The 115,343-nt window shown below is 72.3% G+C and carries 91 protein-coding genes, 1 pseudogene and 1 riboswitch; of the genes and pseudogenes, 61 read left to right on the forward strand and 31 right to left on the reverse strand.

All coding sequences use genetic code 11. The features are described from left to right. The 3 genes from ACFVTC_RS27375 to truA form a co-directional block, all read left to right on the forward strand. Positions 1-324: DNA-directed RNA polymerase subunit alpha C-terminal domain-containing protein (locus ACFVTC_RS27375; protein WP_308401769.1), on the forward strand; the 324-nt coding region annotated here is incomplete at its 5' end. 179 nt (positions 325-503) lie between these two features. Then, positions 504-1,001 carry a 50S ribosomal protein L17 gene (gene rplQ / locus ACFVTC_RS27380; RefSeq protein ID WP_168529668.1) on the forward strand — a complete coding sequence of 166 codons (498 nt, stop codon included), beginning with the start codon at positions 504-506 and terminating at the stop codon, positions 999-1,001. Between the two features lie 91 nt (positions 1,002-1,092). After that, positions 1,093-1,959, forward strand: a complete 867-nt coding sequence (gene truA, locus ACFVTC_RS27385; RefSeq protein WP_390131179.1) for a tRNA pseudouridine(38-40) synthase TruA — start codon at positions 1,093-1,095, stop codon at positions 1,957-1,959. Between the two features lie 165 nt (positions 1,960-2,124). On the opposite strand, the gene ACFVTC_RS27390 is transcribed toward truA, so the two are convergent. Continuing rightward, complete coding sequence (locus ACFVTC_RS27390) at positions 2,125-3,006, reverse strand: hypothetical protein (protein WP_390131180.1); 882 nt, start codon at positions 3,004-3,006, stop codon at positions 2,125-2,127. A 574-nt stretch (positions 3,007-3,580) separates the two neighbouring features. Here ACFVTC_RS27390 and rplM point away from each other — a divergent pair. The 3 genes from rplM (at position 3,581) to glmM (ending at position 6,110) form a co-directional block, all read left to right on the forward strand. Further along, positions 3,581-4,024, forward strand: a complete 444-nt coding sequence (gene rplM, locus ACFVTC_RS27395) for a 50S ribosomal protein L13 (protein WP_168529673.1) — start codon at positions 3,581-3,583, stop codon at positions 4,022-4,024. A gap of 42 nt (positions 4,025-4,066) precedes the next feature. Next, positions 4,067-4,588 carry a 30S ribosomal protein S9 gene (gene rpsI, locus ACFVTC_RS27400; RefSeq protein WP_168529675.1) on the forward strand — a complete coding sequence of 174 codons (522 nt, stop codon included), beginning with the start codon at positions 4,067-4,069 and terminating at the stop codon, positions 4,586-4,588. Positions 4,589-4,751: 163 nt separating this feature from the next. Continuing rightward, positions 4,752-6,110 carry a phosphoglucosamine mutase gene (gene glmM, locus ACFVTC_RS27405; RefSeq protein WP_390131181.1) on the forward strand — a complete coding sequence of 453 codons (1,359 nt, stop codon included), beginning with the start codon at positions 4,752-4,754 and terminating at the stop codon, positions 6,108-6,110. 87 nt (positions 6,111-6,197) lie between these two features. On the opposite strand, the pseudogene ACFVTC_RS27410 reads toward glmM, so the two are convergent. Both ACFVTC_RS27410 and coaA read right to left on the reverse strand, forming a co-directional pair. Beyond that, positions 6,198-6,625: pseudogene (locus ACFVTC_RS27410) on the reverse strand (hypothetical protein); the annotation flags it as partial. A gap of 47 nt (positions 6,626-6,672) precedes the next feature. Then, positions 6,673-7,641 (reverse strand): type I pantothenate kinase, encoded by a 969-nt coding sequence (coaA, locus tag ACFVTC_RS27415; protein ID WP_168529681.1) that lies wholly within the window; start codon positions 7,639-7,641, stop codon positions 6,673-6,675. 219 nt (positions 7,642-7,860) lie between these two features. On the opposite strand from coaA, the gene glmS reads away from it, so the two are divergent. The 8 genes from glmS (at position 7,861) to ACFVTC_RS27455 (ending at position 16,522) form a co-directional block, all read left to right on the forward strand. After that, positions 7,861-9,708: a glutamine--fructose-6-phosphate transaminase (isomerizing) gene (gene glmS, locus ACFVTC_RS27420; RefSeq protein ID WP_390131182.1), complete on the forward strand. Its 1,848-nt coding sequence runs from the start codon at positions 7,861-7,863 to the stop codon at positions 9,706-9,708. A gap of 158 nt (positions 9,709-9,866) precedes the next feature. Then, positions 9,867-10,238 (forward strand): holo-ACP synthase, encoded by a 372-nt coding sequence (locus ACFVTC_RS27425; RefSeq protein WP_390131183.1) that lies wholly within the window; start codon positions 9,867-9,869, stop codon positions 10,236-10,238. Between the two features lie 84 nt (positions 10,239-10,322). Then, positions 10,323-11,768 (forward strand): NAD(P)H-hydrate dehydratase, encoded by a 1,446-nt coding sequence (locus ACFVTC_RS27430; protein ID WP_390131184.1) that lies wholly within the window; start codon positions 10,323-10,325, stop codon positions 11,766-11,768. A gap of 306 nt (positions 11,769-12,074) precedes the next feature. Beyond that, the gene (locus ACFVTC_RS27435) at positions 12,075-12,992 is read left to right on the forward strand and encodes a L,D-transpeptidase family protein (RefSeq protein ID WP_390131185.1); all 918 of its coding nucleotides are present in this window, start codon (positions 12,075-12,077) and stop codon (positions 12,990-12,992) included. A gap of 112 nt (positions 12,993-13,104) precedes the next feature. Beyond that, a complete protein-coding gene (gene alr / locus ACFVTC_RS27440) occupies positions 13,105-14,256 on the forward strand; it encodes an alanine racemase (RefSeq protein ID WP_390131186.1) in 1,152 nt (383 codons plus the stop codon). A gap of 176 nt (positions 14,257-14,432) precedes the next feature. Further along, entirely contained in the window at positions 14,433-15,671 is a 1,239-nt protein-coding gene (locus tag ACFVTC_RS27445) for an alpha/beta fold hydrolase (RefSeq protein ID WP_390131187.1), read from the forward strand. Continuing rightward, positions 15,637-16,170 carry a tRNA (adenosine(37)-N6)-threonylcarbamoyltransferase complex ATPase subunit type 1 TsaE gene (tsaE, locus tag ACFVTC_RS27450; protein ID WP_390131188.1) on the forward strand — a complete coding sequence of 178 codons (534 nt, stop codon included), beginning with the start codon at positions 15,637-15,639 and terminating at the stop codon, positions 16,168-16,170. The genes ACFVTC_RS27445 and tsaE overlap by 35 nt, the downstream gene beginning before the upstream one ends. 163 nt (positions 16,171-16,333) lie before the next feature. Next, a complete protein-coding gene (locus tag ACFVTC_RS27455; protein ID WP_390131189.1) occupies positions 16,334-16,522 on the forward strand; it encodes a hypothetical protein in 189 nt (62 codons plus the stop codon). Between the two features lie 341 nt (positions 16,523-16,863). Here ACFVTC_RS27455 and ACFVTC_RS27460 read toward each other — a convergent pair whose 3' ends face one another. Beyond that, positions 16,864-17,418 carry a hypothetical protein gene (locus ACFVTC_RS27460; RefSeq protein WP_390131190.1) on the reverse strand — a complete coding sequence of 185 codons (555 nt, stop codon included), beginning with the start codon at positions 17,416-17,418 and terminating at the stop codon, positions 16,864-16,866. A 132-nt stretch (positions 17,419-17,550) separates the two neighbouring features. Here ACFVTC_RS27460 and tsaB point away from each other — a divergent pair, with 132 nt between their 5' ends. From tsaB to ACFVTC_RS27480, 4 genes are read left to right on the forward strand one after another with little or no spacing between them, the layout of a single operon-like run. Beyond that, positions 17,551-18,198, forward strand: coding sequence for a tRNA (adenosine(37)-N6)-threonylcarbamoyltransferase complex dimerization subunit type 1 TsaB (gene tsaB, locus ACFVTC_RS27465; RefSeq protein WP_390131191.1), 648 nt, complete (start codon positions 17,551-17,553; stop codon positions 18,196-18,198). 17 nt (positions 18,199-18,215) lie between these two features. Next, complete coding sequence (gene rimI, locus ACFVTC_RS27470; protein WP_351718137.1) at positions 18,216-18,698, forward strand: ribosomal protein S18-alanine N-acetyltransferase; 483 nt, start codon at positions 18,216-18,218, stop codon at positions 18,696-18,698. After that, positions 18,691-19,788 carry a tRNA (adenosine(37)-N6)-threonylcarbamoyltransferase complex transferase subunit TsaD gene (gene tsaD, locus ACFVTC_RS27475; protein ID WP_168529696.1) on the forward strand — a complete coding sequence of 366 codons (1,098 nt, stop codon included), beginning with the start codon at positions 18,691-18,693 and terminating at the stop codon, positions 19,786-19,788. Before rimI ends, tsaD begins: the two co-directional genes overlap by 8 nt. Then, positions 19,785-20,042, forward strand: coding sequence for a hypothetical protein (locus ACFVTC_RS27480; RefSeq protein WP_390131192.1), 258 nt, complete (start codon positions 19,785-19,787; stop codon positions 20,040-20,042). The genes tsaD and ACFVTC_RS27480 overlap by 4 nt, the downstream gene beginning before the upstream one ends. A 99-nt stretch (positions 20,043-20,141) precedes the next feature. Here the strand turns inward: ACFVTC_RS27480 and ACFVTC_RS27485 are convergent, their stop codons facing one another. From ACFVTC_RS27485 to ACFVTC_RS27500, 4 genes are all read right to left on the reverse strand, one after another. Next, positions 20,142-22,442 carry a glycoside hydrolase family 3 N-terminal domain-containing protein gene (locus tag ACFVTC_RS27485; protein ID WP_390131193.1) on the reverse strand — a complete coding sequence of 767 codons (2,301 nt, stop codon included), beginning with the start codon at positions 22,440-22,442 and terminating at the stop codon, positions 20,142-20,144. 49 nt (positions 22,443-22,491) lie between these two features. Beyond that, complete coding sequence (locus ACFVTC_RS27490) at positions 22,492-23,391, reverse strand: carbohydrate ABC transporter permease (RefSeq protein WP_390131194.1); 900 nt, start codon at positions 23,389-23,391, stop codon at positions 22,492-22,494. 4 nt (positions 23,392-23,395) lie between these two features. After that, positions 23,396-24,211 (reverse strand): carbohydrate ABC transporter permease, encoded by an 816-nt coding sequence (locus ACFVTC_RS27495; RefSeq protein ID WP_390131338.1) that lies wholly within the window; start codon positions 24,209-24,211, stop codon positions 23,396-23,398. Positions 24,212-24,303: 92 nt separating this feature from the next. After that, complete coding sequence (locus tag ACFVTC_RS27500) at positions 24,304-25,611, reverse strand: ABC transporter substrate-binding protein (protein WP_390131195.1); 1,308 nt, start codon at positions 25,609-25,611, stop codon at positions 24,304-24,306. Positions 25,612-25,749: 138 nt separating this feature from the next. On the opposite strand from ACFVTC_RS27500, the gene ACFVTC_RS27505 reads away from it, so the two are divergent. After that, positions 25,750-26,778: a LacI family DNA-binding transcriptional regulator gene (locus ACFVTC_RS27505; RefSeq protein ID WP_390131196.1), complete on the forward strand. Its 1,029-nt coding sequence runs from the start codon at positions 25,750-25,752 to the stop codon at positions 26,776-26,778. Positions 26,779-26,998: 220 nt separating this feature from the next. After that, positions 26,999-28,051, forward strand: a complete 1,053-nt coding sequence (locus tag ACFVTC_RS27510) for an LCP family protein (RefSeq protein ID WP_390131197.1) — start codon at positions 26,999-27,001, stop codon at positions 28,049-28,051. On the opposite strand, the gene ACFVTC_RS27515 is transcribed toward ACFVTC_RS27510, so the two are convergent. Beyond that, positions 28,044-28,631 (reverse strand): class I SAM-dependent methyltransferase, encoded by a 588-nt coding sequence (locus ACFVTC_RS27515; protein ID WP_390131198.1) that lies wholly within the window; start codon positions 28,629-28,631, stop codon positions 28,044-28,046. The two genes, ACFVTC_RS27510 and ACFVTC_RS27515, sit on opposite strands and share 8 nt — an antisense overlap. Before the next feature lie 266 nt (positions 28,632-28,897). Between ACFVTC_RS27515 and ACFVTC_RS27520 the strand changes: the two genes are divergently transcribed. Together ACFVTC_RS27520 and ACFVTC_RS27525 are read left to right on the forward strand one after the other, a co-directional pair. After that, positions 28,898-29,254 (forward strand): YciI family protein, encoded by a 357-nt coding sequence (locus ACFVTC_RS27520; protein ID WP_390131199.1) that lies wholly within the window; start codon positions 28,898-28,900, stop codon positions 29,252-29,254. A 45-nt stretch (positions 29,255-29,299) separates the two neighbouring features. Continuing rightward, positions 29,300-30,568, forward strand: coding sequence for an RNA polymerase sigma factor (locus ACFVTC_RS27525; RefSeq protein ID WP_390131200.1), 1,269 nt, complete (start codon positions 29,300-29,302; stop codon positions 30,566-30,568). A gap of 15 nt (positions 30,569-30,583) precedes the next feature. On the opposite strand, the gene ACFVTC_RS27530 is transcribed toward ACFVTC_RS27525, so the two are convergent. Continuing rightward, complete coding sequence (locus ACFVTC_RS27530) at positions 30,584-31,771, reverse strand: methyltransferase domain-containing protein (RefSeq protein WP_390131201.1); 1,188 nt, start codon at positions 31,769-31,771, stop codon at positions 30,584-30,586. A 256-nt stretch (positions 31,772-32,027) separates the two neighbouring features. On the opposite strand from ACFVTC_RS27530, the gene ACFVTC_RS27535 reads away from it, so the two are divergent. From ACFVTC_RS27535 to groL, 3 genes are all read left to right on the forward strand, one after another. Continuing rightward, entirely contained in the window at positions 32,028-32,837 is an 810-nt protein-coding gene (locus ACFVTC_RS27535) for a polysaccharide deacetylase family protein (RefSeq protein ID WP_390131202.1), read from the forward strand. 393 nt (positions 32,838-33,230) lie between these two features. Further along, entirely contained in the window at positions 33,231-33,539 is a 309-nt protein-coding gene (gene groES / locus ACFVTC_RS27540) for a co-chaperone GroES (protein WP_060901476.1), read from the forward strand. Positions 33,540-33,653: 114 nt separating this feature from the next. Further along, positions 33,654-35,282 carry a chaperonin GroEL gene (gene groL / locus ACFVTC_RS27545; protein ID WP_168529721.1) on the forward strand — a complete coding sequence of 543 codons (1,629 nt, stop codon included), beginning with the start codon at positions 33,654-33,656 and terminating at the stop codon, positions 35,280-35,282. A 184-nt stretch (positions 35,283-35,466) separates the two neighbouring features. On the opposite strand, the gene ACFVTC_RS27550 is transcribed toward groL, so the two are convergent. Together ACFVTC_RS27550 and ACFVTC_RS27555 are read right to left on the reverse strand one after the other, a co-directional pair. After that, a complete protein-coding gene (locus tag ACFVTC_RS27550; protein WP_390131203.1) occupies positions 35,467-36,240 on the reverse strand; it encodes an SDR family NAD(P)-dependent oxidoreductase in 774 nt (257 codons plus the stop codon). Positions 36,241-36,370: 130 nt separating this feature from the next. After that, positions 36,371-37,039 (reverse strand): MOSC domain-containing protein, encoded by a 669-nt coding sequence (locus tag ACFVTC_RS27555; protein ID WP_390131204.1) that lies wholly within the window; start codon positions 37,037-37,039, stop codon positions 36,371-36,373. Between the two features lie 79 nt (positions 37,040-37,118). Here ACFVTC_RS27555 and ACFVTC_RS27560 point away from each other — a divergent pair, with 79 nt between their 5' ends. Continuing rightward, entirely contained in the window at positions 37,119-38,015 is an 897-nt protein-coding gene (locus tag ACFVTC_RS27560; protein ID WP_390131205.1) for a LysR family transcriptional regulator, read from the forward strand. Positions 38,016-38,154: 139 nt separating this feature from the next. Here ACFVTC_RS27560 and ACFVTC_RS27565 read toward each other — a convergent pair whose 3' ends face one another. After that, complete coding sequence (locus tag ACFVTC_RS27565) at positions 38,155-38,484, reverse strand: WhiB family transcriptional regulator (protein ID WP_153289078.1); 330 nt, start codon at positions 38,482-38,484, stop codon at positions 38,155-38,157. Positions 38,485-38,874: 390 nt separating this feature from the next. Here ACFVTC_RS27565 and ACFVTC_RS27570 point away from each other — a divergent pair, with 390 nt between their 5' ends. The 4 genes from ACFVTC_RS27570 (at position 38,875) to ACFVTC_RS27585 (ending at position 43,617) form a co-directional block, all read left to right on the forward strand. Then, entirely contained in the window at positions 38,875-39,486 is a 612-nt protein-coding gene (locus ACFVTC_RS27570; RefSeq protein WP_003948568.1) for a response regulator transcription factor, read from the forward strand. Between the two features lie 256 nt (positions 39,487-39,742). Further along, positions 39,743-40,318, forward strand: coding sequence for a sigma-70 family RNA polymerase sigma factor (locus ACFVTC_RS27575; RefSeq protein WP_148010063.1), 576 nt, complete (start codon positions 39,743-39,745; stop codon positions 40,316-40,318). Positions 40,319-40,844: 526 nt separating this feature from the next. Then, positions 40,845-42,353 carry an IMP dehydrogenase gene (guaB, locus tag ACFVTC_RS27580; RefSeq protein WP_168529729.1) on the forward strand — a complete coding sequence of 503 codons (1,509 nt, stop codon included), beginning with the start codon at positions 40,845-40,847 and terminating at the stop codon, positions 42,351-42,353. A 139-nt stretch (positions 42,354-42,492) separates the two neighbouring features. Further along, positions 42,493-43,617, forward strand: a complete 1,125-nt coding sequence (locus ACFVTC_RS27585; RefSeq protein ID WP_168529730.1) for a GuaB3 family IMP dehydrogenase-related protein — start codon at positions 42,493-42,495, stop codon at positions 43,615-43,617. Between the two features lie 256 nt (positions 43,618-43,873). Here ACFVTC_RS27585 and ACFVTC_RS27590 read toward each other — a convergent pair whose 3' ends face one another. Further along, positions 43,874-45,082 carry a nucleotide sugar dehydrogenase gene (locus ACFVTC_RS27590; RefSeq protein WP_390131206.1) on the reverse strand — a complete coding sequence of 403 codons (1,209 nt, stop codon included), beginning with the start codon at positions 45,080-45,082 and terminating at the stop codon, positions 43,874-43,876. A gap of 261 nt (positions 45,083-45,343) precedes the next feature. Here ACFVTC_RS27590 and ACFVTC_RS27595 point away from each other — a divergent pair, with 261 nt between their 5' ends. The 8 genes from ACFVTC_RS27595 to ACFVTC_RS27630 all read left to right on the forward strand — a co-directional run bounded on the left by ACFVTC_RS27595 (position 45,344) and on the right by ACFVTC_RS27630 (position 62,701). Then, positions 45,344-47,050 (forward strand): glycerol-3-phosphate dehydrogenase/oxidase, encoded by a 1,707-nt coding sequence (locus tag ACFVTC_RS27595; RefSeq protein ID WP_168529734.1) that lies wholly within the window; start codon positions 45,344-45,346, stop codon positions 47,048-47,050. A 707-nt stretch (positions 47,051-47,757) separates the two neighbouring features. Next, on the forward strand, positions 47,758-50,034 hold the full coding sequence (locus ACFVTC_RS27600) for a protein kinase (RefSeq protein ID WP_390131339.1): 2,277 nt from the start codon (positions 47,758-47,760) through the stop codon (positions 50,032-50,034). Between the two features lie 205 nt (positions 50,035-50,239). Then, positions 50,240-53,209 carry a protein kinase gene (locus ACFVTC_RS27605; RefSeq protein ID WP_390131207.1) on the forward strand — a complete coding sequence of 990 codons (2,970 nt, stop codon included), beginning with the start codon at positions 50,240-50,242 and terminating at the stop codon, positions 53,207-53,209. A 166-nt stretch (positions 53,210-53,375) separates the two neighbouring features. Continuing rightward, entirely contained in the window at positions 53,376-55,076 is a 1,701-nt protein-coding gene (locus tag ACFVTC_RS27610; protein WP_390131340.1) for a protein kinase, read from the forward strand. Positions 55,077-55,241: 165 nt separating this feature from the next. Continuing rightward, positions 55,242-56,918, forward strand: coding sequence for a serine/threonine-protein kinase (locus ACFVTC_RS27615; protein WP_390131208.1), 1,677 nt, complete (start codon positions 55,242-55,244; stop codon positions 56,916-56,918). Between the two features lie 114 nt (positions 56,919-57,032). After that, positions 57,033-58,916: a protein kinase gene (locus ACFVTC_RS27620; RefSeq protein WP_390131209.1), complete on the forward strand. Its 1,884-nt coding sequence runs from the start codon at positions 57,033-57,035 to the stop codon at positions 58,914-58,916. 246 nt (positions 58,917-59,162) lie between these two features. Then, positions 59,163-60,800, forward strand: coding sequence for a succinic semialdehyde dehydrogenase (locus ACFVTC_RS27625; protein ID WP_390131210.1), 1,638 nt, complete (start codon positions 59,163-59,165; stop codon positions 60,798-60,800). A 68-nt stretch (positions 60,801-60,868) separates the two neighbouring features. After that, complete coding sequence (locus ACFVTC_RS27630) at positions 60,869-62,701, forward strand: GMC oxidoreductase (protein ID WP_390131211.1); 1,833 nt, start codon at positions 60,869-60,871, stop codon at positions 62,699-62,701. 226 nt (positions 62,702-62,927) lie between these two features. Here ACFVTC_RS27630 and ACFVTC_RS27635 read toward each other — a convergent pair whose 3' ends face one another. Then, positions 62,928-63,938 (reverse strand): LPXTG cell wall anchor domain-containing protein, encoded by a 1,011-nt coding sequence (locus tag ACFVTC_RS27635; protein WP_390131212.1) that lies wholly within the window; start codon positions 63,936-63,938, stop codon positions 62,928-62,930. Positions 63,939-64,152: 214 nt separating this feature from the next. On the opposite strand from ACFVTC_RS27635, the gene ACFVTC_RS27640 reads away from it, so the two are divergent. After that, positions 64,153-65,355: a hypothetical protein gene (locus ACFVTC_RS27640; protein WP_390131213.1), complete on the forward strand. Its 1,203-nt coding sequence runs from the start codon at positions 64,153-64,155 to the stop codon at positions 65,353-65,355. A gap of 635 nt (positions 65,356-65,990) precedes the next feature. Here ACFVTC_RS27640 and ACFVTC_RS27645 read toward each other — a convergent pair. Further along, complete coding sequence (locus ACFVTC_RS27645) at positions 65,991-66,284, reverse strand: chorismate mutase (protein WP_168529742.1); 294 nt, start codon at positions 66,282-66,284, stop codon at positions 65,991-65,993. A 750-nt stretch (positions 66,285-67,034) separates the two neighbouring features. Here ACFVTC_RS27645 and guaA point away from each other — a divergent pair. Beyond that, positions 67,035-68,615, forward strand: a complete 1,581-nt coding sequence (guaA, locus tag ACFVTC_RS27650) for a glutamine-hydrolyzing GMP synthase (RefSeq protein ID WP_390131214.1) — start codon at positions 67,035-67,037, stop codon at positions 68,613-68,615. A 9-nt stretch (positions 68,616-68,624) separates the two neighbouring features. On the opposite strand, the gene ACFVTC_RS27655 is transcribed toward guaA, so the two are convergent. Further along, on the reverse strand, positions 68,625-69,101 hold the full coding sequence (locus ACFVTC_RS27655) for a pyridoxamine 5'-phosphate oxidase family protein (RefSeq protein WP_390131215.1): 477 nt from the start codon (positions 69,099-69,101) through the stop codon (positions 68,625-68,627). A 198-nt stretch (positions 69,102-69,299) separates the two neighbouring features. On the opposite strand from ACFVTC_RS27655, the gene ACFVTC_RS27660 reads away from it, so the two are divergent. After that, complete coding sequence (locus ACFVTC_RS27660) at positions 69,300-70,094, forward strand: class II aldolase/adducin family protein (protein WP_390131216.1); 795 nt, start codon at positions 69,300-69,302, stop codon at positions 70,092-70,094. On the opposite strand, the gene ACFVTC_RS27665 is transcribed toward ACFVTC_RS27660, so the two are convergent. Then, on the reverse strand, positions 70,087-70,980 hold the full coding sequence (locus tag ACFVTC_RS27665; protein WP_390131218.1) for a DUF4429 domain-containing protein: 894 nt from the start codon (positions 70,978-70,980) through the stop codon (positions 70,087-70,089). The genes ACFVTC_RS27660 and ACFVTC_RS27665 overlap by 8 nt on opposite strands. A 257-nt stretch (positions 70,981-71,237) precedes the next feature. Here ACFVTC_RS27665 and ACFVTC_RS27670 point away from each other — a divergent pair, with 257 nt between their 5' ends. Continuing rightward, complete coding sequence (locus ACFVTC_RS27670) at positions 71,238-72,551, forward strand: hypothetical protein (RefSeq protein ID WP_390131219.1); 1,314 nt, start codon at positions 71,238-71,240, stop codon at positions 72,549-72,551. 361 nt (positions 72,552-72,912) lie between these two features. Next, positions 72,913-73,452, forward strand: a complete 540-nt coding sequence (locus ACFVTC_RS27675; protein WP_390131220.1) for a DoxX family protein — start codon at positions 72,913-72,915, stop codon at positions 73,450-73,452. Positions 73,453-73,607: 155 nt separating this feature from the next. On the opposite strand, the gene ACFVTC_RS27680 is transcribed toward ACFVTC_RS27675, so the two are convergent. Together ACFVTC_RS27680 and ACFVTC_RS27685 are read right to left on the reverse strand one after the other, a co-directional pair. Further along, positions 73,608-73,868: a hypothetical protein gene (locus ACFVTC_RS27680; RefSeq protein WP_390131221.1), complete on the reverse strand. Its 261-nt coding sequence runs from the start codon at positions 73,866-73,868 to the stop codon at positions 73,608-73,610. Then, entirely contained in the window at positions 73,855-75,225 is a 1,371-nt protein-coding gene (locus ACFVTC_RS27685) for a PspC domain-containing protein (protein ID WP_390131222.1), read from the reverse strand. Before ACFVTC_RS27685 ends, ACFVTC_RS27680 begins: the two co-directional genes overlap by 14 nt. Before the next feature lie 178 nt (positions 75,226-75,403). On the opposite strand from ACFVTC_RS27685, the gene ACFVTC_RS27690 reads away from it, so the two are divergent. Both ACFVTC_RS27690 and ACFVTC_RS27695 read left to right on the forward strand, forming a co-directional pair. Further along, positions 75,404-76,693 carry a PspC domain-containing protein gene (locus ACFVTC_RS27690; protein WP_390131223.1) on the forward strand — a complete coding sequence of 430 codons (1,290 nt, stop codon included), beginning with the start codon at positions 75,404-75,406 and terminating at the stop codon, positions 76,691-76,693. Next, positions 76,690-77,499 carry a LuxR C-terminal-related transcriptional regulator gene (locus ACFVTC_RS27695; protein ID WP_390131224.1) on the forward strand — a complete coding sequence of 270 codons (810 nt, stop codon included), beginning with the start codon at positions 76,690-76,692 and terminating at the stop codon, positions 77,497-77,499. Before ACFVTC_RS27690 ends, ACFVTC_RS27695 begins: the two co-directional genes overlap by 4 nt. A gap of 163 nt (positions 77,500-77,662) precedes the next feature. Here the strand turns inward: ACFVTC_RS27695 and ACFVTC_RS27700 are convergent, their stop codons facing one another. Then, positions 77,663-78,295, reverse strand: a complete 633-nt coding sequence (locus ACFVTC_RS27700; protein ID WP_390131225.1) for a hypothetical protein — start codon at positions 78,293-78,295, stop codon at positions 77,663-77,665. A 117-nt stretch (positions 78,296-78,412) separates the two neighbouring features. Next, on the reverse strand, positions 78,413-79,504 hold the full coding sequence (locus ACFVTC_RS27705) for an NlpC/P60 family protein (RefSeq protein WP_390131226.1): 1,092 nt from the start codon (positions 79,502-79,504) through the stop codon (positions 78,413-78,415). A gap of 405 nt (positions 79,505-79,909) precedes the next feature. On the opposite strand from ACFVTC_RS27705, the gene ACFVTC_RS27710 reads away from it, so the two are divergent. Beyond that, entirely contained in the window at positions 79,910-80,263 is a 354-nt protein-coding gene (locus tag ACFVTC_RS27710; protein ID WP_329289832.1) for a hypothetical protein, read from the forward strand. On the opposite strand, the gene ACFVTC_RS27715 is transcribed toward ACFVTC_RS27710, so the two are convergent. Both ACFVTC_RS27715 and ACFVTC_RS27720 read right to left on the reverse strand, forming a co-directional pair. Further along, positions 80,241-81,218: a tellurite resistance/C4-dicarboxylate transporter family protein gene (locus ACFVTC_RS27715; protein WP_390131227.1), complete on the reverse strand. Its 978-nt coding sequence runs from the start codon at positions 81,216-81,218 to the stop codon at positions 80,241-80,243. The two genes, ACFVTC_RS27710 and ACFVTC_RS27715, sit on opposite strands and share 23 nt — an antisense overlap. Before the next feature lie 222 nt (positions 81,219-81,440). Beyond that, positions 81,441-82,601, reverse strand: a complete 1,161-nt coding sequence (locus ACFVTC_RS27720; RefSeq protein ID WP_390131228.1) for an NlpC/P60 family protein — start codon at positions 82,599-82,601, stop codon at positions 81,441-81,443. Between the two features lie 7 nt (positions 82,602-82,608). Beyond that, a riboswitch (cyclic di-AMP (ydaO/yuaA leader) is annotated at positions 82,609-82,779 on the reverse strand. 310 nt (positions 82,780-83,089) lie between these two features. Here ACFVTC_RS27720 and ACFVTC_RS27725 point away from each other — a divergent pair. Further along, on the forward strand, positions 83,090-85,711 hold the full coding sequence (locus ACFVTC_RS27725; protein WP_390131229.1) for an ATP-dependent DNA helicase: 2,622 nt from the start codon (positions 83,090-83,092) through the stop codon (positions 85,709-85,711). A 169-nt stretch (positions 85,712-85,880) separates the two neighbouring features. Here the strand turns inward: ACFVTC_RS27725 and ACFVTC_RS27730 are convergent, their stop codons facing one another. Both ACFVTC_RS27730 and ACFVTC_RS27735 read right to left on the reverse strand, forming a co-directional pair. Beyond that, positions 85,881-87,434, reverse strand: a complete 1,554-nt coding sequence (locus ACFVTC_RS27730) for a peptidoglycan DD-metalloendopeptidase family protein (RefSeq protein ID WP_390131230.1) — start codon at positions 87,432-87,434, stop codon at positions 85,881-85,883. A 298-nt stretch (positions 87,435-87,732) separates the two neighbouring features. Continuing rightward, entirely contained in the window at positions 87,733-88,608 is an 876-nt protein-coding gene (locus ACFVTC_RS27735) for an esterase/lipase family protein (protein WP_390131231.1), read from the reverse strand. 494 nt (positions 88,609-89,102) lie between these two features. Here ACFVTC_RS27735 and ACFVTC_RS27740 point away from each other — a divergent pair, with 494 nt between their 5' ends. Continuing rightward, positions 89,103-89,519 carry a cobalamin B12-binding domain-containing protein gene (locus ACFVTC_RS27740; RefSeq protein ID WP_099942951.1) on the forward strand — a complete coding sequence of 139 codons (417 nt, stop codon included), beginning with the start codon at positions 89,103-89,105 and terminating at the stop codon, positions 89,517-89,519. 170 nt (positions 89,520-89,689) lie between these two features. Here the strand turns inward: ACFVTC_RS27740 and ACFVTC_RS27745 are convergent, their stop codons facing one another. After that, positions 89,690-91,336: a DUF5691 domain-containing protein gene (locus ACFVTC_RS27745; RefSeq protein ID WP_390131232.1), complete on the reverse strand. Its 1,647-nt coding sequence runs from the start codon at positions 91,334-91,336 to the stop codon at positions 89,690-89,692. A gap of 89 nt (positions 91,337-91,425) precedes the next feature. Further along, positions 91,426-92,781 carry an SWIM zinc finger family protein gene (locus ACFVTC_RS27750; protein ID WP_390131233.1) on the reverse strand — a complete coding sequence of 452 codons (1,356 nt, stop codon included), beginning with the start codon at positions 92,779-92,781 and terminating at the stop codon, positions 91,426-91,428. Between the two features lie 134 nt (positions 92,782-92,915). Between ACFVTC_RS27750 and ACFVTC_RS27755 the strand changes: the two genes are divergently transcribed. From ACFVTC_RS27755 to sucD, 5 genes are all read left to right on the forward strand, one after another. Next, positions 92,916-94,103: an AAA family ATPase gene (locus tag ACFVTC_RS27755; RefSeq protein ID WP_390131234.1), complete on the forward strand. Its 1,188-nt coding sequence runs from the start codon at positions 92,916-92,918 to the stop codon at positions 94,101-94,103. Between the two features lie 20 nt (positions 94,104-94,123). Continuing rightward, a complete protein-coding gene (locus ACFVTC_RS27760) occupies positions 94,124-96,658 on the forward strand; it encodes a DUF5682 family protein (protein ID WP_390131235.1) in 2,535 nt (844 codons plus the stop codon). Beyond that, complete coding sequence (locus ACFVTC_RS27765) at positions 96,655-97,863, forward strand: VWA domain-containing protein (RefSeq protein WP_390131236.1); 1,209 nt, start codon at positions 96,655-96,657, stop codon at positions 97,861-97,863. The genes ACFVTC_RS27760 and ACFVTC_RS27765 overlap by 4 nt, the downstream gene beginning before the upstream one ends. A gap of 1,836 nt (positions 97,864-99,699) precedes the next feature. Beyond that, on the forward strand, positions 99,700-100,878 hold the full coding sequence (gene sucC, locus ACFVTC_RS27770) for an ADP-forming succinate--CoA ligase subunit beta (RefSeq protein WP_390131237.1): 1,179 nt from the start codon (positions 99,700-99,702) through the stop codon (positions 100,876-100,878). 21 nt (positions 100,879-100,899) lie between these two features. Continuing rightward, the gene (gene sucD, locus ACFVTC_RS27775) at positions 100,900-101,784 is read left to right on the forward strand and encodes a succinate--CoA ligase subunit alpha (RefSeq protein ID WP_168529780.1); all 885 of its coding nucleotides are present in this window, start codon (positions 100,900-100,902) and stop codon (positions 101,782-101,784) included. Positions 101,785-101,922: 138 nt separating this feature from the next. Here sucD and ACFVTC_RS27780 read toward each other — a convergent pair whose 3' ends face one another. Continuing rightward, a complete protein-coding gene (locus tag ACFVTC_RS27780) occupies positions 101,923-103,272 on the reverse strand; it encodes a helix-turn-helix domain-containing protein (RefSeq protein ID WP_390131238.1) in 1,350 nt (449 codons plus the stop codon). 84 nt (positions 103,273-103,356) lie between these two features. Here ACFVTC_RS27780 and ACFVTC_RS27785 point away from each other — a divergent pair, with 84 nt between their 5' ends. Beyond that, on the forward strand, positions 103,357-105,036 hold the full coding sequence (locus ACFVTC_RS27785; protein ID WP_390131239.1) for a DUF6350 family protein: 1,680 nt from the start codon (positions 103,357-103,359) through the stop codon (positions 105,034-105,036). Between the two features lie 167 nt (positions 105,037-105,203). Here the strand turns inward: ACFVTC_RS27785 and ACFVTC_RS27790 are convergent, their stop codons facing one another. Beyond that, positions 105,204-106,046: a hypothetical protein gene (locus ACFVTC_RS27790; RefSeq protein ID WP_390131240.1), complete on the reverse strand. Its 843-nt coding sequence runs from the start codon at positions 106,044-106,046 to the stop codon at positions 105,204-105,206. 382 nt (positions 106,047-106,428) lie between these two features. On the opposite strand from ACFVTC_RS27790, the gene purN reads away from it, so the two are divergent. Together purN and purH are read left to right on the forward strand one after the other, a co-directional pair. Beyond that, positions 106,429-107,049: a phosphoribosylglycinamide formyltransferase gene (gene purN, locus ACFVTC_RS27795; protein WP_168529784.1), complete on the forward strand. Its 621-nt coding sequence runs from the start codon at positions 106,429-106,431 to the stop codon at positions 107,047-107,049. Continuing rightward, positions 107,046-108,635, forward strand: coding sequence for a bifunctional phosphoribosylaminoimidazolecarboxamide formyltransferase/IMP cyclohydrolase (gene purH, locus ACFVTC_RS27800; RefSeq protein ID WP_390131241.1), 1,590 nt, complete (start codon positions 107,046-107,048; stop codon positions 108,633-108,635). Before purN ends, purH begins: the two co-directional genes overlap by 4 nt. Positions 108,636-108,754: 119 nt before the next feature. Here purH and ACFVTC_RS27805 read toward each other — a convergent pair whose 3' ends face one another. Further along, complete coding sequence (locus tag ACFVTC_RS27805; protein WP_390131242.1) at positions 108,755-109,357, reverse strand: hypothetical protein; 603 nt, start codon at positions 109,355-109,357, stop codon at positions 108,755-108,757. Positions 109,358-109,630: 273 nt separating this feature from the next. Between ACFVTC_RS27805 and ACFVTC_RS27810 the strand changes: the two genes are divergently transcribed. The 5 genes from ACFVTC_RS27810 (at position 109,631) to ACFVTC_RS27830 (ending at position 115,139) form a co-directional block, all read left to right on the forward strand. Continuing rightward, positions 109,631-110,485: a bifunctional methylenetetrahydrofolate dehydrogenase/methenyltetrahydrofolate cyclohydrolase gene (locus ACFVTC_RS27810; RefSeq protein ID WP_358821852.1), complete on the forward strand. Its 855-nt coding sequence runs from the start codon at positions 109,631-109,633 to the stop codon at positions 110,483-110,485. Between the two features lie 52 nt (positions 110,486-110,537). Continuing rightward, positions 110,538-111,143, forward strand: a complete 606-nt coding sequence (locus ACFVTC_RS27815) for a DUF3017 domain-containing protein (protein WP_390131243.1) — start codon at positions 110,538-110,540, stop codon at positions 111,141-111,143. A gap of 277 nt (positions 111,144-111,420) precedes the next feature. After that, positions 111,421-111,963 (forward strand): helix-turn-helix domain-containing protein, encoded by a 543-nt coding sequence (locus tag ACFVTC_RS27820; protein WP_390131244.1) that lies wholly within the window; start codon positions 111,421-111,423, stop codon positions 111,961-111,963. Between the two features lie 435 nt (positions 111,964-112,398). Continuing rightward, positions 112,399-113,628 (forward strand): DUF2690 domain-containing protein, encoded by a 1,230-nt coding sequence (locus tag ACFVTC_RS27825; RefSeq protein WP_390131245.1) that lies wholly within the window; start codon positions 112,399-112,401, stop codon positions 113,626-113,628. Positions 113,629-114,149: 521 nt separating this feature from the next. Then, positions 114,150-115,139 carry a malate dehydrogenase gene (locus ACFVTC_RS27830; RefSeq protein WP_390131246.1) on the forward strand — a complete coding sequence of 330 codons (990 nt, stop codon included), beginning with the start codon at positions 114,150-114,152 and terminating at the stop codon, positions 115,137-115,139. Positions 115,140-115,343: the final 204 nt, after the last annotated feature.

The raw sequence follows: 115,343 nt of genomic DNA on the forward strand, positions 1-115,343 counted from the left end.
ATGGGCCCGTCCCCCACGGACGCCGCCCTCGCCGCTGATCTCGCCCTGCCGATCGAGGAGCTCGAGCTCACCGTTCGGTCGTACAACTGCCTCAAGCGTGAGGGCATCCACTCCGTGGGTGAGCTCGTCGCCCGCTCCGAGGCCGACCTCCTGGACATCCGCAACTTCGGTGCGAAGTCCATCGACGAGGTCAAGGCGAAGCTGGCCGGCATGGGCCTGGCCCTCAAGGACAGCCCGCCCGGATTCGACCCGACCGCCGCCGCGGACGCCTTCGGCGCCGACGACGACGCGGACGCCGGGTTCGTCGAGACCGAGCAGTACTGACGGCTCGGGACCGATCACCGGTTCCAGGGTGCGGGTGCGCTGCGGCTGATCGCGCAGTTCCCCGCGCCCCTTCCGAACGGCCCCTGCGGGGCGTGTTCGGATCTTCGACGGGCAGCCGCCCGCTCGGACACTGACCCCGGTACCTGATACGGCCGGGGCAGACACCTAGGAGAAACACCATGCCGAAGCCCGCCAAGGGTGCCCGTCTGGGCGGCAGTGCCGCGCACGAGAAGCTGCTCCTCGCGAACCTCGCGAAGTCGCTCTTCGAGCACGGCCGCATCACCACCACCGAGGCGAAGGCCCGTCGCCTGCGCCCGTACGCGGAGCGTCTGGTCACCAAGGCGAAGAAGGGTGACCTTCACAACCGCCGTCAGGTGCTCTCGGTGATCACGGACAAGAGCATCGTGCACACGCTCTTCACCGAGATCGGCCCGCGCTACGAGAACCGCCCGGGTGGTTACACCCGTATCACCAAGATCGGTAACCGCCGTGGCGACAACGCGCCCATGGCCGTCATCGAGCTGGTGGAGGCCCTGACCGTGGCCCAGCAGGCCACCGGTGAGGCCGAGGCGGCCACCAAGCGTTCCGCCAAGGACGCCGAGGCTCCGGCCAAGGTCGAGGACACCAAGGTCGAGGACGCCGCTGAGGCTCCTGCCGAGGAGTCGAAGGACGCCTGAGGCACTGCCTTGTTGTGAGCGGGTCCGTCCCTTCGGGGGCGGGCCCGCTTTCGCGTGCCGGCGGCAGAGCCGGGCTTGAGAGGATCCAGGAGTGAGTGACGAAGCGGAGCCCGGGTTCGTACGGGTGCGGATGGACCTGTCGTACGACGGGAGCGAGTTCTCCGGGTGGGCGAAGCAGGCCGGGGGCCGCAGGACCGTCCAGGGCGAGATCGAGGACGCGCTGCGGACGGTGACCCGGACGAAGGACACCACGTACGAGCTGACCGTCGCGGGGCGCACCGACTCCGGGGTGCACGCGCGCGGGCAGGTGGCGCACGTCGATCTGCCGGCGGAGCTGTGGGCCGAACACCGGGAGAAGCTGCTGAAGCGGCTGGCCGGGCGGCTGTCGAAGGACGTGCGGGTGTGGGCCCTGACCGAGGCGCCCGCCGGGTTCAACGCGCGCTTCTCGGCGATCTGGCGGCGTTATGCCTATCGCGTCACCGACAACGCCGGGGGAGTGGATCCGCTGCTGCGCAACCACGTCCTGTGGCACGACTGGCCGTTGGACGTCGACGCCATGAACCGGGCGGCGGCCGGGCTGGTGGGCGAGCACGACTTCGCCGCCTACTGCAAGAAGCGTGAGGGCGCGACGACCATCCGTACGCTCCAGGAGCTGAGCCTGGTGCGTGGGGACGACGGGATCATCACCGCGACCGTGCGCGCCGACGCCTTCTGCCACAACATGGTGCGTTCGCTGATCGGGGCGCTGCTGTTCGTGGGGGACGGGCACCGCGGGCCCGAGTGGCCCGGCAAGGTGCTGGCCGCCGCCGTACGGGACTCGGCCGTCCATGTCGTACGGCCGCACGGGCTGACGCTGGAGGAGGTCGGCTATCCCGCCGACGAGCTGCTGGCCGCGCGCAACAAGGAGGCGCGCAACAAGCGCACCCTTCCCGGAGCGCCGGGGTGTGACAACTGCTAGGGCGTGTTGCGAAAGTCCCGTCGTCCGCCGCGAGGCAGGCGGGACCTTCGCAACACGCCCCAGGGCCTCTGCCGGGCCCTGGACGGCTCCGGTGTGCCGTGCGGGCGTCTGGCCGCCCGGTGCGGGTGGCCGGGAGCGGCCCGGTCCACCCGGACCGGCCGGCGACTACTGGTTGGCCGCCGACGAGGCCTGGGCCTCGCCGCGCCGGCGGATCTGGCGGAACGCGAACTCGGCCAGGTCGTCGCCGGTCCTGAAGACCTCGGCGCTCTTGGCCGTCGCGTCCTTGCCGTTGGTGAAGCCGGCCAGGGTGAAGTAGGCGTAGCGGCCGACGGAGTTGGTGGTCGAGCGGCAGACCGCCGTGCGGCAGAAGGTGGCGACACCCTGGCCGGGCAGCGAGGTGATGATGCTCTTGCTGTCCGCCTGGGCCTTCGCCTTGTCCGCCTGGGCCTTGGTGTCGAAGACCGCGACGCCCACGGTCACGGCGACGCCGTCCTTGCTGTAGGTGACGCGCAGCAGCCGGGTGCAGCCGTTGTCGGTGAGGACCTTGGGGAGCGTCCTCTGCACGCCCGTCGCGCACTTCGTCGTCGAGGCGGTCGGGCCCTTGCGGTAGACGCGGTCACCCACGGTCAGCTGCGAACCGGGGAAGAGGATGTCCGGGCTGAGCGGAGCGGTGTCCTTCTTGACGCTGGATATGAAGTCCATCGGATCCAGCGGCGGAGGGGCCGAGGTCGGCGCGAACGAGGGCGCCGGCGCGGTGGTGTCGCTCGGGATGGCCGTGGTGCCGGGCAGCTTGCCGGACTGGTTCGACGCCGTGTTGTCGCCGTTCGCGGAGACGACGGCCATGGCGACGGCCGCGCCGACCGCGAGCGTGGCGATCGCCGAGCCGCCGATCACCAGCAGCCTGCGGCGCCTGTTGCGCGTCTCGGACGCCTCGGCGAGTGCCGCCCAGTCCGGAGTCCGGTTCCCACTGCCCCAGTCGGGTTGCTGAGAACCAGGCTTCCACGGATCCCACGGGGGCTCCCCCTGCCCACCCTGCCCATAGCTCATGGGGCGCATCTTAGACGGGCGCCGGGGGGTGCCGTTCCGCACCGGGGGATACCCGAGCCCTTGGCGTGACTTGACCTCGCACGGGCAAAACTCACATCTCCGGGTGGTTGGTACGTCATGCCTCCCGGCGGCGCGCCGGGGCGAAGAGCGTCGCGCGAAGGCCGGATTCCGTGGGGTTCCTCACACGGGCGCCGGGCCGGTGGCGCGCCGTGTCCTTTGCGCCTGGCTTACGCTGGGTACGCAGGCTGCCGTGGCGGCCGTGCGGCCGGGAAGCGGCCTCGGGGCGCGTACAGCGCCCGGGGGCCGGGGATGTCCCATCCGCCCGGACGACCGCCCGTGACGCCTGCCGCAGGAGCCGCGTTTTGACCCGTCCGGGGAAGCGCGGGTACTCTTGCAGTTCGTTATGTGTATTGGCTTGCTCATTCTCACGTGAGGGGCCCTTACACCGGTCCACCGGGGCCGATGACCAGCGACCAGCACTCGGTATGCGTCACCGAGGTGCGGTCAGGGCTGTCGTGATCGTCCGTGGTGGCCATGTCAGGACCCACTCACTGAAGAAGCGAAGGCTACGACCGTGCGTACGTACAGCCCCAAGCCCGGCGACATCACTCGCCAGTGGTACGTCATCGACGCCCAGGATGTCGTCCTGGGTCGTCTGGCGACCACTGCAGCGAACATCCTGCGGGGCAAGCACAAGCCGATCTATGCGCCCCACGTCGACGCTGGTGACTTCGTCATCATCATCAACGCCGACAAGGTGCACCTCTCCGGCAACAAGAAGACCCAGAAGCTGGCGTACCGCCACTCCGGTTACCCGGGTGGTCTGCGCTCCGTCCGCTACGACGAGCTGCTGGCGAAGAACCCCGAGAAGGCCGTCGAGAAGGCCATCAAGGGCATGGTTCCGAAGAACACCCTGGGCCGTCAGGTGCTCTCGAAGCTGAAGGTCTACGCGGGCGAGAACCACCCGCACGCTGCGCAGCAGCCGGTCCCGTTCGAGATCACCCAGGTCGCGCAGTAGTTCCGGCCACCCCCTAAGACGAAAAAGAATCTGAGGAGAATCGTGGCCGAGACCACCGTTGAGCAGCCGGTCGAAGAGACTGAGCTCGTCGACATCGAGAACTACACCACCGAGTCCGAGGTCCCCGTCGAGGGCGAGTACACCTCGGAGTCGCTCGCCGGCCGCTTCGGCGACCCGCAGCCGGCCGCCGGCCTGGGCCGTCGCAAGAACGCCATCGCCCGCGTCCGGATCGTCCCGGGCACCGGCAAGTGGAAGATCAACGGTCGCACCCTTGAGGACTACTTCCCCAACAAGGTGCACCAGCAGGAAGTCAACGAGCCCTTCAAGGTGCTCGAGCTCGACAACCGCTACGACGTCATCGCCCGCATCTCGGGTGGCGGCGTCTCCGGTCAGGCCGGTGCGCTCCGTCTCGGTGTCGCCCGCGCGCTGAACGAGGCCGACGTCGACAACAACCGCGCGGCGCTCAAGAAGGCCGGCTTCCTCAAGCGCGACGACCGTGCGGTCGAGCGCAAGAAGGCCGGTCTCAAGAAGGCCCGCAAGGCCCCGCAGTACAGCAAGCGTTAATCACCGCCTGCTGGTTTTCGTACGACCGTTCGCCCCGGCGGCACGCTGTGTGCCGTCGGGGCGTTCGTTTATCACCAGCCCAGGGCGTATAACGGCACAAGGCGCTCAAAGGCTTGCATGATCGGATGACTTCCGAATACTGAGCATCATCAGGAGGACACCAGTGGGACGACTCTTCGGCACGGACGGCGTGCGCGGTGTCGCCAACGGGGATCTGACGGCCGAGCTGGCGCTCGGTCTCTCCGTCGCGGCGGCGCATGTGCTGGCCGAGGCGGGTACGTTCGAGGGCCACCGGCCGGTGGCAGTGGTCGGGCGGGATCCGCGCGCGTCCGGGGAGTTCCTGGAGGCCGCCGTGGTCGCGGGTCTGGCCAGCGCGGGCGTGGACGTCCTGCGCGTCGGTGTGCTGCCCACCCCTGCGGTGGCGTATCTCACCGGTGCGCTGGGTGCCGACCTCGGTGTGATGCTGTCGGCCAGCCACAACGCCATGCCGGACAACGGCATCAAGTTCTTCGCCCGCGGCGGGCACAAGCTCGCCGACGAGCTGGAGGACAGGATCGAGGCCGTGTACGACGAGCACCGCACCGGCGCTCCGTGGGACCGGCCGACGGGTTCGGGCGTCGGGCGCGTGCGCTCGTACGACGAGGGCTTCGACCAGTACGTCGCCCACCTGATCGGTGTGCTCCCGAACCGACTCGACGGTCTCAAGGTCGTCCTCGACGAGGCGCACGGTGCCGCCGCCCGGGTGTCCCCGGAGGCGTTCGCGCGGGCCGGCGCTGAGATCGTCACGATCGGTACCGCCCCGGACGGCCTGAACATCAACGACGGCTGCGGTTCCACGCACCTCGACCTCCTCAAGGCCGCCGTCGTCGAGCACGGCGCCGATCTCGGTATCGCGCACGACGGTGACGCCGACCGCTGCCTCGCCGTGGACCACACGGGCGCCGAGGTGGACGGCGACCAGATCCTGGCCGTACTCGCGCTGGCGATGCGGGAGCGTTCCGCACTGCGCCGCGACACCGTTGTCGCGACGGTCATGTCCAATCTGGGCTTCAAGCTGGCCATGGAGCGCGAGGGCGTCGCCCTCATCCAGACCGCGGTCGGTGACCGCTACGTCCTGGAGGAGATGAAGCAGCACGGCTACGCGCTCGGCGGCGAGCAGTCCGGTCATGTGATCATCCTGGACCACGCCACGACCGGCGACGGCACGCTGACCGGTCTGATGCTGGCGGCCCGGATCGCCCAGACGGGCCGTACGCTCCAGGACCTCGCGTCCGTGATGGAGCGGCTGCCGCAGATCCTCATCAACGTCCCCGACGTCGACCGCTCGCGGGTGAACAGCTCCGCCGAGCTGGCGGCCGCGGTCGCCGAGGCCGAGCGTGAACTCGGTAGCACCGGGCGGGTGCTGCTGCGCCCCTCCGGCACCGAGCCGCTCGTCCGGGTCATGGTCGAGGCCGCCGACATCGACCACGCCCGGTCGGTGGCCGGTCGGCTCGCGGACGCCGTGAAGTCCTCGCTCGGCTGACCGGGTCCGGGTGTCACGCCACGCTGTCTCGCCCAGAACCACTTCTGGGCGAGCAGGGTGAGTGTGCCCGCGAGCTCGACGCCCCCACGCGTTGTCGAGCATCACACCGCGGGCCGCGACCATCGTCGCGACCGCGAGCAGCGCCGCCCAAGTGACGCCCGGCGTCGACTCCTCGTGCGAGGCGTCCGCCGGGTGCTTCCACGGCACCGCGTCCGCCCCCTCGTCCGGCGCCTCCTCCTCGGCCCTGTCGGCGCGGCTGGAGAGCGACAGGCCGATGTTCTCGACGGCGGTCGAGCCGGTCCGGTCCAGCCGGTCGGGTCCAGCCGGTCCGGTCGAGGTCGAACTCCCGGAGCGCGCCGATCAGTTGGTCACTCACCTCGCGAGCGACGTCGCACATCACGACGTGCCGGGCGGGGTCGCCGACGGCGCCCGGCGGCGCGACGGGTGGTGCCGACCGTACGCCCGATCAGGCGCACCACCTCGTCGGTCCGTCCGGCCGCGGTGATCGGACGCAGACGCGGCGTGCCGCGCGGGCCGGCCGTACCGAACGCCCGGCGCGGGACTACAGCTTGCGCAGGCTGAGGCGCTGCACCTTGTGGTCCGGGCCCTTGCGGACGACGAGGGCGGCGCGGCCGCGGGTGGGCGCCACGTTCTCCATCAGGTTGGGCTTGTTGATGGTCCGCCAGGTCGTGCGGGCGTAGTCGAGCGCCTCCTCCTCGGAGACCTGCGTGTACTTGCGGAAGTACGAGGAGGGGTTCTGGAAGGCGGTGGCGCGCAGCTTGCGGAAGCGGTTGAGGTACCAGGCCTCGATGTCCTCGGCGCGGGCGTCGACGTACACGCTGAAGTCGAAGTAGTCGGCGAGGCCGACGCGGGTGCGGCCGTCCTTGCCGGGCAGGGCGGGCTGCAGCACGTTCAGGCCTTCGACGATGAGGATGTCGGGGCGCCGGACCGTGAGCTTCTGGCCGGGGACGATGTCGTAGATGAGGTGGGAGTAGACGGGCGCGGTGACCTCGTCCTTGCCCGCTTTGATGTCGGCGACGAACCGGGTGAGGGCACGGCGGTCGTACGACTCGGGGAAGCCTTTCCGCGACATCAGGCCGCGTGCCTCCAGCTCCTTGGTGGGGAGCAGAAAGCCGTCGGTGGTCACGAGTTCGACGCGAGGGTGTTCGGGCCAGCGGGAGAGCAGGGCCTGGAGAAGGCGGGCGACGGTGGACTTCCCGACGGCGACCGACCCCGCCACGCCTATCACGAAGGGGGTGCCGGACTGCGAGCCCTTCTCGCCGAGGAAGGTGTTCAGCGCCCCTCTCAGCCCGTCCGTGGCACCGACGTACAGATTCAGCAGTCTGGACAGCGGCAGATAGATGTCCCGCACCTCGTCGAGGTCGATGACATCGCCCAGACCGCGCAGCTTCTCGACCTCCTCGGCGTTCAGCGGCAGCGGCGTCTTCTCGCGCAGCGCGCTCCACTCGGCACGGGTGAGGTCGACGTAGGGAGTCGCCTCCGGCTTGTGCCGGTGGGCGCTCCGGGGCATCGGGGAGACCGGAGAGATCACAGTCCATTGTTACGGGAGTGTGGACGGGGTGGGGCGTGGGGTCCGTCACGCGGGGTCGCCAGGACGGCCCCTAAGGGCGCTCCGCAGCGTCCTGAGGCGGGCGGGGATCCCGGGACGGGTGCGGGAAGGCGGCTGGAATTTCCGATATCGGGCACGAGGTGCCGAGATGTGGCGGGTGTCGGCCCTTAGGCTGCGCGCATGTGCGGAATCGTGGGATACGTGGGGTCGCAGTCGGCGCTTGACGTGGTGATGGCCGGACTGAAGCGACTGGAGTACCGGGGGTACGACTCGGCGGGTGTCGCCGTACCGGCGGACGGCGGACTGGCCGCGGCGAAGAGGGCCGGGAAGCTGGTGAACCTGGAGAAGGAGCTGGTCGACCGGCCGCTGCCGACGGGGACGACCGGCATCGGGCACACCCGCTGGGCCACCCATGGCGGCCCCACGGATGCGAACGCGCATCCGCACCTCGACAACGCGGGCCGGGTCGCCGTCGTCCACAACGGGATCATCGAGAACTTCGCCGAGCTCCGTGCCGAACTGACCGAGCGGGGCCACGAGCTGGCCTCCGAGACCGACACCGAGGTGGTCGCCCACCTGCTCGCCGAGGAGTTCTCGGTCTGCGCCGACCTGGCGGAGGCGATGCGGCTGGTGTGCCGGCGCCTGGAGGGCGCGTTCACGCTGGTCGCGGTGCACGCCGACATGCCGGACGTGGTCGTGGGCGCGCGTCGCAACTCGCCGCTCGTGGTGGGGGTCGGCGAGGGCGAGGCATTCCTCGCCTCGGACGTCACGGCGTTCATCGACCACACGCGTTCGGCGATCGAGCTCGGCCAGGACCAGGTGGTGGAGCTGCGCCGGGACGGGGTGACGGTCACCGGCTTCGACGGACGGCCCGCCGATGTGCGCTCGTACCACGTGGACTGGGACGCGGCTGCCGCCGAGAAGGGCGGCTACGACTACTTCATGCTCAAGGAGATCGCCGAGCAGCCCAAGGCGGTCGCCGACACGCTCCTCGGCCGCATCGACGCGGGCGGCTCGCTCCGGCTGGACGAGGTGCGCATTCCCGTACGCGAGCTGCGGGAGGTCGACAAGGTCGTCATCGTGGCCTGCGGTACGGCCTTCCACGCCGGGCTGATCGCCAAGTACGCCATCGAGCACTGGACGCGCATTCCGTGCGAGGTGGAGCTGGCCAGCGAGTTCCGCTACCGGGATCCCATCCTGGGCGCGCGGGCGCTGGTCATCGCGATCTCCCAGTCCGGCGAGACCATGGACACCCTGATGGCACTGCGGCACGCGCGTGAACAGGGCTCCAAGGTGCTGGCGATCTGCAACACCAACGGCTCGACGATCCCGCGCGAGTCGGACGCGGTGCTCTACACGCACGCGGGCCCGGAGGTCGCGGTCGCCTCGACCAAGGCGTTCCTCACCCAGTTGGTGGCCTGCTACCTGGTCGCGCTGTACCTCGGCCAGGTGCGCGGCACCAAGTGGGGCGACGAGATCCAGGCCGTGATCCGGGACCTGTCCCACATCTCCGGCGAGGTCGAGCGGGTCCTGGAGACCATGGAGCCGGTACGGGAACTGGCGCGGACGCTCGCGGACAAGCGGACCGTCCTCTTCCTCGGCCGGCACGTCGGCTATCCCGTCGCGCTGGAGGGTGCCCTCAAGCTCAAGGAACTGGCGTACATGCACGCGGAGGGCTTCGCGGCGGGCGAGCTGAAGCACGGGCCGATCGCACTGATCGAGGAGGACCTGCCGGTCGTCGTGGTCGTGCCCTCGCCGCGCGGCCGGTCCGTCCTGCACGACAAGATCGTGTCCAACATCCAGGAGATCCGGGCCCGGGGCGCGCGCACGATCGTGATCGCGGAGGAGGGCGACGAGGCGGTGGTGCCGTACGCCGACCACCTGATCCGCATCCCGGTGACCCCGACGCTGCTCCAGCCGTTGGTGGCCACGGTTCCCCTGCAGGTGTTCGCCTGCGAGCTGGCGACGGCGCGGGGCAACGAGGTGGACCAGCCGCGCAACCTGGCGAAGTCGGTGACGGTGGAGTGAGCGCGTCCGGCGGCCGCCCCCGGGCGGGGGCGGCCGCCGGACCGCTTCCACCGCGGTTCGTCCGCTCCGGGCCCGTGCCCGGAGCCGGAGCGGAGCCGTGACAGGACGGCGGCGGCAGATATCGGGACGGTGGGCCGGACGGCCGTAGGGTGCTCGGCATGAGCATCATCGGGGTCGGTATCGACGTGGCCGAGATCGACCGGTTCCGCGCGTCGCTGGAGCGTACGCCGGGACTGGCCCAACGGCTCTTCGTGGAACAGGAGTTGCACCTGCCGAGCGGGGAGCGGCGGGGCATCGCGTCCCTCGCCGTGCGGTTCGCCGCGAAGGAGGCGGTCGCCAAGGCGCTGGGCGCTCCGGGCGGGATGCACTGGACGGACGCCGAGGTCTACGTCGAGGACAGCGGCCGGCCGCGGCTGCGGGTGCGGGGCACCGTGGCGGCACGCGCGGCCGAACTGGGCGTCATGTCGTGGCATGTGTCGCTCAGCCACGACGCGGGAGTGGCTTCGGCGGTGGTGATCGCGGAGGGGTAGCGGGGCCGGCCGGACGCGGCACGGGCCGGGGCGGCCGGGGCGGCCGGGGCGGCACGGAGGGGCTCCGTACGGGAGACTCGGTCCATGCGTACTGCGTACAGCGTGGAGACCGTGAGGACCGCCGAACGGGAGCTGATGGCACGGCTCCCCGAGGGGGCGTTGATGCAGCGGGCGGCCGCCGGACTCGCCGCCGCCTGCGCGGACGTGCTGGGGCGGGTGTACGGCGGCCGGGTCGTGCTGCTGATCGGCAGCGGGGACAACGGCGGGGACGCGCTGTACGCGGGCGCGCGTCTCGCCCGCCGAGGGGCGGGCGTCACCGCGCTGCTGCTCGCGCCCGAACGCACCCATGCCGGGGGGCTGGCAGCGCTGCGACGGGCCGGCGGAGCCGCGGTCGCGCGCGGGGACGGCTTCCTCGGCACCGCGCGGGAACTGATCCGGCGGGCCGACCTCGTCGTCGACGGCATCGTGGGGATCGGGGGCAAGGGCGGTCTGCGGCCCGACGCGGCGCCGCTCGCGGAATACGCCGCGGACTCCCGCGCGGTGGTCGTCGCCGTGGACCTGCCGAGCGGTGTCGAGGCGGACACCGGAGAGGTCCACGGCCCGGCGGTCCGTGCCGATCTGACCGTGACCTTCGGCACCCACAAGCCGGGGCTGCTGATCGACCCGGCGCGCGAGTACGCCGGTTCCGTACGCCTTGTCGACATCGGGCTCGATCTGCCCGACGCGCCCGAACTGGAGGCCCTGCAGCACGTGGACGTGGCGGCGCGGCTGCCCGCGCCGGGGGCGGAGAGCGACAAGTACCGGCGGGGCGTGGTGGGGATCGCGGCCGGGTCCGCCCGGTATCCCGGGGCCGCCGTGCTCGCCGTCTCCGGGGCGCTGCGCGGCGGCGCCGGGGCGGTGCGCTACGTGGGGCCCGCGGCGGACGCCGTGATCTCCCGTTTCCCCGAGGCGCTGGTGTCGGACCTGGGGCCGGCGCGGGCCGGGCGGGTGCAGGCGTGGGTGGTCGGGCCCGGTGCCGGGGACGACGCGTCGGCGGTGGCCGAGGTGCTGGAGGCGGAGGTGCCGGTGCTCGTCGACGCGGACGGGCTGCGGCTGGCAGATCGCGCGACGGTGCGCGGGCGTACCGCGCCGACGCTGCTGACCCCGCATGCCGGGGAGGCGGCGGCGTTGCTCGGGGTGTCGCGGGAGTCGGTGGAGGGCGCCCGGCTGGCGTCCGTGCGGGAGCTGGCGGCGCGGTACGGGGCGACGGTGCTGCTGAAGGGGTCGACGACGCTGGTCGCCGATCCGGGGGGCGGGGTCGTGCGGGTCAATCCGACGGGGACCGCGTGGCTGGCCACGGCGGGGAGCGGGGACGTGCTGTCCGGGCTTGCCGGGTCGTTGCTCGCGTCGGGGCTGTCGGCGCTGGACGCCGGGAGTGTGGGGGCGTATCTCCATGGGCTGGCGGGGCGGCTCGCGGCGGAGGGGGCGCCGGTGGGGGCGCACGACGTGGCGGAGGCGGTACGGGACGCTTGGCGCGACGTCACGGGGTGAACCCCGGCGTCCCGTTCCTGTGGGGGCTGCCGCCCCGGACCCTCGCTCCCGCCTGGACGGCCTTGTCCTCGAACGCCGGACGGGCTGGGTAGTCAGCCCGTCCGGCGTTCGAGGACGAGCCCTTCGGGCGGAGCGGGGCTCCAGGGGGCGCTGCGCCCCTGGCGGGGACTGGGGGCGCGGGTCGGGTCGGGTCGGCGGGGCGAAAGAGGCTGGTGCGTTGCCCATTACGGGGGACCCCGTCCGCGCGGCTCACCCCCTCCCGCCCCCACGTTGCGTATCGCTGAGCGCATGATGATGAGCAGACGAATGGCCTGCCGAAGCGCGGCGGTGATGCTGGCGCTGCTGACCGTACTGCCCGCGCAGACCGCCCTGGCCGAAGCGGACGGCCCCCTGACCCCCGGCCCGGAAAGCCCGCTGGTGCCCGGCGCGGCGTCCGCCGTGGAGAGCCTGGTGCCCGGTGTGCCGCCCGGCCCGCGGCAGCCGTGGCAGGAGCCGGCGGACACGCCGGACCAGATGCTCCCGCCGGAGGTGTACACACCGGACGCCCGCGAGGACGCCGTCGAACCGCGGGACGCCGCGGCCGGGTCCGACGCCCTGATCGAGTACGTCCCGCCGTCCGACGCCGCCGACAGGGCGCTGACGTGCAGCCGACGGACCGGCCCCTACCAGCGCCAGGTCGAGCGCTGGCTGAAGCTGAAGGCGGACGGGAAGCAGTCCGGCGGCGACTGCCGCGCGATCCGCACCTTCCAGACCCGCCACGGGATCAAGCCGGCCACCGGTTTCGCCGGACCCGTGACCTGGGCCCGTATGCAGCTGCTGTCCGCGCGCGAGAACCCGAACGCGGCGGGGAAGTGCCGCGTCCGCTCCTCCCGCGTCGCCTGTGTGGACCTGACCCGTCAGCTCACCTGGGTGCAGAAGGGGAAGAAGGTGCTGTGGGGGCCGGTACCGATGCGCAGCGGGCGGGCCGGGTACCGGACCAGGACCGGTCAGTTCAAGATCTACTGGAAGCACAAGAACCACTGGTCGACGCTGTACAACAGCCCCATGCCGTACAGCCAGTTCTTCAGCGGCGGCCAGGCCTTCCACGCCGTCTACGGCAGCGTCTACGACCCGCACGGCTCGTGGGGCTGCGTCAATCTGCGCCTCGCCGACGCCCGTACGCTCTGGGACGTGCTCAGGAAGGGCGACCGGGTGTCCGTCTGGGGCCGCAGGGCGGGTACCTGACCGTCCGGCGGCGTCCGAGGCCGTCGGAGCAGATCCGTCCGAGACCGTCCGGGGCCCCGAAGGGCACCGGCACAAGGGGGCCGTCGGACCCCTCTGAGAGACTGGGGGCGCGATGAACGAGACAGCACCGCTGCGCGCCCGCGCAGAGATCGACCTGGCCGCCCTGCGGGCCAACGTGCGGACCCTGCGCGCCCACGCGCCGTCCGCGGCCGTGATGGCCGTGGTCAAGTCCGACGCGTACGGCCACGGCGCGGTCCCGTGCGCCCGCGCGGCGCTCGAGGCCGGCGCCACCTGGCTCGGCACCGCCACCCCCGAGGAGGCCCTCGCCCTGCGGGCGGCGGGCATCCCGGGGCGTGTCATGTGCTGGCTGTGGACCCCGGGTGGTCCCTGGCGGGAGGCCGTGGAGGCCGACCTCGACGTGTCGGTCAGCGGGATGTGGGCACTGCGGGAGGTCGTCGCGGCGGCCGCGGCCGCCGGTGTCCCGGCCCGCGTCCAGCTGAAGGCCGACACCGGGCTCGGACGCAGCGGCTGCCAGCCCGCCGACTGGCCCGAGCTGGTCGCGGAGGCCCTGCGCGCCGAGGCCGGGGGCCGGATCCGGATCACCGGCCTCTGGTCGCACTTCGCCTGCGCCGACGAGCCCGGCCACCCTTCCGTGCGGGCCCAACTGACCCTGTTCCGCGAGATGGTGGCGTACGCCGAGGAGCAGGGCGTGCGCCCCGAGGTGCGGCACATCGCCAACTCGCCGGCCACGCTGACCCTGCCCGAGAGCCACTTCGACCTCGTCCGTACGGGGATCGCCGTCTACGGCATCTCGCCCAGCCCCGAGATCGGCACCCCGGCCGACTTCGGGCTGCGCCCGGTGATGACGCTGAGCGCGTCGCTGGCGCTGGTCAAGCACGTACCGGGTGGACACGGCGTCAGTTACGGGCACCACTACGTCACTCCGGGGCCCACCACCCTCGGCCTGATCCCCGTCGGTTACGCCGACGGCATCCCCCGGCACGCCTCCGGTACCGGGCCGGTGCTGGTCGGCGGCAAATGGCGGACGGTCGCGGGCCGGGTCGCGATGGACCAGTTCGTGGTCGACCTCGGCGGCGACGAGCCGGCGCCCGGCACGGAGGCGGTCCTCTTCGGTCCGGGCGACCGCGGTGAGCCGACCGCCGAGGACTGGGCGCGGGCGGCGGGCACGATCGCGTACGAGATCGTCACCCGGATCGGAACCCGGGTACCGCGCGTACACGTGAACAGGGAACAGGACGGGTAACCGCACAGAGTGCCCCGTGCAGGACAACAGGACATGCCGGCACCGGTGGCGGTGTCAGTCACAGCCAGAACGACAGCAACAGCAAGACCGACAGCACCAGCACCAGCACCAGCAACAGCACCACCGATAGCAACGGACGCATCAGTGGACGAGATCCCGGCGAAGAGGAGCGGTACGTGAGCGAGAGCAGCGCGGAGGCCGTGACGGACGTCGCCGCGGCGGCCGTCGCCTCCGCCGCCGGGAACTGGCGCAAGGCCGGTATCGCCGGTGTCGCCATAGGCGTGGTCGCCGCGGGAGCCGCGGCCGGAGTCGCCATAGAGAGGCTCACGGTCGGCCGCGGCATGCGGAACAAGGCGCGCCTCGCGCTCGACTCGACTGGCCCGTACGGCTCCCTGCGCGGTACCCCGGGCAAGGCGTACGCGGACGACGGGACCGAGCTGTACTACGAGGTGGACGACATCGAGCAGGACGTCACGTTCACCCCGCGCCGACGCCGGCTCTTCGGCCGCAAGGCCCCGGCCCCCGTCACGGTCGTCTTCAGCCACGGCTACTGCCTCAACCAGGACTCGTGGCACTTCCAGCGCGCCGCGCTGCGCGGGGTGGTGCGCACGGTGCACTGGGACCAGCGCAGTCACGGCCGCTCCGGGCGCGGGGTCGCCCAGTCGACGGACGGCACGCCCGTCACCATCGACCAGCTCGGCCGGGACCTGAAGGCCGTCATCGACGCCGCCGCGCCCGAGGGGTCGGTCGTGCTGGTGGGGCACTCGATGGGCGGCATGACCGTCATGGCGCTCGCCGACCAGTACCCCGAGCTGATCAGGGACCGGGTCGTCGCCGTCGCCCTCGTCGGTACGTCCTCGGGGCGGCTCGGGGAGGTCAACTTCGGGCTGCCCGTCGCGGGGGTCAACGCCGTGCGGCGGGTGCTGCCCGGGGTGCTGAAGGCGCTCGGTCAGCAGGCCGCGCTGGTGGAGCGCGGACGAAGGGCGACGGCCGACCTTTTCGCGGGGATCATCAAGCGGTACTCCTTCGCCTCCCGGGACGTCGACCCGGCCATCGCCCGGTTCGCCGAGCGGATGATCGAGGGCACCCCGATCGACGTGGTCGCGGAGTTCTACCCGGCCTTCACCGACCACGACAAGACCGAGGCACTGGCGCGCTTCGCCGACATGCCGGTGCTGGTGCTGGCCGGCGTCGGGGACATGGTGACGCCGAGCGAGCACAGCGAGGCGATCGCCGACCTGCTGCCCGACGCCGAGCTGGTGCTCGTACCGGACGCCGGACACCTGGTCATGCTGGAGCGCCCCGAAGTGGTCATGGACCGCCTCGCCGACCTTCTGATGCGCGCGGGCGCCGTCCCGGCAGGGGCTACCGTGGGCGGCTATGGAAGCACCAGCAGCACCGCACAACCCGGCTGAGCCCGCCGCCGCGCGGGCCGGCGTCCGGATCACCGTCAACTCGCCCGAGCAGATGCGCGAGCTGGGTCTTCACCTGGCCGATCTGCTGCGCGCGGGTGACCTGGTGATGCTCAACGGGGAACTCGGCGCGGGCAAGACGACCCTGACCCGCGGACTCGGCGAGGGGCTGGGCGTCCGGGGCGCCGTCACCTCCCCGACGTTCGTCATCGCCCGCGTGCACCCCTCGCTCGGCGACGGTCCGCCGCTCGTGCACGTGGACGCGTACCGCCTGGGCGGCGGGCTCGACGAGATGGAGGACCTCGACCTCGACGTGTCGCTCTCCGACTCGGTGATCGTCGTGGAGTGGGGCGAGGGCAAGGTCGAGGAGCTGACCGACGACCGCCTGCACGTCGTCATCCACCGGGCCGTGGGCGACACCACGGACGAGGTACGGCACGTCACGCTGACCGGCCTCGGCGCGCGCTGGGCGGGCGCCGACCTGAGCGGGCTCAGGGTGTAGCCCGGCGCCTCGGGCTCCGACGCGGGCCGCGCGTTCTTCGTACGGGTTCCGACAAGTCGTCGGCAAGATGTTGCGTTCGGCGTCCCGCCCGTGGTCACATGGAGATCAGGCCGTAGTTAGGTGTACCTAACCACGCTTGCCCCCGAAGCCCCAGGAGGCGTCCATGTCGGCATCAGAACGTGACGGGCGCGACCTGCCGGCGCAGCAGCCGCGTGCGGTGGCCGGGGTGTCGATGCGGGACCTGCTGGCGTCCTGCGCCGCCGCCGAGGCGGTGTCGAGGCCGCCCCGGGCGCCGCGGGCGCCGTTGTCGGAGGCCGGTCAGGGGGATGAGCGGTCCCGCGACGCCGCGTAGGGCTCCGCCGGTCGGGGGTGGGCTCGTGTGCGTGCGTGTGCGTATGCGTCTGCGGGTGGGATGTGGCTGGGCGCGCAGTTCCCCGCGCCCCTGACGGGGTGCTCTGCTGGGTGTCGGCCGGTCGGTGATGGCCGGGTCGGCTTCGAGCTGTCGGGGTGGGGTGTGGCTGGGCGCGCAGGTTTCCGCGCCTCTGGCGGGGTGCTCTGCTGGGTGTCGGCCGGTCGGTGACGGTCGGGTCGGCTTTGAGCTGTCGGGGTGGGGTGTGGCTGGGCGCGCAGGTTTCCGCGCCTCTGGCGGGGTGCTCTGCTGGGTGTCGGCCGGTCGGTGACGGCCGGGTCGGTCTACTGGATGACGACGACCTTGACGCCGACCGTCGCGAAGGTCCACATCGCGTCGCCGTCGGCGCGGGACTCGCGGATGCCGCCGAGCTTCTTCCCGGGGTCGGGCGCGGCCGTCGAGCCGTCCGTGGCCGCGCTGAAGCCGATCACGATGCCGTCGACCACGCTGAACCGCACGACGTGCTCGATCCGCGCGCCGTCCGATCCGGTGACGATCCTGCCGCGCGAGGTGACGGCGTACGTGCCCACGACCGGGTCCAGCGTGCCGGGCGTGACCGCGAACGTGCGCTGGGTCCTGTTGTTCTCCCCGACCAGCCACACCCGGTCGTCGTCGATCGAGTAGACGACCCGCTCGCCGGTGCCGGAGTCACCGGGCAGCGCCGCCGGGTTCTTCCGGTCCCGGGGTGCCTTCGTGGTGGAGGCCGCGGAGGACGTGCCCGCGCGGGGCCCGGCCAGGTGGTCCGGCGCGTTCGCCGACGCCTGGTAGGCGAGGAAGCCGACCACGGCGACAGCCGCGGCGGTGAGCCCGGCCACGAATCCCGAGCTGCTCCTGGCCACCCTGTGCCACCTCTCGTACCTTGATCGCGCCCAATATGTCCTGTGTGGTGACGGTAGCAGCACGGCTCCGCCAGACCGCGGAGACCGTGCTCCCGTCCGCCGGACACCCCCCGGGCGCCGTACGCTGTTTGCGTGCTCTTGCTCGCTCTGGATACCGCCACCCCCGCCGTGACCGTCGCCCTGCACGACGGCACGTCCGCCATCGCCTCGTCGAGCCAGGTGGACGCGCGCCGGCACGGAGAGCTGCTGCTGCCCGCCGTCGACCGCGTGCTCGCCGAGGCCGGTCTGCGGCTCGACGCCGTCACCGGCGTCGTCGTCGGCGTCGGCCCCGGCCCGTACACGGGGCTGCGCGTCGGCCTCATGACCGCCGACACCTTCGGCCTCGCGCTCGGCGTCCCGGTGCACGGCCTGTGCACCCTCGACGCGCTCGCCTACGCCGCCGACATCGACGGCCCCTTCGTCGCCGCGACGGACGCGCGGCGCAAGGAGGTGTACTGGGCCCGGTACGCCGACTCGCGCACCCGCGTCTCCGAGCCCGCCGTCGACCGGCCCGGCGACCTCGCCCTCGACGGCCTGCCCGCCGTCGGCGCGGGCGCCCTGCTCTACCCCGACACCTTCCCGGACGCCCGCGCGCCCGAACACGTCTCGGCGGCCGCGCTCGCGTCGCTGGCGGCGGAGCGGCTGGCCGCGGGCGAGGAACTGGAGCCGCCCCGGCCGCTCTATCTGCGCCGCCCTGACGCCCAGGTGCCCAAGAACTACAAGGTGGTCACCCCCAAGTGACCGTCGTGCTGCGCGAGATGCGCTGGTGGGACATCGATCCCGTCCTGGAGCTGGAGAAGGACCTCTTTCCCGAGGACGCCTGGTCGCGGGGGATGTTCTGGTCCGAGCTGGCCCACGCCCGCGGGCCGGAGGCCACGCGCCGGTACGTGGTCGCCCTCGACGGCGACCGGCTCGTCGGGTACGCGGGGCTCGCCGCCGCCGGTGACCTCGGCGACGTGCAGACGATCGCCGTCCGCCGTGAGCAGTGGGGCACCGGCCTCGGCGCCCGGCTGCTGGCCGAACTGCTGCGGGCCGCGACCGCGTTCGAGTGCGCCGAGGTGATGCTCGAGTGCCGCGTCGACAACGTACGCGCGCAGAAGCTGTACGAGCGCTTCGGCTTCGAACCCATCGGCTTCCGGCGCGGCTACTACCAGCCGGGGAACGTCGACGCCCTGGTGATGCGCCTCAACGACCCTTCCACCTCAGTAAACGGCGTACAAGGAACCGAGATCAATGGCTGACGAACCGCTCGTCCTCGGCATCGAGACCTCCTGCGACGAGACCGGCGTCGGCATCGTCCGCGGCACCACGCTGCTCGCGGACGCCATCGCCTCCAGCGTCGACGAGCACGCCCGCTTCGGCGGGGTCGTGCCGGAGGTCGCCTCCCGCGCGCACCTGGAGGCGATGGTGCCGACCATCCAGCGCGCCCTGAAGGACGCCGGGGTGAGCGCCCGTGACCTCGACGGGATCGCGGTGACCGCCGGGCCCGGACTCGCCGGCGCGCTGCTCGTCGGGGTCTCGGCGGCGAAGGCGTACGCGTACGCCCTGGGCAAGCCGCTGTACGGCGTCAACCACCTCGCCTCGCACATCTGTGTGGACCAGCTGGAGCACGGCGCGCTGCCGGAGCCGACGATGGCCCTGCTGGTGTCCGGCGGGCACTCCTCACTGCTGCTCTCCACCGACATCACCTCCGACGTGCGGCCGATGGGCGCCACCATCGACGACGCGGCCGGCGAGGCATTCGACAAGATCGCGCGCGTGCTGAACCTCGGCTTCCCCGGCGGTCCGGTCATCGACCGGTACGCCAAGGAGGGCGACCCGAAGGCCATCTCCTTCCCGCGCGGGCTCACCGGGCCGCGCGACCCGGCGTACGACTTCTCCTTCTCCGGTCTGAAGACCTCCGTGGCCCGCTGGATCGAGGCGAAGCGGGCGGCGGGGGAGGAGGTGCCGGTGCGCGACGTGGCCGCGTCCTTCCAGGAGGCGGTGGTGGACGTGCTGACCCGCAAGGCCGTACGGGCCTGCAAGGACCAGGGCGTCGACCATCTGATGATCGGTGGCGGTGTAGCCGCGAACTCCCGGCTGCGCGTCCTGGCCCAGGAGCGTTGCGAGGCCGCCGGGATCCGGCTGCGGGTGCCCCGGCCGAAACTGTGCACGGACAACGGCGCGATGGTCGCGGCGCTGGGCGCGGAGATGGTCGCGCGCGGGCGCTCCGCCTCCGACTGGGACCTGTCCGCGGACTCGTCCCTGCCGGTGACCGACCCGCACGTACCGGGGCACTCGCACACCCACGATCATGTGCACGAGGTCAGCAAGGAGAACCTCTACTCGTGACCGTCGCGCTGATGTGGGAGGCCCGTGCCGTCGACGGGCGGGGTGGGGACCTGCTCGCCTGGGTGCGGCGGCAGGAGATCGCGGGGGAGCCGGTCCGGCGCGAGATCCTGCGGGCGCCGCGGGACCGGGTCCTCGTCATCACCTGGTGGGACGCCGACTACGACGCGGACCTGCCCGAACTGCCCGAGCCGGGCGACAAGTTGGTCACCCGTGCCGTCCACCGGTGGCGGTTCGAGTCCGTGACGGAGGACTGACCGGAGCCGGTGAGGTCCTCCGACCGCCCCCGACGGGCCGGGGGGCGGTCGGCGCGCGGACACCTTTGGAAGTGCTCCCGCCGGTGTCCGCGCGGTGCCTCAGTCGTCCGTCGACACCTCGCAGCGCAGTCGCCGGTCCGGGCCCGGTACCCGTCGCGGCCCGGTCAGCGACAACCGCGCGGTGTGCCGGGTCTCCGCGCTCGACGTTCCCAGCCGCAGCTCCAGCGCGCCCGGCTCGACCACCCGCTCGCCCGAGCGGTCGGTGAAGGCCGACAGGTCCGCGTGGAAGCCGAAGGTGACCCGGCGGGCCTCACCGGGTGCCAGGCGCAGGCGCCGGTAGCCGATCAGCCGCACGTCCGGACGCGTCACCGACGCCACCGGGTCGTGCAGGTAGAGCTGGACGACCTCGGTGCCGTCGCGGTCGCCGGTGTTGCGGACGGTGAGCGAGAGGTCGTACGAGCCGTCCGTCGCGATCTCCGCGTCCGTTCCCCGGAAGTCCTCCCAGGCGAACGTCGTGTACGAGTGGCCGTGGCCGAAGGCGTGGAGCGGGGTGGGGTCGAGGTTGCTGACCTCGCTCGCGAGGCCGAGCGGGGGCTGGAGGTAGGTCCACGGCTGGCCGCCGGGCAGCCGCGGCACGCTCACCGGGAGGCGCCCCGAGGGGTTCACGCGGCCGGACAGCACACCGGCGACCGCCGGGCCGCCCTCCTCGCCCGGGAAGAACGCCTGCACCACGGCGCCCAGACGGCCGTCCCAGCGGCCCAGCGCATAGGGGCGGCCGGTCAGCAGGACCAGCACCACCGGGACGCCGGTGTCGACCAGCGCGTCCAGCAGTTCGCCCTGTACGCCGGGCAGCCTGAGGTCGGAGGCGTCGCAGCCCTCGCCGGACGTGCCCCGGCCGAACAGTCCGGCGCGGTCGCCGAGCACGGCCACGCACACATCGGCTTCCGACGCCCGCGCCACCGCCTCGGCGAAACCGGACGGGTCGGGGTCCGAGACGCCGCAGCCCTCCGCGAACGTCACCTTGGTGTCCGGGAGTTCGGCGCGCAGCGAGTCGAGGACGGTGGGGATGTCGATGCCCATCGGCACGTCGGGGTGGTGCGTGAGGACGTGGGACGGGAAGGAGTAGCAGCCGAGCATCGCGAGCGGGTCCGCGGCACGGGGGCCGACGACCGCTACCCGGGTCCCGGGAGCCAGCGGCAGCAGCCCGGCCGGGTTGTCCAGCAGGACCACCGACGCCTCCGCCAGCCGGCCGGCGAGGGCCCGGTTGGCCGTCGAGTCCAGGTCGACGGGGCCTTGGCGCTCGGGCTGCCAGTCCTCGTCCAGGAGGCCCAGTTCGCACTTCTGCAGCAGTACGCGGCGGGCCGCCCGGTCGATCAGCGACTCGGGGGTGCTTCCTCCGCGTACGGCGTCCACCAGCGGTTTTCCGTAGCAGTTCACCGTCGGCAGTTCGACGTCGATGCCGGCCTCCAGCGCCGCGTGGGCCGCCTCGGCCGGGCTTCCCGCCACCCGGTGCAGGGTCTGGAGGAAGCCGACGCCGAAGTAGTCGGCGACCACGGTTCCGGTGAAGCCCCACCGCTCCCGCAGGAGTTCGGTCAGCAGCCGGGCGTCCGCCGAAGCCGGGACGCCGTCCGTCTCGTTGTACGCCGCCATCACCGAACGGGCGCCGCCCTCGCGCAGCGCCATCTCGAAGGGTGGGAGCGTGACGTCCGCGAACTCCCGCGCACCCGCTCGCACCGGCGCCAGGTTCCGTGCCCCCGCCGATGACGCGTACCCGGCGAAGTGCTTCAGCGTGGCGACGATCCCGGCCGATTCCAGGCCCCGCACATAGGCCGTGCCGATCGTGCCGACGAGGTACGGGTCCTCGCCGATCGTCTCCTCCACCCGGCCCCAGCGCAGGTCGCGGACCACGTCGAGGACGGGCGCCAGGCCCTGGTGCACGCCGACCGAGCGCAGGTCGTCGCCGATGCGTGCGCCCAGCTCCTCGACCAGTTCCGGGTCGAAGGTGGCGCCCCAGGCGAGCGGGACGGGATAGGCCGTCGCGCGCCAGGCGGTGAATCCCGCAAGGCACTCCTCGTGCGCGACCGCCGGGATGCCGAAACGGCCGGCGTCGGCGATCGCGCGCTGGGCGCGGGCCAGCGCCCGCGCGCCGAGCTCCGGGTCCACCGGGGCCGTGCCGAAGGAGCGGGTCAGCTGGCCGAGCCCGAAGGCGATCAGCTCGTCCCAGTCCTGGCCGGCGGTCATCTCGTGCTGGAGCGGGGCGACTCCGTCGCCGTCCGTCGCCGCGCCCACCCACACGCCGTACAGCTGGGCGGTCTTCTCCTCCAGGGTCATCCGGGAGAGCAGGTCGTCGACGCGGGCCGCCGGAGTGCGTGAAGGGTCGCGCCAGGGAGCGGTGGTCATGAAACTCCTGTCAGGGAAAAGGGGGTCGACTGCCCCTGGTCGTACACGTTCACTTGCCGCCCACACCCATGAGGCCGCCGACCAGCGCGCGGCGGGCCACCAGGTACACGACGAAGATCGGGACACCGGAGAGGACCACGGAGGCCAGCAGCGCGGGGATGTTCACGCCGAACTCGCTCACGTAGGTGAACAGGCCGAGGGTCAGGACCCGGGGGCCGTCGGACTGCGTGAAGATCAGCGGGAAGAGGAGCCCGTTCCACGCCTGGAGCGCCGCGTAGACGACCACGGTGCCGATGCCGCCCTTGGCCAGCGGGATGACCAGCTGGAACAGCATCCGGGTGGTGGAGGCGCCGTCCAGTCCCATCGCCTCGTACAGGTCCTCCGAGATGTCCCGCAGCGTGCCGGTGAGGATCAGCACCGACACCGGCATCGCGAAGGCGGCCGTGGGCAGGATGATCGCGAGCAGGCTGTCGTAGAGGTTCAGCTTGGTGATCATCAGGTAGAGGGGGACCACGACGGCCTGCGCCGGGATCGCGACGCCCAGCAGGAACAGCCGGAAGGCGGCCCCCGACCACACGCTCCGGGTCCGCACGGCGACGTAGGAGAGCGGGACGCACAGCGCCAGGACGATCACGACGACCGCGGCCGCCACGAGCGCGGTGTTCCACAGCAGGTGGCCGAAGCCGTTGTGCAGGACGGTGTCGTAGTTGTCCAGCGTCGGGTGGGACGGCGGCTTGAGGGCGTTGTGGCCCAGCGCCTCGCTCTGGTGGGTGAGCGAGGCCGAGATCATCGCGTAGACCGGGACGATCACGACGGCGAGCCAGATCACCGAGCCGAGCCCGGCGAGGGGGTTGGAGCGCCGGGACCAGTGCCTGCGGCGGGGCGCGGTCCGGTCGGGGCCCGGAGCGGGGGCGGCCTTCACGGGGCGCCGCAAGGTGTCGTGTGACACGTCGTCACATTCCTTCCCGGGTGCTGCGCATGGCGCCGAAGCCGGACAGCCGCACCATCAGCAGGGACAACGCGGTCGCGGCGATCACCAGGAACGAGGCGACCGCGCTCGCGTAGCCGAAGTCGTAGCTCTTGAAGCCCGCCTGGTACATCAGGTACGGCAGGATCGCCGTGTCGGTGCCGGGGCCGCCCTGGGTGAGGATGAGGACCGTCTCGAAGTAGGTGAGCGAACCGACGACCATCAGCACACCGGACGTGGTGGCGGTGTTGCGCAGCTGCGGCAGGGTGATCGAGAAGAACTGCCGCAGGCGTCCGGCGCCGTCGATGGCCGCCGCCTGGTAGAGCACCTCGGGGATCTGCCGTGCGCCGCCCTGGTAGATGAGCGTGTGGAACGGGATGAACTGCCAGCCGCCGACGAAGACGATCGCGAGGAACGCTCCGCTGGTCGTGCCGAGGGTGTCCGCGTGGATGATGCCGAAGTTCGGGTCGAGCAGTGCGTAGAACAGCAGCGAGATCGCCGTCGACGACAGCAGGAACGGCGTGAAGAAGATCGCCGAGAGGACCGCGCGGTTGCGCTGTCTGCCCGCCGCCCACACGCCCAGCAGCAGCGAGATCACCGTCTGGAACACCCAGCTCGCCGCGGTCAGTCCCACGGTGACCGTCAGGGACTGGGTGAGCCGGTCGTCGCTCAGCAGCTTGCGCCAGTTCGCGAGGCCCACCGGCCGCGGGTCGCCCAGGCCGTTCCACTGGGTGAACGAGAGGTAGAAGGCCAGCACCATCGGGGCGACGGCGAAGAACGCGAAGAACAGGATTCCGGGCAGGGCGAGGGCCGCGCTAGGGCGGCCTGCCCTGTCGCGTGCGGCGGAGCGGGGGCGGCCCGCGGTGCGCGGGCCGCCCTTGAGGTGCGTCGTGCTCACTTCAGCCCCTTGAGCGCGGACACGAACTGCGCCGGCGAGGACTTGCCCACGAACAGTTTGTTGACCTCGGTGAGCATCGGGGTCGACACGTTCGGGGCGACGGCCTGGTCCCAGCTCAGGGTGAACGCCGGTGCCTCCTGCACCATCTGGTACTGGAACTTGGCGAACTCCGGGTTGGGGGAGGCGTCCAGCAGACTCGCCGCGTTCGAAGTGGCCGGTACGTCGCCGTTGGCGATGAGTTCCTTGGTGTAGGCCTCGGAGGCGCTGTCCCGCAGGAAGGCGATCGCCGCGTCCTTGTTGGAGGTGCGGGCGTTCACCGACCAGTAGTTGGTGGGGTTGCCGACCACGTTGCGGATGTCGCCGGCGCCGCCCTCGATCTTCGGGAAAGCGCACCATCCCAGGTTCTTCTTGGCGAAGTCCGGGAACTTGCCGAGCTGGGTGGAGTACTCCCACGACCCCATCAGGTGCATCGCCGCCCTGCCCTTGGCGAAGACCGCGGGAGCGCCGCCGTTGCCGTAGCCGACCGAGCTGTAGCCCTTGCCGAAGGCCCCGGCGTCGATCAGCTCCTTGACGGTCTGGGCGGCCTTGAGGACGGCCGGGTCGCCCCAGCCGGAGGCGTCGCCGTTCTTGATCTTCTCGAAGACGCCGGGGCCGCCGATCCGGTCGACCAGGTACTCCAGCCACATCAGCTCGGGCCAGATGTCCGAGCCGCCCAGCGCGAACGGGGTGATCTTCGCCTTCGTCAGCTTGGTGTTGATGTCGAGCAACTGGTCCCAGGTGGTGGGCGGCTGGAGCTTGTGCTCCGCGAAGACGGTCTTGTTGTAGAAGAGGATCACGGGCTGCATACCCCGCATGGGCACGCCGTAGTTCTTGCCGTCCAGGCCGCCCGCGCTGAGCACCGAGGGCAGGAAGCCGCTCTTGAGCACCGGGTCGGACGCGATGACGTCGGTCAGGTCGACCAGCTGGCCGGCGTCCTTGTACGCCTTGATCGAGCCGCCGCCCCAGTTGAAGAACACGTCGGGGGCGTTGGGCGAGCCCATCGCGGTGCGCAGCTTCGCCGGGTAGTCCGTGGCGGGCACCTTCTGGAGCTTGACCGTGCCCTTGGCCTTCTTCGCGGCGGCCGACGCGTTGAACCGGTCGACGGACTTGACCTGGATCTTCGCCGCGTCGTCCCCGTAGACGAACGCGGTGAGCGTGCCGCCGCCGCCCGAGCCGCCGCCGGAGCCGCAGGCGGTGAGCCCGCCGACGGAGGCCAGGGCGGTCGCGCCCGCGCCGAGGAACCAACGCCTGCTGTAGGACTCCATGGGACGGCACCTCTCGGTATGCGCGAGGACTCCACGACGAGCCGACGCGAATGTTTCGATTTGAATTTCGAATGTTCCGGGAACGTAGGGCGATCCTGAGGGTTCGTCAAGAGGTCGCGCAGGGATACGATCGCGAGCATGAAGCCTGGGAATTCCGTGGAAGCGCGGACCGCGACGCTCGCCGAGATCGCCCGTGAGGCCGGAGTCTCGGCTCCGACTGTTTCGAAGGTGCTCAACGGCCGCGCCGATGTCGCCCCCGCGACCCGCACCCGGGTCGAGGAGCTGCTGCGCGGCCACGGGTACCGGCGGCGCGGAGGGGAGGGGGGCCGGTCGCCCCTCATCGACCTTGTCTTCCACGAGCTGGAGAGCGCCTGGGCGATGGAGGTCATCCGGGGCGTGGAGAACGTCGCCCGGGAGGAGGGGCTGAGCGTGGTGCTGTCCGAGAGCGCCGGGCGGCTGACTCCGGGCCGGACCTGGGCCGACCAGGTCGCGGCGCGCCGCCCGCACGGGGTGATCCTCGTGCTGTCCGGGCTCGACGAGTCCGGGCGCGCGCTGCTGACCAGCAGGTCCGTCCCGTTCGTGGTGATGGATCCGGCCGGTGACCCGGGTGACGACGTGCCGTCCATCGGGGCCACCAACTGGCAGGGAGGGCTCGCCGCGACGCGTCATCTGATCGAGCTCGGTCACACCCGGATCGGCGCGATCACCGGACCCTCGCGGATGATGTGCAGCCGCGCCCGGGTCGACGGCTACCGGGCGGCACTGGAGACGGCGGGGCTGCCCGTCGACCCCGGGCTGATCCTCCCCGGCACCTTCCACCACGAGAGCGGCTATCAGGCGGGGCTCGAACTCCTGCGCATGCCCGACCGGCCCACGGCCGTCTTCGCCGGCAACGACCTCCAGGCGCTCGGCCTCTACGAGGCGGCCCGCGAGCTGGGGCTGCGCGTCCCGGAGGATCTGAGTGTCGTCGGCTTCGACGATCTGCCGGTGGCGCGCTGGGTCGGGCCGCCGCTGACGACCGTACGGCAGCCGCTCATGGAGATGGCCGAGGCGGCGGCGAAGCTGGTGCTCGAACTGGGCCGTCAGGAAAGGCCCGCGGCCGGAACGCGGATGGAGCTGGCGACCAGCCTGGTGGTCCGCAGCAGCACGGGGGCGCCGCCGGCCTGACGGTGCGAGCGCACCCTCCCCGCCCGCCGAAGCCTGTCGATCGTGTCGCCGAAACTTTCGGAAAGGGCGGCGGCCTCGATGCCTGTGCTGTCCGGGGTGCTCGCGGTGCCTGAGGTGCCCGGGGTGCCCAAGGTGTCCGCGGGCTGATGCCGGTCCGAGGAAAATGAGATTTTCCGAAGAAAAGCTCCCTCCGCGTCCTTGCTCGACATAATTCGCACTTATGTTCCTCGTCGTGACGGAACACGACGAGAGCGGGGACGGGTCGGAGCCGCTGGTCCGGCGGCGGGTGCTGAAGGCCGTCGGCCTCACCCTGGCCGGGGTCCTGGTGCTGGGCATCGGCACGGCGGGCTGGGCCTACTGGCACCTGAACCACAACATCAGGAGCGTCGACATCGACGGGGCGCTCGGCGACAACCGTCCGGCGAAGGTGCTGCCGACCCCCTCCTCGTCCGCCTCCCCGCTGCCGACCGGCGCCCTCAACGTCCTGGTCCTCGGCTCCGACTCGCGCAGCGGGAAGGCGAACGCCGAGCTCGGCGGCGGCGACAGCGGCGGTGCCCGTTCGGACACGGCGATGGTCGTCCACATCGACGAGGGCCGCACCGCGGCGACCGTGGTGAGCATCCCCCGGGACACCCTGGTGACCCGCCCGTCCTGCCCGACCCCGTCCGGCGGGACCACCTCGGTGGCGTACGGCACGATGTTCAACAGCGCGTACGCGCTCGGCGGACCGGTCTGCGCCGTGAAGACCGTCGAGTCCCTGACGGGCGTCCGCATGGACCACTACCTGGAGATCGACTTCTCGGGCTTCGCGAAGCTGGTGGACGCGCTCGGCGGGGTCACGGTCACGACGGACGAGGACATCGACGACGACCAGAGCCATCTGCACCTGAAGGCGGGCACCCATCTCCTGGACGGCACCCACGCCCTGGGCCTGGCCCGTACCCGGCACGGCATAGGCGACGGCAGCGACCTCGGCCGCATCGGGCTCCAGCAGAAGCTGGTCAAGGCACTGCTGGAACAGATCTCCTCGACATCCCTGCCGACCAGCCCCGCCAAGCTCTACCAGGTCGCCGACGCGGTCACCGGCAGCCTCACCACGGACACCGGCCTCGACTCCCTCGGCGAACTGACGAAGTTCGGCCAGAGCCTCGGGTCCCTCTCCGCCGACCACGTCAGGACGGTCATGATGCCGGTGGTGACGGCCCCCTCGGACGCCAACCGGGTGGTCGCGCGCGAGCCCGAGGCGGGCGAGCTGTGGGCGTCGCTCAAGTGACCGTGTACGTCAGCAGATAGCGCCAGTAGAGGAGCTGGCGGACACGGGCGCCCGGCAGCAGACGGCTCGCCTCGTCACGGACGGCGGCGAGCGACATCCGCGGCGCGCGCACCGGCGCCGGGACCACCGCGGGCCCCCTCCCGCGCAGCCGTTCGCCCACCGACACCCCGGTCCGGGCCACCGCGTTGGCGGGCACCGCCGCGAGGTCCCACCAGGTGTGCCCCGCGTAGCAGCCCAGCACCAGCAGCACCCCGCCCGGCGCCAGCGCGTCGCGGAACCTGGTCACCGTGCGGAAGGGCATGTGGTGCAGGCTCGCGAGGCAGGTGATGACGTCGTAGTGCGCCTTCGGCAGCGCGGCCGAGGCGGCGTCCGTCCGCCGGAACCGGGGCCCGCCGCCGATCCGTTCGGCCACGGCGATCACCTCGGCGGACGGGTCGACGGCGTCCACCTCGTAGCCGTGCGCGGCGAGCCGCCGGGCGAACCGGCCGGTGCCGCAGCCGACATCCAGCGCGGTGCGCCCGTGCCCGGGCAGTTTCCGCAGCAGGAGCCGGTGGTAGTGGTCGTTGTGGTCGAAGGGCATACGGGAAAACTCGCACACGGCGGGTACGCGCGGTAGTGCTCCCCGCACAGCCGTCCTTCAGCTGTCCGCCGGCCGCCCCGCACCCCGCGGGAACTGCCCCGTCGGCTGCCCGGGGAGCATGCGGGAAGGCTTCGGGAAGCCGCCCGGCAACGCTCGGAAAAGAATCTTCGAGGTTTTCCGGGGACGGTGTCGAAACCGGCGCCCCCCGATCGACGCAGGGATGAGAGGCGGGGAGAAGCCCCGCCCTCCGCACCGAAGGAGCCACCATGCCCCGCTACCTGTCCCTGGTCCGCATCGACGAGACCAACGCCCCCGCCGAGGGCCCCAGCCCCGAGCTGATGCAGCGGATGGGCGAGCTGATCGAGGAGATCACCAAGGCGGGGGTCATGCTCGACACCGCCGGACTGACACCGACCGCCCAGGGCAAGCGGGTGCACTGGGAGGGCGGGCAGCTGTCCGTCACCGACGGCCCCTTCACCGAGTCCAAGGAGGTCGTCGGCGGCTACGCGCTCATGCAGTGCAAGGACATGGCCGAGGCGCTCGAGTGGACCAAGCGGTTCCTGAAGACGCACGAGGAGCACTGGACGGTGACCTGCGAGGTGCGGGAGATCGCCGAGGGCTGAGCGGCGGCTTGGCCCAGCCGGTCCGCTGGTGTCTGATGGTGGGCTGTGGAACAACAGCCCACCGTCACCCCGGCCGGCGCCGACGAGACCGTGGAGACGATCTTCCGGATCGAGTCGCCCCGGATCATCGCCGGTGTCACCCGCGTCGTCCGGGACGTCGGCATCGCCGAGGAACTGGCTCAGGACGCCCTGGTCGCGGCGCTGGAGCAGTGGCCGCGGGACGGGGTACCGGACAACCCCGGCGCCTGGCTCATGGCCACGGCCAAGCACCGCGCGATCGACCTCGTGCGCCGCCGGGAGCGCTACGCGCGCAAGCTGGAGGAGATCGGGCGCGACCTGGAGACGACCGTCCCCTCCGAGGAACCCGCCGACCCGGACGACATCGACGACGACCTGCTCCGGCTGGTGTTCACCGCCTGCCACCCGGTGCTGTCCGCCCAGGCTCGTATCGCCCTCACGCTGCGCCTGCTCGGCGGGCTGACCACGCCGGAGATCGCCCGCGCCTTCCTCGCGCCGGAGGCGACGATCGCCCAGCGCATCGTGCGCGCCAAACGGACGCTGGCGACGAAGGGGGTGCCCTTCGAGGTCCCCTGCGGCCCGGACCGGGAGAGCCGGCTCGGCTCGGTCCTGGAGGTCATCTACCTCGTCTTCAACGAGGGGTACGCGGCCACGGCCGGCGACGACCTGCTGCGCCCCGCGCTCTGCGAGGAGGCCCTCCGGCTGGCCCGCGTCCTCGCCGAACTGATGCCCAAGGAGCCCGAGGTGCACGGGCTCGTCGCGCTGCTGGAGCTCCAGGAGTCCCGCGCCGCCGCCCGCACCGGGCCCTCGGGCGAGCCGGTCCTCCTCAGGGACCAGAACCGCCGCCGCTGGAACCGCCTGCTGATCCACCGCGGTTTCGCCGCCCTGGCCCGCGCGAACGCCGTCACCACGGGCGCCCCGGGTCCGTACGCCCTCCAGGCCGCCATCGCCGCCAGCCACGCCCAGGCGTACACGTACGAGGACACGGACTGGCGGCAGATCGCCACCCTGTACGGGCTCCTCGCGGCCCGCTCCCCGTCGCCCGTCGTCGAACTCAACCGCGCCGTCGCCGTCTCGATGGCGGACGGCCCCGGCCCCGCCCTGGCCATCGTCGACACGCTCGCGGCCGAACCCGCCCTGCGCGACTACCACCTGCTGCCCAGTGTCCGCGGGGACCTGCTCGCCCGGCTGGGGCGCACACGGGAGGCGCGGGCGGAGTTCGAGCGGGCCGCGGGCCTGGCCCGTAACGAACGCGAGCGGAAACTGCTGGAGACGCGCGCGAAGGAGTGCCGCTAGCGGCGTGCGGTGGCGTCAGGCGGAGTGCTGCCGGGCCGGGTGACCGAGCAGCATCGTCGGTGCCCCCGCGACCCGGGTCAGGAAGACGGTGGCCGCGCGCGGCCCCTGCGGCTTGACCTTCCTGCGCAGCTCCTCCGGTTCGACCGCCGAGCCCCGCTTCTTCACCGTCAGCACGCCGACCTCCCGCTCCCGCAGCAGCGCCCTGAGCTTCTTCACGTTGAAGGGAAGGCGGTCGGTGATCTCGTACGCGGTGGCGTACGGGGTCGGGCGCAGCGAGTCCGCCGTGATGTACGCGATGGTCTCGTCGAGGAGCCCGCCGTCGAGGTCCTCGGCCGCCTCGGCGACCAGATGGGCGCGGATCACGGCGCCGTCGGGCTCGTAGAGATAGCGCCCGACCGGCCGCACCGAGGGGTCGGGCAGACCGCGGCCGCGCAGGACGCGCGGGCCCGGCAGCAGGGTGGCCCGCACCAGACCCGGTTCCGTGCCGAACCACAGCACGGCCTCCTTCACGTCCCCGCCGTCCGAGATCCACTCGGCCTCCGCCTCGGCGGGGACCGTCTCGTGCGGGATGCCCGGGGCGATCTTCAGGGCGGCGAGCGGGGCCTTCAGGGCCGCCCCGACCGCCCAGGAGAGCGGCGGTGAGTACGCCTCGGGGTCGAAGATCCGCCCGCCCGCCCTGCCGCCCCGCCGTGCCGGGTCCACGAAGACGGCGTCGTACGAGGCCGTGTCCACCTCCGTGACGTCCACCTCGCGCACCTCGATCAGGCCGGCGAGCCCGAGCGCCTCGGCGTTCGCGCGGGCGGCCGCGGCCGCCAGGGGGTCCCGGTCGACGGCGAGGACGCGGATCCCGGCTCGGGCCAGCGCGATCGCGTCGCCGCCGATACCGGAGCACAGGTCGGCGACCGAGCGCACACCGAGAGCGCGCAGACGCTCCGCGCGGTGCGTGGCGACCGTCGTCCGGGTCGACTGCTCGACCCCGTTCGGCGTGAAGAACATCCGCTGCGCGTCCTCGGCGCCGAACTTCGCCACCGCCCGCTGCCGCAGCCGCGCCTGTCCGAGCGCCGCGGAGACCAGCTCGGCCGGATGGGTGCGGCGCAGCCGGGTGGCGACGGCCAGCTCCTGGGCCGGGTCGGTGCCGCGCACCTCGTCGAGCAGCGCGCGGCCCTCGGGGGTGAGCAGGGAGGCGAAGGAGACGTCGTTCACCGGCCCATTGTCGGTCAGTGTGGGCCAGTCGGTGGACGGTGCGCGTCCGGTCGCGGTGTCGGGGGCCCTCAACGGGCCGTGACCTGGAAGGATCCGACACCATGCGATCAGTACGACAAGCCGATAAAAATGACGCGAACCGGACGAGTGTCCGAAGCGGGATCGCCGCCCTCGCCGTCATCGGCCTCGCCCCCGGCAGTGCAGGCGGCGAGGCCGCGGAGCCGAGGGCCGCGCACGGCCCGCGGATGACGAGCCTGTGAGAGGCGGGGCGCCGGCTCCGGCCGCCCGATCGCGTGCACGGGCGGCCGCCGCACTGGCCGCACTGCTCGCCGCCGTCCTGCTGGCCGGCTGCGCCCAGTCCGTGGACCCGATCGAGCGCCTGGGCAAGAAGGCCGCGCAGGAGGTGGGCCGGACCCACCCGCACGGTCCGGCCTCGGCGACGTACCGGCGCTGGGGGCTGTCCGCCCCGCTCGCCCCGGCACCGCGGCCGCCCGCCCGCAGGGGTGTGCGCCGGGAGCGGACGGGGCTGGTCCCCGTCGTCGGCCGCGTGCCCACCCACGACAAGGTGGTCTTCCTGACCTACGACGACGGAGTCGAGCGCGATCCGCGGTTCGTCGACATGGTCCGTGAACTGCGGCTGCCGGTCAGCATGTTCCTCACCGACCATGTCGTCGGACCCGGCTACGGCCACTTCGCGCGGCTGCGGGAGGTCGGCGCGAGCGTGCAGAACCACACCCTCGACCACGCCTCGCTGCGCGGGCTGCCGTACGCCGGCCAGCGGGCCGAGATCTGCGGCCAGCAGGACAAGCTCAAGGCCCGCTTCGGCATCCGTCCCCGGCTCTTCCGGCCCCCTTACGGCACCTACGACGCCACCACCCTGCGCGCCGCCGCCGACTGCGGGGTCGCGGCCGTCGTCCTGGGCAGGGTGGCCGACACCCACCGGCTGCGCTCCGGCGACATCCTGTCCGCTTCGGGGGAGCCGAACCTCGTCGCGGCGACCACCCGGCTCCTGCGCCGCATCCAGGCGGAGGGCTTCACCCCGGCCCGCCTGGAGAACTACCTCTGAACTTCCGGCGCGGGCGGCCGCCTTCGGGGGTGCGGCTTTCGGCGCGGGCCGGCCCTTCGACGAGCGGGCCCGCGCCTCCCGGCGCGGGCCCGCGTCTTCAGCCCGTCCGGCGTTCGAGGACGAGGCCGTCCAGGCCGGAGCGGGGGTCCGGGGACGGCAGCCCCCGGAGCGACGCCCGCACCGGCGAACGATGCCCCGAACTCCACGCCACGCCGCGGGCCTTTGGCACTCCGCTTGACCGAGTGCTAATCGCGGTCATAGTCTCAGGCCTGGCACTCCCCACTGGAGAGTGCCAATAGCGACGGGCAGGTCCGGCACCCGCGACGACGGATCCACCTGGTCGCCACCTCAGACAGTTAACCCCGTGAGATCTCCGAAGGGGGAGGTCGGATCGTGACGACCACCAGCTCCAAGGTTGCCATCAAGCCGCTCGAGGACCGTGTCGTGGTCCAGCCGCTGGACGCCGAGCAGACCACGGCTTCTGGCCTGGTCATCCCGGACACCGCGAAGGAGAAGCCCCAGGAGGGCGTCGTCCTCGCCGTGGGCCCGGGTCGCTTCGAGAACGGCGAGCGCCTGCCGCTCGACGTCAGCACCGGCGACATCGTGCTGTACAGCAAGTACGGCGGCACCGAGGTGAAGTACAACGGCGAGGAGTACCTCGTCCTCTCGGCCCGCGACGTGCTCGCGATCATCGAGAAGTAATTCACCACAGTTCTGCAGTGAACTGCGCCCCTGGCCCCCGCGACCTTATGAAGCCGGGCGCTGGGGGCGCGGTTCGTTTTCACCCACGTTTTCCGAGAGGGCTGAACCGCTCCCATGGCGAAGATCCTGAAGTTCGACGAGGACGCCCGTCGCGCCCTTGAGCGCGGCGTCAACAAGCTTGCCGACACCGTCAAGGTGACGATCGGTCCCAAGGGCCGCAACGTCGTCATCGACAAGAAGTTCGGCGCCCCTACCATCACCAACGACGGCGTCACCATCGCCCGCGAGGTCGAGCTCGACGACCCGTACGAGAACCTCGGCGCCCAGCTGGTGAAGGAGGTGGCTACCAAGACCAACGACGTCGCGGGTGACGGTACGACCACCGCCACCGTGCTGGCCCAGGCGCTCGTCCGCGAGGGTCTGAAGAACGTCGCCGCGGGTGCCTCCCCGGCGCTGCTCAAGAAGGGCATCGACGCCGCGGTCAAGGCCGTGTCCGAGGAGCTCCTCGCGACCGCCCGTCCGATCGACGAGAAGTCCGACATCGCCGCCGTCGCCGCCCTGTCCGCCCAGGACAGCCAGGTCGGCGAGCTCATCGCCGAGGCGATGGACAAGGTCGGCAAGGACGGTGTCATCACCGTCGAGGAGTCCAACACCTTCGGTCTGGAGCTGGACTTCACCGAGGGCATGGCCTTCGACAAGGGCTACCTGTCGCCGTACTTCGTGACGGACCAGGAGCGCATGGAGGCCGTCCTCGAGGACCCGTACATCCTCATCCACCAGGGCAAGATCTCCTCCATCCAGGACCTGCTGCCGCTGCTGGAGAAGGTCATCCAGGCCAACGCCTCCAAGCCGCTGCTGATCATCGCCGAGGACGTCGACGGCGAGGCCCTCTCGACCCTGGTCGTCAACAAGATCCGCGGCACGTTCAACGCCGTCGCCGTGAAGGCCCCCGGCTTCGGTGACCGCCGCAAGGCCATGCTGGGCGACCTCGCCACCCTCACCGGCGGTCAGGTCATCGCCGAGGAGGTCGGCCTCAAGCTCGACCAGGTCGGTCTGGACGTGCTGGGCACCGCCCGTCGCGTTACGGTCACCAAGGACGACACCACCGTCGTCGACGGTGGCGGCGAGCACGACGCCGTCGTGGGCCGCGTCAACCAGATCAAGGCCGAGATCGAGAACACGGACTCCGACTGGGACCGCGAGAAGCTCCAGGAGCGCCTCGCGAAGCTGGCCGGCGGCGTGTGCGTGATCAAGGTCGGCGCCGCCACCGAGGTGGAGCTCAAGGAGAAGAAGCACCGTCTGGAGGACGCCATCTCCGCGACCCGCGCCGCGGTCGAGGAGGGCATCGTCTCCGGTGGTGGCTCCGCGCTCGTCCACGCGGTCAAGGTCCTCGAGGGCAACCTCGGCAAGACCGGCGACGAGGCCACGGGTGTCGCGGTCGTCCGCCGCGCCGCCGTCGAGCCGCTGCGCTGGATCGCCGAGAACGCCGGCTTGGAGGGTTACGTCATCACCTCCAAGGTCGCCGAGCTCGACAAGGGCCAGGGCTTCAACGCCGCCACCGGCGAGTACGGCGACCTGGTCAAGTCCGGTGTCATCGACCCGGTCAAGGTCACCCGCTCCGCTCTGGAGAACGCCGCTTCCATCGCCTCCCTGCTCCTCACGACCGAGACCCTGGTCGTCGAGAAGCCGGCCGAGGAAGAGGCCGACGCGGGCCACGGCCACGGCCACGGTCACTCCCACTGACGCACCCGGTCGGACGCCCGCACCGGTAGGCGTCCACACCGGTGGACAGCACTGAGGCCCAGCTCCCTTCGGGGATGCTGGGCCTCAGCGCTGTGGCGAGCACGTACGGGCCCTACCGCCCCGCTGCTCCACCGCCGTACCGCTCCATCGCCGCACCGCCCCGCTGTTCCACGGCTCGGCCGTTCTACTGCGGCCCGTACTTGCGACCCGTCCTCGACGTGATCCCGCCCAGCAGCCCACGCGGCGCCACCTTCACCACACCCATCAGCGCCTTGTAACGCGGGTCGGGGATGGACAGCGTCTTGCCGCGGGCCAGGTCCGCGAGCGCCGCCGCGACCAGCTTGTCCGCGTCGAGCCACATCCAGTTCGGGATGTTGTCCGTGCTCATCCCGGCGCGCTGGTGGAACTCGGTGCGCACGAAGCCCGGGGCCAGCGCCATCAGCCGTACGCCGCTGCCCGCCAGGTCCCTCGCCGCGCCCTGCGTGAACTGCACGACCCACGCCTTGGACGCCCCGTACGTACCCCGCGGTACGAACGCGGCCACCGACGCGACATTGACGACCCCGCCCCGGCCGCGCTCCCGCATGGCCGCGGTCGCCGCCGACGTCAGCCGCAGCACCGCCTCGCAGTGCACCTTGAGCATCGTCAGCTCGTCGGCCATCGACACCTCGAGATAGCGGCCCTTGTTGCCGAAACCGGCGTTGTTGATCAGCAGGTCGACCGGGTTCCTGCGGTCGCTCAGCCGCTTGGCCACCGTCTCGATGCCGTCGTCCGTCGCCAGGTCGGCCGTCAGCACCTCCGCCTCGATGCCGTGCCGGTCGTGCAGTTCCGTCGCCTGCTCGGCCAGGCGCTCGGTGTCGCGCGCCACCAGCACGAGGTTGTGGCCGTCAGCCGCGAGGCGGCGCGCGAAGGCGGCGCCGATGCCCGCGGTCGATCCCGTAATCAGAGCCGTTGTCATGGCCCAAGGCTAGTGACCTGACCAGGCGTACCGCGCCCCCGCCTCCCGGTCCCCGGCCCCGCTCCGCGCGTGCCGCGCGGCCGGTGCCACGGCCGTCACCGGCCGTGTCCCGCGCGTGCCGCCGCGACCGCTACCCGCCCTGCCGCGCCACGTACTTCTCCGCCGCCGCCCACGCCTCCGGATGCAGTGCCGGGCCCGCGGCCAACAGCCCTGGCAGCAGCTCGCGTTCGGTCGTCATGGCGCGGAACTCGACCGCGACGGTCACCTCGTGCTCCGGCCGGTGCACGACCTCGATCGGGTCGCCCGCGCGGATCTCGCCGGGCTCGATGACCCGCAGATACGCGCCGGGCGCGGCCTTCCGGGTGAACCGCTTCACCCATCCCCGCTCCCCGAGGTGTTCCTGGAACGTACGGCAGGGGATGCGTCCGGAGGTGACCTCCAGGACCAGCACGGAGCCGACCCGCCAGCGCTCACCGATCCGCGCGCCGGACACGTCCAGCCCCCGCGTCGTGAGGTTCTCGCCGAAGGCGCCGCTGACCAGCGGCCGGCCGAGCTCGCGCTCCCAGTCGTCCAGGTCCTCACGGGCGACCGCGTAGACGGCCTGGTCGTTCCCGCCGTGGTGGCGCAGGTCGCACACCGTGTCCCCGGCCAGACCGCTCGCGCCGACCCCCTTGGGCCCGGGGGCCGTCACCCGCACCGGCCCGGCCACCGGCCGCTTGTCGATGCCGGTCACACCCACGGCCTGGTCCGTGTAGGGGACGGCGCGCGCACGGCCCAGGTTCAGAGACAGAAGCTGCATGGCAGCACGCTAGGCGATGGAGGCCAAAGCGTCGACGCGATATTCGCCACCGTACCCAAGTCTCGCTTATGCTCGAAGGGTGATCGAGGCCCGTCATCTCCGTGTTCTGCGCGCCGTCGCCGCCACCGGTTCCTTCTCGGCGGCGGGACGCGAGCTGGGCTGCACCCAGCCGGCCGTCAGCCAGCAGATGAAGGCGCTCGAAACGTCCGTCGGCACACCGCTGCTGATCCGCACGGGCCGTGAGATGCGTCTGACCCAGGCGGGCGAGGCGCTGGTCCGGCACGCGGCCGGCATCATCGCGGGGCTGACCGCCGCCGAGGAGGAGGTCGCCGCTATCGCGGGCCTGCGCGCGGGCCGGGTCCGGCTCGTCTCCTTCCCCAGCGGCAGTTCGACGCTCGTCCCCACGGCTCTGGCCGCCCTGCGCGCCGCGCATCCCGGCACCCGGGTCTCCCTGGAGGAGGCCGAGCCGCCCGAGTCCGTCGACAAGCTCCGCGACGGCGACTGCGACATCGCGCTCGCGTTCCGGTACGAGGGAGCGGCGGGCGTCGAGGAGTGGGACGACCTGGTCGTACGGCCGCTGCTGCGCGACCGGCTCGTCGGGCTGGTCCCCGAGGGCCACCGGCTCGCCCGCGCGGGGTCGGTCGCCATCGGCGAACTCGCCGGGGAACCGTGGATCGCGGGTTGCCCGCGGTGCCGGGGGCAACTGGTGGAGGTCTGCCGCCGCGAGGGTTTCGTGCCCCGCATCGACTTCGCCACCGACGACTATCCGGCGGTGGTCGGACTGGTCGGCGCGGGTCTCGGGGTCGCCGTGCTGCCGGAGCTCGCGATCGAGTCCGTGCGCCCCAAGGGCGCCTGTGCCGTGACCGTGGAGCCGCCGGTGCGGCGGGAGATCGTCGCGCTGACGCTGCCGGATCTCTCCCAGGTTCCGGCGGTGGCGGCGACGCTGGACCAGCTGGCCAGGGCCGCGGCCCGCTGACGGCTGCGGAGGGCCGTCGGCGCCGCACACGGGTCGGGGACGCGCGCGTGCGCGCCCGTACGAGGGCATGCCGACGTGCGCCCGCTCAGCGGCACACCTGTGCGCCCGGCTGCGGACTCATCAACGCAGAAACGTTCCTTCAAGTGTTCGAAGCGGAACCGCTCCCGGTGGCCGACGCCGTCACCAGCCGGTTCCGGGCCCGTCCCATGAGCTCTTCGCGTTCGTCCTCGGTCAGCCCGCCCCACACCCCGTACGGCTCGCGCACCGCCAGCGCGTGAGCGGCGCACTGGGCGCGTACCGGGCATCGCATACAGACCTCTTTGGCCGAGTTCTCGCGAGCGCTCCGTGCCGCACCGCGCTCGCCTTCCGGATGGAAGAAGAGCGAGCTGTCGACCCCACGGCATGCCGCGAGGAGCTGCCAGTCCCAGAGATCCGCGTTCGGACCGGGAAGGCGGGAGAAATCTGCCATTGCGTGTCCCCTTGTTGCCGTTCTGGGATGCTCTGTGCCCACCGACCGTACATCTACGATCTAAGGAGATGAAAATATGACTCATTGCGAATCTAGCCGCAGACACCAGTAAATGGGAAGAAAACAGGCTGAATGGGGCATAGGTTGTGTTGAAAGATTGAGGGTCCGTTGCGCATGTCTGCAACGTGTCCGCGCCCTCACGTAGAGTGCCGAAGATGACCGGCTGCCCCGTAACTCTTTCGAGTGACCATCGTTGAGAGTGCTGAGGCGGTTGAAGGAACAAGCGCTCGGGCAGACGGCAGTTTCCGTCGGCGAGTGTCGACCGCACAGGTGACGATTCGTACCAGCCTGGAGGCTCAAGGTGACGCGCATCAGCTGCGGAGGGCGGCCATGACATCCGTCCTCGTCTGCGACGACTCCCCGCTTGCCCGAGAGGCGCTCCGCCGTGCGGTGGCGACCGTGCCCGGCGTCGAGCGCGTGACGACTGCGGCCAACGGAGAAGAGGTGCTCCGCCGATGGGGCGCCGACCGTTCGGACCTGATTCTGATGGACGTACGCATGCCCGGTCTGGGCGGCGTCGAGACGGTTCGGCGGCTGCTGTCCGCCGACCCCGGTGCGCGCATCATCATGCTCACCGTGGCCGAGGACCTGGACGGTGTGGCACTCGCCGTCGCCGCCGGGGCCCGCGGTTATCTGCACAAGGACGCCTCCCGGGCGGAACTGCGCGCGACCGTGACCCAGGCGCTCGCCGACCCGACCTGGCGGCTCGCCCCGCGCAGACTGCGCTCGGCCGAGATGGGTGCCGCGCCCACGCTCACCGCGCGTGAGATCCAGGTCCTCGAAGGCATGAGCCACGGCCGCTCCAACGCGGAGATCGGCCGCGAGCTGTTCCTCTCGGAGGACACCGTGAAGACGCACGCCCGGCGGCTCTTCAAGAAGCTCGGCGCCTCGGACCGCGCGCACGCCGTGGCGCTCGGTTTCCGGTGGGGCCTGGTCCGCTAGGTGAGCCGTCGCGGGGGTACGACGCACCCCGCCTGCCGTGTGGCGGGCGGGGCCGACAAGGGGGCGCGCCGGGTGCCCGCTGCTCGTTTCGCCGCCGATGCCGCATGCTTGAGGTGTGGAGTTCCTCGGGGACGAGTCGGTCGAGCGGAAGGGGAGGGCGCAGGAGATGAGTTCCGGCGCACCTGCTCATAACGCTTCGGTGCACAACTACGGACGCGGTGCCACGGACAGAACGACGCCAAGGCACCATGGACCGATGCGTGACGACGAGACGACGGTGATCGGTGCGCTCGTCCATCGCGCGGTCGACGGCGACGAGCAGGCCACACACGACCTGCTCGCTCATGTTCATCCTCTGGCATTGCGCTACTGCCGCACGCGTCTGTCCCGGCTGCCGGGCGACGCGCGGCACTTCGTGGAGGACCTGGCGCAGGAGGTCTGCGTCGCGGTGCTCCTCGCCCTGCCCCGCTACAAGGACACCGGGCGGCCCTTCGAAGCCTTCGTCTTCGCCATCGCCGCGCACAAGGTCGCCGACCTGCAGCGCGCCGCGATGCGCCATCCCGGGTCGACGGCGGTCCCCTCGGACGAGATGCCCGAGCGCCCCGACGACTCCCTCGGTCCCGAGGAGCGCGCGCTGCTCAGCAGTGACGCCGAATGGGCCAAGAAACTGATGGCCAACCTCCCCGAGAACCAGCGCGAGCTGCTTCTGCTGCGTATCGCGGTGGGCCTCACGGCCGAGGAGACGGGCCAGATGCTGGGGATGTCCCCGGGAGCGGTCCGGGTGGCCCAGCACCGGGCGCTGAGCCGGCTGCGGGCGCTGGCGGAGCAGTAGGCAGGGCCGCGGGAGGGTGCGCCGCGTGCCAGTAGGCAGGGCTGCGGGAGGGTGCGCCGCGTGTCGGCGTGCGCGAGGGCGGTCGGAGGTACGGGCGTGCGGGCCGGAGCGCGAGTACGGGCGTGCGCCGGCTCCATGACCTCCGCCGCGTCGGTCTTCTGCCGCGTCGGTGTCGGATCGTGTCCTGTCCTGTCCTGTGCCGTGGCGTGCCGTGCCCGGTGCGCCGCTCCGTCGTGCGCCGTCACGGTGGCGTCGGCGGCGCCGGTTTCTTACCGCAAACGTGAGAACGGACACGGCGGAATGCGGCATCGTCGGGCGAAACCCCGCCCCGGGAGCCCCGCGCCACCGCGGTGACGGGACGGCGGACCCCGGGGACCAGGCTGTCGGGCCGACGGGTGAACGGTCCCGGTGTGCCACCCGTACGAACCTACGAAGCCCGAGGGCGATCCGAACCGTGGAATGGGAGACCCTTGCTTCCCGTTAGCATGGACATCCGCACCGATCAAGGCCATTTGGGGAAGGTGTCATGACTGCCAACGTCGACGGAGTGCCCGCCAAATTCGCGACACTCGGGCTGACCTACGACGACGTGCTGCTGCTGCCGGGCGCGTCGGACATGGCACCCGACGAGATCGACACCGCCTCGCACATCTCGAAGAACGTGCGGGTGAACATCCCGCTGCTCTCCGCGGCCATGGACAAGGTGACCGAGTCCCGCATGGCCATCGCGATGGCCCGCCAGGGCGGTGTCGGCGTGCTGCACCGCAACCTGTCCATCGAGGACCAGGCCAACCAGGTCGACCTGGTCAAGCGCTCCGAGTCCGGCATGGTGACCGACCCGATCACCGTCCACCCGGACGCGACGCTCGGCGAGGCCGACGCGATCTGCGCCAAGTTCCGCATCTCCGGCGTGCCGGTGACCGACGGCGGCGGCAAGCTCCTCGGCATCGTCACCAACCGCGACATGGCCTTCGAGACCGACCGTTCGCGCCAGGTGCGCGAGGTCATGACGCCGATGCCGCTGGTCACGGGCAAGGTCGGCATCTCCGGCACCGACGCCATGGAGCTGCTGCGCCGCCACAAGATCGAGAAGCTTCCGCTGGTCGACGACGCGGGTGTCCTCAAGGGCCTCATCACGGTCAAGGACTTCGTGAAGGCCGAGAAGTACCCGAACGCCGCGAAGGACGCCGAGGGGCGTCTGCTGGTCGGCGCGGCCGTCGGCGTGGCCGGTGACGCCTTCGAGCGCGCCCAGGCCCTCATCGAGGCGGGCGTCGACTTCATCGTCGTCGACACCGCGCACGGTCACTCCCGTCTGGTCGGCGACATGGTCGCCAAGATCAAGTCGAACTCCGCGGGCGTCGACGTCATCGGCGGCAACATCGCCACCCGTGACGGCGCGCAGGCCCTCATCGACGCGGGCGTCGACGGCATCAAGGTCGGGGTCGGCCCCGGCTCCATCTGCACGACCCGCGTGGTCGCCGGTATCGGCGTACCCCAGGTCACCGCCATCTACGAAGCCTCCCTCGCCGCCAAGGCGGCCGGTGTCCCGGTCATCGGCGACGGCGGTCTGCAGTACTCCGGTGACATCGCCAAGGCCCTGGTCGCCGGCGCCGACACGGTGATGCTGGGCTCGCTCCTGGCGGGCTGCGAGGAGTCGCCGGGCGAGCTGCTCTTCATCAACGGCAAGCAGTTCAAGTCGTATCGCGGCATGGGCTCCCTGGGCGCCATGCAGTCCCGTGGCGAGCAGCGCTCCTTCTCCAAGGACCGCTACTTCCAGGAGGGCGTCGCCTCCGACGAGAAGCTGGTGCCCGAGGGCATCGAGGGCCAGGTGCCCTACCGCGGCCCGCTGTCCGCGGTCGTGCACCAGCTGGTCGGCGGTCTGCGCCAGTCCATGTTCTACGTGGGCGGGCGTACCGTGCCCGAGCTCCAGGACAACGGCCGGTTCGTCCGGATCACCTCGGCGGGCCTCAAGGAGAGCCACCCGCACGACATCCAGATGACCGTCGAGGCACCGAACTACAGCCGTAACAAGTAACGGTCACCAAGCAGCCGTACAGAGCTCCACGCGTGCGTGAAGCCCGAACGAGGGCGGTCCCGGAGGTTCCGGGACCGCTCTCGTCGTAGGCGTCGGGGATACTGGAAGGCGCAGAACCGAAGAGGGAAAGGCCACACACGTGACTGAGATCGAGATCGGGCGCGGCAAGCGCGGCCGCCGGGCGTACGCCTTCGACGACATCGCCGTCGTCCCGAGCCGCCGTACGCGGGACCCGAAGGAGGTCTCGATCGCCTGGCAGATCGACGCCTACCGCTTCGAGCTGCCGTTCCTGGCCGCCCCGATGGACTCGGTCGTCTCCCCGGCCACCGCGATCCGTATCGGCGAGCTGGGCGGCCTGGGCGTCCTCAACCTCGAGGGCCTGTGGACGAGGTACGAGGACCCGCAGCCGCTGCTCGACGAGATCGCCGAGCTGGACGCGGACACCGCGACCCGCCGTCTGCAGGAGATCTACGCGGCTCCCATCAAGGAGGAGCTGATCGGGCAGCGCATCAAGGAGGTGCGCGACTCCGGAGTCGTCACCGCCGCCGCGCTGTCGCCGCAGCGCACGGCGCAGTTCTCCAAGGCCGTGGTCGACGCGGGCGTGGACATCTTCGTCATCCGCGGTACGACGGTGTCGGCGGAGCACGTCTCGGGCGCCGCCGAGCCGCTGAACCTCAAGCAGTTCATCTACGAGCTGGACGTCCCGGTCATCGTCGGCGGCTGCGCCACGTACACGGCGGCCCTGCACCTGATGCGCACCGGCGCGGCCGGCGTGCTGGTCGGCTTCGGCGGCGGCGCCGCGCACACCACCCGCAACGTGCTGGGCATCCAGGTCCCGATGGCCACCGCCGTCGCGGACGTGGCCGCGGCCCGTCGCGACTACATGGACGAGTCCGGCGGCCGGTACGTGCACGTGATCGCCGACGGCGGCGTCGGCTGGTCCGGCGACCTCCCCAAGGCCATCGCCTGCGGCGCGGACTCGGTGATGATGGGCTCCCCGCTCGCCCGTGCCACGGACGCGCCCGGCAAGGGCCACCACTGGGGCATGGAGGCGGTCAACGAGGAGCTGCCGCGCGGCAAGAAGGTCGACCTCGGCACCGTCGGCACCATCGAGGAGATCCTCACCGGCCCGTCGCACATCCCGGACGGCTCCATGAACATCTTCGGCGCCCTGCGCCGCGCCATGGCCACCACCGGCTACAGCGAGCTCAAGGAGTTCCAGCGCGTCGAGGTGACGGTCGCGGACTCCCAGCACAAGCGGTGACCTCGCGCTCGACCTGAACGAGGGGCCCGGACCGGCATCGGTCCGGGCCCCTCGCGCGTGCCCACGGGTTCTGGCGCCCGTACGGGTTGTCGACGGGTGGACCGGACGGCGGCGGCCGAGTCATGCGGTCCCTCGGGATCCCCCAGGGAGGTGAGCGCACGGCCGGGAGCACCCGATACGTGGTCGCACGTGTGTACGAGAGGGAGAGCGCACGGCGACGGGCGGCGGTGACCTCGGGCCGGGGGATTCCGGGGGGTCAGAGCCGGTGTGCCGCCCCCGTGGGAGTCGCCCCGCGGGTGTCCAGGAGGAGCTGTGCCTTCACGGACAGGCCCTGGAGGTCGTACGTCCGGTGCGGCTGGAGCAGGATCGTGAGGTCGGCGTCGGCGGCGGCCTCGTACAGGGAGTCGGCGCGCGGGACGGGGTGGCCGAGCACGTTCCAGGCGGGTACGAGCGGGTCGTGGTAGCTGACGGACGCGCCGAGTTCCATCAGGCGCAGGGCGATCTCGTGGGCGGGCGTGCCCTGTTGGTCGGCGAGGTCGGCCTTGTAGGTGACGCCGAGCAGGAGCACTCGTGCGGCGCGGGCCGACTTCCCGTGCTCGTTGAGGAGGGCCGCGGCGCGCCGGATGACGTACTGCGGCATGTGGTTGTTGACCTGCTGGGCCAGTTCGACCATGCGCAGGGAGCGGGGCGCGCGGCCGGTCAGGTCCTGGGGGATGCCGTGGCCGCCGACACCGGGGCCCGGCCGGAACGCCTGGAAGCCGAACGGCTTGGTCTCGGCGCAGCGGATGACGTCCCACAGGTCGACGCCCAGGTCGTGGCAGAGCACGGCCATCTCGTTGACCAGCGCGATGTTCACGTGCCGGTAGTTGGTCTCCAGGAGCTGCACGGTCTCCGCCTCGCGGGTCCCCCGCGCGCGGACGACCTTGTCCGTGAGGCGGCCGTAGAAGGCGGCGGCCGACTCGGTGCAGGCGGGGGTGAGGCCCCCGATGATCTTCGGCGTGCTGGCCGGGGTGAAGTCACGGTTGCCCGGGTCGACCCGGCTGGGCGAGTACGCGAGGTGGAAGTCGCGTCCCGCGCGCAGCCCGGAGCCCTCTTCGAGGAGGGGACGCAGGAAGTCGTCCGTGGTCCCGGGGTGCACCGCCGACTCCAGGATCACCGTGGTGTGCGGGCGCAGGTGCGCGGCCAGGGTGCGGGCGGCGGAGGCCACCTGGGCCAGGTCGTGCGCGCCGTCCGGTCCCGGTGGGGTCGGGGCGCAGATGACGGCGGTGCGGACACGGCCGAGTTCGACCGGGTCGGTGGTCGGCCGGAAGCCCCCCGAGAGCATCCGGCGCAGTTCGGCGGGGGTGAGCGAGCCGCCTTCCGGCCCGGTCTTGTAGCCGAGCGTGGAGACGCCGGCGGCGACGGCGGCCTGGGCCAGCGGCAGGCCGAGATGACCGAGTCCGATGACGGCGAGATCTGCGGGCATGGCGTGGGCCGTCCTTCCCAGTAACCGAAGCGGGACAGGTACGCAAGTCCTGTGGACAGGATGGACGAGCGCAATGTCAGACTAGGAGTAAATATGACCGATTTGCGGCATTGATCGGGCGCGTTTCCGTGAGTGTTGTCCACAGGCTGAGGGTGCGTGGTGGCCGAAGAAGGGCAAGACGGTCAGACTTTGGGCAGGGGGCATGTGAGCCGGGCGTCGCCGGACAGGTGCGGCCAGCGCGACAGACAGCGGGAGGCAGCGGTGAGGACAGCGAAACTGGGGCCGGCGGAGCGTGTCGAGTCCCTGGCGGGAATGGCCGAGCGCGAGCTGGACGTGCTGGTCGTGGGCGCGGGCGTGGTCGGTGCGGGCACCGCGCTCGACGCCGTGACCCGCGGCCTGTCCACAGGGCTGGTCGAGGCTCGTGACTGGGCATCGGGCACGTCGAGCAGGTCCAGCAAGCTGATCCACGGCGGTCTGCGCTATCTGGAGATGCTCGACTTCGCGCTGGTGCGCGAGGCCCTGAAGGAGCGCGGGCTTCTCCTGGAACGGCTCGCACCGCATCTGGTGAAGCCCGTGCCCTTTCTCTATCCCCTCCAGCACAAGGGCTGGGAGCGGCTGTACGCGGGATCGGGCGTCGCCCTCTACGACGCCATGTCGATGACGAGCGGCCACGGACGCGGACTGCCCACCCACCGGCATCTCTCCCGCGGCAAAGCCCTGCGCGTCGCCCCCGCGTTGAAGAAGGACGCGCTGGTGGGCGCGCTGCAGTACTACGACGCGCAGATGGACGACGCCCGCTATGTGGCGACCCTGGTGCGCACGGCGGCGGCGTACGGCGCGAAGGTCGCCAACCGCGCCCGTGTGACCGGCTTCCTGCGCGAGGGCGAGCGCGTGGTGGGCGCCCGGGTGCAGGACGTCGAGGGCGGCGGGGAGTACGAGATCCACGCCAAACAGGTCGTCAACGCCACGGGAGTGTGGACCGACGACACCCAGGCCATGGTGGGCGAGCGGGGCCAGTTCCACGTACGCGCCTCCAAGGGCATCCACCTGGTCGTACCGAAGGACCGGATCAACTCCTCGACCGGTCTGATCCTGCGCACCGAGAAGTCCGTCCTCTTCGTCATCCCCTGGGGGCGGCACTGGATCATCGGCACCACGGACACCGACTGGGACCTCGACAAGGCCCACCCCGCGGCGTCCAGCGCGGACATCGACTACCTGCTGGAGCACGTGAACTCGGTGCTCTCGGTACCGCTGACCCGTGACGACGTCCAGGGGGTGTACGCGGGCCTGCGGCCGCTGCTCGCCGGCGAGTCGGACGCCACCAGCAAGCTGTCGCGCGAGCACACCGTGGCCCACCCGGTGCCGGGCCTCGTGGTCGTGGCGGGCGGCAAGTACACGACCTACCGGGTGATGGCCAAGGACGCCGTCGACGAGGCGGTGCACGGACTCGACCAGCGCGTCGCCGAGTGCGTCACTGAGGACACCCCGCTGCTCGGCGCCGAAGGGTACCGGGCACTGTGGAACGCGCGGGCGCGCATAGCGCAGCGCACCGGGCTCCATGTGGTCCGCGTGGAACACCTGTTGAACCGCTACGGCGCCATGGCGGAGGAGGTCCTCGACCTCATCGCCGCCGACCCGGCGCTGGCCGAGCCGCTGCCGGCCGCCGAGGACTATCTCAAGGCCGAGATCGTCTACGCCGCCTCCCACGAGGGCGCCCGGCACCTGGACGACGTGCTGACCCGGCGGACCCGCATCTCCATAGAGACCTTCGACCGCGGTACGCGCAGTGCCCGTGAGGCCGCCGAGCTGATGGCGCCGGTCCTCGGCTGGGACAAGGACCAGATCGAGCGCGAGGTGGAGCACTACGAGAAGCGGGTCGAGGCCGAGCGGGAGTCCCAGCGGCAGCCGGACGACCTGACGGCCGACGCGGCGCGGCTCGGCGCCCCGGACATCGTGCCGCTCTGACCTGCGGCTTCCGGCACATCACTCGAACGGGTGCGGTGATCCTGGATCTCCGTTCGGGTCCCGTCCGTTCCACCGGGTGCGGGTGCGGGTGCGGGTGCGGGTGCGGGTGCGGGTACGGGTACGGGTACGGGTGCGGAACTCGGCGGAGGGCAGGGCGGGTTCGAGACCGGGACCGGTGATCCTTCCGTGTTGACGCGGAAGGTGAGGGCGTGACGGCCGTCGACATCGGCCGCGGTGCGCACACGGCCGCCGGATGTGCGGCCGTCGTGCCCTCACACCGTGACGCGGCGCGCCGGCTTCACGGGGCAGAGGGACACGCCGTACACGCCGTACACGCCGTACACGCCGTGCGCGGTGCGGCTGTTGGGCGTCTCGCGCGACTGGTGGGGCGGGAGCGGCCCGCCGCGACCGGGCCGAGCGGGACGGGGTCGGTGCGCGAGCGGGAGAAGCGCCCGTGACGGGCGAGTTCAGGCCGAACAGTCCGGCCGGGGCCCGTATCGCGAGCCTCAGGGGCAGTGGTATGACCAGGAGTGTCCGAGGTGTCCGGCGCGGCGGCGTCGGCGGCACTTCCTTCTCGCCGTCCAGCATGCGGGACGGTACGGCCCCGGCGCCGGGTGGACCGCTTCCGAGAGGCACCCTGGGCGCTGAGCGCTTGTCGGGTGAGGGACAATGAAGGCTCTGTCAGGGCGGGTTGCATGAGGGGACGCATGTCGGACGCGGAGCGGGCGGGAGCATCCCGTCAGGACAAGAGCGAACGTCTCCTCGCCGGGCGGTACCGGCTGGGGGATGTTCTCGGCCGCGGCGGCATGGGCACGGTCTGGCGGGCCCAGGACGAAACGCTGGGCCGCACGGTCGCCGTCAAGGAGCTGAGGTTCCCGTCGAGCATCGACGATGACGAGAAGCGGCGGCTGATCACGCGCACGCTGCGTGAGGCCAAGGCGATCGCGCGCATTCGCAACAACGGCGCTGTGACGGTCTTCGACGTGGTCGACGAGGACAACAGGCCGTGGATCGTGATGGAACTCGTCGAGGGCAAGTCGCTCGCCGAGGTCATCCGTGAGGACGGCGTCCTCACACCGAAGCGCGCCGCCGAGGTGGGGCTCGCGATACTCGACGTACTGCGGTCGGCGCACCGCGAGGGCATCCTGCACCGCGACGTGAAGCCGTCGAACGTGCTGATCTCCGACGACGGCCGGGTCGTGCTGACCGACTTCGGCATCGCCCAGGTGGAGGGCGACCCGTCGATCACCTCGACCGGCATGCTCGTGGGCGCGCCCTCCTACATCTCCCCAGAGCGGGCACGCGGTCACAAGCCCGGCCCCGCGGCCGACCTCTGGTCGCTGGGCGGACTGCTGTACGCGTCGGTCGAAGGCGTCCCGCCGTACGACAGGGGCTCCGCGATCGCGACGCTCACCGCGGTCATGACCGAGCCGGTGGAACAGCCGAAGAACGCGGGCCCGCTGGAGACCGTGATCTACGGGCTGCTCGCCAAGGACCCCGAACAGCGGCTCGACAACGAGCGTGCGCGGGCGATGCTCAGCGAGGTGATCCGCGCCCCCGAGCCCCGCGCGGCCGTGCCGGAGCCGGTGGACGCGACGAAGGTCGTGTCGTTGCCGCCGCTGCCGGACGAGAGTTCCCGCAAGGGGAGTTCGGGCGGCTCCGGTGCCAAGCGGGGCGAGGAGGCCGGCGAGCGGTTCCGCGGGGCGCTGCGTTCCGTGCGCAAGGCCGCCTCGGCGGCCGGCGCCGCCACCGCCGCGGCGACGGCACGCGCCAAGCCCACCGGTACGGCGGGCACGGACGCGGTGGGCACCGAGGGCGTGGCTCCGAAGACGCCGACCGTTCCCCGGCCGACGGCTCCGGCGGGCTCGACCCCGTCGAAGCCCGCGGCCGGCAAGGCCGGAGCGGTCACGCCGGGCACGGTCACGCCGGGCCCGCGCGCCGGAGCGGCGGACACCTCCCGCGAGCCGGGCGCCCGCGACGGGGCGACGGCGGGGCTGAGTTCCGGACCGGTCGGCGGGCCGGGCGCGAAGGACACGGCCGGTTCGATGGACTCGACCCGTGTGGTGGGCGCGGCCGGCTCGACGGGTTCGACCGGTGAGAGCGGGACCGCGGGCGGCTCGGGCTCGGGGGGTTCCCAGGGTTCGGGATGGCCGGTGGCCCCTGAGCGGCCGCCACGGCCCGCGCCGAGGGCGCCCCTCACCGATGTGGTGCCGCGGCGGACCCTGGTCGTCATCGCGGTGGTCCTGGCGCTCGTCGTGATCGGGACGGTGCTGGCGCTCACCCTCGGTGGCGGTGACGACAACGACGCCAAGGGCGGAAAGAGCGGCGGCACCAGGACAGCCGCGTCCGGTGGGGCGAACGCCGGCAGCGGCGGCAAGGACGCCGACAAGGGCGCGCACACCGACAACGGCGACAAGAAGGACGACTCCTCCGCGCCGGACGGGGGCGGCACTTCGGGCGCCACGCCCAGCACGGGCGCCTCGGGCGACGGGAGCGGCTCGGACGACGGCAGCGGTTCGGGCGGCGGCAAGGAGACCGGTACCGGCGGCTCCACCGCGGAGTCGACCTACCAGGGAGGCCAGGGGTTCTCGATCGGGCTGCCCAAGGGGTGGAAGTACCGGACCACGGACGCCGCGGGCGCCCGTTTCACCGGCCCCGACGGGCAGAAGCTGCTCGTCGGTTGGACGGCGACGCCCAAGGGCGACCCGGTGGCGGACTGGAACAACCAGGAGCGGGGCATGGTGCGCCCGCAGTACCAGAAGATCCGCATAGAGAAGGTGGACTACCGGGGCTGGAACACCGCCGACTGGGAGTTCACCTACCAGGACGGCGGGACGAAGTACCGGTCGATCGACCGCGGATTCGTTGTCAACGCCCATCAGGGGTATGCGTTGATGTACACGGCGAAGGCCTCCGCCTGGGACAGCGATCTGCGCAAGGACACCTGGCAGACGCTGACGAAGACGTTCCAGCCGAAGTCGTGAGACGCGGGCCCGAGCCCGGGTCGTGAGGTTCGGGCCGGTTCGCCCGGGGTGTCTGATGTAGGGCTCGGTCACGGGCTGGTGACATCTCGCATCCTCACATTGCGGGTTGCCTCCGGCACGTATCGTGAGTGGTTGCGGACCGTACCAAGCCGTAACGGGGCGCAAGGCGAACGGAATTGACCACCGGGCGGCCGGGGGAGGCATCGTGGACGAGTACGCGGGTCGGGTACTGGCCGACCGCTATCGCCTCCCGCTGCCACCGTCCGACGAGTACGAGTTCGCCGAGAGCCGCGCGTTCGACACCTACAGCGGGCAGGAAGTCCTGGTCCGGCAGGTGCCGTTGCCGGAGGTCGTCGAGGCCGAGGTGCTCGACGCGGACGGGTTGCCCGAGGGCTTCGTGGCGCGGGACGGCGGGGTTCGCCGCGCCTCCGCGCGCACCACGCGCCGGCCGGCCGAACCCGCGGTGCGGCGGGCGATCGAGGCCGCGCAGGCCGCCGCCCAGATTCCCGACCATCCCCGGCTCGACCAGGTCTTCGACGTGTTCGCCGAGGGCGGCTCGCTGTGGATAGTGAGTGAACTGGTGCCCGCGAGGCCGCTGGCCGCGCTGCTCGCCGAGAAGCCACTGAGTCCCTACCGCGCCGCCGAGGTCGCCGCCGACGTCCTCACCGCGCTGCGGGTGCTGCACGCGCACGGATGGGTGCACCGCAACATCACCGCGCGCACGGTACTCGTCTGCGACGACGGCCGGGTCATGCTGACCGGGCTGGCCGCCGGCGCCGCCGAGGAGGCGCTGTGCGGGTACGACCCGGTACCGGTACGGGACTTCGAAGGTCCGGCCGGCGCGGAGAGCGCACCCGCAGGGCCCGGAGCGCCGGGAGCCCCGGGGCCGGCCGGAACGCGGACCTCCCAGGTGACGCAGGTCCCGCCGGTTCCCCGGGGTTCGAGGGCTCCCGGGGGTGACGGCGGCGGTACCGGGCCGGCGTGGAACACCGGTTCGCCCGCGCACCCCGGTACAGGTTCCGGGGCGGGCGCCTCGCGTGGCGCGAGCGGTGTCGGGGGTCAGGGGGCCACGAGTCCCGGGGGCACGTTCGGCGCCGTGGTCGCCGGCGCCCAGGGGATCGACGCCGAGGCCGCGCGGCGGGCCGCGATCGAGGCGCGCGCCGAGAACGGTACGCCCGTGGCGGAGGCTCCCGCCACGGGCAGCGCGGCCCTGGCCCGCAGGGCTCTGGACGCCGGCGGCGACGCGCGGGCGGCGCGGGCCGGAGCCATCGCCGCGTACCGCGCAGGAGCGCGCGCCGCCGCCCGCGTGCACGAACAGCAGCGGGGCGGCCCCGCCGCACTGCCCGCGCCCCGCCCGGCCCCGCCGGCCGACTCCTCCGCACCGCCCGCCCCGGCGACCGGACACATAGTGGAGCCGCGGCCGGAGACCCCGCCCCCCGGTCAGATCGCCGACCCGTACGGGGTGGCGCACACCAGGGCCTGGCACGGCGCCCAACCCCGCCCCGGCACGGTGGGACCCGGCCAGGGCCTCACCCCGGGCCCAGGCCGGCAGGCCGACCAGACCACCGGCGGACGAGCCGGCCACGTCCCCGGTCAGGCTCCCGGCCAGGGTGCCGGGCAAGGCTACGGCCACGACGGCGGTCAGACCCTCGCGAACCCCGGCGCGCAAGCCCTCGGTCAGGGCGGCGGCCAGGCGCGCACAGCGCTCCCGGGCGGCGGCGCGGGACACGTCCCGGGCGCACCGGAGCTTCCCGGCGGCGGTGTACCGGCGCTGGTGCCCGGACCGGGACCGCAGCAGTCCGCGGTTCCCGTGCCTCCGAGCGGCCGTTGGGACGAGCTCGTCGCCGGTACGCCGCCGCGCCGCGGACCCGCCACGGCGCTCGCAGCGGAGCGGGCCCGGCAGGCGCGGATGGCGGTCGTCGGCCCGGTGACCGAGCGCTGGGCGCCCGAGCAGGCCGGCCCGGTGCACGAGAACTGGCAGCTGGCCGCGCCGATCGGTCCCGCGACCGACCTGTGGGCCCTGGGCGCCCTCCTCTTCCGGGCCGTGCAGGGCCACGCGCCCTACCCGGAGGAGAACACGGCCGAGCTGGTGCAACTGGTGTGCGCCGAACCGCCCGCGTACGCGGAGGAGTGCGGGCCGCTGCGGCCCGTCGTGGAGTCGCTGCTGCGTCAGGACCCGACGGAGCGGCTCGACTTCGAGGAACTGCGCGGCTGGCTGCGCTCGCTGGTGCGGTCCGCGCCCGAGCCCGAGGCGGGCGCGCACGTCGTCGCGGCGCCCCCGGTCGACCCCAGCCGGCTCCCGATCGTGCGCAGGAGGGGCGAACTCGTCCGCCGGCGCCGCGCCAGACTGCCCGCGACCAGCCCGCACGCCCGTCACAAACGGGCCAGGAGCGACCGCCCGGTCCGCCCGGCGAGCCGGGCCGGGCAGGAAAGGCCCCGGCGGCTCGGGCGGAATCTGCTCCTCCTGGTGCTGCTCCTGCTGGTCGCGGCGGTCGCGTACGCGATGGTCTTCATGCCGAAGAACGACCGGACGAACGGTGCTGCCGATCGGCCGGCCGGCTCCGGGGGACAGCTGAGCCCCGCACCGGACAACTCCTCGGGCACCGGCGCCGACGGAAGCGCGAGCAGCGAGCCACGGCCCGATCAGACCTCCCCGGGCGGCGACAGGAGCCCCTCCGGGAAGGCGAGTTCTTCGACGTCGGAGTCCAACGCCCCGGGTGTCGCGGCGGGCTTCACGCTCCGCAAGGACTCCGCGGGCTTCCAGGTCGCGGTGGCGAACGGCTGGGACCGCACACCCAAGAACGGGCGCGGCCAGGTGGTCTACTCCCACGGCGACTTCGAGCTCATCGTCGTACCCGGCCGGGACAGCACCGCGACCTACGGCAGCGATCCGCTGACGTATCAGCGGGAACGGGAGAGCGAGTTGCAGCCGTTCCGCGACTCGACCTGGGCGACGTCCAGCGGGATGCGGCGGATCGACGTCGGCGGACGGACCATGGCCGAAGGGCAGTTCACCTGGCAGAACTCCGCGGGCCAGGAGCTGTACGTCCGCAATCTCGTGGTCGTCACCGGCGGGCACTACCACATCGTGCAGGTGCGCGGCCCGGAGGCCGAGATGGACGAGGTGACCCGGCTGTACGAACAGGCGTCGGCCACCTACCAAGTCACCGGTTGAGCACGCCGCCTGGCACCACGGCACGCTGAACGCGAAATGGTTCCCTTCCGTACCGGGAAGGGAGAACCGTCACAGTGCGGTCTCCGTACGACCCCGCCGGTTCCCTGCGGGGTGACCGCTCTTTAGTCTGGCCCTGTCAAGACCATTGCGGGGAAACGTGAATCAGATGCAGGGCCTGCTCCTCTCGGGCCGCTACCGACTTGTCGAATCCATCGGCAGCGGTGGCATGGGCCGGGTGTGGCGCGCGCACGACGAGGTGTTGCACCGCGCGGTCGCGGTCAAGGAGCTGACGGCCGCGCTGTACGTCACGGAGGGCGACCGTGCCCGGCTGCTCGCCCGTACCCACGCCGAAGCGCGGGCCGCGGCCCGGATCAACCACTCGGCCGTCGTCACCATCCACGACGTGCTGGAGCACGACAACCGGCCCTGGATCGTCATGGAGCTGGTCGAGGGCAACTCGCTGGCCGACGAGGTCAAGGACCGGGGCCGGATCGAACCGGCCGAGGCGGCGCGGATCGGGCTGTGGGTGCTGCGAGCACTGCGCGCCGCGCACGCGGCCGGCGTGCTGCACCGTGACGTGAAGCCGGGCAACGTCCTGCTGTCGCCGGACCGGCGGGTGCTGCTCACCGACTTCGGTATCGCGCAGGTCGAGGGCGACACGACCATCACGCGCACGGGCGAGATCGTCGGCTCGGTCGACTATCTCGCGCCCGAGCGGGTGCGCGGCCAGGACCCCGGCCCGTCCTCCGACCTGTGGGCGCTCGGCGCCACGCTGTACACGGCGGTGGAGGGCAGGTCGCCGTTCCGCCGCACCTCGCCCATCAGCACCATGCAGGCCGTCGTCGAGGACGAACCCGCCGAACCGGTCAACGCGGGTGCGCTGGGCCCCGTCCTCGCCGCGCTGCTGCGCAAGGATCCGGCCAAGCGGCCCGGCGCGGAGGAGGCCGAGCAGATGCTCGCCGAGGCCGCGGAAGGGCGCCGACCGAGCGCGGCACAGGCGTATGTGCCCACGCAGCATATGGACACCAGCAGGGGTGCGCCGCCGCACGCTCAGGCGGGCTCGTACGGAACGGCCGCGCAGGGCGCACCGGAGCGTGACGGAGCCGGGTACGGCACGGCCGCCCAGGGATACGGGGGGCCGCCCCACGAGGCGATATTCACGCTGCACGGATCGGCGTCGGGATCCACCGGCGGCGTTCCCGCGGGCGCCGGGAGGCGCCGCCGCGGTCGTACGATCGCCCTCGTGCTCGCCCTCGCGGTGCTCGTCGGCGGTGGGGGTGCCGTGGCCATGAAATACCTGTCGGACCGGCACCGGCACAACGACGCCTCGACCGGCACGGGGACCTCCCACGGCAAGCCCGGGAACGGCGCCACCAAGACCCCGCGGTCGCACCAGGCGGACGGTGCCCTGCCCGACGGCTGGAAGCGGGTGCCGGACCCCGAGGGGTTCAGCCTCCCGCTGCCCGACAGCACGTGGAAGCGGAAGGCCGGCAATGGCCAGGTCGACTACACCCCGGACGACGGCAAGCACTTCATCCGCATAGCCATCGACGACTCGCCGGACTTTCCCGACCCGCACGCGCACCAGCTCGACCTGGAGCAGCAGTTGACCAAACTGGTCGGCTACAACAAGGTGAGCCTGGAGTCCAACACGTTCCGCGACCGTCCGGGCTCCCTGTGGGACTTCACCTGGACCGCGCTCCCGAAGCAGACGCCTTTCCCGGGCCCGCGCCGGGCGATCGAGGAGACGTATCTCAGCCGGGACGGGGTCGAGTACGCGATCTACATGTCCGCGCCCGCGGCCGACTGGGCCACCGCACGACAGCAGTTCGACGTGATCCTGCGCGGCTGGCTCCCGAAAGCCTGAACCGGTCGGCCGGGTGTCGCACGGGGCGGACGGCTCTCACCGGCCTGGAAGGCCGCGGAGGTCTGTCTGGTCCGACTGTTCTGACTGGTCTGACAAGGCCGGATAACAGCCACCGTGGAAGACGGATCCCGGAGGGCGTCCGTCCGGTGCGGCATGATGGGGCGTATGGGGACCGAGGGGGAGAACGTCCGCGTGATCGCCGGGCGTTACCGGCTGGAGGCCAGGATCGGGCGGGGCGGCATGGGTGTCGTCTGGCGGGCCACCGACCAACTGCTCAGCCGCCAGGTCGCGGTGAAGGAACTCCCCCTCGACGACTCGCTCTCCGCGGACGAGGCCCTCCAGCAACGCGATCGCACCCTGCGCGAGGCCCGCGCGGTCGCCCAGCTGCACCACCCGCACATCATCGTCGTGCACGACGTGGTGGAGGAGGCCGAACGCCCGTACATCGTGATGGAGTTGATCGACGGCGGCTCGCTCGCCGAGCGGATCTCCGCGGACGGCCCGGTCGACGCGCGCGAGGCGGCCCGGATCGGCATCGCCCTCCTCGGCGCGCTGCGCCGCGCGCACGACGCGGGGATCCTGCACCGTGACCTCAAGCCCGCGAACGTCCTGATGGAGGCGGGCACCGACCGGGTCGTCCTCACCGACTTCGGCATCGCCCAGGTCGCGGGGGCGACGACGCTCACCGAGAGCGGCTCCTTCGTGGGCTCGCCCGAATACACCGCCCCCGAGCGGATGTCCGGCGCCCGGACCGGCCCGGAGTCCGACCTGTGGTCGCTCGGCGCGCTGCTGTGCACGGTGCTGAGCGGCGAGTCGCCGTTCCGCCGCGACTCCCTGGGCGGCATCCTCCACGCCGTCGTCATGGACGAGATCAGGCCACCCGCCCAGGCCGCGCCCCTGCTCCCCGTCGTACGGGGGCTGCTGGAGCGCGATCCGGACCGGCGGCTCGACGCGGTGGAGGCGGAGCGGCTGCTGCGGGCGTTCCGGCAGACCGGCCGTACACCGCGCCCCGCGCCGCCCGGGTACTCGCCCACGCAGCGCGACGTACCGAAGCGCAGACCCGTGCCGCCGGACGCCGCGCCCCCGGTGCCAGCCGCCGGCCTGACCGCCACCGCCTTGCCGGAGCGCACCGCGAAGCGCTCCCCGCGGGGGCTGCTCGTCGCCGCGCTGGTCGCCGCGCTGGCGGGCGCGGGGGTGTCGGCGGCCGTGTTGCTGACGCACGACGGCCGGGACGGGAGCGGCGGGAGCGGCGGGGGCCGTACGCCGTCCACGTCGGCGAGTCCCGCGCCGGGGGCCTCGGTGAGCGCGTCGGCGTCCGGGGGCGGCCAGGCGTCCCCGGCGACTCCGCACCCCACGGTCACCGTCACCCGCGAGCGGACGCCGAGCGCCTCCGAGCGCACGGTGCCGTCCGGCTACCGGACCGTGCACGATCCCGACGGGTACGCGCTCGCCGTTCCCGACGGCTTCACCCGCGACCCGCAGGGCGAGCGGATCTTCTACATGTCGCCGGGGCAGACCTTCCGGATCGGCATCAAGGTGTCGGATCCCGTGGTGGGCGGCCCGCTCGTGGTGATGCGGAGCGCGGACGTCGACGGGCCGTCCACGAACCCGGGGTACCACGACGGCACGGTCACCCCCACCACGCACGCCGGACGGTCCGCCGCGCTGTGGGAGTTCACCTGGGAGGGCTTCACCGAGGCGGAGGGGCCGCGGCACACGTACGACCTCTGCTGGGAGGAGCGCGGCCGGATGTACGACGTGTGGGTCTCGGCGCCGGTCGGCAGGATGACGGAGGCCAAGAGGTACTTCGACGTGGCGGTGGGCACCTTCACCGCCACGTGAACCACGCGCAGGCGGTGCATAAGCGGCATTTGGGCGGTGCGTCGCGTCACGGGTCTGTGACCGGTACGCGACGGGTCTGGATGCCGGAGCGCGGGCCGCGATAGGGATGGACCCATGAGCAGTGACGGGGGAGTCCCGCAAGGCGCCGACGAGCCAACCAGTTTTGCACTGCAACCCCCGCGGCCGGTGGCGCCCGCGGTGCAGCAGAGCGTTCCCTACCCGGGCAATCCGTACGCCGAGCCGACCAGGGCCGCCCCGCGGACGCAGGCCGGTCCTCCACAGCATCCGCAGCCCGCACAGCCGCATCCACAGCCGGGGCATCCGCAGCATCCGCAGTCCGCACAAGCGCATCCGCAGTCCGCGCATCCGCAGTCCGCGCATCCGCAGTCCGCGCATCCGCAGTCCGGGCACCAAGGGGCCGCGCATCCGCCGTCCCGGCAGGGCTCTCCTCCGCGGGACCCCGGTACCGGGCGGCTCGTCGCGGGCCGTTACCGGCTGCTGGCGAAGCTGGGCCAGGGCGGCATGGGGACGGTCTGGCGGGCCCGGGACGAGACGGTGGACCGCGAGGTCGCCGTCAAGGAGCCCAGACTCCCGGACCACCTGCCCGAGCGTGAACGCGCCAACGCCTTCGAGCGGATGCGGCGTGAGGCGCGCGCCGCGGCCCGGCTCGACCACCCGGCGGTGGTGAACGTCCACGACGTCGCGGTCGTGGACGGACAGCCGTGGATCGTCATGGAGCTGGTGCGGGGCCGCTCACTGGGCGGCGCCCTCGAGGAGGGCACGCTCGGTGCGCGGGAGGCGGCACGGATCGGCCTGGAGGTGCTCGGCGCGCTGGACGCCGCGCACGCGGCGGGCATCCTGCACCGTGACGTCAAGCCCGACAACGTCCTGCTCGGCCCGCACGGCCGGGTGGTCCTCACCGATTTCGGCATCGCGCAGATCGAGGGCGAGACCAGCCTGACGGACACCGGCGGCTTCGTCGGCTCGCCCGAGTACATCGCGCCGGAACGGGTGCTGGGCCAGCGTCCGGGCCCGGCCTGCGACCTCTGGTCGCTCGGCGTCGTCCTCTACGCGGCCACGGAGGGCGTCTCGCCCTTCCGCCGCAGCAACACCCCGGCCACGCTGCAATCCGTGCTCAACTCCACCCCGGCGCCGCCCGCTTCGGCGAAGGGACCGCTGGCGGAGGCGATCAACGGGCTGCTGGACAAGGACCCGTCCCGCCGTCTCGGGGCCGACCGGGTGCGCCGGCTCCTGCAGGAGGCGGCCGAGCCGGCCGCCCCGGCGCCCACGCGGGTCGTGCGGGTGCCCGAGGACGGGGGGACCGGCGGGACGACGCGGAACGGCGGGACGGGACGGGACGGCGGGACGGGACGGAAGGGGGTCCGGATACCTCGCGCGGTCCTGCTCGGGCTGGGCGCGGCCGTCGTCGCGGCGGCCGTGACGGCGTACCTGGTGATCGCGAAACCGTTCGCGGGACCGCTGCCGGACGACTGGGGGAAGCACCACGAGAAGGACGTCACCGCGACGCTCGCGGTGCCCGCGGGCTACCAGAGATCGACGCCGGACCGGACGTCGGACAAGGGCCACTGGGTCACGTACACCGACTGGAGCGGCGGTATCTGGATCAGCCTCGGTGTGACCCGCAGGGCGGAGGCCACGTCCCCTCAGATGAAGGACTCCTCGGCCGCCCAGATGTACGCCGACAACGGCGACTTCAAGCAGAGCGGCGCGTACGCCCTCGACATGCCCGAGGGGCCGAGGACGACGCCGAGGCAGACCACGTTCCACGGCAGGCAGTCCGCGGAGAACACGGTCGTCTACACGACGAGCGACAGCCAGCACCCGCGCCCGCGCGAGCTCCGCATGTTCTATTACAAGTCGTCCGCGGGCGACATGTACAAGCTCACGATCAGCTATCCGGGCAAGGGCGACTTCACCGCCCGCGGCCGTGAGGTCGCGAGGGCGGCGATCGCGAACCTGGACATCGACAAGAGGTGAGAACCCGACGGCGGGCCGGGCGGGCCGGGCGGGCCCGGCGGCCCACGCGCCGCCGGGCCCGCCCCCGCCGCTGGGGCCGTCCCGTTGCCGAAAAGCCTCCTGATCGACTCCGAAGCGGGCCGACGCCCGAACAACGCCCTGATCAGCGCATTCGCTGCCAGTGCTCACTGGCATGGTGTGTGCACCCCGTGAAAGCGGGTTACCAACGGGTACCCAAAGCCCTCGCGCCGTCATACCCTGCGCTTCATGACGGACTCGCAGGCCCCGGAAATCATCGGTACGGACCAGCCGGAAAAGACCGGCACCAACCCCCTCGCCGCCGCGCCCGCGGGCGCCCGCACCGCTGCCGACGTGGTCACGCCCGAGCTGGTCGCGCAGCTCACCAAGGGCGTCGTCGGCTCCGGGCGCACGGCCAACCACACCCCGTTCACCGGCGAGAAGCTGGCCGACCTGCCCGAGTCCACCCCCGAGGACGTCGCCACGGCCTTCGAGCGGGCCCGCAAGGCGCAGACGGCCTGGGGCGCCACCCCGGTGCGGCAGCGCGCCGCCGTCCTGCTGCGCTTCCACGACCTGGTGCTCGCGCGGCAGGCCGAGGTGCTGGACCTCATCCAGCTGGAGACGGGCAAGGCCCGGCTGCACGCGCACGAGGAGGTGCAGGCCGTCGTCGTGGCCGCGCGTCACTACGGCCGCAGGGCCCCGGCGTACCTCCGTCCCAAGCGGCACGCCGGCGCGATGCCCACCCTCACCAAGGTCACCGAGCTGCGCCACCCGCGTGGCGTCGTCGGTCAGATCGCGCCCTGGAACTACCCGCTCGAACTCTCCGTCGGCGACGCGCTCCCCGCGTTCGTCGCGGGCAACGCGGTCGTCATGAAGCCCGACACCGAGACCTGCCTCACCGCGCTCTGGGCGCGCGATCTGCTGATCGAGGCGGGGCTGCCCGCCGAGGTCTTCCAGGTGGTCATCGGGGACGGTCCCGTCGTCGGACCCGAGATCGTCAAGCACGCCGACTACGTCTCCTTCACCGGGTCGACCCGCACCGGCCGTGAGGTCGCCCAGGGAGCCGCCGCCCGTCTCGTGGGCGTCTCCCTCGAACTCGGCGGCAAGAACGCCATGGTGGTCCTGGAGGACGCCGACATCGACAAGGCGGCCGCGGGCGCCGTCCGCGCCTGCTTCTCCTCCGCCGGCCAACTCTGCATCTCCATCGAGCGGTTGTACGTCCACGAGTCCGTCGCCGAGGTGTTCGCGGAGCGTTTCGCCGCCCGCACCAAGGCCATGCGGCTCGGTACCTCCCTCGCTTACGGGGCCGACATGGGCTCGCTGGTGGGGGAGCGGCAACTGGAGACCGTGACCCGGCACGTCGAGGAAGCGGTCGCGAAGGGGGCGAGGGTCCTCGCCGGAGGCGTCGCCCGTCCCGACATCGGCCCCTACTTCTACGAGCCCACCGTCCTCGACGGCGTCGAGGCACCCATGGCCGTCTGCAACGAGGAGACCTTCGGACCGGTGGTCTCGCTGTACCGCTTCAGGACGGAGGACGAGGTCGTCGAACTCGCCAACTCCACCGCGTACGGCCTCAACTCCTCGGTCTGGACGAAGGACGGGCGGCGCGGACGCGCGGTCGCGGCCCGGCTGCGCACCGGCACCGTGAACGTCAACGAGGGCTACGCGCCCGCGTACGGCAGCGTCCAGTCGCCCATGGGCGGCATGAAGGACTCGGGGCTCGGCCGGCGCCACGGCTCCGAGGGCATCCTCAAGTACACCGAGGCGCAGACCGTCGCCCAGCAGCGGCTGCTGCCGATGGCGCCGTCGCTCGGGATGGACGACGAGAAGTACGCGGCGTTCATGAGCCGGAGCCTGCGGGTCATGAAGGCGCTGCGGCTTCGCTAGAGCCGCGGCAATCACTGACCGAGGCGTCTTCGCACGTCCGCACCCGTTCTCGACGAGGAGAGCAGCACGTGTCACAGGAGAACTCCGTCCAGGAACAGCACGACGACTCCGCGCACGACGACGCGCACGACTCGGCGTACGACTACGACGTCCTCGTGGTCGGCTCCGGCTTCGGCGGTTCCGTCACGGCCCTGCGCCTGACGGAGAAGGGCTACCGCGTCGGAGTGCTGGAGGCCGGCCGTCGCTTCACCCGCGACACGCTGCCGAAGAACTCCTGGGACATCAGGAACTACCTCTGGGCCCCGCGGCTCGGAATGTACGGCATCCAGCGCATCCATCTGCTGGGCAACGTCATGGTGCTGGCCGGCGCGGGTGTCGGCGGCGGCTCGCTCAACTACGCCAACACCCTCTACGTACCGCCGAAGGCATTCTTCGACGACCCGCAGTGGAAGGACATCACGGACTGGCAGGAGGAGTTGGAGCCGTACTACGACCAGGCCCGGCGCATGCTGGGGGTGCGGCTCAACCCGACGATGACCCCGTCCGACGTCCACCTCAAGGCGGCCGCGCAGCGGATGGGCGTCGGCGACACCTTCCACATGGCGCCGGTCGGCGTCTTCTTCGGGGACGGGAAGGACGCGGACGGCACGGCCGAGGCCGCCCCCGGCGGCGAGGTCGCGGACCCCTACTTCGGCGGCGCCGGGCCCGGCCGCAAGGCGTGCACCGAGTGCGGTGAGTGCATGACCGGCTGTCGGCACGGCGCGAAGAACACCCTCAACGAGAACTATCTGTACCTGGCCGAGAAGGCGGGCGCGGTCGTGCACCCGATGACGACCGTCGTGTCCGTCACCGACGACTCGCGCGGCGGGTACGCCGTCGCCACCCTGCCCACGGACGGCAAACGCAAGGGCGCGGGCCGGATGTTCACGGCGCGCCGGATCGTGATCGCCGCCGGTACGTACGGCACGCAGACCCTGCTGCACCGGATGAAAGCGGGCGGCCAGCTGCCCCGCCTCTCGCCGAGGCTGGGTGAGCTGACCCGCACCAACTCGGAGGCGCTGGTGGGCGCGCAGACGGACAACCGCCGGTACCGCAGGGCCACCGGATCGCCGAAGGTCGACTTCACCCGGGGCGTCGCCATCACGTCCTCGATCCATCCCGACGAGAACACGCACATCGAACCGGTCCGCTACGGCAGGGGATCGAACTCGATGGGCAGCCTCTCCATCCTCCAGGTCCCTTACGCGGAGGGCTCGTCGAGGGCTCTGGGCTGGCTGGCCAACGCCGCGCGGCACCCATTGCTGGTGGCCCGTTCGCTCTCCAACCGGCACTGGTCCGAGCGGACCATCATCGGCCTGGTGATGCAGTCGCTCGACAACTCGCTGACCACGTATCTGAAGCCGAAGGGCGCCGGCAAGGGCCTGTTGACCGCCCGTCAGGGACACGGGGCGCCCAACCCCAAGCAGATCAGGGCGGCCTCGCAGGCCGCCTCCACCATCGCGGCCGAGATCAACGGCTTCGCCGGCAGCAACGTGGGCGAGCTGATGGGCACACCGCTCACCGCGCACTTCCTGGGCGGCTGCCCGATCGGCGCGAGTGCCGACGAGGGCGTGATCGACCCGTACCACCGGCTGTACGGCCATCCGGGCATCTCGGTGGTCGACGGTGCCGCCGTCTCCGCGAACCTGGGCGTCAACCCGTCGCTCACCATCACGGCCCAGGCCGAGCGGGCGATGTCGTACTGGCCCAACAAGGGGGAGACGGACCCGCGTCCGGCGCCGGGCGCCGCGTACGAACGGCTGAAGCCGGTCGAGCCCCTTCGGCCCGCCGTTCCCGGGGACGCCTTCGGCGCGCTGCGGCTGCCGTTCCTCGGGATGCCGACGGTGCCGCCGAAGAAGTAGGGCGGAGCCGGTCCCCGGTCACGGGAGGAAGCGGCGAGGGCGGGCGGGCGCGGGAAGGCGCCGGCCGGCCCGGGAACGCGAAGAGGGACCTGTGCCCCCCTCCGAGCTCAGGTCCCTCTTCTTGCGCTGTACGGGCTCCTGTAGCGGGTTCCCGTACGTGTCCTGCTGTCCTGCCACTACTGCTCCGAGGCGTGCCGCCTACGCGGTCCGTCCCAGGCGTACCGCCTTACGCGGCCGCGCCACCCGACTTGCGACGACGCACCGTGAACACCGCGCCGGCACCCGCGACGACGGCGATGCCGCCCACGAGGGCGATCGTCGGCAGGGCGGACGAGGAACCGGTCGAGGCGAGGCTGCCGGTGGCCGGGATCTCGTCGGCGCCACCCTGCGGCTTCGTGCCGCCGGACGGCTTGCCGCCCTTGCCCGGCTTGGGCTCGCCCGGGTTCTCGTTGCTGCTGCCGGGCGCGAGGACGGTGAGCTCGTACAACGCGAAGGCGCTGTGGACGCAGTCCTTCTCCTGGTCGACGTAACCGCCCAGGCCGAGGGCGTAGCCGTCACCGGCCGGAGCCTTCGAGCTGATGTTGACGCGCAGCTTGATGGCGACCGTCTGCTTGCCGCCCAGCGTGGTCTCACCGAAGTAGACGCCGCTGCCGACCTCGTCCGCGATGGACTCCCACGACTTGCTCGTGGGGTTGAAGTACTCGAGCTGGGCGAACGTGCTCAGCCAGTCGTTCTCGTCGTCGCTGTCGGAGTAGTTGTCGACCGTGGCGAGCCACTGGACCTGACCGAGGTCCTGGTCGCTGTGGTTGGCGGCGGTGAGCGTGAAGTTGTGCCAGCCACTGCCCGCGACGATCTTGCCCGGCAGTCCGGAGACGGCCAGCGACAGCTGGGAGCCGGCGTCCACACCGTCGTCGTCGACGGGGCAGTCCTCCGTCGGCCACGCCGTCGGCTCCGCCGACTGCGAGGGAGTGGCCGACGCGGTCGGCTTGCCGGACGCGGTGGCGGTGGCGCTCGCACTGGTGCTCGGAGCCGGAGCGGAATCGCTCGCGGACGCGGTGGCGCTCGGCGCGGGAGCGGAGTCGCTCGGCGACGCGGACGCCGGCTCGCTGGTGGATTCGGACACCGTCGTGCTCGGGGAGGGGCCGTCGTCCGCGAACGCACCCGGCGCCGAAAGCAGCGCCAGTGGAGCTATGGCTGCCGTCGCGGCCGCGACGGCCATGACACGGCGAAGCTTCATGAAGACCTCGGAAAGTCCGGTGTACCGCGATGCCGCGGTACGCGTATGGGTGAGGCCTCCGCGTGTGGGGCGCGGGTGTGGCCGTTGGTTCACCAGATGTGACCCGTGGACCCTGTGAACGGTTGTGCGGTCTTTCACAGAATTCTTATGTGTGCTGGGTCACATGCGGGTACGACTTGTGGACACCCGTTCCATCCACTTAGAACTGACCCTCGTGTCTGAGAAGAAGCCCGAAAGGGCAGGTGAGCCCGAGCGGTCGGAGGAGTCCTCCGTTCCCGACGAGGTGTGGGAGCGGTTCATCCGCGATTCCGAGCGGGACATCCGGGCCTCGGCGCCGAAGGAGCCGTCGGCCCGCGCTCGCATGGTGACCGAACGGCTGCGGCAACGGGATGCCCGGGGTGCCGAACCGGAGGGGTGGCGGACCGGGCCCGCCTGGCAGGAGATGCGCAAGGCGGAGGGCCGCACGACCCGCGGCCGACGGCTGTGGGCGGTCATCGGCGTCCCCCTCGCGGCGGTCGTGGCGCTGGTGGCCGTACGGCCGTCGCTGCTGCCCGGCGATCCCTTCGGCACCTCCTCCGGCAGCTCGTCGTCATCCGGCAGCGCGTCGTCCGACGCCACCGAGGCCGCCCGCGAACTCCCCGCCGAGACCGCGGCCCCGACCGCCGCGCCCTCGGAGGCCGCGCCCGGCACACCCACCCTCGAGCGGCCGTTCGCCGGATCGCCCGCCGAGCGGTACGCCGACGGCGCCGCCGGCATCGTCGTGCCGGACGCGAAACCGGTCGGCCCGCTCACCAAGGAGCAGGTCGCGCGGGCGCTGCGGCAGACCAAGGCGCTGCTCGTCGGCGCGAACATCGACCGGAAGACGCTGCTCGGCGGCCGTCCGACGAGCGCGCTCGCCCTTCTCGACCCCAAGCAGCCGAAGATGCTCGACGACGTGAACAGCTGGTTGCGCAAACCGGATGTGAAACACGATCCGCTCTGGCTCTTCAGCCGGTTCGACCCGCACGAGGTACGGCTCGTCGGGGACGTGGTCAAGACCCGCGGCCGTATGACGTTCAAGGCCGGCACCCGCGCGTCCGTCGTCATCCACGCCGACTACACCTTCGTCTACCCACTGGCCCAGGCGGACCAGAAGTCGACCGAGGTGTCCCGCACCATCGTGCGCCGCGTCCTCGACATCGAGGTCTCCGATCCGAGGAAGTACCAGGTCACCCCGGGCAGGCTGGCGCTCCTCGGGTACGACGAGAACCTCTCCAACTCCGCCTGTTTCGTCTACGACGGCTTCCTGCACCCGCAGTTCGCCTCGGCCGCCCCGAACGACGCGACGCCCAGCGGGCCCGCCGTCGATCCGTACGACCGGAGCCGGGAGCTTCCGCGCTCCGGCGGAGTGTCCTGCGGATCGGTCTCCAGGACCTGATCCGCGGGGACACGCGTACGCACATGCGAAGGGCCCCGCGGGACGGAAGCCGCGGGGCCCTTCTGCGTCAGCACCGACGCCAGGGCGGCGCCGGTGCCTGGGGCGCGGCGCCGGAGGGGGTGCGCCGCGGGTCGGGGAGTGAGGTCGTTCGTCCACGGGGACATGGACATGTGGTTGGAGCCGGAGCCGGAGCCGGGATCGGGGCGGGAGCGGGGCGGGAGCGGGGCGGGAGCGGGGACCTTGGGACATGTGGGGGTGAGGAGCTTCTTCGGGTGGGGTCCGTCGAAGTGACCCGGCTGCGCGGGCCGGTCGGACGATTGCGCCGGCCGGCTCCGGGCGTCCCCGGAGCCGGCCGTTCTCTCGAGTGACCGGGCCGCTGTCCCCTGCCGTCCGGTCACACCCCTGGGGCGAGGTCCCACGACGCACGGCACGATCCGTACGTCTCAGCGCCCCAGCGGAGCCACGCGTGGTTGTTTCGGGCCCGCCCCTGGCTGGCACGGACACCGGGACCAACGAAGCCCGCCGGGCCCCGGTCACGCGCCGTACGGGTGAGACGGCATGCGTACGTGCGTACGCGGCGTGACGGGGCGCGTGCGACGGACGGGGCGCACCGGACCGCGGCCGCCGCGCGGGACTCAGATGCGGCCGCGGCACAGCTCCAGCAGGGTCATGGCCAGCGACGTGCCCGGCTTGCCCAGCGCGTCCCGGTAGCGGCCGAGGACCTCCATCTCGCGGGAGAGGTTCACGCGCCGGCCACCGGACTCGATCCGGGCCTTCTGGATCACCGCGGACACGGCCATGCGTTCCTGGACGAGGCCGATGATCCGGTCGTCGAGGGCGTCGACGCGGTCACGGGCGTCGGTGATCACGCCGGCGGCGTCGTCGGTACGGGCGCCGGTCTTGTCGAGTACGTCGGCTGCGTCGGCCATGGTGGGCTCCTTCTGTTCGGTGGAAGGGGAGCCCCGGAGCGACCGGGCCCGGAGACGGCAGACGCCCCGGGCCTTGTCGGCCCGGGGCGCCTGGGGAGTCGCTTGTCAGTTGCTCAAGCAGCACGACCATGGCAGCCGGTGGGCCGGTTGCCATAGGTAAACGCGAAGGTGTGATGCGTGAGCATGCGACCAGTATGCCCGCGCGTCCGGCACGGGCCAAGCGGGTTCGGATACTGAGACGTCGCGCGCCCCCGCCGCCCCTGCCCGACCTATCCCGTCCCTGAGGGCTCCGCCCCCAGACCCCCGCCATCGCCCGAAGGGCTCGTCCTCGAACGCCGGACGGGCTCGATAGCACGGGCCCGCACCATCAGCCCGTCCGGTGTTCGGGGACAAGGTCCTCGAGGTCGGACGGCCGGTATGCGGGCGCGGCCCATCGGCCCGTCCGGTGTTCGAGGACAAGGCACTCAAGGCCGGACGGCCGGTATGCGGGCGCGGCTCATCGGCCCGTGCGGCGTTTGGGGACAAGGCACTCAAGGCCGGACGGCCGGTATGCGGGCGCGGCCCAACGGCCCGTGCGGCGTTCGGGGACAAGGCCCGTGAGGCCGGACAGGGGTCTGGGGGCGGAGCCCCCCAGGTACGGGATGGGACGGGCAGGGGCGGCGGGGGCGAAATCAGCGGGACGGCACCCCCACGCACACCCCCGGTAGACTCGACACCCGACACCCCCTGCTCACCGCCGGAAGGCAAACCGTGCCAGAAGCGTCCCCCGCCGCCCCCGACACCGTCCTGGTCGTCGACTTCGGTGCGCAGTACGCCCAGCTCATCGCCCGTCGCGTCCGCGAGGCCCGGGTCTACAGCGAGATCGTGCCGAGCACCATGCCGGTCCAGGAGATGCTCGCCAAGAACCCGGCGGCGATCATCCTCTCCGGAGGCCCCTCGTCGGTGTACGCCGAGAGCGCCCCCCGCCTCGATCGCGAGCTCTTCGAGGCCGGTGTCCCCGTCTTCGGCATGTGCTACGGCTTCCAGCTGATGGCGACGGCCCTCGGTGGCACCGTGGACAACACGGGCGCCCGCGAGTACGGCCGTACGCCCCTGCATGTCTCGAAGTCGGGCTCCACCCTGTTCGAGGGCACCCCGGACGAGCAGTCGGTGTGGATGTCGCACGGCGACGCGTGCAGCGCCGCGCCCGAGGGCTTCACGGTGACGGCCTCCACGGACGTCGTCCCGGTCGCGGCTTTCGAGAACGACGAGAAGAAGCTGTACGGCGTCCAGTACCACCCCGAGGTCATGCACTCCACGCACGGCCAGCAGGTGCTGGAGCACTTCCTGTACCGCGGCGCCGGCCTCGAGCCGGACTGGACGACCGGCAACGTCATCGAGGAGCAGGTCGCCCTCATCCGCGAGCAGGTCGGCACCAAGCGCGCCATCTGCGGTCTGTCCGGCGGGGTGGACTCGGCCGTCGCCGCCGCGCTCGTGCAGAAGGCCATCGGCTCCCAGCTGACCTGCGTGTACGTCGACCACGGTCTGATGCGCAAGGGCGAGACGGAGCAGGTCGAGAAGGACTTCGTGGCCGCGACCGGCGTACAGCTGAAGGTCGTGGACGCGCAGGAGCGGTTCCTCGACGCGCTCAAGGGTGTCTCGGACCCCGAGGAGAAGCGGAAGATCATCGGCCGGGAGTTCATCCGGGTCTTCGAGCAGGCCCAGGCGGACATCATCGCCGAGGCCGCGGAGGGCGAGGACGTCGCCTTCCTGGTGCAGGGCACCCTCTACCCGGACGTGGTCGAGTCCGGCGGCGGCACCGGCACCGCCAACATCAAGTCCCACCACAACGTGGGCGGCCTCCCCGAGGACCTCGAGTTCGAGCTCGTCGAGCCGCTGCGCAAGCTGTTCAAGGACGAGGTCCGGATGGTCGGGCAGGAGCTCGGCCTGCCGGACGAGATCGTCCAGCGCCAGCCCTTCCCGGGTCCCGGCCTCGGCATCCGTATCGTCGGCGAGGTCACCAAGGACCGCCTCGACCTGCTGCGCGAAGCCGACGCCATCGCCCGCGAGGAGCTGACGGCGGCCGGCCTCGACCGTGACATCTGGCAGTGCCCGGTGGTCCTGCTCGCCGACGTCCGCAGCGTGGGCGTCCAGGGTGACGGCCGTACGTACGGCCACCCGATCGTGCTCCGCCCGGTGTCGAGCGAGGACGCGATGACGGCCGACTGGTCGCGCCTGCCGTACGACGTCCTCGCCAAGATCTCGACCCGGATCACGAACGAGGTCGCCGACGTCAACCGCGTCGTCCTCGACGTGACGAGCAAGCCCCCGGGCACGATCGAGTGGGAGTAGCCCCTCCCGTCAGGTCCGTTTGAGAGTCCGCACCGGCTCTCCGGGCTTCCAGACCTGGACGACCAGATACGTGTCGTCCTCGACGAAGGTCCGTACGACCTCCGTCAGCTCGGTGCGGAAGAGGTGGAACGGCTCCGGCGGTTCCACCTCTTTCACGTAGGCCCGTTTCGCGTCGCCGTCGGTGACCTCCACCGCCCGTCCGCTGATCCGTACGTCGCCCCCGCCCATCGCGGTGCCCGGCCCCGGGTTCGCCTGGAGCGTGAAGCGCGGGTCGCGGCGCAGGTCGAGTGCCTTGAGCGAGTCCGGCATCATGCCGAGCCACAGCTCGCCGAGCAGGAAGCGCGTCTCGATGCCGCTGGTGCGGGGTGCGCCGTCCTTGCGGAGGGTCGCGAGGACATGGTGGGTGAACGCTCCGAAACGCTCCTCGGCCGGCCCGGCGAGGTCGGGTGCGCAGACGGTGAAGGCGGCCCAGTTCGTACGACTCATGCAAGGAGTCTCGCGCCGATACCCGACATCCGCTGTCGGGTATGGGGGAGGTTCTCCGCTGCCACGAACCGGCCGCACGGCTCCCCATGACGCTCCCGCGTAACGGTTGCGCACTCTCTTCACCGAACGGCCCTGTTCTCCTACGGCGCCCGGAGGTAACTTCCGGTCCGTATCGGACACGCCAGTGCTGGAGGACATATGCAAGGGCCCACGCCGCCCCTGCCCCTACCGACCGACCAGCTCCAGTTCGCCATGCCGCCGATGTACGACTCGCCGGACGACGAGCGACGCCACCGCAAGGAGCGGCTGGCCGGAGCGCTACGGATCTTCGGGCGGCTCGGATTCGAGGACGGGGTCTCCGGCCACATCACCGCGCGCGACCCGGAGTACAGCGACTGCTTCTGGGTGAACCCCTTCGGGATGCCCTTCAAGCACGTCACCGTGAGCGACCTGGTCATGGCCAACCAGGACGGGCAGGTGGTCGAGGGCCGCTACCACGTGAACCAGGCGGCGTTCACCGTGCACGCCCAGGTCCACGCCGCCCGCCCCGACGTCGTCGCCGTCGCCCACTGCCACTCGGTGCACGGCCGCGCGCTCTCCGCCCTCGGTGACCTCCTCGACCCGATCAGCCAGGAGAGCTGTGCCTTCTACGAGGACCACGCGCTCTACGACTCCTACAGCGGGGTCGCCGTGGACACCGAGGAGGGCCGCCGGATCGCCGGCGCGCTCGGTACCCACAAGGCACTGGTGCTGCGCAACCACGGACTGCTCACCGTCGGCGACTCGGTGGACGCGGCGGCCTGGTGGTTCCTGTCGATGGAACGCTCCAGCCAGGTCCAGCTCACCGCGCAGGCCGCAGGACGCCCGGTCCTCATCGACCACAAGCAGGCGGTCGCGACCCGCGAGCAGCTCGGGGGCGACCTGGTGGCGTGGATCAACTACCAGCCCCTGTGGCAGGACATCAGCAGGAGCGAGCCGGATCTCCTCAGCTGAAGCCCTTCAGGACCGCCGCCTTCGTCGCCGCGAACTCCTCGTCCGTGAGCACTCCGTCCCGGTGCAGCTCGCCCAGCTCACGCAGCCGGCGCAGGAGGACGTCGTGATGATCGGCCTGGGCCGGTACCCGCGCGACGGCGGACGGCTGCGGAGGCCGGTCGGTGAACTCGCCGGCCCGGACCGACGGATGGGGCAGACGGGCGGTCACCGCGGCGGCGACGAGAGCCGTGAGCAGGTCACGGCGTGCGCTGCCCCACAGGTCGAGAGCGAACGGATCCTTTTCGGGCGGCAGTTTGGAGAACGCGGTCTCGCGCGTGACGAAGCGCAGGAACCCGTCCTCGTAACCGGAGTTGGGCAGCCATTCCACCTGCACCAGGTCACCGACGGCGATGATCCGCGGGCCCGTCGCGCGCTTGACCCGGTCGGAGGTGTCCGCCCAGTCGATACGTACCCGCGCGCCGTCGAAGGAGACCGTGCCGTCGCTGGACCGCACGGAGACGGGGACCGGCGGCCCCGCGAGCAGATAGCTCTTCGCCGGTTCCTTGGGGACCTGGTCCAGGAGCAGCGCGCGGCGGATCTCCTCGGCGACGTACTCGGCGACCCCGGAGCGGTCGACGTCGACCGACAGCCGGTACGGATCGGCCGCGTCCGGAAGCCGTCCCCCGGTCGCCTGGAGCAGCGGATCGGCTCCTTCGCGCAGCCTCAGGCGCAGCCGGCCGCGCTTGCGTTCCGGTTCGTGGACGATGCCGGAGACCGCTTCCAGGGGAACCGTGATCTCCCCGTACGTCTGCCGGAACAGGGGCACGGAACGGTGCAGCCCCGGCGTGATCCTGACCGTGCTGCCGTCGAAGGCCCAGGTCCCGTCGCGCTGGATGATCTCGGCCATGGGGGAATTCTCGCAGCCGGGTCAACACGGGGTCGGGCACTTCACCCGCGCTGACCGGACCTGCCGGACGCGGACGCTGTTGCGTACGGCACAATTCGCTGTCATCGCGGGGCAGTTGTAAGGCAGTTGTACGGAAGTCAGGCGTGCGGGGGCGTACGGAGACGTAGGACCCCGTGCGAGGACGTACGCAGGCGTACGCAGACGTACGAGGATCTGGCCGCACGGGGGTTCCCGGTGCGGGGAAGGCGGCAACGGGCGTGGCGGTGCAGGAGGCGAGACACGGCGCGGAGCGCGGTGCGGGGCGCGGTGGCGGGCTCGGTGCCGGGCAGGGCGCGCATGGTGGCGGCTGCACCTGCGGGGACTGCCCGCACGGGGCGCGTGAGGGGCACCGGCGGGCCGTCGCCGCGTTCCTCGCCAAGCGCGACGAGCTGGCGTCGGGACGGGGACTGCCGGCCGGCGTCGCCCACTCGGCGTCCGCGACCCGGCAGTGGGTGTCCGACGAACTCACCCAGTCCGCGGACCTCGTCGCGGAACGCGGGCGCGTCGACGGCGAGGCCTGGCTGGGACGACTGTGGCGGCGTACGGCGTTCGCGGTGTGGGGAACCGTCGTGGCGCTGCTGCTGGTGCAGGCGCTCACCGCGATCGGCGCGGGGTGGTCGGCGGCGCGGACGGCGGGGCTGGTCGCCGCCGTCGTGGTGGCCGGCCTGCTGACCGGCGCGGGCTATCTGCACCGGGCGCGCGGCGGTGCCCTCGCGCCGGTCATCGGCGAGGACAACCGTCTCTCCACCTCGCGTGCGATGGCCGCCGGGTGGGTGCTGTTCGTGGTGTACGCGGTGCTCGTCCTGGTGGGCCAGCTGGCGGCGGCCTCCGCCCACGGCCGGCGGGACGACCTGATCGCCGGGCTCGAGCTCGCCCGGGGCGCCGGTGTCGTGACCGTCGTCGCGGTGGTGTGCGGGATCGCGGTGCTGGTACGCCGCGTGGTGGGCGTGCGGGTCCTCGGGCAACGGCTGCAGAAGGTACGGGCCGACCGGCCGCGTGCCGCCGACCTCCTCACCGACGACTCGGGCAAGGGCGGCTTCGCCGACATCCAGTACGTCGTCATCGGCGCCGTCGCGCTGGTCTTCGCCGCGGTACGGCTGGCCCGGCGGCCGGAACAGCTGCCCGACCTGCCCTGGGGCCTGGCGGTGCTCGTCCTGGTCTCGGCCGCGACCTACCTCTCCGGCAAGTACGCCGAGGGCGGCCGGCCCGTGATCCTCTCCGTCGTGCGCTCCCGCGAGGCCGGTGACCTCGACGCCCCGATCCGCACCGGGGACGACATCGAGATCCGGGGGGCCGGTTTCGTCCCTCCGGGCGCGCAGACCGCGGACCGGCTCTCCCGCATGGTCGTCCGGATCGGCGCGGTCCATGTGCACGTACCGCTGGTCCCGGTGCCGGGCGGCTTCAGCAATCCCACGGACGCCGTGCTCACCGTGCCGGTACCGGTCGACGTGGAGCCGGGACGGGTGGAGGTCCAGGTGGTGACCGCGGCCGGTGTGGAGACCAACCGCTGTGTGATCGACGTGACGGACTGACGGACTGACGGACCGACGGATTGACGGACTTACGGACCGACGGATTGATGACGGACTGCGGGGCTGGCGGACTGGCGGGCTGCGGGACGAGCGGGGACGAGCGGGGACGAAGGTCCCGGACTGAGGAGTTGCGGGCCGGGACGCGTGATACCGGTGTGCCTGCCGGGCCGGGTCACCGGTTCGGCGGTGGGGGGCGGAAGGGGAATCCCCGCCCGGCCGGCCCGGCACTTTGCGGCCGTAAGGCGGCCGAGAGGTGCCTCCGGGCAAGAAAACCGCTCCCGGGCATTGAGCGGGGACCCGCTCTCGTACGTATGGTCTGTTGAGGGGTCAACGGAATACGGGTGAGAGGCGGCGGAGAGCGATGACTCACGGTATGCGGACGGATACCCAGAGCTCCTATGTCGACGGCGGCGGGAGGGACGGGTGGCGCGAGACGGCCACGCGCTACGCCCTGTTGCCCCTGCGTGTCTTCCTCGGCATCACCTTCATCTACGCGGGGATCGACAAGCTCACCAACAGTGCCTTCCTCTCCGACTCCGGCGCGGGCTCGATCGGGGCCATGATGCACGGGGTGCGTGCCTCCTCGGCGATCCCGGCCCTGGTCGACCTCGCGCTGAAGAGCCCCGTCGGCTTCGGCTACGCCATCGCCCTCGGTGAACTGGCCGTCGGCATCGGCACCCTCATCGGACTGCTGGCCCGCCTCGCGGCGTTCGGCGGCGCGCTGATCTCCCTCAGCCTGTGGCTGACGGTCAGCTGGGCCTCCGACCCGTATTACTACGGCAACGATCTCGCCTACCTGATGGCCTGGCTGCCCCTGGTCCTCGCGGGCGCCTCGGTCTTCTCGCTCGACGCGGCCTGGCGCGCGCGACGCAGGCAACGGGCCGGGGAGTACCGCTACTAGGTCGAGTCGCGAAAGTCCCGTCCGCCTCGGGACGCCCGGCGCGCCGAGAGCACGCGCCAGACGCCGCGAGGCCCGTCCTCAGGGCGGACGACGGGACTTTCCGACCTCGGGCGTGTTCCCGCCGCTGTCGGCTCAGTCGTCGTGCCCCGGCCCGGTCAGCCCGGCACGTTCGAGCCCCGGGGGCCTCTGCTCGCCGCCCCCGCGGCCGCCCGCCGTGAGCCCGCCCGCCGTCGCCGTACGCCGTGGGTCAGGAGCGCCACCGCTCCGGCCAGGCAGAGGCCGCCGGTGAGGAGGGGGATGATCACGAACCACGGTGTGTCCCACCAGCCGCCCGCGTCACCGGCGTACACGACGCCCGCGGTGGTCAGGAAGAAGCCCGCGACCAGCTTTCCCGGCTGGAACTCATGACGTGCCACGGGTCACCTCCGCCTGGCCGACACCGACATGCAGGTCGAGATCGAGGGTTCCGCCGTGCCCGGTGCCGGCCGCGGGGGCCAGCGTCACCTGCCTGGACTTGCCGGGCTCCACGTCCACGTCCTTCTTGCCGTCGCCCGGCAACTGGATGTCCCCGAGCCCCACGTCGATGTTCAGCCTCACGGTCGCGTCCGTCGGGACCACCACCTCGAGGCGGCCCGCCCCCACCTCCGCGCGCGCCGTCACCGTCTGTCCCCTGGCGAGGTCGAGCCGGCTCAGGTCGAGCGTGCCCACGCCGGAGCCGAGTTCGTAGTTCCTCTGTACGTCGGCGACGGCGGCCGGTGTCCAGTCGGTCCGCTTCCAGTCGGTGCCGATGTCCTTCGGCAGGGCCACCGAGCCGGCCAGCAGGGCCGCCGTGACCACGGCGAGGAAGAGCGAGCCCGCGCCCGTACGCCCGACGAACGCGCTGAGCGCGATGCCCAGACCGAAGACGACGAGCGCGCAGGACAGACCGATCTGCAGGCTCGGACCGAGCGGCCGGTCGTGCCACGTCAGGCCCGAGCCGAGGCCACCCGCGACGAGCGCGAGCAGGAACACCCGGCCGCCGATCCCGCGCGGCCCGCGTGGCCGCGGCTCCCGCGTCGCGCGCGCGTTCGGGCCGGGCGTCCCGCGGGCCATGTCGACCGCGGCCGCGACATCCCGGTCCCGGGCGTCCTGCGGGCCCCAGAGATAGCCCGTGCCGCCGACGTGCGAACCGTCCTTGACGATCGGGTCACGCCACCAGGAAGGGTAGGAGGCGGGGACGGGCGGGGCCTGCGCCTCGGGCGGGGCGTCCGCCACCGCCTGGGCGGCGAGCGGGTCCGGATCGGGGGCGCCGCGCTGCTGCGACCAGTACCCCGCGCCCGCGAGAAGCAGGGTGAGGACCACGGCGAAGGTGAGCACCCCGCCGTTGTCGAGCATGGACAGGAAGACCCCGCAGCCGACCAGGGCGAAGAGCACGGCCGTCAGAGCGTGGCCGTCGACGCGACCGGTGAGGAGCTTGCGCACCTCGTTCTCGTCCTCGTCGTCGTACGGGACGAACAGCCAGAAGAAGCCGTACAGGATGAGACCGATGCCGCCGGTCGCCGAGAGCACCGCGAGCACGATCCGGAAGATCACCGGGTCCATGTCGCACTGCCGCCCGAGCCCCGCGCACACTCCGCCCAGCATCCTGTGCCGCCGGTCGCGCCGGAACCTGTGCGGGGCTTCGGGCGCCACCACGTCGTCGTGCGCGCGCGGCTCACCGCCCGATGCGCTGCCCGGTGGCGGGACGCCGGAGCCGCGGGGCGGCTCCGCCGCCGCGCGCTGCTGATCTGTCATGTGTCCATGGTGACGGGCGGGAAGGCCCGGCGGGAGTCGGGACGACCCTGGCCGAACCCTGATATCGGCCCCGACGGGTGCGCGGGAAGCAGTTCGGGGACCGGCTCGTCGAAGATCAGGGGAGTCTCGGGGGCCGACCCTGATGCTCCGGCCGCCCGGCCGTGTGAACATCGTTGGCATGCCGGAAGCCGCAGCAGTGCCTCTCGACGACCCGCGGCCCCCGCGCAAGCTCTACCGCAGCAGCGACGGACGCTGGCTCGGCGGTGTGGCGCGGGGGCTCGCGGGGCATCTCGGGCTGCCCGTGATCTGGGTACGGCTGGTGTTCGTCGGCCTGTTCATGGCGGACGGCCTCGGCGCGCTGCTCTACGCCGCCTTCTGGTTCTTCGTGCCGCTGGGCATCGGCGGGGTCGACTCCGAGCGCGCGTCGGCCTTCACCACCGAGACCGCTCCCGACGGCCGCCGCAGACTCGTCGCCCGCAAGCCGGACCGGGGCCAGATCGTCGCCCTGCTCCTCATGGTCGTCGTGGCCATGGTCTTCGTCGGCAATGTGAACCTCGGCGGCGGAGCCAAGGCGTACCTCTGGCCCACGGTCCTGGTCGGCGCGGGCGTCGCCCTGGTCTGGCGCCAGGCGGACAACGCGCGGCGGGCCCGCTGGGTGGAGGTCGGCCGCCGCCGTCGGACGCTCACGCTGCTGCGGTCCGCGGCCGGTGTCCTGCTCGTCACCGCGGGCGTCACCGGGATATTCGTCCTCCAGGGCTCCGCGGCCCACCTCGGCTCCGTCCTGCAGGCGGCGCTCGCCGTCCTCGTCGGCACGGCGCTCCTCGCCGGCCCCTATCTCGTCCGTATGACGCAGGACCTCTCCGAGGAGCGCCTGATGCGCATCCGGGCCCAGGAGAGGGCCGAGGTGGCCGCCCACGTCCACGACTCGGTGCTGCACACCCTGACCCTGATCCAGCGCAACGCGGAGAACGCGAACGAGGTGCGCCGGCTCGCCCGGGCCCAGGAACGCGACCTGCGCGCCTGGCTCTACAAGCCGGAGGGCACCGGCAAGGACGAGGCCGACGAACCCACCACCCTCGCCGAGGCGGTCCGCCGCAACGCGGCCGAGGTCGAGGACAAGCACGGCGTCCCCATCGAGGTCGTCGTGGTCGGCGACTGCCCGCTTGACGAGGGCCTGACCGCACAGATGCAGGCCGCACGGGAAGCCATGGTGAACGCCGCCAAGTACGGTGGCGAGGGCGGCGCGGTACAGGTCTACGCCGAAGCCGAGGGAACGACGGTCTTCGTGTCCGTCCGCGACCGCGGCCCCGGCTTCGACCTCGACGCGATACCCGCCGACCGCATGGGCGTCAGAGAATCGATCATCGGCCGCATGGAGCGCAACGGCGGCACGGCGCGGCTGCGCGCGGTGCCGGACGGCGGCACGGAGGTCGAGCTGGAAATGGAGAGGGCGGAGAAGACGTCATGAGCGACGCGAACGGGCCGACGGCCGGGTTGCCCGGGAACACCGGCCCCGACGAGCCGAGCGACACCGCGACCGGAGCGGGGGCGGCCGCCGGGTCCCCGGGGGCGGGCGGGGCGGACGCCGCCGAGCCGTCCGGAGCCCCGGGCGGGCGTCACGTACGGGTCGTCCTCGTCGACGACCACCGCATGTTCCGTACGGGGGTGCAGGCCGAGATCGGACAGACCGAGCGGACCGGCGTCCAGGTGGTCGGCGAGGCCGCGGACGTCGACCAGGCGGTCACGGTCATCACGGCCGCCCGGCCCGAGGTCGTGCTGCTCGACGTCCATCTGCCGGGCGGCGGTGGTGTCGAAGTGCTGCGCCGCTGCGCCCCGTTGATGGGCGACCCCGAGCGGCCGGTCCGTTTCCTCGCGCTGTCCGTGTCGGACGCCGCGGAGGACGTCATCGGTGTGATCCGCGGCGGCGCCCGGGGTTACGTCACCAAGACGATCACCGGGACCGACCTGGTGGACTCCATCTTCCGTGTCCAGGAGGGCGACGCGGTCTTCTCGCCCCGCCTGGCCGGATTCGTCCTGGACGCCTTCGCCTCCACCGACGCCCCGCCGGTCGACGAGGACCTCGACCGCCTCACCCAGCGCGAGCGCGAGGTCCTGCGCCTCATCGCCCGCGGCTACGCGTACAAGGAGATCGCCAAGCAGCTGTTCATCTCCGTCAAGACGGTCGAGTCCCACGTCTCGGCGGTCCTCAGGAAGCTCCAGCTCTCCAACCGGCACGAGTTGACGCGCTGGGCGACGGCGCGACGCCTGGTGTGACACGCCGTCCGCCGGGCCGCGCGGACACCGGCCGTCCGCCGGCGTTCCGCGGTGGACGCACCCCGGCCGCCGGCGTTCCGCGGTGGCCGTCCGGCTGTTCCCGGTGGCTCGCGGCGGACGCCGTCCTTCTGCTGGTGTGGTGCGGCGGGCGGGCGCCGGACGCCTACCGGTGTTCCGGGGCGGGCGCCGGGCCCGGGATCCGCAGCGCCCAGCGGTAGTGGCGTACGGCCTTCGCGATCCCGATGAGACCGGTCGTCCACAGGATCAGGCCGATCCCGACGCCCTGGACGACATCGCTGTACAAGCCGCGGCCGGACCCGCCCGGTGCCGCCGCGGCGTAGGACGTCCAGACGCCGATCGCGCAGACGCCCAGCGAGGAGAGCAGCCAGAACAGGCTGAGCCCGGGGGAGCGGAGCCGGGAGTCGGTCGCGGGGTGGTGGTCCAACTCGGTCCAGGCCTTGAGCAGTTCGTGCATGCGGCGGTCGCTGCGTACGGACAGGGCGACGGCGAGGACCGTCAGGGCGAGCGCGGCCAGGCCCAGCAGGGCGAACAGCGGCCCCAGGACGACACCGGTGGGGTCGCGCTGCTCGATCTGCTGCAGCGGCAGCACCAGCAGGGCCCAGCCGACGATGGCCGCGAGCGCCAGCAGCCACAGGAGCAGCACCCGGTGCACCCCGAGGCTCCGCCCGCGCAGTTCCTCCAGCGCCCGCCCCCGGTCGGCCAGCAGTGCCGCCCGGTCCGGCCAGGAGCGGATGTGCGCGGGCGGCGGAGGCGGCGGCAGCAGGAAGCCGGGCATCAGGACCTCTCGGACGACGGAACGGAGTCCGCGTCGACGCTACCGCGATCCACCCCCGCGCCCCCACCGCGGCGATCCGCCCCGGCGTCTTCGCGCCACCCGGGTGGACCCGTGCGCTCAGGCCACTCGGGTGGCCCCCGCGAACGGCATCTCGTCGACCGGCGCGAGACGCACCGGCGCGGTGGGGTTCGGGGCGTGGATCATCATCCCGTTGCCCACGTAGATCCCCACGTGGCTGATGCCCGAGTAGAAGAACACCAGGTCGCCGGGGAGGAGTTCGGAACGTGAGACCCGTCGGCCCGCGTTGATCTGGGCGTACGTCGTGCGTGGCAGCTGGACACCCGCCGAGCGGTAGGCGGCCTGGGCCAGCCCCGAGCAGTCGAAGGCGTCGGGCCCGGTGGCGCCCCAGACGTAGGGGCTGCCGAGCTTCCCGTAGGCGTAGGAGACGGCGGCGGCCGCACGGGAGTTGGGGGCGGCGACGGAACCGGACGAGGGCGACGAGGGCGCCGGGCCCAGGTCCCGCGCGGCGGAGCGGGAGGCGTGCCGGGCCGTGCCCGCCGCACCGCCGGCCGCCCCGGGATCCCCGAGGCGCGCCCGCTGTTCGTCGGTGAGCCGCGACAACAGCTGCCGCGCGGAGTCCAGCTTTCCGGTGATCGTCCGCTTGGCCCGCTTCAGCTCCGCCTGCCGCGAGGTGAGCGACGCCAGCTCGACGTGCGCGGCCCCGCGCAACTGCTCGATCTCCCGCAGTTGCTTGCGTACCCGTGCCACCGCCCCCGCCTGCCGGTCACCGACCCGCTCGGCGAACGCGGCCCCGTCCAGGTACTGGTCGGGCCGGTCGGAGAGAGCGAGCTGCAGAGCGGGGTCGAGGCCTCCGCTGCGGTACTGCGCCGCGGCGATCGAACCGAGGGCGTCCCGCGCCGCGTTGAGCCGGTCCTCCTTGCGCGCCGTCTCGTCGCGCAGGTCGTGCAGTCGCCGTGACGCCTGGTCGGCCTTCTCCTTCGCCCCGTCGTACTTCTCCGTGGCGACCTCGGCCTCCTCGTACAACTTGTCGACCCTGGCCTTCACCTGCGCCGGGGACAGTTGCGGCTCCGCGTGCCCGGTGCCCTCGAATCCGGCCGTCGTCGCCGCGCCGGCGAGGGCGATGGTCGCGGCCGTGCGGACCGTATGGCCGCCGAGTGAGCGCTGTCTGGGCTTGCGGTGCGCTGCCACGAGGGCCCACATCCTTCCCGGGGGACGTGACCGCCGGGGAGAGCGCGGTCATCGGTGAGGCGTCCGGCGACGGCCCACACAGGGGGAGCGAGTCGCCGCCGGACCTTTCTCGGCGGTGGTGTCCGGCTGCCGCCCCTGGCCCGGGCGGCGGTGGGGAGCCGGGCACCTGGTGGAGGACGCTAAACCTGAGTGCGAGGGCTCGGTAACACCATGTACGGAACTGGCGTAACTGGATCGCCGGGTGACCTCATGTGACCGTGATCCCGGTCCTGCCCCGGCGACTTCACACAGGGTGATGACCGATGGGACGGTTCCGGGACAACAGGGGGTTCTCAGGTGCTACGGGTCCCGATGGGGTGGGCCGGTGCGAAGTGGGACACCCGCCGCCGATTAGGCTCCGGACCCATGGACGTACTCATCCATCTCTTCGTGGGCCTGCACATCATCGGCATCGCCTCGCTGCTCGGCGGCTTCCTCACCCAGATGAAGGCCATGGGCCGGGGCACCGCCCGGTTCGTCCCGGCCATGCTGCACGGCGCGCTGACCATGCTGGTCACGGGTGTCGTCCTGGTCGGTCTCAACCAGGCCGACGACCACCCGGTCAACACCGTCAAGATCGGCGTGAAGCTGGCCCTGCTGATCGTGATCCTCGGCCTGGTCTATGTGAAGCGGGACGACGAGAAGGTCGACAAGGGCCTGTTCGGGCTGGTCGGGCTGCTGACGACCGCGAACATCTTCATCGCGGTGCTGTGGACCTGACGGTTCCGGCCGCCACCAGCAGCCAGGCGGCCACCGAGGTCCACAGGAGCACCTGCCCGAGCCCCCTGAGCCAGGCGAAGCCGACGGCGTCCGCGACCGACAGGGCCGCCGCCGCCGTCATGGCCATCGGGAACACGGTCGCCCAGCGCCGCACGTCGTACCGCGGACGCCGCCACAGCAGCTCCGCGACGGCCAGCACGGCGTACCAGGCGAGCGTCACCATGATCAGAGCCTGGGACACCCAGAGCATCACGCCGTTGTCGTCGTAGTTCCACAGGTAGCCGTCCGCCTGGTAGGCGAGGACCAGCTTCGACGCGGCCAGCGCCGAGATCGCGAGCGCGCCGCCCGCGATCCACTGGTCGCCGCCCCCCGTGGCCGTCTCCCGGAGGTCGAAGCACGTCAGCGCCACCACGTACAGCACCAGGAACCCCAGCCAGAACAGCACCAGTGCCGCGTACGCCAGCCAGTCCGCGCGCGCGGCCTCGGCTAGCGACGCGGCGAGCACCGCGAGGGCCTGGGTGGCCACGCACCCGAGGAACACGCTTCCGGGCATACGGAGCCGCAGCCCTCGTACGAACAGGTAGAGCAGCCCCGGCCACAGCACCGCGGCGAGCGCGAGCAGCACCTCGGCGGCCCCGAGCCACCCCAGGTCGGTCAGCCGGGTGCCGAGTACGGCGGTCGCGGCGACCCCGGTGAGCGCGCTCGGCGTGCCGGCCTCCTCCAGCCACCGCTCCCGATCGCGCAGCAGACGGACCGTGAAGTCCACGGCGAACCCGAGCCAGATGACGGCCGCAAGGACCAGCGCGATCCGGGACAGGACCTCGTCACCGGCCTCGTGCAGCCCGACGGAGAGGATGCCGGTGGCCAGAACGGCGGCCGCGGCGGCGGGCGGGCACTCCGCCCACCAGGTACGGAGTCGGACCCACGGGCTGCGGGGCGGCGAGGTGGCTGGCATGGCCCCGATGCTAGGGACCTTCGGGCGGGTTGCCCGCGGGGCGCGCTGACACGGGGGCAGCGCAACGCGGGGAGCGCGGGGAGCGCGGGGACCGGGGACACGGCGCCGCGGGGGACGCGGGGAACACGGGGACCGGGGACACGGCGCCGCGGGGGACGCGGGGCGCGGGCACGCGCGCGTGGAGCCCGGGAGGTCTCACGAGGGCGTGCCCGCGCCGGGCGCTCAGGCCGGGCGCACCACGCTGTGGATGATCGACTCGCCGGCGTAGAAGATCGACTCCTCACGGACGTACGCACCCGGCTTGGGGGCGTGGATCATCATCCCGTTGCCGATGTAGAGGCCCACGTGGCTGATGTCGTCGTAGAAGAAGACCAGGTCTCCGGGCTCGATGGCGGAGAGGGGGACCGTGGTGCCCGCGTCCACCTGGTCGTAGGTGGTACGCGGGAGGGTGACGCCGGCGGCCTTCCAGACGGCCTGGGTGAGACCGGAGCAGTCGTACGAGCCGGGCCCGGTCGCGCCCCACACGTACGGCTTGCCGATCTGGGCGCGGGCGAAGGCGATGGCCTTGCCGGCCTTGGTGGCGTACGAGGAGCCGGTGGCCGGGGTTCCGGAAGTCCCCGTGGTCCCGGACGGTGTGCCCCGCCGCGGCTCCGTCTCCCGGGCCTTCTTCTCCGCCGCGGCCCGCTGGGCCGCCAGCTCGGCCGCCTCGCGGTCGGCCGCTTCCCGCTTCTTCTGCGCGATCGCGGCGAGCCGCGCCTTCTCGTCGGCGGTCAGCTTCGAGAGCAGTTCGCGGGCCGCGGCGAGCTTGCCCTGGACGTCGGCCTTGGAGGTCCTGAGCGCGTCCTGCGACGTGGTGAGCGTCCGCAGGCTCCGGGAGGCTTCCCCGCGTTTCCTCGAGGTGGCGGCCTGCTCGGTGACGTAGTCGTCGACGGCCGCCTTCTGGCGGGTGGTCAGACGGTCCATCAACTGGGTCTGGTCGAAGTAGTCCTGCGGGTTGTCGGCCAGCAGCAGGCTCGCGCCGCCGGGCGCGGACGCTCCGGTGCGGTACTGGGCGGCGGCGAACGAACCCAGCTCCTCGCGCGCGGTGTTGAGTTTCTCGGTGCGCCGGGCCACGTCGTCGAGGAGGGAGTCGACGCGCTTGCGCTGCTTGGCGGTCTTCTCCCTGGTCGCGTTGTACTTCTCGGTGGCCGTCTCGGCCTGGTGGTAGAGGTCGTCGACCTTCTTCCCGACCTCTTCGAGGCTCGGCCGGGGCTCGGTCGAGGGTGCGGCGCCGGCCGTCTGCGAGAGCAGGGCCACGGAGGTCAGGGCGGCCGTGGCGAGGGCCGGGGTCCGTATGCCCGTCCGGCGTGTGCCCGGCGGACTCCACTTGCGGTGCGACGCCAAGAGGGGCGACTCCTTCCGTCATCCGCCTACCGGGTTAGCTGTCGGGTTCGGGCGGGTACTTCCGGAAGGTTTGCCCTACGGTCCCTGCCCAGGGGCGGTGGGACCGATTCACCCCAAAGTCGGTCGGGTCCCCGGCTCCGGTCGCCGCTGGGCGCGCCGGACTCGGCGGAGACCGCCCGGCCCGGCGACGTTCGCCGGTCGCTGTCGAGCGGTCTGCCCGGCACGCTAGCCAACGCGTAAGTGTCCTGTGAAGTTTGATGTGCGATATGCCCGATACATTTTCGTGACCTGAGCCGCCGGGGCATCCGAAGTGTCCGACGGTAGCGGCGTGACGTCGCAAGGTGAGGGCGCGTCGGTGCGGGACGGCGCGCGGTTCGGGAGGGGCGCCCCGGTTCCCCTGCCCCTTCGGCCCGGACCCCGTAGGAAATCCGGCCCAGTTTCCGGGGTGGCGGCGGGCTGTCAGTGCGGCCGCCTAGACTCGGAGAGCGATGAGCAGCCTCTTTGATGACAGCTTCCTGGCGGACCTCAAGCCTTCCGGGGCCCATGGGGAAGAGCCCCCGCCGCCGCCCGAGGACGAGGCGGCGGAGCCGCTTCCGGACGACCTGTTCGGCGGCCGCTTCGACGTGCCCCCGGACCGCGACGCGTACTACCGCGACGGCGCCCACCGGCCCGCCGTGGACCCGGCGGCCCTGCTGGACGGGCTGAACGAGAACCAGCGTGCGGCCGTGGTGCACTCCGGCTCCCCGCTGCTCATCGTGGCCGGCGCCGGCTCCGGCAAGACCCGGGTGCTCACACACCGGATCGCGCACCTGCTGGGCGAGCGCCATGTCCACCCCGGCCAGATCCTCGCGATCACCTTCACGAACAAGGCCGCGGGCGAGATGAAGGAGCGCGTCGAGCAGCTCGTGGGCCCGCGCGCCAACGCCATGTGGGTGATGACCTTCCACAGCGCGTGCGTGCGCATCCTGCGCCGCGAGTCGAAGCGGCTCGGCTTCACATCCTCCTTCTCGATCTACGACGCCGCCGACAGCAAGCGCCTGATGGCCCTGGTCTGCCGCGACCTGGACCTCGACCCGAAGCGTTTCCCGCCGAAGTCGTTCAGCGCGAAGATCTCCAACCTGAAGAACGAGCTGATCGACGAGGAGGACTTCGCGGGCCAGGCGGCCGACGGTTTCGAGAAGACCCTCGCCCAGGCCTACGCGATGTACCAGTCGCGGCTGCGCGAGGCCAACGCCCTCGACTTCGATGACCTGATCATGACGACGGTCAACCTGCTCCGTGCCTTCCCGGATGTCGCCGAGCACTACCGCCGCCGCTTCCGCCACGTCCTGGTCGACGAGTACCAGGACACGAACCACGCGCAGTACGCCCTGGTCAGGGAGCTCGTGGGACCGGCGAGCGGCGACCGCCCCGAGGACGTGCCGCCGGCCGAGGGAGACCTCGGGCCGGCCGAGCTGTGCGTCGTGGGCGACGCCGACCAGTCGATCTACGCCTTCCGCGGCGCGACCATCCGCAACATCCTCCAGTTCGAGGAGGACTACCCGGACGCGACGACCATCCTGCTGGAGCAGAACTACCGCTCCACCCAGACGATCCTCACCGCGGCCAACGCGGTCATCGAGCGCAACGAGTCGCGCCGCCCCAAGAACCTGTGGACGAACGCGGGCGCGGGCTCGAACATCACGGGCTACGTCGCCGACACCGAGCACGACGAGGCACAGTTCGTCGCCGACGAGATAGACCGTCTCACCGACGCGGGCGAGGCGAAGGCGGGCGACGTCGCGGTCTTCTACCGGACGAACGCCCAGTCCCGTGTCTTCGAGGAGATCTTCATCCGCGTCGGACTGCCCTACAAGGTCGTCGGCGGTGTCCGCTTCTACGAGCGCAAGGAGGTCCGGGACGTCCTGGCCTACCTGCGGGTCCTGTCCAACCCCGAGGACTCCGTCCCGCTGCGCCGGATCCTGAACGTCCCCAAGCGCGGGATCGGTGACCGCGCCGAGGCGATGATCGACGCCCTCTCGCAGCGGGAGCGGATCAGCTTCGCGCAGGCCCTGCGCCGCGTGGACGAGGCGTACGGCATGGCGGCGCGCTCGACGAACGCCGTGAAGCGGTTCAACACGCTGATGGAGGACCTCCGTACGATCGTCGAGTCCGGCGCGGGCCCGGCGACGGTCCTGGAGGCGGTCCTCGAGCGCACCGGCTATCTCGCCGAGCTTCAGGCGTCGACCGACCCGCAGGACGAGACCCGGATCGAGAACCTCCAGGAACTCGCGGCCGTGGCACTGGAGTTCGAGCAGGAGTCCGGCGGGGACGAGGACGGTGCCGGAGCGGCTGCCGGGGCCGCAGCGACCGACGGGGGCGCCGCGACCGACGGGGCCGCAGCCACCGACGGGCCCGCAGCGACCGACGGGGCTGGAGCGGCCGGGGGGGCCGGGGCGGCCGGTGGACTCTCCGAGTTCCTGGAGCGGGTCGCGCTCGTCGCCGACTCCGACCAGATCCCCGACGAGGACGACGGCAACGGCGTCATCACCCTGATGACCCTGCACACCGCCAAGGGCCTTGAGTTCCCCGTCGTGTTCCTCACCGGCATGGAGGACGGCGTCTTCCCGCACATGCGTGCGCTGGGGCAGGTCAAGGAGCTGGAGGAGGAGCGGCGTCTCGCGTACGTCGGCATCACGCGCGCGCGGGAGCGGCTCTACCTCACCCGCTCGTCCATGCGCAGCGCGTGGGGTCAGCCCTCGTACAACCCGCCCTCCCGCTTCCTGGAGGAGATCCCGGACACGCATCTGGAGTGGAAGCGCACGGGCGCGACGGCTCCGTTGCCCTCGGGTCCGGTCTCGGGCGTGGCGGCCTCGCTGTCGTCCTCGCTGTCGTCCTCGCGCTCGCGCTCCGCCGCGTCCGGGGCCTCCGGTTTCGCGACGCGCCGCGGGGCGTCCGAGAAGCCGGTCGTCTCGCTGGCGGTGGGTGACCGGGTCACCCACGACCAGTTCGGGCTCGGCACGGTGGTCGGCGTGAAGGGCACGGGGGCGAACGCGGAGGCCACGGTCGACTTCGGCGAGCCCAAGCCGAAGCGGCTGCTGCTGCGGTACGCGCCGGTGGAGAAGCTTTAGTCCACGAGGTTCCGGGGCCGGGCGGGGGTTCCCGTCCGGCCGCGAAGCCCGGCGGTGCGCCGCGGCGAGTGGGTCACGGCGAGTGGGTCACCGAGAGTGGGTCACGGCGAGTGGGTCACCGAGAGTGGGTCACGGCGAGTGGGTCACCGAGAGTGGGTCACGGCGGTGCTCACGTCGGGTCCAGGCCGTGGCTGCGCAGCCACGGCAGCGGGTCGATGGCCGCGCCGCCCGCGGGCCGGACCTCGAAGTGCAGGTGGGGCCCGGTCGAGTTACCGGAGTTCCCGGAGAACGCGATCTGCTCACCGGCCTTCACGACGGTGCCCGACGGCACCTTGTAGCTGGAGAGGTGGCAGTACCAGGTCTCCGTGCCGTCCTTCGCGGTGAGGACGGCCATGTTCCCGTACGCGCTGTTCCACTCCGTCCGCAGGGTTCCGTCCGTCGCGGCCATCACCGTCGTGCCGTACGACACGGGGAAGTCGATGCCCGTGTGCACGGACATCCAGTTGACCCCCGCCTGACCGAAGTAGGCGCTGAGTCCTTTCTGCGTGACCGGAAGGACGAACTTGGGCCGCAGACGCTCCTTGCGGGCCGCCGCTGCCGCCGCCTTCTGCTGCTCGGCCGCCCGCTGGGCCTTGAGGTCGATGCGTTCCTGGGTGCGGCTGGCCCGGTCGGCGAAGTCGTCCGCACCCGCGGCCAGGCTCTGGAGCTGGGTGTCCAGCTTGTTGTTGGCGGTGGACGGCTTCACCGCGGTCGCGTCGGACGCGCTGGCCGTCGTGTTCTTGGTGTCGTCCCCGCCGATGGTGCCCACGGAGGCGGCGGCGATACCCGCGACGCCCATCACACAGGCCGAGGGCACGGCGACGGTGAGCAGCGCGGAACGCTTGGCAGGGGAGCGGCGGCGGGAGCGGGACGCGGGCCGGTTCGCGGCACGGGGGGCCGGAGCGACCTCTTCCATGTCGTCGAGCAGCGGAGCCTCGTGCGCGGGATCGGTGTCCTCGAAGTCGTACTCGTCCGGCGTGGCGGCGGACCGCTCGTACGGCAGTTGCTCGAAGGCGGCGGTCGCCTGCTGGTCGAAGGGCTCGGGATCGGCCTGCTCGTACGGGGCGGCGGCCTGCTGCTCGTACGGGTCCGCCGTGACCTGGTGCTCGTACGCGTCGGCGGCCGGGTGCTCGTGCGACTCGTCCTGCTGGGGGTGCTCGTAGGCCTCGTACGGGTCCTGCTCACCGGCGGTGTTCCACTGCGTGGCGTCGTACGCACCCGTCTCCTGGGCGGGGGTGCTCCACTGCTGGGTCAGGCCGGCGGGCTCGGCCTGGAGCCAGGCGGCCGCGTCCCACTGGCCGGTGGCGTCGGGGCCCGGATGCTGCGCGGGGATGTCGGCGAGCTGCTGGTAGCCGGTCGCCCAGGCGGTGGCGCCGTAGCCGCCGGTGTCGTACGCGGTCTGGTGCTGTGCGGCGTACGGGTCGTAGGCAGGTGCCTGGTGGCCGCCGGTGTTCCACTGCGTCGCGTCGTACGAACCCGTGCCGTCGCCGCCCGACATGTCGCCGAAGAGGGGGTCGGACTCGAAACTCGCGGTCGCGTAGGCGCCGGTTCCGTTGTAGCCGTCGTGCAGGGTGAAGTCGCCGTACTGGACTTCCTGGCCGGCGTACGACGCGTAGTGCGCCGAGGCGGCATCGGAAGCCGGGGCCGGGGGGGTCACGGTCCCCGACGGGTGACGGTCGTTCACCAACTTCTCTTTCGCCTCGACAACAGGGGCTGGCAGAGCAGTGCGGCGACTGTACCCGGCGGTATGCGGGCGCGACAATCTTCGGCAGGTTTCCTCCGCTCAGGAAACGGGCATTCGGCCGTCTTTCGGGGGAGTGCGGGCACGGGCTTGGCCTGGCGTTCGATGAATGTTCGAAATCGAGGCGTCGTCCGGCCCCCGTCCGGACCCCGTCCGACTCCTGTCGGATCGCCGTCCGGGCCCTCTCCGGTCGTCGGGAGAGGGCCCGGACGGGGGCCGGACAGGAGCCGGACGGGGGACGTCACGCCACGGTGAGGCCCCCCGCTTCGGCCACGGCCTCCGCGGCGCTGGTGCGGACGGCGGTCTCCTCGCTGTCGAGCGCCTGGCGTATTCCGGTGGCGACGGCGGGGTGGACCGGCAGGGCGAGATGCCCGATACCGCTCACCTGGACGCTCTGCGCGAGCAGGTCCGGGTGGTCGATGGCGGCGGTCTCCAGCGGGTCCATCAGGTGGTCGAGGTCGCTCCAGAAACTCACGAAGCGCGTACGGCAGTCGGGCGCCGGCTCGCACAGTTCCTTGATCACCGCGGAACCCGGGCGCATCTGACGGACGATCGGGTGCGCGTTCATCAGCGGGACGACCCGGGTGCCCGAATGCGGTGTGCCGAGCGTGACCAGCGTGCGGACCCGCAGGTCGCCGCCGAGGCGCTGCACGTAGTACCGCGCGATCAGTCCGCCGAGGCTGTGTCCGACGATGTCCACCCGGTCGCGCCCCGTGCGCTCGCAGATGTCCTCTATGTGCCGGCCGAGCAGCTCCGCCGCGGTGCGGATGTCGTACGTCAGCGGTGAGTAGTTGAGCGATTCGATGTGCTGTCTGCCGTGCTGCGCGAGGTTGCGGCGCAGCAGGACGAAGACCGAGCGGTTGTCGATGAAGCCGTGCAGCAGGACGACCGGGGGCTTGGTCCCGGTGGGCAGCCGGGTGGTGTCGGACGGGGGGAGCGCGGGGGAGGTGCGGCGCTCCTGGACGATGCCGGAGGGATAGAGGAGGAGGTGCCCGGCGAGGATCGCGATCTCCAGAGCCGTCGCCTTCAGCAAGGCCACCGAGAGCCCTGTCAGCCTGCCTGGCAACAGGCGCTGACGGAGCGGGATAAGGGGCGACTCTGTCCCGGTGACCTTCATGGCCGACCTCCCGTCGGCACGCGAAGGGACCGCTCTGTCCCCCGTGTGCCCTTGTGGAAAGCCGGGGTGGCGGAGGCCGACGGTGCGGTCGCGGCGCGTGGTGCGCCGGTGGCGCGGCGGGGAACCCTGCCGTCGTGCTCCCGCCGGTGTGCCGCACCGTCGCCGCGCCTCGTCGGCTCGGTGCCGGTGCCGCCACCTGCTGGCGGCTCTCCTTGCGCAGGCTCCCGCCGTGGCCCGTGCGTCGCAGGTTCCTGCGGCGCGTGTGCCGCTGAGGCGCGGAGCGGTGCGCGGCGAATGTGTCCCACCGTGTGATTTCCCCCTCGCTCTTCAGCGGGAAACTGTGGTTTGCACGGATCTGACGATAACGTTCGTTCACTTCCCCGGCCGGTGCGGTGCGGGGCGCCCGTGCCGCAGAGGTGCGTCCCGCGCGGTGAGCGGCGGAATGTTCGGTATATGTCGGTACGGGTCGTTGTAATCGGTTCATGGAGGCAGTGATGGGTGTGGCAGCCGGTCCGATCCGCGTGGTGGTGGCCAAGCCGGGGCTCGACGGCCACGATCGGGGCGCCAAGGTGATCGCGCGGGCGCTGCGCGACGCCGGTATGGAGGTCATCTACACCGGGCTCCATCAGACCCCCGAGCAGATCGTCGACACCGCGATCCAGGAGGACGCCGACGCGATCGGTCTCTCCATCCTCTCCGGCGCGCACAACACGCTGTTCGCGGCCGTGATCGATCTCCTCAAGGAACGTGACGCGGAGGACATCAAGGTCTTCGGCGGCGGGATCATCCCGGAGGCGGACATCGCTCCGCTCAAGGAGAAGGGCGTCGCCGAGATCTTCACGCCGGGCGCGACGACCGGGTCGATCGTGGAGTGGGTGCGGGCGAACGTACGGCAGCCCGCGGGAGCGTAGCGCCTGGCCGGAGGGGGTCGGGGTGTGCGGGCTTCCGCCCTGGTCGCGCCCGCCCGTCCCCGGGTGGTGGGTCGTTGTCCGCAGGCGGGCGGGGGCCGGCCGCGCGGTTCCCGACGCCACTGACGGGGCGCGGGGGTCCTTCCGGCGCTCAGGGGCCGCTGCCCCGGTGTTCAGGGCGTCGTCGGCGCCCGCCAGGGTCCCGGCTCCGTCAGTTCCGCGGTCATCTTCGCGCGCAGCCGCAAGGTGGTGACGAGGCGCTGGAAGGCTTCCGCCCAGTAGCCGCCGGCTCCCGGCGCCGTGTTCTCCGTATCGTCGGTGATCGCCGTGAGCGCGTCGAGCCGGCCCGCCTCCAGTGGATCGAGGCACCGCTCGGCCAGCCCCATCACCCCACTGAAGCTCCATGGGTAACTCCCCCCGTCGCGCGCGATGTCGAGCGCGTCGACCACCGCCCGCCCCAGGGGCCCGGCCCACGGCACCGCACAGACCCCCAGCAGTTGGAACGCCTCGGACAAGCCGTGCGTGTCGATGAACCCCGCCACCCACTCGGCCCGTTCGGCCGCACCTAGCGTGGCGAGCAGCTTCGAGCGCTCGGCCAGTGACACCGCCCCCGGTCCGCCGGCCTCCGGGGCGGAGGGCGCGCTGAGGAGCGCCCGGGACCACCCGGGGTCCCGCTGCCGTACCGCCGCCCGGGACCACGCGGCGTGCAGTTCGTTCCGCCAGTCGTCCGTCACGGGAAGCGCGACGATCTCGTCCGGTGTGCGTCCCCCCAGCCGCCGCGGCCATGTCCCGAGCGGCGCTGCTTCGACCAACTGGCCCAGCCACCAAGACCGTTCCCCTCGTCCCGCCGGAGCTTTCGGTACAACACCGTCCCGCTCCATGCTCGCGTCGCACTCGTGCGGCGCCTCGACGACGATCGAGGGCGTCCCCCGGGTGCGGTCGACGGCCACGCACGAACCGGCCCGTGCCGCCATCCGGGCGGCCAGCGCCGAACCGGGCAGTGCGGACAGCAGCTCCGCCGCCGTGGCCCGCACATTGCGGCTCCGGTCGGTGAGCGCACGCTCCAGGAACGGCTCGTCGGCCGGGCCCAGCCCTGACCGCAGCGAGTCCAGGAACATCAGCCGGTCCTCGGCCCGCTCCGTCCCCCAGGTGGTGGCGAGCAGTTCGCGCGCGGTCGCCGGACGACGGGCCCGCAGCGCCGTGAGCAGCGCGACCCGCTCGGCGAACAGGCCCTCCTGCCACAGCTGTTCCGTGCGTCCGGGCTCGTCGGGGCCGGGCAGCGCGGCGCCGCCACCGGGCATGGAACGCAGCGCGAACCGCCAGTCCGGGTTCAGCCGGGCGAGCCACAGGGCGCGCGGTCCGGCGAAGACCAGTGCGGCCGGCCGCAGATCCGTACGGCCCCTGGCCGCGTCGAGGAGTGCGGGCAGTGTTTCCGCGGGAGCCGCGAAACCGTGCGCGTTGGCCAGCGCGAGCCACTGGGGCAGCAGTTCCATGAGGTCGGGCGCCGTGCCCCGGCGGCCGGCCCCGGTGCCGGGCCGGTCGGCCAGCAGCACCGCCAGCCGGTGGGCCGCGGCGGGCGGGAGGGGGCGTCGCGGGTCGGGCGCCGCGGGCTCGGGCCGGGCGGCCGCCCGGCCCGGCCGCATCCCGGCCCGCCGCCGCAGGGTCGCCACGGCGGCCGCGTCCAGGACGGCCACCGGCACCTCACGCCCGGCCGCCCAGGCGGGCGGTGTACGCCGCTCGGTGCCGAGCAGCGCCACGGTGACGAGCTCTTCCCAGGAGCTCTCGACGGGTACGCCCGCCGCAGCGGAGGTCGCGTTCATGAACGTCCTTTCCGTACTGGGGGACTGGGGCGCGGGAAGCGCGCGGTGGGCGCGAGGGGGGAAACCGGCGGCGGACGGGGTGTCGCCGGTCAGCACAGCCGTACCGCCTCGCCCGCCCCCTCCGGCCAGGCGGTCAGCGGAGCGAAGCCACGGTGACCGCACTCGCCGAAGACCGTGACGGGGGCGCCGCCGGAGAGGGCGGCCAGCCGCCACAGCCCGGGGCCGGAGAGCGCCGAGGGCGTGAGGGGGAGCGCGCAGTCGCCTTCCGCGTCCGCGAGCTGCCAGGTGTCCCCGTCGGGGGTGGGTATGACCCGGGACAGCGTGACCGGGCAGGCGTCGAGCCAGGGATCGTCCCGCAGCGCCTCGCCGTAGCGGGTCGCCGCGTGGAGTGTGCTCACCCCCGGCGGACGGGTGCGCGCGGGTGCCGGGAGGGTGAACCGCTCACCCAGGGCCGCCCGGAGCCCGCCCGTGCCGGGGTACGCGGACACCTCCGCCTCGAAGGCCAGGCCCACCGGCAGGGTCAGCTCCGGCGCGCGGCCGGCCGGCCCGTAGGAGAGGACCTGGACCGTACGGCCCGACTCCGCGCCGTACAACCAGATCCTGCGGGTGGTGAGACGGCGGTCCGCCGTGTCGTACTGGGCGAGGACCAGCCAGCGGTCCCGCAGCGGAGGGCCGCCCGCCGAGCCGGTCAGACCGACCCGGGAGCGGACCGTCGCGGCCAGCCCGTCCGGCAGCGACTCCCGGCGCAGCCAGCCCTGGTCGAGGAGATGGAGCAGCGCGCACTCCTCCAGCAGCCGTACGGGCCAGCCCGGACCGGAGGCGGGGATCGCACCCAACTCCCGCACCCGCGTGGCCAGTCCGGGTGCCTGCGCGTCGATCATGCGGGCCGCCGTCTCCTCCCACATCCCGTACCCCGCCCGCTCGGCCGCGGCGAGGCCGCCCCGCAGCAGGTCGGTCAGCCGCCGCTCCAACTCCCCCGCGCCGGCGGTGATCCGCGCGGCCCGGCGCTCCGCCCTGCGCCGGGCCGCCTCCGGGTCAGCCGGTGACGCCGTCCCAGATGCCGCGACCGTCGTCCGATTCGCCGCCGCTCGCTCCCTTCTCCCCTCCGTCCATCGCCCCGCCCAGTCCGGCACAGGTCCCCGCGGCACCGTGCCTTCCCCGCCCGCCCAGAGCAGCAGCAGCCCCAGCGTGTGCTTGCACGGGAACTTCCGGCTCGGACAACTGCACGTGTACGCGGGCCCGGTGGAGTCCGCGATGTCGATGACCGTCTGATAAGGCGTGCTGCCGCTTCCTCTGCACAGTCCCCATAGCGTCCCCTCGTCAGAACTGCCTGTTTCCGACCACGGCCCGGCGGTGCCGAGCTTGCCGCCCGCTCTGCGTGACGCCATGTCAGGAGCCAGTGCCAGCACCTGATCCGCCGTCCAGCGCACCCCCTGCTGAGTCATGTCATCGAAGGTAGATCCCACCACTGACAATCGACCCTCGCGAGCACGTTTGCGCAGGTCAGAGCCGATTGTCAGTGGCGTGGTGCACGGTGGGACCAGATCCGAACCGGCCGAGCTGGAGGGGGGACCGAGCCATGACCGTGTCCGTCGAGTCCGTGGAAGCGACGTCCGTCGACACACCCGCGGGACAGACTGGGGGAACGGCCCCGGGCGGGAGCGCGGAGAGCGCCGGCGGGCACGCGGGCGAGGTGCTGCGGCCACACGCCGAGCACGCCTTCGCCGCCGAACTCACCGCGCTGGCCGCGCAGGACGACCGGCCCCGCCCGGCCCGCTGGCGGCTGTCGCCGTGGGCGGTGGCGACCTATCTGCTGGGCGGCACCCTGCCGGACGGCACGGAGATCACACCGAAGTACGTGGGCCCGCGCCGCATCGTCGAGGTCGCGGTCACCACCCTCGCCACCGACCGCGCCCTGCTGCTGCTCGGTGTGCCCGGCACCGCGAAGACGTGGGTGTCCGAGCACCTGGCCGCGGCGGTCAGCGGCGACTCGACGCTGCTGGTGCAGGGCACCGCCGGCACACCGGAGGAGGCGATCCGGTACGGGTGGAACTACGCGCGGCTGCTCGCGCACGGCCCCAGCCGGGACGCGCTGGTGCCGAGCCCGGTCATGCGCGCCATGGCCGAGGGCATGACGGTCCGCGTCGAGGAACTGACCCGTGTCCCGGCGGACGTACAGGACACGCTGATCACGATCCTGTCCGAGAAGACCCTGCCCATACCGGAGTTGGGCCAGGAGACGCAGGCCGTCCGCGGCTTCAACCTGATCGCCACGGCCAACGACCGCGACCGCGGGGTGAACGAGCTGTCCAGCGCCCTGCGCCGGCGCTTCAACACGGTGGTCCTTCCGCTGCCGGAGAGTGCCGAGGCGGAGGTGGACATCGTCTCGCGCCGCGTCGACCAGATCGGCCGCTCCCTCGACCTCCCGTCGGTCCCGGACGGTGTCGACGAGATCCGCCGGGTCGTCACCGTCTTCCGTGAACTGCGCGACGGAGTGACGGCGGACGGGCGTACGAAACTCAAGTCGCCCAGCGGCACGCTGTCCACCGCCGAGGCGATCTCCGTCGTCACCGGCGGGCTGGCGCTGGCCGCCCACTTCGGCGACGGCGTGCTGCGCGCCTCGGACGTGGCCGCCGGCGTCCTCGCCTCCGTCGTCCGCGATCCGGCGGCCGACCGGGTGATCTGGCAGGAGTACCTGGAGGCGGTCGTCCGCGAGCGCGAGGGCTGGAAGGACTTCTACCGGGCCTGCCGGGAGGTGAGCGCGTGACCGGTGCGGGAGCGGAACGAATGCCTCCCGCGCGGGCGGGTGGCCCGCTGCTGCTGGGGGTGCGGCACCACGGGCCCGGCTCGGCGCGTGCCGTACGGGCCGCGCTGGACGCGGCGGCACCGCGGACCGTCCTGATCGAGGGACCCCCGGAGGCCGACACGCTCATTCCGCTCGCCGCCGACCCCGACATGCGCCCTCCGGTCGCGCTCCTGGCCCATGCGGTGGACGAGCCCGGCCGCTCCGCGTTCTGGCCGCTGGCCGAGTTCTCCCCGGAGTGGGTGGCGATCCGGTGGGCGCTGGACCACGGTGTCCCGGCCCGCTTCATCGACCTGCCGGCCGCGCACACGCTGGTCTGGGAGGAGGAGGAACCACCCCGGTCACCCGCCGAACCCGCGGGTGACGCCGTGCGGATCGACCCGCTCGCCGTGCTCGCGGAGACAGCCGGTCACGACGATCCCGAGCGCTGGTGGGAGGACGCGGTCGAGCACCGGAGCGGGACCGGCGCAGATCCGTTCGCGCCGTTCGCCGTGCTGGAGGAGGCGATGGGAGCACTGCGGGAGGCGTACGGGGGCGGCGGACACGACCGGGACCCGGAGCGGGAGGCGTACATGCGGCTCCAGGTGCGCGCGGCACAGCGCGAGTTCGGGGACGACGTGGCCGTGGTGTGCGGGGCCTGGCACGTGCCGGCGCTGCGCCGCGGCACCACGGTCGCCGCCGACCGGGCGGTGCTCAAGGGGCTGCCCAGGACCAAGGCGGACCTGACGTGGGTGCCGTGGACGCACCGCAGGCTGTCCCGGGCCGGCGGGTACGGCGCGGGCATCGACTCGCCGGGCTGGTACGGGCACCTCTTCGACGCCCCCGACCGACCGGTCGAGCGGTGGATGACGAAGGTGGCCCGGCTGCTGCGTGACGAGGACCGGACGGTCTCCGCCGCACACGTCATCGAGGCGGTGCGGCTCGCCGACACGCTCGCCGCCGTACGGGGCCGCCCGCTGCCCGGCCTGACCGAGACCACCGACGCTGTTCGGGCGGTGATGTGCGAGGGCTCGGACGTGCCGCTGGGGCTCGTGCACGACCGGCTGGTGGTCGGCGATGTGCTGGGCGAGGTGCCGCGGTCCGCCCCCGCGGTGCCGCTGCAGCGCGACCTCGCCCGGCTCCAGAAGCGGCTGCGGATCAAACCCGAGCCGCTGGAGCGGGAGTTGGAGCTCGACCTGCGGGGCGAGACCGACGCGGGGCGCAGCAGGCTCCTGCACCGGCTGCGGCTGCTCGGCATCGGCTGGGGCGAGCCCGCCGCGTCCCGTGGCAGCACCGGCACCTTCCGGGAGACCTGGCGGCTGCGCTGGGAACCGGAGCTGTCCGTGCGGGTCGCGGAGGCCGGGGTGTGGGGCACGACCGTGCTGTCCGCGGCGACCGCCAGGGCGGAGGCGGACGCCGTCGCCGCGCCGGCCCTGGCCGACGTCACGGCACTCGCCGAACGCTGTCTGCTCGCCGGGCTCGCGGACGCCCTGCCCGTGGTGATGCGGGTCCTCACCGACCGGGCGGCCCTGGACACGGACGTCGGCCACCTCGCGCAGGCGCTGCCCGCGCTGGTCCGCTCGCTGCGCTACGGGGACGTTCGCGGCACGGACGCACGGGCTCTCACCGAGGTCGCGGCGGGCCTCGCCGAGCGGATCTTCGTCGGTCTCCCGCCGGCCTGCGCGGCACTCGACGCCGAGGCCGCCGAGGACATGCGGCGCCATGTGGACGCGGTGCACGGCGCGGTGGGACTGCTGGGGGAGACGGGACTGCCGGGAGAGACGGCCACGGCGCGACCGTCCGCCGGCGGACCACCCGGCTCGGGGATGCGCGGTCGCTGGCACTCCGTGCTGCGGGTGCTGGCCGGCCGCGACACCGTCCCCGGCGTGCTCCGCGGGCGGGCCGTGCGACTGCTGCTGGACGACGGCGAGCTGGGGCAGGAGGAGGCCGCCCGGCTCATGGGACTCGTGCTGTCGCCGGGCACGGAGCCGGCGGACGCGGCCGCATGGATCGAGGGGTTCGTCGGCGGCGGCTCCGGCGGAGGCATGCTGCTCGTGCACGACGAGCGGCTGCTCGGACTGGTCGACGCGTGGCTGACGGCGGTGCCGGCGGAGGCGTTCACCGATGTGCTCCCGCTGCTGCGGCGCACGTTCTCGGCGTACGAGGCGGGCGTGCGCAGGACGTTGGGGGAGCTGGTCCGGCGCGGCCCGGGGGCGCGGGGGAGCGCCGCGGCCGCCGCCGGCACACCCGGGTTCGACCCGGAGCTGGACGCGGGGCGCGCCGACGCCGTCCTGCCGGTGCTGCGTCTGCTGCTCGGGCCGGACGACAACGGGACCGCTCACGACAACGGGACCGCTCACGACAACGAAATCGCTCACGACAACGGGACCGCTCACGACAACGAAATCGCTCGCGACAACGGGACCGCTCGCGACAACGAAATCGCCCACGACAACGAGACCGCCGACGTCGACACCGACGAATTCGGCGGGGGCGGGGAATCCACCGACGCCGACGACCTTGTGGGGGCGGACCGATGAGCTCAGCACCGCTGGACCCGGCCGACGCGCCCCGACCGGCCGACCCGCGCCGTGCGAACGCCTCGGCCGACGAGCGGCTGCGGCGCTGGCGACTCGTGCTCGGCGGCGACGAGGCGGACGGCACCGGACGCGCGCTCGCCGGGCGGGACGCGGCGATGGACGGCGCGCTCACCGCGTTGTACGGGAAGGGGAGCGGGACGCAGTCGGGGCGGGACCGTTCGGCGGGGCTCGGAGCGTCCGCACCGTCGGTCGCGCGCTGGCTCGGGGACATCCGGACGTACTTCCCCTCGTCCGTCGTGCAGGTCATGCAGCGCGACGCGATCGACCGGCTCGGGCTGTCCGCTCTGCTGCTGGAGCCCGAGATGCTGGAGGCGGTGGAGGCCGACGTGCACCTGGTGGGCACCCTCCTCTCCCTCGACAAGGCCATGCCGGAGACGACGAAGGAGACCGCGAGGGCCGTCGTGCGCAAGGTCGTCGAGGACCTGGAGAAGCGGCTCGCCACCCGCACCCGCGCCTCGCTCTCCGGCGCCCTCGACCGCAGCGCCCGCGTCACCCGCCCCCGTCACCACGACATCGACTGGAACCGCACGATCGCGGCCAACCTGAAGCACTACCTGCCCGAACACCGCACGGTCGTTCCCGAGCGGCTGATCGGTTACGGACGTGCCTCGCGGTCCGTGAAGAAGGAGGTCGTCCTGTGCGTCGACCAGTCGGGCTCGATGGCGGCGTCCGTCGTCTACGCGTCCGTCTTCGGGGCCGTCCTCGCGTCGATGCGGTCCGTCGCCACCCGGCTCGTCGTCTTCGACACGGCCGTCGTGGACCTCACCGACCAGCTCGACGACCCGGTCGACGTGCTCTTCGGCACCCGGCTCGGTGGCGGAACGGACATCAACCGGGCGCTCGCGTACTGCCAGTCGCGGATCACGCGGCCCGCCGACACCGTGGTCGTGCTCATCAGCGACCTCTACGAAGGGGGCATACGCCACGAGATGCTGAAGCGGGTAGCGGCGATGAAGGCGTCCGGGGTGCAGTTCGTGACGCTGCTGGCGCTGTCCGACGAGGGGACGCCGGCCTACGACCGTGAGCACGCGGCGGCACTCGCGGCGCTGGGCGCACCGGCGTTCGCCTGCACCCCCGATCTGTTCCCCGACGTGATGGCGGCGGCGATCGAGAAGCGTCCGCTTCCCGTGCCCGACGTCGGGTGACGAGAGCCGAAAAACCGGACATGAATACCCATCGGTAACAGGGGGCTTGCGCAACCTCGGGAGTCCCGTGCGAGGATCAGCGCCTCTTCGAATCGAACGGTGCGCCGTATTTCGTCCCGTACCGCCCGGCCCCCCCGCACGGAGGCTCTCCCCGTCTTGATCCCGACCGCCGCACCGCCCGTCGCCGGTGCCGCTCTGCGCCTGCTGCGCACGGCGGCGGGACGGCGTGCGCTGCGAGCGGCGGTTTTGGTGGGCGGGGTGTTCGCCCTCGGTTTCCTCTGCGGGGAACAGGCACACGCGGCGGACGGCCGGACGCCCACGGCTGCGCCCACGTCAGTGGCCTCGGTGGTCGAACGGGTCGCGCGGCCGATGCTCGCCGCGACGACCGGAGCATCGGCCGGGCGGCCCGCGGGCAACTCGGAGGGGCGGAAGCCGCAGCCGGAGTTCCCCCAGCAGTCGGAGTCGCTCCAGGAGTCTCGGAAGCCGCAGAAGGCGCAGCCGGACCCGGAGTCGCTTCTGAAGTCGGGGAAGCCGCGGGGGTCGTGGAAGCCACGGGAGGAGCACCCCGCGGCACGGACGGAAGCACCCCGGATGCCGTCGTCGGCCGACCGTGCCGGCTCCCTGGTCACCGAGACCGTCGGCGGCGTCGTACGACCGGTTGCCGACACCGTCGTACGGTCGGTCGGCGGTCCAGCGGAAGCGCTCACCGGGAAACTGGCCGCATCGGCCGCATCCCTGCCGGGCACCCTCCCGGGACTGTCGGTGTCGGCGGCACCCCCGGCGGTCCCGCGGCTGCCGGCAGTCCCGTCGCTTCCGTCCCCGTCGTCGCCTCCCGATGCACTCCCGCCCCCGGGCCACCCGGGCCACCCGGGACGGGCGGGCGCGGTGGGCGTGCCGGTTCCGGATCCGGTGGTACCCGGCGCCGGGAGGGAGCCGGGCTCCGGGGCTGTCCTCACGTACGGCCCCGCGGGCCCCGGCGTGGCCGGCCGGGCGGATGCGGCGCACCGCGCGCACGGCCGGCACGGACAGCACGGCCGACGTGGCCGGCACTGCCACCGGGGTCCCCTGGCAGGACCGGCTCCCGCGCCTCAGGCACCGGCCGGTGACTCATCGGGCGGTCCGGGCGACCGGCCGGCGGTCGACGGCGGCGGGGCATGGCACGGCGACCTGTATGGCGTCGCCCCGGACCACCGCGCGCCCCTGCTGCCCGTGTCCGTTCCGTCCGAGGCCGTGACCGCGGCCGGGACCCGGGACAGGTACCGGGACATACCGCTTTTCCCCGGCTAGGACCCCCCTTTCCTGGTCGGTGACCCGCTCCCGCGAGGACGGCATGCGTCCCACCCGGCACGCGTTCCCCCCGGCACCCGTCGCGAGCGGCGACGTCCGGCGCACGACCGAACCGGCCGTCCCGCGCACGGGACACACCCGACCCATCCGTACACACACCGAGACTCCGCGGGGCCGCAGCCCCGGACGGCCGAAACCCGTCGGATCCGTCCGGCCGTGCCCCGCGGACGGGACAGGTGATCCCCATTGGGGTGGGGAACACCGGTCCCGGGCCCCTCAAGGGCCTGTTCAAGGGGCCTCACCGGGCCAACCCCAGCCCGGTGAGGCCCTGCCCCGCCAAGGGGCCGGCCGGATCTGTGACAGGTATCACCGCTGAGGTGTGATCTGCGATTTAGGGACCAACGTCCCACGGCGATAACCTGCGAGACGGACATGCCGCGCGCTCGGACATCGTGTGCGCCACCCTTGTGACAGCGGACGTCACGTTGCCCTTCGCGGCACGCCCACGCATCCAACGAACCGCGAGATCACTGATAGGGACGGACGCGCGTGGACCTGTTCGAGTACCAGGCGAGGGACCTCTTCGCCAAGCACGGTGTACCGGTGCTGGCCGGTGAAGTCATTGACACGCCTGAGGCAGCCCGCGAGGCGACCGAGCGTCTTGGCGGCAAGTCCGTCGTCAAGGCCCAGGTGAAGGTCGGTGGCCGCGGCAAGGCCGGCGGCGTCAAGCTCGCCGCCACCCCGGACGAGGCCGTCGCCCGCGCGACGGACATCCTCGGCATGGACATCAAGGGCCACACGGTCCACAAGGTGATGATCGCCGAGACCGCGCCCGAGATCGTCGAGGAGTACTACGTCTCGTACCTCCTCGACCGCACGAACCGCACCTTCCTCGCCATGGCGTCCGTACAGGGCGGCGTGGAGATCGAGGTCGTCGCGGAGGAGAACCCCGAGGCCCTCGCGAAGGTCCCGGTCGACGCCAACGAGGGCGTCTCGATCGAGAAGGCCCGCGAGATCGTCGCCCAGGCGAAGTTCCCGGCCGAGGTGGCCGAGCAGGTCGCCGAGATCCTGGTGACGCTGTGGGACACCTTCATCAAGGAGGACGCCCTCCTCGTCGAGGTGAACCCGCTCGCCAAGGTCGCCTCCGGCAAGGTCATCGCCCTCGACGGCAAGGTGTCCCTGGACGAGAACGCGGAGTTCCGCCAGCCGGACCACGCCGCGCTCGAGGACAAGGAGTCGGCCAACCCGCTCGAGGCCGCCGCCAAGGCCAAGAACCTCAACTACGTCAAGCTCGACGGTGAGGTCGGCATCATCGGCAACGGCGCGGGTCTCGTCATGAGCACCCTGGACGTCGTCGCGTACGCCGGTGAGAACCACGGTGGCGTGAAGCCCGCCAACTTCCTCGACATCGGCGGTGGCGCCTCCGCCGCCGTCATGGCGAACGGCCTGGAGATCATCCTCGGCGACCCGGACGTCAAGTCCGTCTTCGTCAACGTCTTCGGTGGCATCACCGCCTGTGACGAGGTCGCCAACGGCATCGTCCAGGCGCTGCAGCTGCTCGCCGACAAGGGCGAGGAAGTCACCAAGCCGCTGGTCGTGCGTCTGGACGGCAACAACGCCGAACTGGGCCGCAAGATCCTGTCGGACGCCAACCACCCGCTGGTCCAGCGCGTGGACACCATGGACGGCGCGGCCGACAAGGCCGCCGAGCTCGCGGCTGCGAAGTAAGGGACGAGGGAAACAACCGCCATGGCTATCTTCCTCAACAAGGACAGCAAGGTCATCGTCCAGGGCATGACCGGTGCCACCGGCATGAAGCACACCAAGCTCATGCTCGCGGACGGCACGAACATCGTCGGTGGCGTGAACCCGCGCAAGGCGGGCACGTCCGTCGACATCGACGGCACCGAGATCCCCGTCTTCGGCACGGTCGCCGAGGCGATCGAGAAGACGGGCGCGAACGTGTCCGTCCTCTTCGTGCCGCCGGCCTTCGCGAAGGCCGCCGTGGTCGAGGCGATCGACGCGGAGATCCCCCTCGCGGTCGTCATCACCGAGGGCATCGCCGTCCACGACTCCGCCGCCTTCTGGGCGTACGCGAAGGCGAAGGGCAACAAGACCCGCATCATCGGCCCGAACTGCCCCGGTCTCATCACCCCGGGCCAGTCCAACGCCGGCATCATCCCGGGCGACATCACGAAGCCGGGCCGCATCGGCCTGGTCTCGAAGTCCGGCACGCTGACGTACCAGATGATGTACGAGCTCCGTGACATCGGCTTCTCGTCCGCCGTCGGCATCGGTGGCGACCCGGTCATCGGGACGACGCACATCGACGCGCTCGCCGCGTTCGAGGCCGACCCGGACACCGACCTGATCGTCATGATCGGCGAGATCGGCGGCGACGCCGAGGAGCGCGCGGCGGACTTCATCGCCAAGAACGTGACGAAGCCGGTCGTCGGCTACGTCGCGGGCTTCACCGCGCCCGAGGGCAAGACCATGGGCCACGCCGGCGCCATCGTCTCCGGCTCCTCCGGCACGGCCGCCGCGAAGAAGGAGGCCCTCGAGGCCGCCGGCGTCAAGGTCGGCAAGACGCCGACCGAGACGGCGAAGCTGGCGCGCGAACTGCTCAAGGGCTGACACGCAGCAGCGAGACGGGCCCGCACTCCCTGGGGTGCGGGCCCGTCCGCGTCCGCGCTGTCCGCGTTCGCGCTGTCCGCGTTCGCGCTGTCCGCGTTCGCGCTGTCCGCGCCTGCGCTGTCCGTGTCCGCGCCGTTCTCACCGTGGATCCGGGACCAGCCGCTCCGGACCGCTCGCCGTCGCCGCCTTGAGCCGGGCGCGCAGGGCCAGCTCCTCCTGGGACAGCGGCCCGGGAGCGATCCGCGGCGGCAGACCGTTCACCGTCGCGCCCGGGGCCAGGGGCGGTTCGTAGTGGTCGGGGGCGGCCCTGAGGGTGAGCGAGGTGATGCCGATGAAGACGGCCGTGAAGGCCATCGCCGCACGCGTCCAGCGCAGGACCCGCCGCTCGCTGGCCCAGCGCACCATGAAGGGTTTCCCGGCCCCCAGCCGCTCCGTCCCGGCGACCTCGGCGAGCCGCCGGTGCAGGTTCTCGGGCGCCGCGAGCTCCGGCAGCCGCGTGGCCACGGTCTCGCGCGCGCGCAACAGCCGGTTGGCCGCCGCCGGCGTGCTCGCCTCCGTCTCGGCCGCCGTGTCCGGCAGGTCGAGCCCGACACCGTCGTAGAGCAGCAGGGTCCGCCGGTGCATCGGCGGTAGTTCCAGGAGTACGGAGAGCAGCGCGCGGTCGGCGGCGTCGGCGGGCGGTGGCTCCGCGTGCCGGTACCGCGGCCGGAGCCGGTGCCAGGGAGAGAGGGCGTACTCGTACGCGACCGCTCGCACCCACCCCGCCGGATCCCGGTCCACGGCCACCTCGGGCCACCGCTGCCAGGCCGACTGGAAGGCCCGCTCCACCGACTCGCGCGCCAGTTCGCGCCGTCCGGTGAGCAGATAGGTCTGCCGCAGGAGGGCGGGGGCGCAGAACCCGTAGAGCGCGTCGAATGCCTGAGCGGGCGTCAGACCGACCGGGACGGGCTCGTACCCGGGACCCCAGCCGGGCCCGGCCGCGGGCTCCGCCCCGGGCCCGGCCGCGGGCTCCGCCCCGGAGCCGGTCGGTGCCGCCGGCGGGTTCGCCGGTCTGGGAGGCGGCTGTACGGGGCCGGCGGCGACGCCGGCCAGGACGGGCGCGGCCTCGTCCTGCGGGCCGCCCGGACGCGCGTCCCCTCCGTCGTCGCCGTGACGGCCGAGGCCCCGGGGCCTCCGACGGTCGCTGTGGTCGCTGTGGTCGTCGCGGGCATCGGGGCCTTCGGGGACGTCCTCCTGATGGCGGGTCATCCCGGTGGACGTCAGCAGCCGCGCGTACGCGTCCCGTTCGCGCCCGCACGGTGTCGTACGGCCGGATTCCCACGAGCGCACGGTCGCGGCCGTGACGCCCACCTCGGCCGCGATGTCGGCGTGGCTCAGCGACTTGGCCTCGCGCAGCCGGCGGCGCTCCTCACGGCCGGGCAGGGGAGTTGCGGGGTCTCCAGTCGTTGGGGACTCCACCGGGTCGCCCTTCCGTACGAAAAGGTACATAGCTGCATATTGAGCGACACATCCGAGCTTTGCCCGTTACGACGAGAAAGCGCGTGTCGTTGGGAGCATGGCGGGGTGACACAGATGACCGACCACAGGCTTTCGTTGTTCCTCCTGATCACCCGGATGCGTCGCCGATCACCCGGACTGGCCGCCGGCTTCCTGGGCGGTGTGCTCGCGGCGGGGCTCGGCCTCGGCTCACTCGCCGTCCTCGTCATGATGCTGTGGATCAGCTCGCCGTACCCGGACAGCGGGCCCGGTGGCGCGCTGCACGTCGCGGCCGCGCTGTGGCTGCTCGCGCACGGGGTGGAACTGGCGCGCACCGACACCCTGTCGGGCCTGCCCATGCCGGTGGGTCTCACCCCGCTGCTCCTGGCGGTGTTCCCCGCGTGGCTGCTGCACCGCGCGGCGCGCGACGCCGCCGACACCGATGCGGGTGCGTCGGGACGCACGGTGTGGGCCGGGACCGTCGCGGGCTATCTGACCTTGAGCGTGGCGGCGGTGCTCTACACCGCGGGCGGGGAACTGCGGCCGTCCTGGGCGTGGTCGGGGCTGTGCCTGCCCCTGCTCACCGCGAGCGCGGCGGGGGCCGGGGTGTGGACGGCGTTCGGGCACCCGCGCGGACCCGTGCCGTTCTGGGTGGGCCGGGCCCTCGCCCGCCCGCCGGTGCCCGCCGCGGTACGCCGCTGGGCCACCGGCGAGCCGTCGGTGCCGTGGGCGGGACGGTGGCTCGGCGCCTCGGCGCGGGCGGGACTCGCCGGGGCGGCGGTGCTCGTCGGTGGCGGGGCGCTGCTGGTGGGGGTGTCGCTGGTGTGGCACGGCGATCTGGCGCGGGAGTCCTTCCAGCAGCTCACCGAGGTGTGGTCGGGTCGGTTCGCCGTCCTCCTGCTCTGTCTGGCACTGGTGCCGAACGCGGCGGTGTGGGGGGCCGCGTACGGCCTCGGTCCCGGTGTGGTGCTGGGGGCCGGACAGGTCGCCGGGCCATTGTCCGCGGCGGCGCCGGAGCCGTCGCTGCCGGCTTTTCCGCTGCTGGCGGCGGTGCCGGAGGCCGGGGGTCCGTGGAGTTGGGCGGGGGCGGCCGTGCCGGTGGCGGCCGGGGTGACGGTGGTGTGGTTCCTGCGGAAGGCGGCCCGGGGCGGTGGGGCCGTGGAGTCGGGCGGGGACGAGGGCTGGTCCCGGGGGCGGGTCGTCGCGGGGGTGGGGGCCGCGGGTGTCCTGTGCGGTCTGGTGATGGCGCTGCTCGCCGGGCTGGCGGGTGGGCCGCTGGGGGTTGGCGCGCTGGCTCACTTCGGGCCGGTGTGGTGGCAGGTGGGGGGTGCCGTGGTCGTGTGGACGGTGGGGGTCGGGGTGCCGGTGGGGGCGGTGGTGCCGGGGATCGGGCGTCCGCGGCGGCTCTCCTGGGCGGCTGCTTCGTCCGTGGTGTCCGCAGTGTCCGTGGTGTCTGTGCCGGCGTGGTTGTCGTGGACTCCGTGGCGGGCGCGTGAGGGCGGGGCGCGGGTGGCCGAGCCGGAGTCGGGGGCGGGGTCAGGGGCGGCGTCGGCGTCGGTGGTGTCGCAGGCGACCGGAGGGTCCGTCCTTGTGGTGGGCCCGGAGGGTGAGCGGGATCCCGGTCATGCGCCGTACGACCTCCTGCCCTACGACCTCCTGCCGTCCGACGACATGGGGTCGGCGTGGCACGAGGATGTGGTCAGGGAGGCGCGGTGGGCGGCGTTGCGGGAGGCGTCGGCGTCGCTGGAGCTGCCGGATCCGGACCCGGAGCCCTGAGGTGACGGACGGGTTCCTCGCCCCCGCCGCCCCTACCCCCGCTCGCCCGAAGGGCTCGTCCTCAGTCGGCGGACGGGCTGACCGCCCAGCCCGTCCGGCGCTTGAGGACGAGGCCGTTCACGCCGAGGCGGGGGGCCGGGGCGGCAGCCCCCAGAAGTCGGGACGCGCTAGTTCTGCGTACCCAGCAGACCTCGCAGGTCCTTCGGCAGAAGGTCGTTGCAGGACTGCTTCGCCGCGTTGGTGAGCGCGTCGTTCGTGCACGAGTAGTAGTCGCTGTAGACGAGCTGAGCGGAGAACATCGCGGCGACCATGGCGATGGCGAGGGACGCGGTGACGAGACCGCTGACCGCCGCGGTCGTCTGGGGGCGGCTGGTCGGATCGGGTGCCGGAGCGTCCGGATCCGGCTTGCGAGGCTTGGCGCGCAGGGCGCTGACACCCCAGTACAGCGCGAGCGCGCCGAGCAGCAGGGCCACGTACGGCCAGCTGAACAGGGCGAAGAAGAAGGCCCACATGCCGGAGAGCAGCGCGTAGCGCGCCCGGCGCTGGGCGGGGTCGGTCGGGTCCCAGCGCATTCCGGAGCCCGGACCGCCGCCGGGTGCTTCCGGGCCGCCCTGGCCCTGGGGGGCACCGGGCCGCTCCCCGAAGCCGCCGGTCGAACGGCCCGGCTGCTGGTCGCTCCACTGATTGCCCCAGGGGGAGTGCTGCCCGGAGCCGCCGTTCTCGTCCGGTTCCTGTCCGCCCTCGGGGCGTCTGGGCTGCCAGGGCCGGTCGGGCGTGCCCTCCGGCGGCGGAGCGAACGGATTGTGATCGTCGGGGCCGGAGCCGGACCCCGAGCCGCTCCCGCCTGCCGAGCCGCCCCCGTTCGGGGCGTCGCCCCCGCTCGAGGAGCCACGTCCGCCCGAGGCGTCGCCCCCGCCCGAGGGCGCGTTCCCGTTCTCCTGCGGCGGGGTGGGCGAAGGGCGCCGCTCGCGCAGCAGGAGCGGAGGGAGTCGGAGACTGCGGTCCGGCATCAGGTGTGCGTCTTCCCCTTGGTGGTTCTGGCGGGCGGCGTGTCCGCACGGCTTCGTGCTCGCGACGCGTACCCCGGGTTTCCTGTCCAGGACGGGCACCCAGGGCTCGTACCCCGGACGTTCGTCCCCGGGGGCGTGCCCCGGATGTTCCTGTCCGTCCCTGGTCAACGTCCCGCGGACACAGGGCGTTCCCCGTGCCGAACGGTGTTCCCGGGAGGTTCCTCCCCAGACGCTACCTTCCGGCCACGCCCCCGTCCCGTGGGGGCTGCCCGGTGTGCCGGTATCGTTGCTGACGGTCGGCCGGTTCGTAGACTTCCCCGTATCCCGGGGCGCGAAGCATTCGTACGACCGTACAAACGCTCCCCCGAGAAAGGGCCCCCTCGTGGCCAAGGCCAAGCGCCTCGTCGTGCTGGTCTCCGGATCAGGCACGAATCTGCAGGCACTGCTCGACGCCGTGGCGGAGGCCGGGCCGGAGGGCTACGGGGCCCGGATCGTGGCCGTCGGCGCCGACCGTGACGGCATCGAGGGGCTCGCGCGCGGTGAGCGGGCGGGACTGTCCACCTTCGTCCGGCGCGTGAAGGACTACGGCAGCCGGGACGAGTGGGACGCGGCGCTCACCGAGGCGGTCGCCGCCCACGAGCCCGACCTCGTGGTCTCCGCCGGGTTCATGAAGATCGTGGGGAAGCGGTTCCTCGCCAGGTTCGGCGGGCGGATCGTCAACACGCACCCCGCCCTGCTGCCGAGTTTCCCGGGGGCCCACGGTGTGCGCGACGCGCTCGCGTACGGCGCGAAGGTCACCGGATGCACCGTCCACTTCGTCGACGACGGCGTCGACACCGGGCCGATCATCGCCCAGGGCGTGGTCGAGGTCCGGGACGAGGACGACGAGAGCGCTCTGCACGAGCGCATCAAGGAAGTCGAGCGAGAACTGCTCGTCGATGTCGTGGGGCGGCTCGCCCGCAACGGCTATCGCATTGAGGGACGAAAGGTAGTTATCCAGTGACCGCCGACAGCACAGTCACGGCCGAGGGCACCGCGGGCACCAGGCGGGCCATCCGGCGCGCGCTCGTCAGTGTCTACGACAAGACCGGGCTCGAAGAGCTCGCGCGCGGGCTGCACGGGGCCGGTGTCGAGCTGGTGTCCACCGGCTCCACCGCCGCCCGCATCGCCGCGTCCGGCGTCCCCGTCACCAAGGTCGAGGAACTCACCGGCTTCCCCGAGTGCCTCGACGGCCGCGTCAAGACCCTGCACCCCAGGGTCCACGCGGGCATCCTCGCCGACCTTCGGCTCGACAGCCACCGGGAGCAGCTCGCCGAGCTCGGCGTCGAGCCGTTCGACCTCGTGGTGGTGAACCTCTACCCCTTCCGCGAGACGGTCGCCTCGGGCGCGACGCCCGACGAGTGCGTCGAGCAGATCGACATCGGCGGTCCCTCGATGGTGCGGGCGGCCGCCAAGAACCACCCGTCCGTCGCCGTCGTCACCAGCCCGGACCGGTACGCCGCCGTCCTGGCCGCCGTCGAGGAGGGGGGCTTCGACCTCACCGCCCGCAAGCGGCTCGCGGCGGAGGCATTCCAGCACACCGCCGCGTACGACGTCGCCGTCGCCTCCTGGTTCGCGGACGACTACGCCGCGGCCGACACCAGCGGCTTCCCCGACTTCCTCGGGCACACCTACGAGCGGAAGAACACCCTGCGGTACGGGGAGAACCCCCACCAGGGTGCCGCGCTCTACGTCGACGGCACGGGCGGCCTCGCCGAGGCCGAGCAGCTGCACGGCAAGGAGATGTCGTACAACAACTACACGGACACGGACGCCGCGCGCCGTGCCGCGTACGACCACGAGGACCCCTGCGTCGCGATCATCAAGCACGCCAACCCGTGCGGCATCGCGGTCGCCTCGAACGTGGCCGAGGCGCACCGCAAGGCGCACGCCTGCGACCCGCTCTCCGCGTTCGGCGGCGTGATCGCGGTCAACCGGCCGGTGACGAAGGAGATGGCGGAGCAGGTCGCGGACATCTTCACCGAGGTCATCGTGGCGCCGGAGTACGAGGACGGCGCGCTCGAAGCCCTCACCAAGAAGAAGAACATCCGGGTCCTGCGCGCCCACCGGGCGCCCGCCGATCCGGTCGAGGTCAAGCAGATCGACGGCGGCGCCCTGCTCCAGGTCACCGACCGGCTCCAGGCCGACGGCGACAACCCGGCGAGCTGGACCCTGGCCACCGGTGACACGCTCGGCCAGGGCGAGCTGGACGAACTGGCCTTCGCCTGGCGGGCCTGCCGCGCGGTGAAGTCCAACGCGATCCTGCTCGCCAAGGACGGCGCCTCGGTCGGCGTCGGCATGGGCCAGGTCAACCGCGTCGACTCCGCGAAGCTGGCGGTCGAGCGGGCGGGCGCCGAGCGGGCCCGTGGCGCCTACGCGGCGTCGGACGCGTTCTTCCCGTTCCCCGACGGCCTGGAGATCCTTGCCGAGGCGGGTGTCAGGGCCGTGGTCCAGCCGGGCGGTTCGGTCCGTGACGAGCTGGTGGTGGAGGCCGCGAAGAAGGCCGGCATCACGATGTACTTCACCGGGACGCGTCACTTCTTCCACTGAGCGCACGGGCCTGACGGCGGTTTCCGGCTCCCTTCCGGGGAGGCGTGGAAACCGCCGTCAGGGCGTCGGCGGACCGGTGCCGGTGCGGCGGGCCATGAGCGAGGGGCTGGGGGCGGGCCTCAGTACTTCGGCCGGCTGAACCATGCCTCGCCGTCGGACTTGCCGACGAACACCGTGATGAGGATCGCGAGCACGGTGTGCGCCAGACCGACGATGATGAACGGGTAGATGCCGAGGATCGCCGTCAGGATGCCGAACACCATCGCGGTGACGCGCACGCCGTTTCCGCCGTTGGCGCACTTCACACCGAGCCAGATCGCGAGGACGCCCCAGGCCAGCACCGCGACCGTCACGCCCCACAGGGCGCCGGCCGAGTAGTCGGCGAGTTGCTGGAAGCGGACGTCGTCCTTGAGCTCCGCGTTGTTCTTGGCGGCCGAGACGGCCACCGCGGAGAACGCGATCAGGATGGCGCCGAGGATCTGGAGACCGGCGATGACGAACAGCATCACGCGCGCGGACTTCACTCCGCCGGGCATCACCATCGGGCCGCCGGGGTAGCCGCCGTACGGCGACTGCTGGACCGGCGGGGCCTGCGGGTAGCCGTACCCGGGCTGCTGCGGGGCGCCCTGGGGGTAGCCGTAGCCGGGCTGGCCCTGGGACGGGTAACCCGACGGCTGGCCCTGCGGGGGACCGTAGGGGTTGTTCGGGTCGCCGAAACTCATGGCGGGGATTCCTCCGTTGCCTGGTGCGGGGACGAGGCGCGGCACGGTGTGGAGGAAAGTTCTGCAGAGCGGTCCGTCCCCCCGGTACTGCCCGCGACACTGTGTCGCTCAATCGTTCTCAATGCCTTCCTTATTGTCCAGAGTGCTTCCGGTTGCGTTGTGCATGTGTTGTGTAAGTGCAACATCGCTGATCACGGCTGGATCGGGGGGACGAGGGCGCACGGGAGGCGCCCGGATTGGAACCGGGAGCGGGTCATCCGCGAGGATGGGACCATGACCGCCCAGATTCTCGATGGCAAGGCCACCGCAGCCGCGATCAAGTCCGATCTGACCGTCCGCGTGGCGGCCCTGAAGGAGAAGGGCGTCACGCCCGGCCTGGGGACCGTCCTGGTGGGCGACGACCCCGGCAGCCAGAAGTACGTCGCGGGCAAGCACCGCGACTGCGCGCAGGTGGGTATCGCCTCCATCCAGCGTGAACTGCCCGCGACCGCCACACAGGAGGAGATCGAGGCGGTGGTGCGGGAACTCAACGAGGACCCCGCCTGCACCGGCTACATCGTCCAGCTCCCGCTCCCCAAGGGCATCGACGAGAACCGCATCCTGGAGCTGATGGACCCGGACAAGGACGCGGACGGACTCCACCCGATGAACCTCGGCCGCCTCGTGCTGAACGAGCCGGCCCCGCTGCCCTGCACCCCGAACGGCGTCCTCACCCTCCTGCGCAGCCACGGCGTGGAGATCAAGGGTGCCGAGGTCGTGGTCGTCGGCCGAGGGGTGACCATCGGCCGGCCGATGCCGCTGCTGCTGACGCGGCGCAGCGAGAACGCGACCGTGACCCAGTGCCACACCGGTACCCGGGACCTCTCCGCACACCTGAAGCGCGCCGACATCATCGTCGCCGCGGCCGGCTCCGCGCACCTCGTCCGCGCCGAGGACGTGAAGCCGGGCGCCGCCGTCCTGGACGTCGGCGTCTCGCGCAGCGCCGAGGGCAAGATCGTCGGCGACGTCCACCCGGATGTCGCCGAGGTCGCGGCGTGGATCTCCCCGAACCCGGGCGGCGTCGGCCCGATGACCCGGGCCCAGCTTCTCGTCAACGTGGTGGAAGCGGCGGAGCGCAGTGTCGGCTGAGGGCAGCTCCGAGAAGGCCGACTCCGCGTCAGCCGTACGGGAGGCGGAGGCAGTGGCGGAAGCCACCGTGCGGGCCGAGGGTTCCGCACGGGCGGAGACGGAAGGTGACGCGCGGGCCGAGGGTGGCGCGCCGGGCGTGACGGGGGACCGGGCCGGGCCCGAGGCCCCGGACGACGCGCGGTCCGGGGACGACGCGGAGGCCGGGGACGCGGAGGGCGACCCCGGTGTGATCGACGCCGTGAGTGCCCCGGACGCCGAGGGGCGGCCGCGCCGCACCACCCGCCGCTTCCCGCTGTTCACCAGGGACACCGCGCGGCCCGAGGGCGGCGGCCGGGCGGCATCGGGCGACGCCCCGGCGCCGGCCCGCCAGTGGCCCATCCTGGCCGTGCTGTCGGCCGTCGGACTCGGCCTGCTGCTGGTCGCGCTGGACGCGTTCCGGTTCGGCACGATCCTGATCGGGGCCGCCCTGCTGGGCGGTGCCGTGGTGCGCTGGACGGTGCCCGACGTGGGCATGCTCGCGGTCCGTTCGCGCTTCACGGACATGGTCACCTACGGGGTGCTGGGCCTCGCCATCGTGCTGCTGGCGCTGATGGCACAGCCCACTCCGTGGCTGGTGATCCCGTTCCTGGACGACACGCTGCACTTCACGGTGCGCTGAGCCCCCGGTGCCGTCCGCGCACGGCGCCGCGGCCCGTCCTCTCCCCCGAGCAAGGACGGGCCGCGGCCGGGCGGCCGGACCGCCCGGGGACAACCCTTCTGCACGGGAACGGGCCTTACAACAGCCCGTGGCCCGCTGTGGCACGGAAGTGACCGTTCCGCCACCGTGTCCGCGCCGCGTGACGGGAACCGTCCCACCGTCCGGCGCCGTCCCTCGCTCACGGGGAACGACGGAGGCGGACGAACGCCCCCGGAACGCCGCAGGAGGTGGGTGAGGGATGGGTGCCTGGCAGCCGCTGCCGGAGGAACTTCCCACGGAGGTACGGCACTTCGTCGAGCAGGTGCGGCTGCTCAAGGACAGCACCGGGCTGAGCCTGGTCGCGCTGGGCGCGCGCACCGCGTACAGCAAGTCGTCCTGGCAGCGGTACCTCAACGCGACCCAGCCGCCACCCCGGCAGGCGGTCGCGGCGCTGTGCCGGGTCGCGGGTCTGACGGGCGCCGAGGCCGAACGGTTCGGCGTGCGCTGGGAGTTGGCGGTACGGGTCTGGCCCCGCGAGCCCGCGCCCTTACGTCTCCCCGTGGGCGGGCCCCTCCCCGGCGGACGTGACGGCACGCACGACGGACGCGGCGGCGCGCGGCAGGGCGTCGACGACCGCGCGGGCGCGTGCGGGTACGAGGAGGACCCCACGCTTCCGTGGTGGGACCTGCTCGACGAGGAACCCCCGCCCGGTCCGCGCACGGGACGCCTCCTCCTCTACGCGGCCGTGCTCGTCCTCGCGCTCCTCCTCGCCGCTGTCGCGGGTGCCGTCACTCTCGGGTGACCCGGGCACTTCGTCGGCGGCGGGGTCGCGCCCACGTTCCCGCCGCGCCGATGCCTTGACGGGTTCGGGGATTTGGCCAGATCCGTCCCGACCGTCCCGTTGGTGAGAGCGGCTCGGACGCTCCCGCGCGTCCTGCGCGAAGGCCGAAAGCACATCTGTGCGGAGGTCGCGAGTCCGTTTGGCCGGCACGGAGGAAATGGGACACTGGGTCCGCAGCCCGACGGGCGTGCGACGGCGCATGCCCCGGCCCGAACGCTCCTGTGCGCCCCGGTTCCGGGAACTGGGGTCCTGCCCGGACGCATCCCTGTGGGTAACCAGAACGGGACTCGGCGGCGATGGGCCCCTCCCCCGCCCGCGCGCGGGGGAGAGCCCGGGGGAGCCGCGCGGGGGAAATGTCAGGCACGCACGGGGGGAAAGAAGCAGGGGGGAAGAGCAATGCCTCGTTGGAAGGCCCTGCCGGATGAACTCGATCCGCAGGTCAAGGAGTTCGCTGTCCAGCTGCGCCGACTGGTCGACCGGAGCGGGCTGGGCGTCGCCGCCCTGGCCGACCGTACGGGCTACAGCAGGACGTCCTGGGAGCGTTACCTCAACGGCCGGCTCCTCGCGCCCAAGGGCGCGATCGTCGCCCTGGCCGAGGTGACCGGGACCAGTCCCGTTCATCTCACCACCATGTGGGAGCTCGCCGAGCGTGCCTGGAGCCGTTCGGAGATGCGCCACGACATGACGATGGAAGCGATCCGCATCTCCCAGGCGCGCGCCGCGCTCGGGGAGTCCGGCGCGGCCGCGGTGAACGGGAGCGACGGCAAGCAGGCCCGCAAGGGGCGCGGCGCGACCGTGACGCCCGGGATCGCGGGGCCCGCGGGTGTGGTGCCGTCGGTGCCGCCGCAGCCGACCGCGGCGGACGTGGAGGACTCGGCGTCCGGGGCCTCGCCCTCGAACCCGGCCGGTGCGCGCGGCGGTTCCTCGTCCGGAGGGGCTTCGAAGGGCGGTGGCGGCGGCTGGGGGGTCGTCGCCACGCCGTCGTCCGGGGACGGGGGGCGGTTCGGGCCGCCGGTGGCGGCCGGTCCGGCGAGGCCCGCCGCGTCCGCCGGGGGTTCGCCGGCGGGTGCAGGGCCGTCCGTCGGAGCGGCGTCGGACGGCGCCCCGTCGGACGGCGCGTCGTCCGACGGGGCCCGGCGCAAGCGGCGGTTGACGATGTTCCTCGCGGGCGTCGTGGGTGCGCTCGTCGTCATCGCCGTGGCCGTTCTCCTCACGGGCGGTGGCGGTGACAAGAAGGAGCAGGGCACGGCCGGGACGCCCAAGACGTCCGCCTCCGTGCATCCCGACCTGCCGCCCGGGGTGAAGTGCGGCGGCAGCGACTGCACGGGCAAGGATCCGGAGAACATGGGCTGTGGGGGGCAGTTGGCGACCACCCCCACCAGCATCACCGTCGGTACGACGCTCGTCGAGGTCCGCTACAGCAAGACCTGTGGCGCGGCCTGGGCTCGCATCACGCAGGCCGTGGCCGGTGACTCGGTCGTGGTGTCCGCGGGGGGCGGCCCCGGGCAGACCGGTTCGGTGGACACCGACACCGATGCGTACACGCCGATGATCGCCGTCAAGAACGCCGGTGAGGCGAAGGCGTGCGTGACGTTGAAGTCGGGGCAGCGGGGGTGTACGCGGTGAGGTAGGGGACGGGGTGCGGGGAGGCTCTCAGGGTCTTGTCCTCAGGCGCCGGGGGGCTGATGGTGCGGGCCCGTATCTCCAGCCCGTCCGGCGCTCGAGGACGAGCCCTTCGGGCGATGCGGGGGTCCAGGGGGCGCAGCCCCTTGACGGGGGTCTGGGGGCGGAGCCCCGGGGGACAGGGCCGCCCGGAAATTCGGGGGCATGGTTCCTCCCGGTGGGGGCAGGCGGACAGACAACCCCCACGGGATCCGGCGCCGTCCGCGAGGGCGGAACCCGGCACCCCCTCGGCGGCCGCCGACCCTCCCGGGGGCCGGCGGCCGCCCGTTCGGGGCCTCTGTGGGGTGGGCCACACGGGACCCGGCCGACGGGGGTATCGGATGCGCGATAGCCTGACGGCGGATCTCTCTTGACGCCGAGAGATCGATCATCGGCACCTTTGATCGATCATTGCGGTGGACGCGGGACGATCCTGCACCCCGGGGCAGGGACGCCCCACCGCCAGCTGTCATACGGAGAACGCCATGACCCGCACTCCCGTGAACGTCACCGTCACCGGCGCGGCCGGCCAGATCGGTTACGCCCTGCTCTTCCGCATCGCCTCCGGCCAGCTGCTCGGCGCGGACGTGCCGGTCAAGCTGCGCCTCCTGGAGATCACACCGGCGCTGAAGGCCGCCGAGGGCACCGCCATGGAGCTCGACGACTGCGCCTTCCCGCTCCTCGCGGGGATCGACATCACGGACGACCCCGACGTGGCCTTCGACGGCACGAACGTCGCCCTGCTCGTCGGCGCCCGCCCGCGCACCAAGGGCATGGAGCGCGGCGACCTGCTGTCGGCCAACGGCGGCATCTTCAAGCCGCAGGGCAAGGCCATCAACGACCACGCCGCGGACGACATCAAGGTCCTCGTCGTGGGCAACCCGGCCAACACCAACGCCCTCATCGCCCAGGCCGCCGCCCCGGACGTACCGGCCGAGCGCTTCACCGCGATGACCCGTCTGGACCACAACCGCGCGCTGACCCAGCTCGCGAAGAAGACCGGCACGACGGTCGCGGACATCAAGCGCCTCACCATCTGGGGCAACCACTCCGCCACCCAGTACCCGGACATCTTCCACGCCACGGTCGCCGGCAAGAACGCCGCCGAGGTCGTGGGCGACGAGAAGTGGCTCGCCGAGGACTTCATCCCGACCGTAGCCAAGCGCGGTGCCGCGATCATCGAGGCCCGTGGCGCCTCCTCCGCCGCCTCCGCGGCCAACGCGGCCATCGATCACGTGCACACCTGGGTCAACGGCACCGCGGACGGCGACTGGACCTCCATGGGCATCCCGTCGGACGGTTCGTACGGCGTCCCGGAGGGGATCATCTCCTCCTTCCCCGTCACCACCAAGGACGGGCAGTACGAGATCGTCCAGGGCCTGGACATCAACGAGTTCTCCCGCGCCCGCATCGACGCCTCCGTCAAGGAGCTCGAGGAGGAGCGCGACGCGGTCCGCGGTCTCGGCCTCATCTGAGCCCTCGCACCACCGCCGCACCTCGCGGTACCCCACGCAGGCCCCGCCCCGGTTTCCCGGGCGGGGCCTGCGCCGTTCCTGCGCGATAAATGCGGCGGGGATGCCACACGACCCCTATGCTGTGACGCCGGACACACCAACACGTGTGCGCAACAGGGCAGTTCACGCCTCGGGGGAGCAGCGTTGACGCAGACATTCCAGTTA

Origin of the sequence: Streptomyces sp. NPDC057950 (assembly GCF_042887295.1) — a bacterium.
In the GTDB taxonomy this organism is placed as follows: domain Bacteria; phylum Actinomycetota; class Actinomycetes; order Streptomycetales; family Streptomycetaceae; genus Streptomyces; species Streptomyces kaempferi.

Coding starts and splice junctions, on each gene's coding strand:
- alr (WP_390131186.1), top strand. CDS start 13,105: ATGAACGAGACAGCACCGCTGCGCGCCCGCGCAGAGATCGACCTGGCC.
- ACFVTC_RS27820 (WP_390131244.1), top strand. CDS start 111,421: ATGGGTGCCTGGCAGCCGCTGCCGGAGGAACTTCCCACGGAGGTACGG.
- ACFVTC_RS27625 (WP_390131210.1), top strand. CDS start 59,163: ATGACGGACTCGCAGGCCCCGGAAATCATCGGTACGGACCAGCCGGAA.
- ACFVTC_RS27390 (WP_390131180.1), bottom strand. CDS start 3,006: ATGAGCTATGGGCAGGGTGGGCAGGGGGAGCCCCCGTGGGATCCGTGG.
- ACFVTC_RS27750 (WP_390131233.1), bottom strand. CDS start 92,781: ATGACTCAGCAGGGGGTGCGCTGGACGGCGGATCAGGTGCTGGCACTG.
- ACFVTC_RS27600 (WP_390131339.1), top strand. CDS start 47,758: ATGTCGGACGCGGAGCGGGCGGGAGCATCCCGTCAGGACAAGAGCGAA.
- ACFVTC_RS27610 (WP_390131340.1), top strand. CDS start 53,376: ATGCAGGGCCTGCTCCTCTCGGGCCGCTACCGACTTGTCGAATCCATC.
- ACFVTC_RS27830 (WP_390131246.1), top strand. CDS start 114,150: ATGACCCGCACTCCCGTGAACGTCACCGTCACCGGCGCGGCCGGCCAG.
- ACFVTC_RS27520 (WP_390131199.1), top strand. CDS start 28,898: ATGCCCCGCTACCTGTCCCTGGTCCGCATCGACGAGACCAACGCCCCC.
- guaB (WP_168529729.1), top strand. CDS start 40,845: ATGACTGCCAACGTCGACGGAGTGCCCGCCAAATTCGCGACACTCGGG.
- ACFVTC_RS27790 (WP_390131240.1), bottom strand. CDS start 106,046: ATGCCGGACCGCAGTCTCCGACTCCCTCCGCTCCTGCTGCGCGAGCGG.
- ACFVTC_RS27810 (WP_358821852.1), top strand. CDS start 109,631: ATGACCGCCCAGATTCTCGATGGCAAGGCCACCGCAGCCGCGATCAAG.
- ACFVTC_RS27685 (WP_390131222.1), bottom strand. CDS start 75,225: ATGACAGATCAGCAGCGCGCGGCGGCGGAGCCGCCCCGCGGCTCCGGC.
- ACFVTC_RS27765 (WP_390131236.1), top strand. CDS start 96,655: ATGAGCTCAGCACCGCTGGACCCGGCCGACGCGCCCCGACCGGCCGAC.
- ACFVTC_RS27575 (WP_148010063.1), top strand. CDS start 39,743: ATGCGTGACGACGAGACGACGGTGATCGGTGCGCTCGTCCATCGCGCG.
- ACFVTC_RS27700 (WP_390131225.1), bottom strand. CDS start 78,295: ATGCCCGGCTTCCTGCTGCCGCCGCCTCCGCCGCCCGCGCACATCCGC.
- ACFVTC_RS27565 (WP_153289078.1), bottom strand. CDS start 38,484: ATGGCAGATTTCTCCCGCCTTCCCGGTCCGAACGCGGATCTCTGGGAC.
- ACFVTC_RS27710 (WP_329289832.1), top strand. CDS start 79,910: ATGGACGTACTCATCCATCTCTTCGTGGGCCTGCACATCATCGGCATC.
- ACFVTC_RS27515 (WP_390131198.1), bottom strand. CDS start 28,631: ATGCCCTTCGACCACAACGACCACTACCACCGGCTCCTGCTGCGGAAA.
- ACFVTC_RS27660 (WP_390131216.1), top strand. CDS start 69,300: ATGCAAGGGCCCACGCCGCCCCTGCCCCTACCGACCGACCAGCTCCAG.
- ACFVTC_RS27435 (WP_390131185.1), top strand. CDS start 12,075: ATGGCCTGCCGAAGCGCGGCGGTGATGCTGGCGCTGCTGACCGTACTG.
- ACFVTC_RS27740 (WP_099942951.1), top strand. CDS start 89,103: ATGGGTGTGGCAGCCGGTCCGATCCGCGTGGTGGTGGCCAAGCCGGGG.
- glmS (WP_390131182.1), top strand. CDS start 7,861: ATGTGCGGAATCGTGGGATACGTGGGGTCGCAGTCGGCGCTTGACGTG.
- ACFVTC_RS27570 (WP_003948568.1), top strand. CDS start 38,875: ATGACATCCGTCCTCGTCTGCGACGACTCCCCGCTTGCCCGAGAGGCG.
- sucD (WP_168529780.1), top strand. CDS start 100,900: ATGGCTATCTTCCTCAACAAGGACAGCAAGGTCATCGTCCAGGGCATG.
- ACFVTC_RS27735 (WP_390131231.1), bottom strand. CDS start 88,608: ATGAAGGTCACCGGGACAGAGTCGCCCCTTATCCCGCTCCGTCAGCGC.
- rplQ (WP_168529668.1), top strand. CDS start 504: ATGCCGAAGCCCGCCAAGGGTGCCCGTCTGGGCGGCAGTGCCGCGCAC.
- ACFVTC_RS27555 (WP_390131204.1), bottom strand. CDS start 37,039: ATGCAGCTTCTGTCTCTGAACCTGGGCCGTGCGCGCGCCGTCCCCTAC.
- ACFVTC_RS27590 (WP_390131206.1), bottom strand. CDS start 45,082: ATGCCCGCAGATCTCGCCGTCATCGGACTCGGTCATCTCGGCCTGCCG.
- ACFVTC_RS27690 (WP_390131223.1), top strand. CDS start 75,404: ATGCCGGAAGCCGCAGCAGTGCCTCTCGACGACCCGCGGCCCCCGCGC.
- rimI (WP_351718137.1), top strand. CDS start 18,216: ATGCGCTGGTGGGACATCGATCCCGTCCTGGAGCTGGAGAAGGACCTC.
- ACFVTC_RS27655 (WP_390131215.1), bottom strand. CDS start 69,101: ATGAGTCGTACGAACTGGGCCGCCTTCACCGTCTGCGCACCCGACCTC.
- tsaD (WP_168529696.1), top strand. CDS start 18,691: ATGGCTGACGAACCGCTCGTCCTCGGCATCGAGACCTCCTGCGACGAG.
- ACFVTC_RS27755 (WP_390131234.1), top strand. CDS start 92,916: ATGACCGTGTCCGTCGAGTCCGTGGAAGCGACGTCCGTCGACACACCC.
- ACFVTC_RS27715 (WP_390131227.1), bottom strand. CDS start 81,218: ATGCCAGCCACCTCGCCGCCCCGCAGCCCGTGGGTCCGACTCCGTACC.
- tsaE (WP_390131188.1), top strand. CDS start 15,637: ATGGAAGCACCAGCAGCACCGCACAACCCGGCTGAGCCCGCCGCCGCG.
- ACFVTC_RS27620 (WP_390131209.1), top strand. CDS start 57,033: ATGAGCAGTGACGGGGGAGTCCCGCAAGGCGCCGACGAGCCAACCAGT.
- ACFVTC_RS27665 (WP_390131218.1), bottom strand. CDS start 70,980: ATGGCCGAGATCATCCAGCGCGACGGGACCTGGGCCTTCGACGGCAGC.
- ACFVTC_RS27785 (WP_390131239.1), top strand. CDS start 103,357: ATGACCGACCACAGGCTTTCGTTGTTCCTCCTGATCACCCGGATGCGT.
- ACFVTC_RS27425 (WP_390131183.1), top strand. CDS start 9,867: ATGAGCATCATCGGGGTCGGTATCGACGTGGCCGAGATCGACCGGTTC.
- ACFVTC_RS27455 (WP_390131189.1), top strand. CDS start 16,334: ATGTCGGCATCAGAACGTGACGGGCGCGACCTGCCGGCGCAGCAGCCG.
- ACFVTC_RS27675 (WP_390131220.1), top strand. CDS start 72,913: ATGACTCACGGTATGCGGACGGATACCCAGAGCTCCTATGTCGACGGC.
- groL (WP_168529721.1), top strand. CDS start 33,654: ATGGCGAAGATCCTGAAGTTCGACGAGGACGCCCGTCGCGCCCTTGAG.
- ACFVTC_RS27645 (WP_168529742.1), bottom strand. CDS start 66,284: ATGGCCGACGCAGCCGACGTACTCGACAAGACCGGCGCCCGTACCGAC.
- ACFVTC_RS27725 (WP_390131229.1), top strand. CDS start 83,090: ATGAGCAGCCTCTTTGATGACAGCTTCCTGGCGGACCTCAAGCCTTCC.
- ACFVTC_RS27550 (WP_390131203.1), bottom strand. CDS start 36,240: ATGACAACGGCTCTGATTACGGGATCGACCGCGGGCATCGGCGCCGCC.
- coaA (WP_168529681.1), bottom strand. CDS start 7,641: ATGCCCCGGAGCGCCCACCGGCACAAGCCGGAGGCGACTCCCTACGTC.
- ACFVTC_RS27500 (WP_390131195.1), bottom strand. CDS start 25,611: ATGGAGTCCTACAGCAGGCGTTGGTTCCTCGGCGCGGGCGCGACCGCC.
- ACFVTC_RS27805 (WP_390131242.1), bottom strand. CDS start 109,357: ATGAGTTTCGGCGACCCGAACAACCCCTACGGTCCCCCGCAGGGCCAG.
- ACFVTC_RS27510 (WP_390131197.1), top strand. CDS start 26,999: ATGTTCCTCGTCGTGACGGAACACGACGAGAGCGGGGACGGGTCGGAG.
- ACFVTC_RS27615 (WP_390131208.1), top strand. CDS start 55,242: ATGGGGACCGAGGGGGAGAACGTCCGCGTGATCGCCGGGCGTTACCGG.
- ACFVTC_RS27780 (WP_390131238.1), bottom strand. CDS start 103,272: ATGTACCTTTTCGTACGGAAGGGCGACCCGGTGGAGTCCCCAACGACT.
- ACFVTC_RS27505 (WP_390131196.1), top strand. CDS start 25,750: ATGAAGCCTGGGAATTCCGTGGAAGCGCGGACCGCGACGCTCGCCGAG.
- ACFVTC_RS27695 (WP_390131224.1), top strand. CDS start 76,690: ATGAGCGACGCGAACGGGCCGACGGCCGGGTTGCCCGGGAACACCGGC.
- ACFVTC_RS27635 (WP_390131212.1), bottom strand. CDS start 63,938: ATGAAGCTTCGCCGTGTCATGGCCGTCGCGGCCGCGACGGCAGCCATA.
- ACFVTC_RS27745 (WP_390131232.1), bottom strand. CDS start 91,336: ATGAACGCGACCTCCGCTGCGGCGGGCGTACCCGTCGAGAGCTCCTGG.
- ACFVTC_RS27825 (WP_390131245.1), top strand. CDS start 112,399: ATGCCTCGTTGGAAGGCCCTGCCGGATGAACTCGATCCGCAGGTCAAG.
- ACFVTC_RS27760 (WP_390131235.1), top strand. CDS start 94,124: ATGCCTCCCGCGCGGGCGGGTGGCCCGCTGCTGCTGGGGGTGCGGCAC.
- ACFVTC_RS27430 (WP_390131184.1), top strand. CDS start 10,323: ATGCGTACTGCGTACAGCGTGGAGACCGTGAGGACCGCCGAACGGGAG.
- ACFVTC_RS27485 (WP_390131193.1), bottom strand. CDS start 22,442: ATGACCACCGCTCCCTGGCGCGACCCTTCACGCACTCCGGCGGCCCGC.